Here is a 102749-nt window from a genome sequence, read left to right on the forward strand (position 1 = left end):
TGATCCTTGCCATGCTCCAGCACCATCCGCACCGCGCGTTCGCGGACCTCAGGTGAATATCTGTTCGATGTCTTCCGCTTTTCCATTGCTCCATCCTACTCAAGAGTTGGAGCCTCCAGGATTCCCGGCGCGGTTCACCTCCCTGCTGATCACCACGAATCTCGCCTTTGCCGATTGGCCGCAAGTTTTTGGCGACGCCAAGATGACCACCGCCATGCTCGACCGCCTGACCCACCATTGCGATATCATCGAAACCAGCAACGAAAGCTGGCGCTTCAAACACCGAAGCTGACCAAAAACCCTCCCCCAGACCCCCACCCGGCTTATCCACGTGGGTGCACAGGAACCCCCCACGCCCTCCGCCGCTTGCGCTCGATGGCGCGCGTCGAAGGCCGCGGGTCCCCCCTATGCACTACGTGGATAAGCCCCCTCCACTAACGCCATACCTAACGACGAAGGGGGTCGGAATTGGACGCGATTTTCGCCCCTCAAGGGGTCATTATTGCGCGCGATTTTACAATTTACGCGGCGCGCAACAAGGCAACCCCGCTCGCCTCATGGATCAACCGGCTGCTTGCCACGAAGCCGGCTCGGGTCGTGGCGATTGCAGTCGCCAACAAGCTGGCGCGTATCGCCTGGACCTTGATCCACAGCGGCCAGAAATTCCTGGCTGCCAAGGCATGTGTACCAGTCACAGGCGCTGCGGCATAATTGCCCAGTAGGGCCGGCGGTCAAAAAAAGGGTACGCGTTTGGTGAGGGCTGCAATGTCGTGATGACAAATCGGTCGAGCCGAGGATCGGGAAAGTCCAGGAAAGCCAGGTGCCTCCAAGCACGTTCCGCTGGTTGGATCCGGTCCGCGAATCTCATCAGGGCCGCGGCCATGAGAGCCGCTTCATTCAAGGCCGAACACATGGCTGCACCCAACCAAATGTCATCCCGAAAGAAAGCTCTTGCCAAAACGGCGCCGTCCACACATGGTATAATGCTGCGTTCAGGCCGTGACGCCCCGCAGGGCGCGCACGGCCACGATCATCGCCGCGAGGTCGGGCAGCAGTGCGACTTCGTGCGCCAGCGCCACGGCAGTCTCGGCCGGCCGGCCGATCGTGATGCGCAGATCTGCGGGGACACAGCCTCTGGTCAGGGTCGCCTCGACCAGATGGCTTTGCAATTCGTTGAGCTCATCCGCAAGCGACGCGGTGGCGCGTGCCGCCCAGCCGCCGGTGTTGGGCACGGCGGCCAGCGAGCTGCGCAACGCATCGATCGCAAAACTCTCGCCGGTCCCGATCCAGGCCGTGCGGACCGTCTTGATCTTGCATTGATGCCGGTTCGCCAGCCGAACCACGATCGGCGCGACCAGCAGATCAGGCAACGCTTGGGTGAAACAGGCGAGTTCTGGAGGGATGCCCTGCTCGGTCATGATGCGTACCTCATCCGTCCGGCGTAGCCGGTCGTAGGCGGCTTCGGTAAGGGCGGCGAGACCGGGACGGAGGGCGGCCACCTCAGCACCGATCGCGCCGAGCGACGGGCCGGCGAGCAGGATTCGTGCGGTGGCTTCCTGCAACCGCCGCACCGCCTGCAACATGCCAAGCCGTAGGGCGGCCGGCACCGCCATGCCGAGGTCTTCGATCGTGCGGCAGCGTTCCGGCAGGTCGAACGCGGCGCGGGCGATCAGGGCCGCGAGCGCGATCGCCGGGGCATCCTGCCCGGATTCGGCACCGATCCGCCCGAACGCGGCCGCCCCCATCCGGTTGATCAATTCATTGGTGATCGCGGTGCCGATCAGTTCGCGTTTCAGCCGGTGGCGCTCGATATCGGCGCGGAACCGCGATTGCAGGGTCGCCGGAAAATATTCGACCAATGCGGCGTCGAGCGCCGGATCATCGACCAAAGGCGAGACATCGATCGCCGCACCGAGATAGAGCTTGGCATGGGCCATCAGCGTGCAGTGTTCGGGCCGCGTCAGCGCCTGGCCTGCGGCGGCACGCGCCGCCATGGTGGATGCATCCGGCAACCCGGCTACGGCACGATCAAGAATGCGCGCCGCTTCCAACCGAGTCATCAGCGCGTTCTGCGCCGGCAGATCGGCCGCTCCGCCCAGCGCGTCGAGCGAAATCGCCTGGGATTGCTGGTGATTGTCGCACAGCACCAGTGCGGCCACCTCATCGGTCATCGAGCCGAGCAGATCGACCCGCTGATGCGCGGTCAGGCCGCCCGATTCGATGGCGCCAGCCAGCAAAATCTTGATATTGACCTCGTGGTCCGAGGTCGAGACACCCGCCGAATTGTCCAGCGCGTCAGTATTGATCAGCACGCCGGCCTGCGCCGCCTCAATCCGCCCGGCCTGGGTCACCGCGAGATTGGCCCCTTCGCCGATCACCCGCGCGCCGATCTGCCGTCCATCGACCCTGATGGCGTCGTTGGCCCGGTCGCCCGCGTCGGCCTGGGTCTCGGTGGCCGCTTTCACATAGGTGCCGATGCCGCCGAAATAGAGCAGATCGACTCGCATTGTCAGGATCGCCCGTAACACCCGGTCGGGTTCTTGGGGCTCCGGCTCAAGTCCCAGCATGGAAGCTGCCTGCGGCGTGAGGGGAATGGTCTTGGCCTGCCGCGGATAGACACCGCCGCCCGCGCTAATCCGGGCCGGATCGTAATCCGCCCAGGAAGAGCGTTTCAGCCCGAATAGCCGGCGGCGTTCCTCAAAGCTCGCCGCCGGATCGGGGTCGGGGTCGATGAACACGTGCCGATGGTCGAACGCGGCGAGCAGCTTGGTATGGCGGCTCACCAGCAGGCCGTTGCCGAACACGTCGCCCGACATGTCGCCCACGCCTGCACAGGTGAAGTCCTGGCTCTGGATGTCGTGGCCCAGCTCGTCGAAATGCCGCGCGATGTTCACCCAGGCGCCGCGCGCGGTGATGCCCATCGCCTTGTGATCGTACCCGACCGAGCCGCCCGAGGCGAAGGCATCGCCAAGCCAGAACCCGCGCGCCACCGCGATTTCATTCGCGATATCGCTGAAGGTCGCAGTGCCCTTGTCGGCGGCAACCACCAGATACGGATCGTCACCATCGCGCCGCATGATCCGCGCGGGCGGCTCCACCTCACCGCCTTTCAGATTGTCGGTGATGTCGAGCATGGCATTGATCAGCAGCCGATAGCAGGCGATGCCTTCGGCCATGAACGCCTCGCGATCGGCATTCGCATCGCCGGTGGGCGGGGGCGGGCATTTCAGAACGAAGCCGCCCTTCGCCCCGACCGGCACGATGACGACGTTCTTGACCATCTGGGCTTTCATCAGACCGAGAATTTCGGTGCGGAAATCGTCGCGCCGGTCCGACCAGCGTATCCCGCCGCGCGCGATCATGCCGCCGCGCAGATGGCAGCCCTCCATCCGCGCGCCGTGTACCCATATCTCGACCATCGGGCGCGGCAGCGGCATGTCCCCGGCCTTGGCGCTGTCGATCTTGAGCGCGATGAGAGGGCTGGTCCGGTCGTAGAAATTGGTTCGCAGCACAGAGTCCAGCAGCAGGTAGAGCCGGCGCAGGATACGGTCTTCATCTGGGTTGGTGACATCGTCGAGCAGCCGGACCCAGCGGGCGGCCAGTTCGGCCTCGGCCGCCGAATCGCGCGGGCGGTCGGGATCGAAGCGGGTATGAAACAGCGTGATCAGCAGCCGCGCTGCCGCTGGGTGCGCGGCCAGCGCGCTTTCCACCGCGCCCTGGCTGAACGGGGCGCGGACCTGACGGCACCACTTGAACAAGGCGCGCAGCAGCCAGGTTTCGCGCCAGTCCAGCCCGGAGCGCAGGATCAGGCGGTTGAACCCGTCGATCTCGCAGCGCTGGTCCGATTCCGCCTCGATCGCGTCGAGAACCGCGCCACCGCGCCCGGCCAGATTGAACGGCGCGCCATCGGCGGTTTCCAGGGTCAGGCGTTGCAGCATCACCACGCCGCCGCGCGCGACCAAGCGGTAAGGCACCTCCTCGATCACGCGCAGCCCGAGGGTTTCGATCAGTGGTACGATATCCGAAAGCGGCACTGGTTCGTCGGCCCGGAACAGCTTTAGAACCACCCGATGCTCCGGCACCCCGAACGGCCGCGACAGCGCAAGCCGGAACCGGCCAGCCGCACGGGCCGCCGCGGCGGTTTCGATATCCTGCACCGCGATGGTTGCCGGCGTGACGGCGGCATAATCGTCGGGAAACGCGCTGCCCCAATCGGCAAGGGTTGCGGCAGCGTTCACGCCGCCCTGTTCCATGGTGAGCGCTTCGCGGAGCCGTTCCCGAAAGCTCCGCGCCGCCTCGGTCATGGCCGCTTCGAGGGCGGCGACATCGAGCGCCCGCGCCCGCGCCGGTTCGGCCGCGATGATGAAATGCACTCGTGCGAGCGGTCCGTCGCCCATTGAAATCGCGTATCCGGCGAGTTCGCCCGCGGTGGCGCGATTGATCATGGCAGCAAGGTTGAGCCGGAGCGTGGTATCGAACCGGTCGCGCGGGACGAACACGATCGCGGAAAGATGCCGCCCGAACGGATCGCGCCGCACGAACAGGGCCAGTTCCGGGCGCACCTGCAGGCCCATCACCCGCATGGCGGCGGTGAGGATTTCTCCGGGAATGCCCTGGAACAAATCATCCCGCGGCCAGGTATCGAGAATATGGCGCAGGGCGCGGCCATCATGCCCGGCCGGATCGACGCCGGACGCATGGAGAATGCGATCGACCTTGTCGCGCAGCATGGGGATGCTTCGTGGGTTGCGGTTATAGGAATCCGCAACGAACAGACCGGCAAACAACGTTAGCCCGATCGGCGCGCCCTCTGCACTGTGGCGTTTGACCACGACGACATCGTAGAGTTGCGCTCGATGGACGCGGCTGCGGCTGTCGGCCTTCGCCACCGCAATATGATCGAACCGGCCCAGCGCCTCGTGCGCGATCACGCGCCAGGTTTCAGCGTCGCGCAGGACATCGAACACGATGTTGGCATGGTCGCGCAGCACACCCAGCGACGGGGCCACCCCGGCCCGGCTGGCGGCTTCCGGCGAAAGGATGCTCAGGTCCGGCCCCATGCGGACATCGCGAATGCCGAGAAGGATGAAATTGTCCTGGCCGATCCAGTTCAGAAAATCGCGTTCAGAACCCTCGGGCATCGTTTCGATCGTCGCGTGCAGGGCCGTGCGCATGGGCTCGGTATCGGCCACAGCGGCCGACAAATCGGCCATCGCCAGCCTGAGGCTTCCAGCGATCGCGTCGATCCGCGCGGCATCGGCCTCCGGGCCGAAGGCGATCTGGATCATCGATTCAGGTTTGCCGGTGCCAATCGCCTGCAAAAGCCCGGCCCCGTCGCGGGTGACGGGCAACACGGGATGAATCAGGGCATGAACCGGCTGCTCGAAGGACTGGAGCACTGCGAGTGCGGACTCGACGAGAAAGGGCTTGTCGTCGTTGATCAGTTCTAGCACGGCATTCGCGTTGCCCCAGCCGGCCCCACTGCCACGCGGGTTGAACACCCGCAGACTATTGGTGCCGGGCTTGCGTTCCTGCGCAAAGGACCATAGCGAAAGCGACGCAGCGGCGATGTCCTCCGCCGAGCGAGTCGCGAGATCGGTGGTTGCCATACCTGCCGTATATTGCAACAGAAAACGGCACGCCGCATCGCCCGCCGATCCCTGAAGGCTGCGCCGGATCGCGCCCGCGATCTGGCCGATCAGCGCATCGCGCCCCGGGCGTTGGCCGCCGATCTCGCTGTCACCTTGTATGCGGTCCGCTTGGGTCTTGATGGTCATGGTGGCGTGCCTCGTCCTATGTCGGCAAATATCCGGGATACCGGTACTTCGCTGTGGCGTCTGCGTATCTATCAGGTCTGGGTGACAGCGCAGAGCCATCACAGGATCGTTATGTGATCGATCAGTAATCCGGTAACGACACGGCGACGATGGTGCTCGGTTGTTGTTCCATGATCGGTGAACTGAACCATGCTGACCTTCCCTGCCGGCAGAACGCCCGCCTGATGTATTTAGAGCCATATGGCGTTTGACGGAATCGCGGAGCGATCCGGCAAAGCCATGAAATTGCTCGCCAAACAAAGAGATTGAGTGTGATGAGCCTAAACTCATCATACCCTAATCTTCCTCCATCCCGTCCTGGCGCAACCTGCTCGGCAGCAGTTCGCCCTTGCCCTCAAGCACGGGGTATGCCGCCGCCGCGACAAGGTGGGCGTTCACCCGCTTGAGGTCGCGCAGCGTGTCGAGATACAGCGAGCTGGTCTCGGCCATATCGACCCGCCCGGCCCGCAACCATTCGAAATGCACGGACGTGGCGTGAGCCTCGATATCCCGGAACGCCTCCTTCTCGGCGGCGAGCAGGCGGGCCGCGCGCGCATCCTCGGTCACGAACAAAGCCGCCGCCGTCCGCACGTTCGCGATCAATCGATCGATGACGCCGAGCAATTCGGCCTGACCCTCCCGTGGGAGAACCAGGCCGCGCTTGATCTTCTTGGCCGCGAGCCCGAGCAGGTTCCGGTCCACCACATCCCCGGCGTGTTCCATGTTCAGGGCGAAGGTCAGGATTTCCGCCACCCGGCGATGATCGGCCTCGGCCATCGCCTCCGGGTCGAGCCCGGTAAGATAGGTCTTGATCGCGGTGTTGAGCGTGTCGAGCACGTTGTCGAGGTGCCTGGTCTCGGCGAGCTGCCGGCGATCGCCGCGCTCGAAAACGTCCCTGAGCCCGACCAGCATGGATTCCAGCACGTCCGCGAGCCGCAGCGCCTCGCGCGCCGCCCCGCCGAGTGCCACGACCGGCGTCTCGCGCGCCAGAGGATCGAGATACATCACCCGCGACGGATCGGCCGGATCGACCCGCGCCGGCAGCAGGCGCCGCAGCAGGACAGCATAGGGCGTCAGCAGCGGGAAGGACACCGCCGCCAGCACCAGATTGAACAGGGTGTGGAAATCGGCCACCGCGCGTGCGCCGTTCGGCTCGATCGCCGCCATCAGCCGCCCGATATACGGCAGCAGAGCCAGCGCGACCGCGACGCCGATCACCCGGTTGAGCAGATTGCCGATCGGCAGCCGCCTGGCCGCCCTGTCGTCGCCGGCGCCGCTCTCCAGCACCGGGTTGAACGCGGTGCCCAGATTGGCACCCAGAACCAGCGCGAAAGCGGCGTCCGGTGGCACGGTGCCGTTCGCCGCGAAGGACATGATCAGCAGAACGACGGCAACCGAAGAATGCGCGGCCCAGGTGAAAATCGCGGCAAGAACGACGTCCAGAACCGGCTGGGCCGCGACCGCGCCGAGCAGAAGACGCAGGAAGGGCACGTTCTCATAGGGGGCGAGCACGCCCACGAACTGGTGCAGGGCCATCAGCACGAGACCGAGGCCGATCAGCACCCGGCCGAAGTCGCGCGGGCCCGCCGTCGCGCGGCGGAACAGCAGAACCCCGGCCAGGATCAGCGCCGGGGCGATCGCCGCCACGTCGAACGAAAGAACCTGCACGATCAGCGTGGTGCCGACATTGGCCCCCAGCATGACCGCGAGCGCCGGCACCAGGTCCACCAGCCCCTCCGCGACAAAGCCGGTCACCATCAGGCCGGTCGCAGTGCTGCTCTGCATGATGGCGGTGATGCCCATGCCGGCCAGAAAGGCGGTGAGCCGATTGCGCAGCGCGCCGCCGAGAAAGCCACGCAACCGGGCGCCGAACGCCCGCTGCACGCCGGTCTGCACCATGCGCACGCCCCAGAGCAGCAGCGCGACCGCCCCCGCGAGATCGAGAAATGTCAGCGTTACCGTCACTCGCATCCCCCCCCCCGCCGGGCAGTTCCGCAGCATTCAGTTCGATATGAGCCAATTTCGCAGCGGTCCAATGCGCCGGCAGCAGGCCAGCCCGCTTCACCCCAGGCCTGGATATGGCATCCATTTATGACAATTATGACAACACAAAAACGGGCTTCTGCCATGAAAAGAGGAGACGGATGGCGAAAATCTCTGACATGATGGAATTGCGAACCCCTCTTTTGGCAGAGTCCGGCATCGGCTCCTGCCGGTGACGCCGTCTCTCACCGCGGGCCCCGTCGTCTTCGCCGCACTGCTCGCAGCAGCGGCGATGCATGCCGGCTGGAACGCTTTCCTCAAGGTGCGCCTCGAACCCATCCTGGCGATGACCCTGATCACCGCGGGCGCCGGCCTGATCGGCCTGCCGTTCATGCTGATCCTCGGCCCCCCGAAGGCGGCGGCCTGGCCATGGCTGCTCGGTTCGATTGCACTTCATCTCGGCTACAATCTGGCGCTGACCGAAGCTTACCGGCGCGGGGAGATGAGCCAGATTTACCCGATCGCGCGGGGCGGCGCGCCCCTGCTGACCGCCTTGGCCTCGTTTGCCCTGGTCGCCGAGCCGATCGGTGCACAGGCGACAATTGGCGTGGTGGTGCTCGGCCTGGGCGTGATCCTGCTGTCGCTGAGCGGACGATGGAATGTCGCGACCAATCGTGGCGCTATCGGCTTCGCGCTGCTCACCGCGCTGATCATTTCCTTCTATACCTTGACGGATGGAATCGGCGCGCGCGCCGCCGGAAATCCCAGCGCCTACGCCGCCACTTTGTTCGTCCTCGACGGATTGCCGCTGCCGATCATCGTCCTCTGGCGCCGCGGCGCGTCCTCGTTCATGAAACTGCTGCGCCACACGCGCCAGGGGCTGGCGGGTGGTGCGATGTCGCTCGCCTCCTACTGGATCGCGATCTGGGCGATGACGGTGGCGCCGATCGCGGTCGTCGCCGCCTTGCGCGGCACCAGCGTGCTGTTTTCGGTCGCGATCGCCACTTTCGTCCTGAAAGAGCGGTTCCGGCCGGTCCGCTGCGTCGCCGCACTGCTCGTCATGGGCGGCATCCTGCTCATCCGCTAACCCGTTCAGGGAAGAACCCGATGTCCAACTGGAAAACCGCTTTCCGTTCGCTCTACTACCAGAACGCCCCGGAGCCGCCGGACCCGGCGCTCGGGCGCGACAAGGTCGCGCTGCTCGTCATCGACGTGCAGAACACCTATCTCGAACGCCCGGACATCGCGACGCTGCACGGCAGGGATCTCGACGCCTATCACGCGTGGGACGGATTTCACACGCGCATGCACGGCCTGGTCCTACCGACCATCGCGCGCCTCCTCGCGCGGTTCCGCGCCGGCGGGCTGGAGGTGCTCTTCGCCCGGATCGCCTGCCAGACCCTTGACGGGCGCGATCGCTCGCTCAGCCAGAAAATGCCGGGATGGAACAATCTCCTGCTGCCCCGCGACAGCGACGCCGCGCGGATCGTTCCGGCGATCGCGCCTGTGGGCGACGAGATCGTGGTCACCAAAACCACCGATTCCGCGCTGACCGGCACGAATCTGCGCCTCATCCTGCATAATCTCGGAGTCAGCCAGGTCATCTGCACCGGTATTTTCACCGACCAATGCGTTTCCTCGACGGTCCGCAGCCTCGCCGATGAGAGCTTCGAGGTCATCGTCATCGAGGACGCCTGTGCCGCCGCGAGCGACGACCTTCACCGGAAGGAACTCGAGATCATCAACATGATCTACTGCCACGTCATGAGCGCCGACGAGCTTCTGGGCTATCTGCCCGCGTAGCTCCGGTTGGTTCCGGTGCCGTTCTTCACGGCAGGTTTTCCGGGACCGCCGAAGGCGCGTAACCCACCCCGCGGCGGCCGAGATAGAGGCCGTAATAGATAAGCCCGGCCACGAAAATCGCCACGACGGTCAGGATATCCTGATAGGTCTGCTCATAGAGCGTCACCGCCGAACCGATCAGGGCGATGAGCGGCGGGACCGGCCAGAACGGCATTCTGAACGGCGTCGCCTCGCCACGGGAGCGGACGCGATGGACGATCGCCGAAATCGCGACCAGCGCATACAGCACGACGAGCAGAACCGACGTGAAGGTAACGACGCTGACCAGGGTGAACTGATAGGCGAGGATGGTGGCGCAGATGCCGACCAAAAGCGTTGCAACCCACGGTGAATGAAAACGCCGGCTCACTTTGCCCAACGCCCGGTTGACCGGCATCGGCCACGCCTGATCGCGGGCGCTGGCCCAGACGATTCGGGAAAACTGCAGCGTGATCGCGAGCGTCGCGTTGACGATCGCGGCGATCGCGCCGACGAGCACGAGGCTCGCGATCAGGGTCCCGAAAACCTGCTCGATCACCCAGGTCAGCGGCGTCTGCGACGCAAGATAGGCCTTGAGATCGGGCGCGCCGAAAACGCTGGCCACGAACGGGATGATTTCGAAAACCACCCCGACCGAGCAGGCGATGATGACGGCACGGCCGATATTGGCTGCCGGCCCTTTGGTCTCCTCGGAAAAATTGATGGCGCTGTCATAGCCGTTGACCGAAAACAAGGCAGCCGCCAGGGCGGCCAGGATCGCGTCGACCGTCACCGGATGCAGTGCGCCGGAAGCCGTCGCGGTCTGGCCGACCAGCAGGACCGGGTGCAGCAGAATGCCGATCGGCTGGGTGACATGGATCAGGCCGCCGACGGTCATGAAGGTCAGCACGCCGATTTCGATGACGAGGAAGACGCTGACGAAAATCGCATTGGCGGTGATGCGGGCGATCGCGAGCAGGGTGATCAGCGCCATGGCGATTGCTGAGGATATGTTTTCGGGAATCGCGGCGTCGAGCGCATGAAGATAGGTGCCGATCCCGATCGCGATGCTGGCCGGCAAAAAGATCGCCTGACCGATATAGTCGAGCAGGGCGAGGAAGCCGATCGGCCGGCCCAGAACTTTGGTGACGATCGAATACAACCCCCCGGCAACCGGGAAGACCGAGCCGAGTTCGCCCATGCACAGCGCGATATTGATCGCGACGAATCCCGCGAGCAGATAGGCGATAACGGCGCCCGAGCCGGCCGTGCTCAACACCACCGGCGCGATGACGAGCAGCGACGCCATCGGCGTGATGTCCGACAGCACCAGGGCTATGTTCTCGATGAGATTCAGGCCTCGGGCCAGTTCCTGAGGATACCCTGATTTTCCAGGATTGCTCCGGTTCGTTTCGAACATGTCCGGCTCCAAATCAACCTCCTCGGCCTTTGCAGAGCTGCGCGATAATCGGAATCAGTTCTTGAGCGTAGCATTTTCTGCGGCATCGTTCACCAGAAATAATCGGCGGCGCATCGCGGCAGAGACGGCCGCGCTATCGCGGAAAATCAGCCGCCAAGCCCATAGAACCGCACGGCATTGCCGCCGAATACCAAAGCCTCGGCCTCGGGCAGTTCCTGCCGGACCAGCGCTTGCGCCGCCGCACGCCATGCCCCGTAATCGCCCGCGAGGGTGAGCACCGGCCAGTCGCTGCCCCAGATCAGCCGGTCCGGGCCGAAGGCGCGGATCGCGTGACGCGCATAGGGCGCGATAGCGTCCAGCCTGGCATCGCCCGCCGCCTCGGTGACCAGCCCGGAGAGTTTGCACGCTATCCTTGTCTCGCCGGCCACGGCACCGATCACGTCGGCCCAGGAAGCAAAGGCACCGTCCGCGATGTCGGGTTTCGCGCAATGGTCGATCGCCATGGCAAGACCGGGATGGCGCCGCGCCAGCGCCACGCAATGCGGCAGATGCGCCGGCCGGATCAGCAGGTCGAGCGCGAGCCCAGCCTTCACCATCGCATCCAGCCCGCGCGCCACGTCGCCGCGCAAAATCCAGCCGGGATCGGCGATGTCCTGGAGCATCGGTCGCAATCCCCTGAGCAGGGGATCGCGGGCCAGTGCGGCGATCCGCTTGGGCGCATCCCCTGCCGCGAGGTCGGTCCAACCGACGACGCCGCGCACGAATCCATCCGAGTTTCTTGCAATCTCCAGGAGAAAATGCGTTTCCGCCTCGGTGGGTGCCGCCTGCACCAGCACCACGCCTTCGATTCCCGTGGCTACCTCACGCGCATCGGCGAGATCGTAATCGCGATGGATCGGCAAATCCGGCGTCAGCCAGCCATAATCGCCGCGCGCCACAAGCCAGAGATGCATATGCGCGTCGATGCGCATCACGTCATGCCCGGATCACGCCTTTCGTGACGATGACATTGGCATAAAGCCGCCGGTCACCGGTCTGCACGATCGCGAACGCCTCGCGCGTCAGGCGGTAGAACTCATGGCGCTCGACGCTGCCCATTCCCGCCTCGCCCGCGATCATGCGAAATTCGGCCACCGCCGGGGGCACCGCGTCCGGGTCGCCCACCACCTGCATCGTGGTCAGCGGGTGGGCGATGAAATCGTCCACCGGCAGCACGCTCAGAATCGCGCGCAGCATGGCGCTGGCGTCGCAGCCCGGCAGCACCACCAGCCGGCGGGTGTTCGCGGTCGCCGGAAAATTCGCATCGACAATCGCAATGGCGTCACCATGCCCCATGGCGCGCAGCGCATGAAGCAGATCGGCGGTGAGCAGCGGATCGATCCCTAACAGCATTCAGTCATTCCCCTCATTTAGCGGTGATCGTCTGGGTCGATCACCTCTACTCTCATTTTGGCGAGCAAGTTGGCAGATTTTGATTGAACGCAATGGTTCAATCAAAATCTGCCTTGCTCTAATGCCCGGTCGAGATGGACATAGCCGCCATCGACGACATGCCATTGCCCGGTACTATGCGATGCGGCGTCCGACAACAGAAACACCGCGCTCGCCGCGATCTCCTCGGGCCGGGTCATCCGCGCGCCGAGCGGAATCCGCCTGACGATCGCGTCGCGCCGTGCGGCGGGATCGGGAAAACCGGCCAGCCACGCCCGGTACATCGGCGTATCGACCTCGGCCGGCACGACCGCGTTCACCCTGATGCCATCGCCGGCGAGTTCCGCCGCCCATTCCCGCGTCAGCGCCAGTTGGCCGCCTTTCGCCGCCGCATAGCCGCTGGTGCGCCCCTGCCCGGTCAGCGCCACTTTCGAGGCGATATTCACCACGGCACCGCGCGAAGCGCGCAGATGCGGCAGACAGAAATGCATCATCGTGTAGTAATGCACCAGATTGCGTTCCAGCGATGCGCGGAACGCACCCACCCCGGCATCCAGCCCGGCGCCGTCATTCACGCCGGCGTTATTCACCAGCCCGTCAATCCTGCCGTGCCGCGCCACCACGCGCCGCACCGCCTCGCCGCAGGCATCAACATCGGTTAGATCGACGGCGCAAAAATCAATGCTGCCCGGCGCATCTTCCGGCGGCGCGCGGTCAAAAACCACCGGCACCGCACCTTCGCCAATCAGCACGCGCGTGATCGCCTCGCCGATCCCGGCGGAACCGCCGGTCACGATCACCACCCGGCCCGACAACCCGAGTTCCATCACACTCCCCCGTCGAACCGATAATCGCGCAGGGATTGGGGCTTCATCGCGATCGAATAGCCCGGCGCCTCGGGCGGCATGTAAGCGGCGTCGCTGATCACGCAGGGATCGATGAAATGCTCGTGCAGATGATCGACATATTCGATCACCCGATCCGCCATCGTCCCCGAGATCGCCAGATAGTCGATCATCGAGATATGCTGCACATATTCGCACAACCCGACGCCGCCGGCATGGGGCCATACCGGCAATTCGTGCTTCGCCGCCATCAGCAGCACCGCCAGCACCTCGTTCAGCCCGCCCAGCCGGCAGGCATCGACCTGCACCACGTCGATCGCGCCGCGCATGATGAACTGCTTGAACATCACCCGGTTCTGGCACATCTCGCCGGTCGCGACCTTGACCGGCGCCACCGCCGCGCGGATCGCCCGATGCCCCTCCACGTCGTCCGGGCAGGTCGGCTCCTCGATGAACCACGGATCGGCGAAAGTCAGGCGCTTCACCCAGTCGATCGCCTGGCCGACCTCCCAGACCTGATTGGCGTCGATCATGAACCGGCAATCCGCCCCGGCGATCTCGCGCGCGATCGTCAGCCGGCGGATATCGTCGTCGATATTCTGCCCAACCTTGAACTTGAGATAGCGGAACCCCGACGCCATCGCCTCGCCGATCAGCCGGCGCAGCTTTTCATCGTCGTAACCGAGCCATCCCACCGAGGTGGTATAGCAGGGATAACCGCCCGCCAGCAGCGTGCGCAGCCGTTCAGCCTTGCCGCGCGCGGCATCGCGCAGAAAATCGAGCGCCTCTTCCGGCGTGACGCAGTCGGTGATGTAACGAAAATCGATCGCCCGGACGATCTCCTCCGGGCTCATCTCGCCAACCAGCCGCCACACCGGCTTGCCCTCAGCCTTCGCCCATAAATCCCACACCGCGTTGACGATGGCGGCGGTGGCGAGATGGAGCGCGCCCTTGTCCGGCCCGATCCAGCGCAATTGCGAATCGCCGGTCAGATGCCGCCAGAACCGCGCCGGATTTTCCCTGATCCAGTCAAGCTCCAGCCCCACCGCGCGCGGCGCCAGCGCGCGGATCGCGGCGACGCAAATCTCGGTTCCGCGCCCGATCGTGAAGGTCAGCCCGTGGCCGGCGAGCCCGTCCTGATCGGTGCGCAGGATCACATAGGCGGCGGAATAATCCGGGTCCGGGTTCATCGCGTCCGACCCGTCGCGCTGGCGCGAGGTCGGGAACCGCAAATCATAGGCATCGAATCCCGTGATACGGGTCATCGGAAGCGTCCCCTCATCTGGTCACTGGATCAATGGCCGGACCAATGCTAAGCAACCAGTATCAAGCCATTTTGCGTCACGCAAGCCAGCCAGGAGGGCGAAACCAGGAATGGCACTGGAACCGATCCGCAATCGCCGGATCTACAGCCAGATCGCGGATCAGATTCGCGACCTGATCGCGAGCGGCGTCTATAGGCCGGGCAGCTACCTGCCGCCGGAGCGCGATCTAGCCACCTCCCTGGGTGTCAGCCGGTCCTCGGTGCGCGAGGCGCTGATCGCGCTCGAAGTGCTCGGCCTCGTCGATGTCAGGGTGGGTGACGGGGTTCTGGTCCGCGCGATCCCGCCCGCCGAGGCGCAAGGCGATTCGCTGATGCGCCGGGTGATGCGCCTCACCCGTCCCGGCCCCGATCCCGAATTGCCGGTCGCGCTCGATCTCGATGTCGAAATCCCGCCTTTCGCGCTGCTCCAGGCGCGCCGCCTGGTCGAACCCGAGGCCGCCGCCCTTGCCGCACGGCGCGCCACCTCGGCCGATATTGCGGCGATCGAAGCCGCCTTCGCCCAGAATGTCGCCGATAATCGCGCGCGCTCCACCACCCATCCCGGCGATCGGATGTTCCATATCCGCATTGCCCAGGCCAGCGGCAACGCTGCGTTCGAGCAGTTCATGATCCTGCTGCTCGGTCACGCCTATGGCGGCATGTTCCGCCGGCTGCAATCGCTTTACACAACCGCCGAGATGATCACGAATTCAGAATCCCAGCATGCTGCCATCCTCGACTCGATCCGCGCCGGATCGGAGGCCGGCGCGCGCGACGCGATGATCGTCCATCTCGACATGGTGATCGATGTTTTTCTCCGCGAATAATGCTATCGGTTTAGCTTGTCATGCCTGTCGTTTATTGGTAATTGAACCCAGCGAATGGTCCGGCCTTTAGGCCAATTAGTCCGGTGCCGGAGGAAACAAAGATGAGGCGGCTTGTCCGAACGACCGCGCAGATTACTTTGCTCCTTGGCCGCCTTCAAACGCCGGACTCGCGCGCATGACCATCCCTGCCCTCGAAGTCGCCGGCATCGACAAGCATTTCGGTGCGGTCGAGGTGCTGCGCGGCGTATCGATGCAGGTCGCTCCCGGCGAGGTGCTCGGCGTAGTCGGCGACAACGGCGCCGGCAAATCGACGCTGATGAAAGTGATTTCCGGCGTCCATCGGGCCGATGCCGGCACGATCCGGCTGGCCGGTGCCGAAGTCGCCTTCCGCACGCCGCGCGATGCGCGCAACGCCGGCATCGAGACGATCTATCAGGATCTCGCCTTGGCCGATCATCTCGATGTCGGCGCGAACATCTTTCTCGGCCGCGAGCCGGTGCGCCGCCTCGCCGGCCTGATTCCGATGCTTGACGAGGCGAAAATCCACGGCGAGGTCGCATCCCTCCTCGCCCGCATCGAAAGCCACATCCCCGATCCGTCGGCGCGGGTGCTCGACCTGTCCGGCGGGCAGCGCCAGGCGGTGGCGATCGCACGCGCCATCTACTGGAAGGCGAAAATCGTCATCATGGACGAACCCACCGCGGCGCTCGCGGTGATGGAGACCGAAAACGTCCTGAAAATGGCGCGGCAACTGGCGAGCGAGGGAATCGGCGTCTTGTTCATCGGTCATAACCTGGTCGAGATCCTGAAAGTCTGCGACCGGGTGATGGTCATGTATCGCGGTCGCGCGGTGTTCGACGCGCGATCGAACCAGACCTCGCAGACCGAACTGATCCGCTACATGACCGGCTATGCCGATGCGGAAACCAACAACTGAAAAGGGAGAGACTCATGCTAACGACACGTTTGATGCTTGCCGGTCTCGGCGCCGCGGCGCTGACCGCCGGCGCGACACTCACCGCGCCCCAGGCCGATGCCGCGACACCGAGCGCCACTGTCGCCGCGCTGGCGACGCCGGCCAAACCCGCGAAGCATTATCATTTCGAGTTGATCACCAAATCCAACGCATCGCCCTACTGGCTCGCGGTGCGCGACGGCGCCGACGCGGCGGCGAAGAAATTCGGCGTCACGGTGAATTTCGAAGCGCCCGCCAGCGGCCTTGACCTCGCCGGCCAGATCGCGATGGTCAATAACGCGGTGACCGCCGGCACCGACGGCATCATCCTCGCCGCGCAGAACCCGCAGGCGCTGCTCAAGCCGGTCAAATCCGCCCTCGCCCATCGCATCCCGGTGGTGACGGTGGATTCCGGCCTGTCGCCCAACATCGCCGATTGCTTCCTCGCCACCTCGAATGTCGGCGCCGCCTCGGCACTCGCGAAATATACCGCCGAACACCTGATGAACCGCAAGGGCCAATATGCGATCGTCGATTTCAACCACACCGCCTCCACCGGCATCGCGCGGCCCAAGGGATTCATGCTCGGGATGAAATCCTATTCCGCCATCAAGCGGATGGGGCCGATCCAGTATTCGCAGAACAGCGTCAGCAAGGGGCTGCGCATCGCGACCACCATGCTGACCCAATATCCGCATCTCGACGTGATTTTCGGCGCCAACGACCGTGCCGCTCTCGGCCCGGCCGAGGCGGTGCAGCGCGCCCACGCGAAGGTGAAGGTCGTCGGGTTCGATGCCGATCTCGGCGAGATCGCCTATGTCAAATCGGGAATCATCCAGGCGTCGATCCTGCAATCGCCCTACGACATGGGCTATTACGCGGTCGTCGCGATGCTCGACAAGCTCGCCGGAAAAACCCTGCCGAAGCGCATCAATACGCCGTACTTTCTGCTGACTCCGAAAAATCTGAGCAGCGCGAAAGCGACGGCGGCGATCCGCCAATACGCGCCAAACTATAAGCCGGGCAGCTGACCGGAGCAAAGCGGACGATGGATCAGCAAACCCAGCCCCTCATCCAGGTCGAGACGATTCCGCGCGGCCGGGCGCTGCTTCGCTTCGTCCGCCAGCTCGCCTTCGCGCTGATCAGCATCGCGGTCCTGGTCGTCGTCTTCGGCTTCCTCAATCCGCGCTTCCTCAGCCCGGTCAACTGGTTCCATATCGCCCAGCAGGTCGCGGTAATCGCCATCCTCGCGATCGCCCAGACCTTTATCATCGCGACGGCGGGGATCGACATCTCGCAAGGCTCCGTCGTCGCTTTATCCTCGATGATCTGCGCCATCGTGATCGTCGATACCCATCTCGGCATCGTTCTAGGCATTCTACTCACCCTGCTGCTCGGCGCGCTGGTGGGCGCGATCATCGGCGGTTCGGTCGTCGTGCTCGGCGTGCCGCCCTTCATCGCGACGCTGGGGATGCTGGCGATCGCGCTCGGCGCCGCCCTGCTCACCACCAACGGCACGCCGGTCTTCGGCCTGCCGGAAAGCTTCCAGAACATCGCGCAGGGCACCATCGCGGGATTTCCCAATATGGGCTGGATCGCGATCGTGCTCGCGCTGATCTCGGCGTTCGTTCTCAATAAAACCCGGTTCGGCCGCTACACCCTGGCGATCGGCAGCAACCCCGAAGCGGCGCGCCGGGTCGGCATCAACGTGCCGCGCCATCTGATGCTGATCTACATCCTCGGCGGCGTCATCTCGTCGCTCGCGGGCATCGTCTATCTCGCCTACACCGCCGCCGCGCAGCCGACATCGGGGGCCAATTACGAACTCTACGCCATCGCCGCGGTGGTGATCGGCGGCGGCTCGCTGTTCGGCGGCGTCGGCACCATCCTGGGCAGCGTGCTCGGTGCTTTGCTCATGACCATCCTGAAGAACGGCACCCAGCTCGCCGGCATTTCCTCCTATGTCGAACAGGTCATCCTTGGCATCGTCGTGATCGGCGCGGTCTATATCGACAATCTGCGTCGCCGCCTGCGTTAGCGAGCAACCGTGCCGGCATCCCCCGCCCCCCGTTGGCCCATCGGTAACGGGACGCCAACCATGGTATCCTGCCGCGCTTGCCGCTCGGATTCGCCGTTGATCTCGGCCCCGAACAGCACGACGAACGCCGACAGCCACATCCAGGTCAGCAGAATCCCCAGCGCACCCAATACGCCGTAGGTCGTGTTGTAACTGTCGAAGTGATAAACATAGACGGTGAACAGGACCGAACCGATAATCCACAAAATCGTGGCCGCGATCGTGCCGGGCGAAGTCCATTTCCATTCCGGTTCGTCCCCGTCCGGCCCGTAGCGGTAGATCAGCGCCAGCATTCCGATGACGAACACGATCAGAACCGGCCATTCGACGACCAGACCGATCCAGCGCGCCGGACCGAGCGCACCCGCTCCGTTCAGCATCACAGGCAGGCCTGCGACGAGCGCCAGGGCGATCAACCCGCCGACGATAACCACGACGGCCAGCAGCAGGGCGGTTGCGTTGAACCAGATGAATCCCCGTCGCTCCGGCTGATCGTAGGCGATGCCGAGCGCCGTCATCATGCCGCTCATCCCGCGCATGCTGCTCCAGAGCGCGATCACGATGCCAACAACCGCACCAAAGCCCAGGCTCCCGCGCGGCGCGGTGACGAATTGGTGCAGTTCGCTGGCGATCAGTGTCGAGGTCGAGGGCGGAAGCACGCCGGACAGCGACTGCACGATTTTCGTCACCTCCGCCGGGTTTCCGACCAGACCATAGACCGAAATAAGCGCGGCCAGAGCGGGGAACAGCGCCAGCAGCACGTAATAGGTCACCCCGCCCGCAACGAGCGACAGGTTCTTCTTGCCGGTTTCCTTCCAGGCCCGGCCCAGGATATCCATCCAACCGCGCACCGGGATCTGCCACGGCGCATCCGCTTCGTGCCCGCGGTCTCGCCGCATCCTGTTCAACTCCCTTGGATGAAGGCCACCATAGTGCAATGCGGCTTCGCGCCGGATGGACATACCCATAAATCTTGGTTCATCGGGTGGCCGTCGAGTGGTTTCAGGTCGAGGAACCGGCTGCAACCCCAATCACATTCGATTTTTTCCCCCAATCGGGGTCATTGCCAGGCTCTCGCCGCCAAAGGCCGCTGGGGCACGATCCTGTTGGATGTGCGTCTGCGATTATCCCGTCGCGCTGCGCAACGCCTCGATCGCATCGCGGCGGGGCAGCGAGGGCTGCGCGCCCGATATCGTCGCCGCCAGCGCGCCAGCGGCGTTGCCATCGGCGACCGCCTCACCCACCGAAACACCCCGTTCGATCGCCGCCGCAAAAGCACCGGCGAAAGCATCGCCGCAAGCGGTGGTATCCACCACATCAATCCGGTGTCCCGGCACACGCCCTTGCTCGCCGCCCGCGCACCAGACGGCGCCGGCAGCGCCCAGTGTGATCACCGCCCCCCGCCGCCCTTCGGCAAGTCGGCGCGCCGCATCGGAAGAATTGCCCTCGGAGACCGCAATGCCCAGCAACTCCGCCGCCTCGGTCTCGTTGACCAGCACGATGTCGGCGACAGCGAGCAGCCGCGCGCGCGTCCCGGCATCGAGCCCCGCGATCGGCGAGACGTTCAAAATCACCACCCCGCCGACGGCGCGCACCCGCATCGCGGCGGCAAGAACGGTCTCGACCGGGATTTCGAGCTGCATCAGAAGCACCGAACCGGACGGCACATCGCCGACCAGATCGGCCGGCGCAAAACCATGATTGGCACCCGGCACCACGATGATCCGGTTCTGCCCGCCCGCCTCAACGATGACGAACGCAACCCCGGTCGGCGCCGCGACCCGTCTTGTCGTGCCGAGATCGATTCTCTCGGCAACAAGCGCCGCGACAAGCTGGTCTCCATAGGCGTCGTCGCCAATGCAGCCGGCGAAACCGACCTCGGCTCCGGCCCGCCGCGCGGCCACCGCCTGGTTGGCACCCTTGCCGCCCGGATAGAGCGCATAATCGCGGCCGATAATCGTCTCGCCAGCATCCGGCGCGCGGGATGTGCGCACCACGATATCCATGTTGGCGCTGCCGGCGACGATCATGCCGCCCGCGCCGTATGTTGCCTCGTGGTCCCACGTTCGACGACTTCGACCGGCAGTAGATGATGCTGCGCTGGTCCGTCCCGCCCGGCGATGCGGTCCAGCAAAGCTGCCACCGCACGGTCACCGAGTTCGGCCACCGGCTGGCGGATCGTGGTCAGCGGCGGCTCGGTCAGCGCCGCCCAGGGAATGTCGTCGAACCCGATCAGCGACACCGCGCCCGGCACCGCGCAGCCAAGGCCGCGCAGCACCCGAAGCGCCCCGATCGCGACGACGTCGTTGGCCGCCACGACGACATCGATCCGCGGATCGGCAAGCACGGCGGCGGCAGACTCCGGCAGGTCCAATGTGAACATCACCTCCTGCCGCCAGACGATTTCGAGTCCTTCGGCATGATCGAGAAATCCAGCGCACCGGCTCTGCGCGCTGGGCGAGGTTGCCGGGCCGGCCAGCAGCCCGATCCGCCGATGGCCGAGCCTTTGCACCAACGCCGCCACCGCCGCGCCTCCGGCATAGTGATCGGCGCTGATACTGTCATAGGCGATCAGCGCCGGGCTCGGCCGGTCGAGCACCACGGCCGGGCGCGTGGGCAGGCGCGTCGGTGCGATGCCGCCGGGAATCCAGATGATCCCGTCGGCGCGTTCCTCCAACGCAGCCAGCGCCTCGGCTTCCTCGGCCGGATCGGCGCGGCTGCTCGCGAACACGATCGCATGGCCGCGCGCCCAGGCGCTTTCGGTCACCGCCTGCGCCAGCAACGGGAAAAACGGATTGGCGAGATCGGGCAGCAGCAGCCCGATCGCATGGTGCCGCCCGGTGCGCAGCGCGCGCGCCGAAGGGCTCATGCGATAATCGAGCGCCGCCAGCGCGCGTTCCACCTTCGCCCTGGTTGCGGCGGCGACCGGCTTGGTGTCGTTCAGCACGAAGGAGACGGTCGCGGTCGAAACGCCGGCGCGTTCGGCAACGTCCCGCAAGGTCGGCCCACGCGATTTCGTCATTCCCTAACCCTCGGCGCCGGCGATCGCCGCGACAATCCGGGTCCGATCGACCTCCCTGGTGCGCCACCGGGCGATGGTGCGGCCCCTTCGCATCACCCACACACTGTCGGAAATCCGCATCACCTGCTCCAGATCGTGGCTGATCACGAGCTGCGCCACACCCTCGCCGCGCAGCCGGCCGATCAGCGCCTCCACCGCTCCGCGCTCGCGCACGCCCAGCGCCGCCGTCGGCTCGTCCATGATGACCAGTGCGGAACCCCAGCTCGCCGCACGGCCGATCGCGATCGACTGCCGCTGCCCACCGGACAGCCGCCGCACCTTGGCGCGCACCGGCGGCATGTTGACCAGCAGCCGTTCCAGCTTCGCCTCGGTCTCCGCGATCATCCGCCGCCGGTCGAGCCAGCGGAACGGCCCGATTCCGTGCTCGACCTCGCGGTTGAGATACATGTTCTGCCAGACCGTCAAATCCTCGACCAGCGCAAGGTCCTGGTACACCGTCTCGATACCCAGTGCCCGCGCCTCGGTCGGCGATGCGAAGCCGATCGGCGCGCCCTTGAACGCGATCGCGCCGCCATCCGGCGGATAAACCCCGGTAATGCAGCGAATCAGCGTCGACTTGCCCGCTCCGTTATCGCCCACCAGAGCCGTCACCTCGCCGGCTGGGCAGATCAGTTCGGCGCCGACCAGCGCATCCACCGCGCCGAAGGATTTGCGCAGGCCGCGAACCTCCAGAACCGGCATCGCCTCGCTCATCGCTGCAACCTGCTGAGCACCGCCGCCGCGATCACCACGATCCCCACCGCCATCGGCTGATAGAATTCGGAAACCTGCAGCAGGGTAAATCCGTTCAACAGCGTGGTCAGCACCAGCGCGCCGGCCACCGTGCCCAGCACCGCCGCGCGCCCGCCGAACAGGCTGCTGCCGCCCAGCACCACCGAGGCGATCGAGCTGAGCAACTGCGAAGTCTGCAGCGACGGATCGGAACCACCGGTGCGCGCGACCAGCAAGATCGCCGCAAGCCCCACCAACGCGCCGTTGATCACATACACCGCGATCCGCATCCGATCGACCGGAATCCCCATGTTGCGCGCGGCATCCCGGTTGCCGCCGGTCGCCAGAACATGGGTGCCGAACGCGGTGCGGGTGAACAGAAAATGCGCGGCGAGCGCGATGACGATCGCAATCAGGTAGAAATACCGGATCGGCCCGATCGAACCCAACGCGAGCGCCTGCAGGAACGGGCTGCTGACGCTGAACGACTGGCCGTCGCTAACGATCAGCGCCACACCGTTCATCACGCCCAGCATCCCCAGCGTCGCGATGAAATCGTTCACCCGCAGCTTGGCGATGATCAACCCATTGACCACGCCGACGATCATCCCCGCGGCGATCGCCGCAACGATTGCCGCCGGAATCCCGAACCCACCGGTATAGACCAGGCCGAACACCACCGCCGCCCAGGGCAGATTGGCGGCGATCGACAGATCGATCCCGGCGGTCACGATCGCGAATTGCTGCGCCGTCGCCAGCACCACCAGAATCGAGGCCGAAACCAGCAGATCGCTGATATTGCCCCATGTCAGGAAGAACGGCGTCAGCAGAGAAAACGCGACGCCGATCACCAGCAGCCCGATCACCGCCGCGTTATCGCCCCAGAATCCCGGATCGCGCAGCACGGCTTCTATTCCTGTCGGCACCCGCGAGGCCGCGGCCCCGGCGGGCATCATGTCTTTCGGCACGGTATTACGGCGCGCCGAACGGATCGTTGAACGCGAAGAACGGGCGCGGGAACGCCTTGAGCGCGCGCGCCGCATTCTGCGGCGTGATCAGCTTGATCGGCGAGGTGATATGCGCCGGAATCGGCTGCTTCCGCGCCAGTCTTTCGCAAGCCTGCACCGCCATCTCGCCTTCCGCGTAGGGGTATTGCGAGACGGTTCCAGCCAGTTTGCCCGACTTCACTGCACCCAGCGCTTCCTTCACACCGTCGATGCTGACGACGCGGATCGTCCTGGTCTTGCCCGCGTTGGCGATCGCCTGCGCCGCACCCAGCCCCATCTCGTCATTGGCGGCGAAAATACCGTTCAGATCATGATGCACGCGCAGCATTGCCTCGGCATCGGTCAGCGCCCGGCTGCGCTCGTAATCGGCGGCCTCCGCCTGCACCACGGTCAGCTTGCCCGCCGTCGTCTTACGGAACGCGGTCTCGCGATTGATCCCGTTCTGTTCGCCCGGAATCCCTTCCAGAATCGCAACCTTGCCCTTGTCATGCAACAGTTTCAACATGTAGTTCGCGGCGATCTGGCCGGCATGGTAATTGTCCGAACCGATGAAGCTGGTGATCTTGAGCCCCGCCGCGGCCACCGCCTTCGGATCGAGCCCGGTATCGAGGTTGATGATCGGGATGTTCTTGCGCGACACCGGAATCAGCGGCGTGATGATATTCGTCGCGTTCACCGGCACCACGCCGAAACAGGTGAAATTCTCGTTCGCCATGGTGGAAATCTTGGCGTTCTCGCCGATCGAATCGGTCTCGCTCGATCCCGCCTGCACGCTCACCGGCACGTGGAGCTTCTTGCCTTCGGCGACCGCGCCGTCGCGCAGCGCCCGCCAATACGGATTGCCGAAATCGCGCACCACGATGGCGACGCGCGCCTTGCCAGCGGCGGCATGAGCCGCCGGAACCGGCACGGCCGCGAACAGGCCGACAACCCCCGCCGAAGCCAGGCCGGCCAGTACCCGGCGCAATGAACGATTCATCGTCTCCTCCTTGATATTTGCAAATTTCCCTGACGCAACCCGATCGGGTTAATCGATTTATATCGTCGCGCGATTCACCTGTAAAGCAATTTTCCCGCCTTGTCGGGAGTCGATAGTCAGCGCATCATCGCCAGCGCGCGCGTGAAAAAATCGCGTCCACCGAAATTGCCCGATTTCAACGCGAACAGCATCACCTCGCCGCCCACGCCGCGCAGCAGCGGCACGCCGGGCGCGATCTCGGCGCCGATCCGCAGCGCCGCGACGCCAAGCCGGTCGATCACCGCACCCGATGTCTCGCCGCCGGCGACGATCAACCGCCTGACGCCGCGCGCCACCAAACCAGCGGCAATTTCGGCCAAACCCCCTTCGATCCGCGCACCCACCGCCTCGCCATGCGCCGATTTCAGAGCCGCCACCCCGTCCGGCGCTTCACTGCTCGCGAGCAGCACCGGCCCATCCCCAAGCTTCGCCACGGCCCAGGCGACGGTCTCGGCAACACAAGCATCGCTTCCGATCAGCCTGCTAACATCGAGGCGCCGCACCGGAATCCTCCCATCCACCGCCGCGATCTGGTCCAGCGTCGCCGCCGAGCAGCTTCCGGCGATGATCGCCGCCGAACCCCCGACATCAGGCCAGGCTTCATCCGCAGCGCCATGCACCACAAGCCCAGCCGCGATCGCGGCGCGCGCCAGGCCGAGCCCGAGCCCCGAGGCTCCGGCCGAAACCTTCATCCCGAACGCCACTTCGCCGAGTGCCGTCAGATGCCGCTCGGCAACCGCATCGACAATCGCCGCGCGATATCCTTCGCCGACAAGCGCTAACAGGGATTCAGCGATCGCCGCCGCACCGTCTTCGACCACATCGAGCGGCACCAGCCCGACCCGACCCACGCTTTGCCGCGCCAGCACCCGCACCAGATCGGAATCGCGCATCGGGTTGAGCGGATGGTCCTTCAGCGGGCTCTCATGCAGCGGCCGACTGCCGACAAACAGATGCCCCTGGAACACCGTCCGCCCGGTCTCGGGAAACGCCGGTGTCACCGGCACGATAGCAGCGCCGCACGCACCCGCCAGCGCCTCGGTCACCGGCCCGATATTGCCGGCATCGGTCGAATCGAAGGTCGAGCAGATCTTGAACATCACATGCGCTGCACCGCGCCCGCGCAGCCAGTCCGCTGCCGCCAAAACCCGCGCCACCGCCTCACCCGGCGGCACCGAACGCGTTTTCAGCGCAACCACGACCGCATCGACCTCGGGCAACACAAATCCCTCGCGCGGCAAGCCGATCGTCTGCACGACGCGCAGCCCCTGCCGTGCCAGTGTATTCGCGAGATCCGACGCACCCGTGTAATCGTCGGCGATGCAGCCGAGAACGAGTTTCATCCGGCTCATCTCCCCGGCAAGGAAATATCGGCGATGCGCGCGAACAGTTTCGCCACGGCGGCATCATCCTCGCGCGCCATCCCGGCGGACGCCGTCATCAGGAACAATTGCAGTGCCGAGCCCGCCATCGGTACCGGCAGCGGCGTTGCGCGCGCCATATCGAGCACGATGCCGAGATCCTTGGTGAAAATATTCACCGCACTGCGCGGCGCATAATCGGCATCCAGAATATGCGGCACCCGGTTCTCGAACATCCAGCTATTGCCGGCCGATCCGGTGATCACCTCATAAACCCGGCGCAGATCCAGCCCCATCGACGCGGCGAACGCGACCGCCTCGCACGCCGCCGCGATATGCACCCCCGCCAGCAACTGGTTGACCATCTTGAAGCCGGCGCCAATTCCCGCCTCGTCGCCCAATTCGTGCAGCGTGCCCGCCATCGCCTTCAGCGCCGGCCGTGCCGCGTCGAACGCCGTCTTGCTGCCCGATGCAAGAATCGTCAGCCTGCCCTCCGCGGCGCGCGCCGCCCCGCCGCTGATCGGCGCATCCAGATAATGCCGCCCGCTGCCTTCAAGTTTCGCCGCAAGACCGCGCACCGCATCCGGCGCCATCGTGGCGCAGGAAATGAACACCGCCCCCGGCGGCATCACGCCGGCGCATCCATCAGCCCCGAACAGGATCGCTTCCGTCTGCGCCGCATTCACCACCACACTGACAACGGCTCCCGCACCCCGCGCCGCCTCGGCGGCCGACGCGGCGACCTCTCCGCCGATCCCGGCAAGCGGCGCCGCATTCTCCGCGATCACGTCGAAACCGGCCACATCAAAGCCCGCACGCATTAGCGCCGACGCCATGCCGAACCCCATCGAGCCCAGTCCGATCACCGCGATGCGCGGCCGCGCGGTCTTGGTCTTCCGCTTTATCGTCATGTGCTCTCCCGCACTTCCAGCCTGAAGCCGACATCGAACCGCCGCCGCGCCGGACGCTCGCCCGCGATGCGCGCAAGCAAAAGCTCGGCGGCACGCCGCCCGATCAGCTTGCGCGGCGAAATAATCGTCGTCAGCGCGGGCGTGACCAGCGCGCTCATCGGCAGTCCATTGAATCCCGCGATCGCGATGCGGCCCGGCACCGCGATTCCATCGCGCTGCGCGCGCAATATCGCCCCCACCGCCATTTCGTCATTGGCGAAAAACAGCGCATCGATCACGGGCCGCATCGCCAGCACATCGCCGAGCGCCCGCCAGCCGATGTCCTGGCCGACACCGCCGGAATAATCGAACAGAACGTCCTCCGCTCCGCCCACCTCAAGAATCCGGCGATGCATCCCCTCATAGCGCTGGCACGCGCGATAATCGTCGCGCACCCGCACCCCGACAAACCCGATCCGCCGATAACCGCGCGTCAGCAAATGCTCCGCCATCGCCGCCCCCGCACGGTAATGCGACAGCCCGACATTCATGTCGATGCAGCGCGCGCCATGCTCCATGAACTCGACCACCGGCACGCCGGCATTCCGCAGCAGAGTCGCGGTACGTGGCAAATGGCGCAATCCGGCGATCAGCATTCCGGGCGGTGCCCAGCCGAGCAATGTCGCCGCCAGCGCCGCCTCGCGATCGAGATCGTAATCGGTGCTGCCCAGCAGCATCTGATACCCGCGCGTCTCGATCGTTTCCTGAATTCCCTCGATCACCTCGACGAACACCACGTTGGACAGCGACGGCACGATCACCGGGATAACGCCGGTTTTCGCCGAAGCGAGCGCGCCGGCCATCCGGTTCGGCACATAGCCGAGTGTGTCGATCGCGGCGCGGATGCGCGCGCGCAGCGCGTCAGAAACGCTCTCGGGGCGGTTGATCGCGCGCGACACGGTAATCGGCGCAACCTCCGCCGCCGCCGCGACATCGCTCAGCGTGACCGCGCCGCGCCCCGCGCGCTTCGCGGCCCGCGCGCGCGCCGTTGGGGAGGGTTTATCCATGGGTGACGGCTCACTCCTGGCTCGGCCGCTCATATCCCGATTCGGACGTTCGTCAGTGTTGGCAAAGGCATCCTACGAACGTCCGAAATCGATCAGGACACTAGCAAGCATTTGATTCTAGTGTGGTTTATGGTTCTGAAATTCTAAAACCGCTCCCTCAGGCACGTCGGAATTTCAAAACCACCACACTAGCCGGTTTTTTCAATGTCGCGCTTCGGAAGTATCGCGAATTTTCCTCCACCGCGCAAGATGGTAGCGCTGTCAAATCCTGGTTGCGCGACCACAGACCTGCCTCTATACCGGCCGCACCAATCGCCCGGAGGACACCATCATGACCACGGAAAAAATCGGCTTCATCGGCGTGGGCCTGATGGGTCATGGCATGGCGAAAAACATCGTCGCGGCGGGATATCCCACCACCATCCTCGGTCACCGCAACCGCAAACCCGTCGAAGACCTGCTCGGACGCGGCGCCACCGAGGCTAGGTCGGCAAAAGTCCTGGCGGAAGCTTCGGATATCGTGTTCCTCTGCGTCACCGGCAGCGAACAGGTGGTCTCCGTCATCGAAGGCGAAAACGGCCTCGCCGCCGCCGGCAAACCGCTTCTCATCGTCGATTGCTCGACCTCCGATCCATCCGTCACCACCCGCCTCGCGGCCGATCTCGCCGCAAAAAAAATCACCCTGATCGACGCCCCGCTCAGCCGCACCCCGAAAGACGCTTGGGACGGCACGCTCGATGTCATGATCGGCGGCGATCCAGCCGATGTCGCGCGCGTCCGCCCGATCATCGAACGTTTCGCGCAGCGCATCGTTCCTACCGGCCCCACCGGCACCGGCCACACCATGAAGCTGCTCAACAATTTCCTGGCACTCGGCTATGGCGCGCTCTATGCCGAGGCGCTGATGCTCGGCGCCAAATCCGGCCTCAAGGCCGAGGTGTTCGATCAGGTCATTCGTGGCGGCAGGATGGATTGCGGATTTTACCAGACATTTTTCAAATACGTGCTCGACCGCGACCGCGACGCCCATAAATTTTCGCTCCGCAACGCGCTGAAGGACACCAGCTACCTGGCGGCCTTCGCGCAGGCATCTTGTGCCGCGAACCCTATCGCCGCCGCCGTGCGCAATTCCTATGCGCTGGCGGTCGGCACCGGCCATGGCGACGATTACGTGCCGATGCTGTCCGATGTCGTCGCGAAACTCAACGGTATCGAGACCGCATCATGACCGACACCGCCCGCTTCGATGCCAAAATCGCCGTCGTCACTGGCGGCGCCGCCGGAATCGGGCTCGCGGTCACCGCCCGGATCGTCGCCGAAGCCGGCCGTGTCGCGATCTGGGACCGCGATCAGTCACAAATCGATGCGGCAAAAGCGAGATTCGGGGCAAAAATCCTCGGCATCGCCGTCGATGTCGCCGACTGGGACGCGGTCGAGCAGGCGGCGTCGCGCACCGCCGCCAGCTTCGGCGGCATCGACATCCTGGTCGCGAGCGCCGGCATCACCGGCCCGAACGCCACGACCTGGACCTATCCGGTCGCGGACTGGCACCGGGTGATCGCGGTCAATCTCAACGGCGTGTTCCACTGCAACCGGGCGGTGGTGCCGTTCATGATGCAGCGCAAGGATGGCCGCATCGTCAACATCGCCTCGATCGCCGGCAAGGAAGGCAATCCGAACGCGCCGGCCTATAGCGCATCGAAAGCGGCGGTGATCGGCCTGACCAAATCGCTCGGCAAGGAATTGGCCAGAACCGGAATCACGGTCAACTGCGTCACCCCCGCCGCCGTGCGCACCGCGATTTTCGAGCAGATGACCCAGGAGCATATCGACTTCATGCTGTCGAAAATCCCGATGGGCAGGTTCGGCACCATCGACGAAATCGCCGCCCTGATCTGCTGGCTGGCCTCCGAGGAATGCTCGTTCACCACCGGCGGCGTCTTCGATATTTCGGGCGGCCGGGCGACCTACTGACCACCCACTATCACGCCTCGGCGGCGGTGCGTGCGGCGGCGCGCTCGCGCGCGGCGGCGACCAGCGGCCCGTTCTCGTCATAGGCATGGCACGAATTGAGCAGCGCCGTCGGAATATCCCATCTGTCCTCGGTCTCGCCGCCCTCGCGCGCCGCCTTGTGGGCGCGCACGCTGAACATGGTCTGGATCGCCACGGTCGCCACCTGCTGCAGCAATTCGCGCAGATGGGTGCAGCCCTGGGTGCCGCCGACGCGCTCCATCGCCCCCTTGAGGAAGCCGCGCCCGATGGTCAGCCCTTCGAGCCGGGCGAAATTCGGCGCGACACCAGGGCAGATCGCATGCGGCGTCGCGTCCATCGCAGCCTCCGCCCCGCGCACCGTCAGTCCCTGATCGACGGTGACGCGCAGCGACATTCCATGGAGCGGCTCGCCGGCGCCGATCCGCCCGCGATCGCGGTTGGCGAAACCATAGGTTTTCGTGTCGGTCAGCCGCGCCTCGATATCGAGCATCCCGTCCTTGCGCAGATAGCCGCGCAGCGCGATGTCTCGCAGATGCAGGAGTTCGCGGGAGTCGGCGGGGCTGAGCGGCATGTCGCAGTCTTTCGTGATGAAGAATATTTACGCATACGTTAAGTCACCAAGCCACCCGGTGCAAATCCGCCCCCCATGCATGTCAGCCTTGCTGCGCCATATTTATAGCTGTCAAGCGGTTGCCCGATCACACGCGCGGGACGATCATCGGGCGATTGGAACCGGACTTCATGGAATATACCCATCAGCAGCGGCTTCAGGTCATCAGCGGAATCATCCTGTGCATGCTGCTCGCCGCGATCGACCAGACCGTGGTGATCCCGGCGGTACCGGCGATCGCCGCCGATCTGCACGGCTTCTCGCATGTTTCCTGGGTGGTCACCGCCTATCTCCTCACCTCGACCGCGACCACCCCGCTCTACGGCCGCCTGTCCGATCAGTTCGGCCGCCGAAAAACCCTGATCCCCTCGATCGTTTTGTTCGTCATTGCCTCCTGCGTCTGCGCCCTCGCCCAAACCCTGCCGCAATTGATCGCGGGGCGCGCGCTTCAGGGTGTCGGCGGCGGTGGTTTGCTCGCGATTTCCCAGGCCGCGATCGCCGACGTGGTTTCGCCGCGCGAACGCGGCAAATACCAGGGCTACATGGCCGGCACCTGGGGTGTCGCCTCCACCGCCGGGCCGGTCGTGGGCGGCTGGGTCACCGATCATCTTTCCTGGCACTGGATCTTCTGGTTCAACCTGCCGCTCGGCATCGCCGCCCTGGTACTCAGCCAGATCGGCCTGCGCCAGTTGCGCGTGGTGAAACGCGACGGGCGGATCGACTATCCCGGCGCCGCGCTGCTCACCGGCGCGGTCACCGCCTTCCTGCTCGGCCTGTCCTGGGGCGGCCACACCTATCCCTGGATTTCTGCTCCGGTCCTCGGCGTATTTCTCGGAGGCGCTGCCCTGATCGGCCTCCTCTGGCAATGGGAACGTCGCGTGCCGATGCCGCTTCTGCCGATGCGGCTGTTCGCGTCCGGTTCGTTCAACCGGCTGGTCGCGATCGGGTTTTTCATCGCGCTGGTGATGTTCTCGGCGATTTTTCTGCTTCCCTTGCTGTTCCAACTGGTGTTCCGAGCCAACGCCGCGCAATCGGGCTGGGACATCATGCCCTTCCTGATCGCGACCACGATCGGCTCCTACACCGCCGGCCAATGGGCGCGGCGGATCGGGCGTACGCGCGGGCTGCTGCTCGGCGGCCTCGCCGCCACCACCGCCGGTTTTCTGCTCCTCGGCCTGCTGCCGGCGACCACGCCGCTGCCTCTGGTGGTGCTGACCTGCTTTGCCGTGGGTGTGGGCATCGGGTTCGTTCTGCCGTCCAGCCTGGTCGCCATCCAGAACGCTGCGTCGCGCGCCGATGTCGGCGCCGCGACCGCGACTTTGCTTCTGCTGCGCGCGATGGGCGGCGCGTTTGGTGCCACTCTCGCCGGCGCCGTCCTGGCGCTCCGGCTAGGCAGCGGAATCAACGCTCTCGGCCGCGCGCGCGGCGCCGCCGCCAATCCGGCCCTCCCCGCCGCGTTTCACCTCGCCTTCCTCATCGCCGCCGGTTTCGCCGGACTCGCCCTGGTCATCGGCCTCAAGGTGGAGGATGTCCTGCTGCGCGAAACCCTGGAACCGGAACCCGAACTCATCGGCCATTGACGCTGCATATTTTTGCGCGTTTCACTCCCGGCCAGGAGCAAGACAATGGCGTTGCCGATCGGAGCCCGCACCAATATCGACGAGGAATTGACGCGCCTGAAGCGCGGCGTCGCCCGCAAGCTCGTCTATGCCGGCCTCGCCGACGTGCTGCTGCTATGGGGTGCGATTTTTCTGTTCAACGACGCGGTGATCAGCTTCCTCAGCCCGTTCGATTTTCTCACCTGGGCGTCCGGGCTCTGCGGGCTCTTCGGCACCTGGGCGATCACTCAGGTCCGCGCGCGCGCGCCTGCCCATGCCGAGAACGCACGCCGCCTGTTCTGGAGCTTCGTCGTGTTCTGCGCCGAACTGATGATCTGGCAGGCGCTCGGCATTCCGACCCCGATCGCCGGTCTTTCGCTCGCTCAGCAGAATGCCGGGGTAGTGTTCCAACTGACCTTCAACATGATGGGATTGGTCATTCTCGGCATCTGGGTGGGATGGGAAATGATCGCGCTCGGTTGCGGCGTATCGGCGATCATCACCGCCGATTACCTGCTCGGCCCGGCCGATCTGTTCATCGGAACCTCGATCCTGCTCACTGCCCTTGCCCTGCTCGCTGCCGGGTTCTGGATGCGCGTCTCCGCGCGCGATATCAGCGCCGATCCGTTCGCGATCAGTAGATAATCAATCCAATCTTGGTTCGATTCGTCGCGGCGGTGGCGGCGATGAAGACCGGGACGGCGGCGCCGAAGGCCGCGACCGGCCCAGAGGCTCGCGCGCAGCCTCCGGCGCGGGCGGAATCGCCAGCGGCGGCTGGGTATCCGGCTCGCGCGCATAGCGCGGTGCCGACGCGCGCGGCAGCGGGTCGTAGGGCGATTCGTCGATCGCAACGCCGCGCAGCGGTTCGGGCAGGCGCATCGTGAGAATGCGCAACTCCTCCTGCACCGCGTCCAACTGCGTCTCGATCGCCTCGAGCCGCGATTTCACTCCGAATACCGAGAACGGCATCGCCAGCAGCGCCAGCGCATAGAGCAGCGCGACCAGAAGCAGCACGAGGCCGAGCCACGCGGGCATCCAATCCGGCAGGGAGAACGGCAAGGTCATGGACCTATCTACCGGCCCCGGCACCCGGCAGGCAAGCCTTGCGTTTCGACTGCCGCAGTGGACATAACATGCCGGCCAAACGGGGGGAGTGTTCATGGCTTCCGATCTCGACATCGCGCGCGCCGCGAAACTGCGTCCCATCGCGGAGATCGCCGCCACCGCCGGTATCCCCCCTGGCTCGCTGATCCCCTATGGCCACCACAAGGGTAAGATCGATTTCCGCTTCATCGAGAGCCTGCGCGACCGGCCGGACGGTGCGCTTGTCCTGGTCGCCGGCATCAGCCCCACCCCGGCCGGCGAAGGCAAGACCACCACCACGATCGGCCTGGCCGACGCGCTGCGCGAAGCGGGCGCGCGCACGATGATCGCGCTGCGCGAACCGAGCCTCGGCCCCTGTTTCGGCCAGAAGGGCGGCGCCACCGGCGGCGGCCATGCGCAGGTCGCGCCGATGGACGAGATCAACCTGCATTTCACCGGGGACTTCCACGCGATCACCAGTGCGAACAACCTGCTCGGCGCGATGCTCGACAATCATCTCTACTGGGGCAATGCACTGGGGATCGACCCGCGCCGCATCCAGCATCGCCGGTCGATCGACATCAACGACCGCAGCCTGCGCGACGCGGTGATCGGCCTCGGCGGCGTCGCGCACGGCATCCCGCGCGAGGACGGGTTCGACATCACCGTCGCCTCGGAAGTCATGGCGATTTTCTGCCTCGCGCGCGACCTGGATGATCTTCAGGCGCGGCTCGCCCGCATGATCGTCGCCGAACGGCGGGATGGTTCCGCGATCACCCCTGCCGACCTCAATGCGGTGGGCGCGATGGCGGCCCTGCTGCGCGACGCGCTGCAGCCCAATCTGGTGCAGACCCTGGCCGGAACCCCCGCTCTGGTGCATGGCGGACCGTTCGCCAATATCGCTCATGGCTGCAACTCGGTGATGGCGACCAGGACGGCGCTGAAACTCGCCGATATCGTCATCACCGAAGCCGGATTCGGCGCCGATCTCGGCGGCGAGAAATTCCTCGACATCAAGTGCCGCCAGGCCGGTCTGGCGCCGTCCTGCGTGGTGGTGGTCGCGACCATCCGGGCGCTGAAAATGCATGGCGGCGTCGCCAAGGCGGATCTCGGGGCGGAAAACCCGCGCGCCGTCACCGCGGGGGCGGACAATCTGCGCCGCCATGTCGCGGCGATGCGCGCCTTCGGCCTGCCGGCGATCGTCGCGGTCAACGGTTTTCTCTCCGACACCGAAGCCGAGCGCGAAGCCCTGAATGAAGCCCTGGAACCGGATGAAATCGCGCCGATTTTCTGCACCCATTGGGCCGATGGCGCGGACGGTGCCGACGGGCTGGCCGAAACCGTGCTCGCCACGATTGCGGCAAAATCCGCGCGATTCGCGCCGCTCTATCCCCACACCATGCCGATTGCCGAAAAACTTCGCACCGTGGTCCGGCGCGCCTATGGCGGCGATGACATCGTGTTATCGCCCAAAGCGGCGAAACAGATCGCGCGCATCGAGCAGCGTGGTTTTTCTCATTTGCCGGTTTGCATAGCAAAAACCCAGTACAGCTTCACCGCCGACCCCAATTTGCGCGGCGCGCCCAGCGGTTTCACCATCCCGATCCGCGATATCCGGCTTTCCGCCGGTGCCGGCTTCGTGGTGGCGCTGGCCGGCGACATTCTGACCATGCCCGGCCTGCCGCGCGTGCCCGCCGCCGAAGCCATCGGCCTCGACGCCGCGGGCGAGATCAGCGGGCTTTTCTAACATTAGGTTAGTAATACTGCCATATGTTTCACGTGAAACAAAGGACCGGTTTGATACCTTTTTTGACCGGATAGACCCGCTTGGCGGCGAGGGTGATTCGCACCGATTTGGAGCCGCGCAGCAGGCTGGCGGGAATGCGACCCTAGGTTTCACGGAATGTCTGCGCGAAATCGGGGTGGAGCAGCAGTGCCGCTCCGCCATTCTCGAAGGCGTCGCGATTGCCGGTTTCCAGATAGGATTCGGCCGGCGTGCCCTCGGCATAAAGGATCGCGTGGTGGGGGAGTTCGATGTGGTAATAGGTGACCGCATGGCGCTCGACCTGACGAATCGTTTTGACATCCGCTTACGAGATCTATGATTCCTTGCCTTGGAATACCCCTCTTGCGCCCCGGCTCACGATCCAGATTCCCATCATATGATTTTTGACGCGCTCCGGGAGAATTCCGCCACCCATACTCGCATCGGGTCTATTCACGGCAGTTCGTGCCTCATTATCCGATTCGCGGCGCGTCCGGGCCAATCGTGACGCCGTCATCCTCAATCCGAAGGAGCCGATTGCCCGTTCACGCATGGGAAATATCGGTAAAAATTCGAGAAAATCGGGAATCCGATTTGCCCCAAGGAAAGTGATGCGGTGATGGCGTGAGGCCCTGGCGGCCGGCTCGCCTGGCGGATTGGTTCTCACCCGAGATGAGTTGGTATATTATCGTCCCTTCACAAAGACCAATCATCCCGTGAGGCTCGTCGATTACGCCAATCCCGCGAGACGAGAAACGGGTAACATGGGGGTATCATGACCGACATCGCGGTTTGCGTCGTACGGGTTCCCAAGGCCAGCTATCATGCCCAAGGCGGCTACAGCGCCGGGGATCTGGGCCAGCTTGTCGATCAAGCCAATAGCTTCATGGGCCGGCTGGTGAACCAGGCTCAGGGGCTGCACATGGTCGTCGCGCCCGAATATTTTTTCAGTCCGGTCGGGCCGATCGGCAGGCTGCGAAACCTGGGATCGCAGCCGATGACCAGAACCGAGAAGCATGACCTCTATGGCGATCTCGAGAAAGTCTCGCGCCGGGCCGGGAGCACCATCATCGTCGCCGGCTCGATTTTCTATCGCAAGGGCAATGGCGCCGGTGCGCGGGGGCTGAATGTCTGCCCCGTGCTGCGGCGCGGCAAGATCATCTACAAATACTACAAGAAATTCGACGATGGCGTTCTCGGCAAGAACGATCCCGCCGCGACCTATGACCACAAGGATACCAAGCCCTATTTCAAAACCGGAGGAGTCCGGTTCGGCATCGAAGTGTGCGGCGATCACACGAATAACGGGAACAACCTGGCATCCTGGCTTGCCACGAACCCGCGCACGATCGACGTCCAGTTGCTGATTTCCGACGGCAACGCGCCGTTCGCGCCGAACATGGCCGCGCGGGTCGGCGGCTATTTCATTCATTGCGATCTCAATGGAGAAGCGGACGCGGCGGTACGCGTCTATACCACCGCCGGCACCTGGCAACAGGCGAGCCGCACCACCGTCGATCCGCGCATCATCGTCGATTCAGGGCTTCCGGGCGTGGAACTGCGTTTCTTTTTGCTGAGGAATGTCTGAAGGAGGCAAACGAAAATCGCCGGCATTCATGCCGGCGATTTTGTGGGTGGTGCGGAGAAAAATTATCTGCCGAGCGACTGGGCGATTTCCTCGGTCATTTTCTTCGCATCGCCGAACAGCATCATCGTGTTGTCGCGGAAGAACAGCTCGTTATCGACGCCGGCGTAGCCCGACGCCATTGAGCGCTTGACGAACAGCACGGTTTTCGCCTTGTCCACCTCCAGGATCGGCATGCCGTAGATCGGCGAGGCGGAGTTGGTCTTCGCCGCCGGGTTGGTCACGTCGTTCGCGCCGATGACATAGACGACATCGGCGGTGGAGAACTCGTTGTTGATGACTTCGAGTTCGAACACCTCGTCATACGGCACGTTGGCCTCGGCCAGCAGCACGTTCATGTGGCCGGGCATCCGCCCGGCGACCGGGTGAATGGCGTATTTGACCTCGACGCCTTCTTCCTTCAGCAGATCGGCCATTTCGCGCAGCGCGTGCTGCGCCTGCGCCACCGCCATGCCGTAGCCGGGCACGATGATGACTTTCGACGCGTTGCTCATGATGAAGGCGGCATCCTCGGCGGAGCCGGATTTGACCGAGCGATCGCCAGTGACGCCGGCCGGTCCGGCGGTGCTGCTGTCGGTGCCGAAGCCGCCGAGCAGCACGTTGACGATCGAGCGGTTCATGCCCTTGCACATGATGTAGGACAGGATGGCGCCCGAGGAGCCGACCAGTGCGCCGGTGACGATCAGCGCGATGTTACTGATGGTGAAGCCGATGCCCGCCGCGGCCCAGCCGGAATAGGAGTTCAGCATCGAGATCACCACCGGCATGTCCGCCCCGCCAATCGGGATGATGAGCAGAATGCCGAGTGCCAGCGCCAGGGCCGCGATGATCCAGAACAGCACCTGCGCGCCGCCGGAAGCGACGAAGGCGACGATCAGGATGAAAATGAGAATCCCGAGCCCGAGATTGAGCTTGTGCTGGCCGGGAAAGCTGATGGGCGCGCCGCTCATCAGCGCCTGGAGCTTGGCGAAGGCGATGACCGCGCCGGTGAAGGTGATCGCGCCGATCGACAGGCCGATCGACATTTCGATCAGGCTTTCGACGTGCAGATGGCCGGGCGTGCCGATGCCGAAACTCTGCGGCGCGTTCAGCGCGGACGCCGCGACGAACACCGCCCCGAGCCCGACCAGCGAGTGGAACGCGGCGACCAGTTGCGGCAGCGCCGTCATGTTGACGCGCTGGGCGACCACCGCGCCGACCGCGCCGCCGATGATGAGGCCAAGAACGATCAGCCCGACGCCGGACAGAAGCATGCCGGGATGGCTGAAGGTGGCGAGGATGGCGATGGCCATGCCGGCCATGCCCATCAGATTGCCGCGCCGCGAGGTGGTCGGGTGGGACAGGCCGCGCAATGCCAGGATGAACAGGACGGCGGAGACCAGGTAGGCGAGCGTGATGCCCGGTTCGGTTGCGTAATTCATGTGTGTGAGCCGCCCTTACTTCGTCTTTTTCTTGAACATCGACAGCATGCGCTGGGTGACCAGGAACCCGCCGAAAATATTCACGCTGACCAGCGTGACCGCGATGAACCCGAAGGCGTGGGCAGCGAAGTCGCCGTGCAGCCCGGTCGCCAGCATGGCGCCGACGATGATGACCGAGGAAATCGCGTTGGTGACGGCGAGCAGCGGCGAATGCAGCGCGGGGGTGACGCTCCAGATCACGTAATAGCCGACGAATACCGCCATCACGAAAATCGCGAACAGGTCGATCAGCGGAGCGCCGTGCGGCGCGTGAGCGGCCGCCTGGGCGGCGAAGCCGGCGGCGTTCTGCGCGAGCACCGCGGCTTTATGGGCAAGGCTCGCCGCCTGGCCCGCGAGGTCTGCTGGGGTCATGCTGAGGGTCCTCTCACGCCGCCGCTTGCGGCTGGAAATTCGGGTGGATGACGGCGCCCGCCCTGGTCAGCAGCACGCCCTTGACGATGTCGTCCTCGGCCGGGAGTTTTGGCGCCCGCGCATCCATGTCCCAGAAACTGCTCAGAAAGGTCAGCAGGTTGCGGGCATAGAGGCTGCTTGCCGCCACGCCGATGCGCGCCGGCCAGTTGCGGTAGCCGAGCACGGCGACGCCGTTTTCGGTGACGATGCGTTCGCCCGGCACGGTGGCCGCGCAATTGCCGCCGGCATCGGCCGCGATATCGACGATCACGCTGCCCATGCGCATCGCGGCGACCGCCTCGGCGGTGACGATGGTGGGCGCGCGGCGGCCCTGCACCAGAGCGGTGCAGATGACGATGTCGTTCTTGGCGACGGTTTCGGCGATCAGCGCGGCCTGCTTGGCGCGGAACTCGGCGCTCATTTCGCGGGCGTAGGCGCCGGTCTGGCTCGCACTTTCCTCATCCTCGACGCCGATGAAGGAGGCACCGAGGGATTTGATTTCCTCCTTGGCGGCGGGGCGCACATCGGTCGCCGAGACGATGGCGCCGAGCCGGCGCGCCGTGGCGATCGCCTGCAAGCCGGCCACGCCGGCGCCGACGACGAAGACGCGCGCGGGCGGCACCGTGCCGGCGGCTGTCATCATCATCGCGAAGCCGCGCGGGAAGGCTTCCGCCGCCTCGATCACCGCGCGATAGCCGGCGAGATTCGCCTGGCTGGACAGAACGTCCATCGACTGGGCGCGGGTGATCCGCGGCAACAGCTCCATCGAACACGCATCGATCCCGGCCTTGGCGAGATCGGCCACCAGATCGGGGTTGGCGAGCGGCGCCAGCGTGCCGACCAGCAGGGCGCCGCGCGGGATGGCGGCGATGGTCGCCGGATCCGGCGGCTGGACGGTGAACACCACGCCCGCGCCGGCGAGTGCGGTGGCGGCATCGGGCGCGATTTCGGCGCCGGCTTCGCGGAACGCCGCATCGGCGATCGCGGCCGCCTCGCCCGCGCCGGACTCGACAGCCACGGTGAGGCCGAGCGCTGTGAGTTTTTTCACCGAATCGGGCACCGCGGCAACCCTGGTTTCGCCCGGCAGACGCTCCTTCAACACGGCTAGACGCATCCTATCGTATCCCTTCCCTTCGAACCTTGCGGCGGACGGATGTATCGCCATCCGCTCGATGTGTCGAATATTGTGGCGTCCCCCTTCCGCACGACATAAAATGCCATGCTCCGGTGGTATACAAAGTTATCTCGCACCATGAGCGGGGCGCGGTGTCAAGACGGTATCGCGCGCAGGGCTGGTGTGGCGGAGTTGCGCAAGGTTCCGGCGATCCGAAGGATCGCGGGAAACGCAACGGAGGTGGCAGCGCGCAAACCGGAAGGATACCAGCGGCCCGACAAAGATTGAACGAATCAGTTATTCAGGCCGCTGGTATAAAAGCTCGTCTCGACAGCGCGCGACGCATCCACCACAATGGGCGGAACATTTCATGGAGCGACGCATGATACGCGATGACCGGAACTGGACCGAAGCGCGCGACGATGAGGAAGAACCGGAGACGGAAACGCCGGAGACCGCGAAGCAGGAGCCGAAGGCGCCGGCCAGCGAGCTGGAGAACCGACTGTTCAAGCAGCGCAAGGTGCTGATTTTCGGCGAAATCAACGACCGGGTGGCGCGCGCGGTGACCGGCCAGCTGCTCGCCTTATCGGGTGCCGACGATGCGCCGATCGACGTATTCGTCAATTCGCCGGGCGGGCATGTCGAGAGCGGTGATACGATCCACGACGTGATCCGCTTCGTCGATGCGACCTCGCCGGTGCGGATGATCGGCACCGGCTGGGTGGCGAGCGCGGGGGCGCTGATTTTCCTGGCGGGCCACAAGGATCGGCGGTTCTGCCTGCCGAATACGCGGTTTCTGCTGCACCAGCCGATGGGCGGGGTGCGCGGGCCTGCCACCGATATCGATATCGAGGCTCGGGAAATCATCAAGATGCGCGAGCGGATCAACCGGATCATCGCGCGCGAGACCGGCCAGAGCTATGAGCGGGTCGAGCGCGATACCGACCGCAACTACTGGATGAGTGCCGACGAGGCGATCACCTACGGCATGGTGGCGAAAGTGGTCACCAGCGCGACGGCGCTCGACGCGGGCTGAGCGCGGGATTCACGGCGAAAACATAACAGGACATCAGCCGCGACCGGCCGGTTTTCGGCGTGCCGGTCGCCGGGCGGAATAATCCGGGCAATGCGGCGTCAAAGTCAGGGACGGTGATGCGTCAACCTGACCTGCTGCGCACGCATCATGAATTGGCCGGGGGATATCATGCCACGCTACACGCTTGTGGCGATCATCCTGCACTGGATCATCGCATTCGACATCATACTGCTCGTTGTCCTGGGCGTCGTCATGGTTCAGCTCCCGATGTCGCTCGAGACCAGATTCGCTCTGTTCCAGCTTCACAAATCGATCGGGATCACCGTTCTGTTTCTGGTATTGCTGCGGATTGCCTGGCGCATCTTTCATCCGGCACCGCCTTTGCCGGCGCGAATCCCGCGCGCGCAACGGCTCGCGGCGCATGGTATGCATTACCTGCTTTACGCGCTGATGTTCTGGATTCCCCTGACCGGCTGGCTGGTGCTTTCGGTCTCCAGCCTGAAATTGCCGTTCCGGCTCTACGGCATCGTCGATTGGCCGGACCTGCCCGTGTTCGGCCTGCTGAAGCGCGGGCATGCGGCGGAAAGCGCAGTGGCGGTTCTCCACGTCTATGGCGCATGGATCATCGTCGCCGCCGTGGGACTTCACGTGCTTGCGGCGCTTCGCCATCAATTCGTCGAGCGCGACGAGGTCTTGCAGCGGATGCTGCCGGCATGGCCCGTGCTGAAACGGACGACGGATCGCCCGGCCGTGCCGGAGCCCGATGCGGCGGCATCGATTGATCCCCGGTGCCATAGAGAGTTCGGCAAGCCACCTTCCGACGGAAGCGCCCATGCAAAACGGCAATGATCCAGACGATTCCGCAGCCTGCCGCGACGGGCTTCGCGATCTGGAAGCCTGCATTCCCGCGTTGCGGCGCTATGCGCGCCTGCTGCTCAAAAGCCAGCAGGATGCCGACGACCTGGTGCATGACAGCCTGGTTCTGGCACTCGGCCGGCTTCACACGCTGCAGGAGGAATCGCGGATGCGCCCCTGGCTGTTCGCCATTATCCATAACCTGTTCGTCAGCCGAATGAGGCGGCGGCAGCGACAGGGCGAGACGGTTCCCCTCGAGCTGATCGATGAGGAGAAAATGAGCATCACGGCGGTTCAGGAAGAGGGGTTGCGGCAACGCGACGTCTTGCGGGAGCTGGAGAAGCTGCCCGAAGATCAGCGGCTGGTGATCGTTCTGGTCAGCGTGGAGGAACTTTCCTACGCCGAGGTCGGACAGGTGCTCGGCATTCCGATCGGTACGGTGATGTCGCGACTGTCGCGGGGACGGGAGCGGCTCAGACAGGCGATGAACGGCGAGGAGCGCCCCACGCTTCGGAGAGTGAAATGAACGAGATCGAACGCGCGATCACTGAAGATGAGCTCCATGCCTTCGTGGACGGCCAACTGGACTCGGCGCGGCGCCCTGCGCTCGAGCGCCATCTCGAGCAGGACCAATCGGCCGCGAAGCGGGTTGCCGCATACAAGATGCAGCGCGCCGCCTTGCGCGCGGCCCTGGCCGATCATTTGGCCGAACCGATACCGCCGCTGCTCGATCCGCGCAGATTGATGAAGCTGCGCGAGGCCCGGCGCCGTATCGCTTGGCAGATGGCCGCCGCGATCCTTTTCGCGTTTCTGGCCGGAAGCGGCGCGGGCTGGCTGGTGCGCGGGCGATTGCCAGATGGTTCGCCGGCGGGCATCCCCGCTTTGGCGCAGGAGGCGCTGATCATTCACGCGGTCTACGCCACGGATCGCGGTCCGCCAGCCGAATCCGGCGCGGCACGGCAAAACGCGATCTACCAATGGCTGTCGAGCGAGCTGAAGCATCCGCTCATCATGGTGAATTTGACCGCCATCGGCTATCGTTTCGTCGGCGGCAGGCTGGCCGCGACCGACCATGGACCGGCCGCGATGCTGCTCTACGAGGACGCCGGCGGCACCAGGCTCACCGTCTTCGTTCGGCCGATGCCCGACCGGAAACGGGATACCAGGACCGTCCATGTCGGGGCAGGCGATGTCGACGGATATGCGTGGATCTGCGACGGGCTGGGATATGCCGTGCTCGCCACGGCACCAACGAAGGATCTTCACGATATCGCGGTCATGGTGCGCCACCAGGTGGACCCGACCTGAGAGTCAGCCAAGCCACGCATGCCCGAGCACGACACCGACCGCAACTACTGGATGGGCGCGGACGAGGCGATCGCGCCTACGGCATGGTCGCGAAAGTGGTCACCAGCGCGAAGGCGCTCGACGCGGGCTGAGCGCCCGCCCGCCGGGCCGGCCGGTCAGGCGGCGCGAACCCGGCCGCCGCTGCCGTCCAGCTTGAAGACGCGCACCGGGATGGATTTCGCGGCGGGAACCTTGCTGCCTTCCGCGTGATGCCACAGGGGGATCAGCGCGTTTGCCTCGGGGTAGTAGGCGCCGACGCAGCCATCGGGAATGTCGTAAGCGGTGACGCGAAAGCCGGTCATTTCGCGGGTCCGGTCGTCGGCGACGGTGGCGAGGCCGACGGTTTCGCCGTCCACCAGGTCGAGCCGCGCGATGTCGTTGCCGTTCATCAGCACCACCATGCGGGTGCCCTTGATGCCGCGAAACCGGTCGTTATAGCCGTAGATCGTGGTGTTAAACTGATCGTTGCTGCGCATCGTCATCATCATCAGCACGTCGGTGCCTTTTTCGGGCATGTCCGGGTCTTCGGCGAGACTTTGCGGGTCGATGAAATGGGCGCGCTTGGTGTCGGTGTTCCAGATGCGCTGGCGTGCCGGGATGGCGCGGTAAAATCCGCCGGGCTCCCACATCCGGGTTTCCATGTTCTCGAAATCGGGATAGATCGCGCCGATTTCGGTGCGGATCAGCGCGTAGTCGCCGACCCAGGCGTCCCAGTCGATGCGCGGGTTGGGATCGAGCGCCGCCTTGGCGATTTCGGCGACGATTTTCGGCTCCGACAACAGATGCGCGCTGGCCGGCGGGCGCACGCCGCGCGAGCCGTGGACGCAGGCGGTGCTGTCTTCGACCGAGACCGCCTGATCGCCGGTGGCCTGGCGGTCTTTTTCGATCCGGCCGAGACAGGGCAGGAGATAGGAAATCTCGCCATGAACCAGATGGCTGCGGTTCAGCTTGGTGGCGACGTTCACCGTGAGGCGCATCCCGCTCCAGGCCGCTTCCATCGCCTCGCGCTCGGGCACCGCGCGCACGAAATTACCGCCGAGCATCAGGAAAGCCTTGATTTTACCGGCGATGATCGCTTCACAGGCTTCGACTGTGTTCAGGCCGGCGTTGCGCGGCGGCTCGAAGCCGTAGCGTTCGGCGTATTTGTCGAGCGGGACCAGTTCGGGTTTTTCGCTGATGCCCATGGTGCGCTGGCCCTGCACGTTGGAATGGCCGCGCACCGGGCAGATGCCCGCGCCGACCTTGCCGATATTGCCGCGCAGGAGCAGAAGATTGACGAGCATCTGGACGCCTTCGACGCCTTCGCGATGCTGGGTGATCCCCATGCCGTAGACCACCATGGTTTTCTGCGCGCGGCCATAGACGGCGGCGGTCGCTTCCATCGCGTTGCGCGACAGGCCGGACCTCGCCTCCAGGGTTTGCCAGGAGATTTTGCGTGCCGCTTCGGCGAAAGCGTCGAACCCATCGGTCTGTTCGGCGATGAACCCGTGATCGAGGAGCCCGACGCGGCCGGAATTGCGCGCCGCGTCGTCGGCGGCGATCAGTGCCTTTGAAATTCCCATGATCGCCGCGATATCCCCGCCGAGCCTGACCTGATGGTATTGCGTGCTGATCGGGGTGGGCGAGGTCACTAACATCTCGGTCGGCGATTGCGGGTTGGTGAAGCTCAGCAGCCCCGGCTCGCGGATCGGGTTGAAGGTGATGATCGGCACGCCGCGGCGATGCGCATCCTGCAGCGGATGCAGGGCGCGCGGCGAGTTCGAGCCGGGATTCTGCCCGAAGAAGATGATGCAGTCGGTTTTTTCCATGTCCTCGAGCGTGGTGGTGCCGACCGGAACGCCGATGCTCTGCGTCAGCCCGACCGACGTGCTTTCGTGGCACATGTTGGAACTGTCGGGCAGGTTGTTGGTGCCGTAAAGCCTTGCCGCGAGCGCGTAGATGAAGGAGGTTTCGAGCGAGGCCCGGCCGGAAGAATACCAGACCGTTTCGTCCGGCTGCATCGCGCGCAATTCGCGGCCGATTTCCTCGAAGGCCGATTGCCAGGACACCGGAAGATATTTGTCGGTCGCCGCATCCCATCGCATCGGCTGGGTCAGTCGGCCCTGCTGCTCCAGATCGTAATCGGACCAGCGGCGCAATGCGTCCACCGTATGCTTGGCAAAAAATTCGGGCGTGGTGCGCCGGCTGGTGATTTCCCACGCGGTCGCCTTGGCGCCGTTTTCACAATATTCGAAGGCATGGGGCTTGGCCGGTTTCGGCCAGGCGCAACTGACGCACGCGAAGCCATCCGGCTTGTTCTGCGCCATCAGGATTTTCGCGCCGTCGAGCGGGATGCGCTCGCGCAGCAGGATCTCGGCGAGCGATTTCATCGAGCCCCAACCGCCGGCGGGCGAGGTGTAGCGTATGATTCTCGGCTTGCGTTTCATCCCAGATGTCTCCTGCGCAATGGTATAGATGCTATCTTGGGTGAACGGTGCGGGATAGTCACGATCATAACCATAGTTTCATCTGCGGGAGCATCGAAATTCGGCTGCCGGCGACTGAGATAGGGTGAGTTGGCGGCAACCCCCAACGAACCAACGAAGGAAACGCAGATGAGCAGCTTCGATCCCACCACGCCGCCGCGAACTGGCACGACGGCCGGCGACATATCGCTGAGCGAAACGCCGAGCATGATCGCCGCCAGCAAGGTGAACGGCACCAATGTCTATAACCAACTGGGCGACTCGATCGGCTCGATCTATGACCTGATGATCGACAAGCGCAGCGGCCGGGTGCATTACGCAATCATGTCGTTCGGCGGTTTTCTCGGCCTGGGCGAGCATTATCACCCGTTGCCGTGGCAATTGCTGAAATACGACGAACGGCAAGGCGGCTACATCGTCAATCTCGACCGCGACCGGCTGGAGCGGGGCCCGGCCTATGCCACCAGCGCGACACCCGACTGGTCGAACGGAATCTATGGCCACGAAGTCGACCAATACTATGGGATTACGCCAGGAACCGCGGATCGGTAGGCGGCATTACTTCGGGAGCGCGGATTTCAGAAGCCGGATTTATTGTCCTTCCTGGTCCGCGCCGCCTGTTTCGCGCTTGCCTGACTCTCCGTCCTGGGGCGTGACGCAGCGGCTTTGCCGCCGGTTTTTCCGCCCTTGCGCGATGCGGCATGGCTTTCCGGCTTGCCGACGCCGGAGCCGCTTTTATTGCCGCCCCCGCTTTCCTTGTTGACCGTGGCCCAGGCCCGGCGTTCCGCTTCCGGCGCGGCGACGCCACGACTTTCGTAGCTCTCCTCGATATGGTCGGCCTTGCGTTTCTGTTTGTCGGTATAGGCGGATTTGTCGCCGCGCGGCATGGCATCCTCCTTGGATTGACTATCGCTTGATGATGGTCCGGGGCGGCGCGGATTGCCTTTCATTCGTTTGTCCCGCCGATGAACAATGGGCAATTTGCCTGGAACGGCCTTGAGAATGCCCGCCGCCGCCCAGAGATTCCCAAACCCGTGACCCCACGCCCTGACAAGGAGAATGACCATGGCCATCGAGCGGCTCTGGAAAGCCAAACCGGACATCTTCAACGTCCAGCCCAACCATCACATGCTGGGACTAAACACCTAGCCGATGCGAAACCCAGGAGTTCGACGCGCTGATGCTGCCGGGCGGTGTCGCCAATCCCGATCAGTTGCGCACGCTGTCGAAGGCGGTCGCGTTCGTCGAGCATTTCGCGAAGCAGAGAAAGCCGATCGCGGTGGTTTGCCATGGTCCGTGGACATTAATCGAGGCCGACGCGGTGCGTGGCCGCACCATGACCTCCTGGCCGTCGCTGCAGACCGATCTGCGCAATGCCGGCGCCCATTGGGTCGATCAGGCTACGGTATGCACACATCTCTTTGCGGCAAAGAATCAACCCGAAAAAATTTCGCCGAAGCCAGATTAAAGTACATGATCTGAAGTGCTCATAATAGAGAACACATAACGGGATCAAATCGGAATATCGGTTACAATCCGTTGATTTACATACATTTTATGAAATGTGTGAATCCCGTAGGTCGATCAGGAGGTGGTGACCGACGGCAACATGGTGTCGTCGCGCAAGCCGGACGATCTGCCGGCTTTCAACAAAGCCTTCATCGCCCTTCTGGAACAGTCGGGCGCGCGGCATGCGACTTGAGCGCGGTTGGAACAAAGGCCTGAAATCCATGAGATTTTCCGTTTTTATTGTCGAAGCCAAATGTTTCCGAAGCCTCGACTTGAAACGACTCTCCACGATGTCACCCGCCGCATAGGTATTTCCGCTTGGTCAAAGGAGTGACGTGTGCCGCGATCGACGGCATCGCCGCCGAAGCGAAGGAGGTGATGAGCGATATCGCCGATCCGAGCGTGCTCGATGTCGGGATGGCCTCGTCCGCGCAGGCGGTCGAGCATTACGAGATCAGCCGGTACGGCACGCTGATCGCGCTGGCCAGGCGTTGGGCCACACCGACTGCGTGAGCCTGTTCCAGCAGACCCTGGAAGAGGAAAAAGCGGCCGGATTCTGGGGCACGAAAACTTCGGCCGGGTGATCGAAATTGGCAGCGCGGTCGATCGGGTGAAGGTAGGCGACTGGGTATGCCTGCCGTTCAATATCGGTTGCGGGTTCTGCGAGAATTGCGAGCGCGGGCTGACCGGCTTCTGCCTCACCTGCAATCCGGGAACCGCCGGCGCGGCCTATGGGTTTGCCGGCATGGGTCCGTACAGCGGCGGTCAGGCGGAGTTGCTGCGGGTGCCGTATGGCGATTTCAACTGTTTGGTGCTGCCGAAGGACACCGAGGAGAAACAGCTCGACTATGTGATGCTCAGCGATATCTGGCCGACCGGCTGGCACGCGACCGAGCTTTCCGGGCTGAAGCCGGGCGAGTCGATCGTGATCTATGGCGCCGGACCGGTCGGATTGATAGCAGCGTATTCGGCGATGGTCAAAGGCGCGTCGCAGGTGATGGTGGTCGACCGGCACCCCGATCGGCTGAAGCTTGTCGAGCAGATCGGCGCCATCCCGATCGATGATTCCGACGAGCAGGCCGTCGAGAAGGTTCTGCAGCAGACCAATGGCGCGGGGGCCGACCGGGGCTGCGAATGCGTCGGCTATCAGTGTCACGATCATCACGGGCGTGAATGCAATCACCTGACGATGAACGCACTGGTGGAGTCGGTGCGCGCCAGCGGCGGGATCGGGGTGGTCGGCGTGTTCGTGCCGAGCGATCCGAAAGCGCCGACCAAGCTGGAACAGAGCGGCAAGATGGCGTTCGATTTCGGCAAGTTCTGGTTCAAGGGCCAGAAGCTCGGCACCGGACAGGCCAACGTGAAAGCCTATAATCGCTATCTGGCCCGATCGATCGAGCGGAATCGGGCCAAGCCGTCATTCCTGATCTCGCACGAATTGCCGTTGAGCGAGGCGCCGACCGCCTACAAGCATTTCGACAACCGCGATGACGGCTGGACCAAGGTGGTTCTCAGAGCGGCGTGATCTACGATCCATCCCCTCCTGCCGCCGGTGAGTTCGTACCTCGCCGGCGGTACCTCATCTTTGTCCGAAGGAGCGGGGATGTCATAAGACAAGCGTGATCGACTGAAAGTCAATCACGCTCTATGACTCACGCCAGCGCTGCTCGCGCAGCACGGGCACCGGCCCCAGGGCGATCCGTTCCGTCGCGCCGAGCGCCAGCCATTGCCGCGCATGCCCGAGCACGGCACGCGTTACGAAGGCAAGATCGAGTTCGAGCGCCTCCTCGATCCCGTAATAGCGGAGTTCTTTGAGTTCGCCCGAGCCGGCGATCGTGCCGGTGACACGAATTGCCGGAACGGTGAAGAAAAACGCATCGAACCGCACCGGCGAGGCGGGCGGCGTGATCGCGCGATAGATATAGTCGAGCGCGTCCAGACGGGGCGGCACGCCCAGGGAAAGCCCCGTCTCCTCATGCAGTTCACGCGTACCCGCGATTGCGAGCGCCCTGGCGAGTCCCGCGCCAACATGCAACCGAAGGCGGTCGAATACATGTGGAGAAAGCTCGCTCTCCGCCGGAGCGGACGTGTCGCCGGGATCGACAGCGCCTCCGGGAAACACGAGCCGGTTCGGCATGAAGCGATGGTTTGCGCTCCGCCTTCCCATCAGAACCTCCGCGCCGGCCGCACCGCCGCGCAACACGAGCAGGCTCGCGGCGGAACGAGGCGTGACGGGCGCGATTCCGGTGGTATGGTGGGCAATGGTCACGACTGAATCCGGTTCGTTCCGGTTGCCGCTTCACATGGACCGCAGGCTGACCGGTGCCGCCTGACGCGCGGGCAATTCAACTTCGCCGAACAGCGAGCGAACCCGCCGCGCTTCAGTGTCCGCATGGGGAAACAAATAGGCACAGGCGAGATAGATGGCGAGATTTGCCAGCAGCGCAACGAACCCCGATGTCACGCCCCAGAGCGGTCCGATGAATTCGGGATATTGCAGCGTGAGAGCGACCGCGAGAACGAACCCGACGATCGTACCCGCATAGGCACCCTGCCTATTCCCCCTCATCCAGAAAATGCCGAGGAATTGCGGAACGGCGAGCTGGATGATCCCCTGGTAGCCGATCACCGCGACATTGAAGAGCTGGGGCAGTTTCAGCGTCGCGATCCACGCTCCGAGCAGCGTGATCGCGATCATGCTGATCTTCGCGATCACCACTTTCGATGTCTCGCTAAGCTCGACGTAGTTGCCGAAAATGTCATTGGCGACCTGCGCGCCGGTGGATTGGATGTTGCCGTCGATATTGCCCATGGTCGATGCAAGGATGACGATTCCAGCAACCGAGAGCAGAACCAGACCGCCGGCTTGCTGATTCACGATGAACCAGATCGCATCGGGCGATTTGGTGACGGCGGGAAGATTTGCCGCAAGCATCGAGAGAACGATCAGCGCGCCGGCGAAGAAGAAGGAGATCGGCGCGGCGATGGCTGCCGCTTTCTTCATCGCATCGACGCTGTTGGCGGTGAACAGCCGAACGAAAATGCCGGGCCAGCACCAGCCCCCGAGCGCGCCGGTGAAGATCAGCGCAAAGAGATAGAGCGGCCCCTGTTTCGAGTGCTCGCCGGGAATTTCGAAAAGTCCCGCGTGAAGAGCGGCGAAGGAGGTGCCTTGCGAGAGCAGCAGCCAGCCGATCAATCCAAGGATCAGCAGCGTTCCGCCGATATAGGATACGACACCCTGCACCATGTCCGAGATAACGACGCCGCGCATGCCCATCTGCACGGTCCAGAATTGGCGGACGACGATCAGCACCACACCGAGAATGACGGCCACGGTGAAATCGATCCTCTTCAGCGCCATATAGTAGAACAGCATGCCCAGTGCCTTCATTCCAAGAATGATCCAGGGAAACTGGGAAACGATGCCGATGACGCCGATCAACAGGCGAATGTTCTTCGTCCCGTATCGGAGTGCGAAGAGGTCGGGTTGCGTGTATAGATTGAAACGCTTGCCCCAGAGCCAGACCCGGTTCGAGATCGCATACATCGCAACGATCGTGAGCAGGCTGTAGAGCAGAAGATAGAAGCTCAGCACGCCGGCCTGGACCGCAAGACCGCCGAAAGCGATGAAGATCGCGCCTGGATACCACGTGTTGAGAAACGACATCGACTGAAAGAACGCGCCGAAGGAACGGCCGCCGACCGCATACTCCGCGAAATTTTTGTCCTTCCTGTAGGAGAGCTGAAGGTAGATCACCACGACGGCGAAAAATGCCGCAAGGCCACCAAAGGTCACCAGCATCGGGACATTTCCTTTTTCAATTCCTTCTGCGTCCGATGGATTTTCACGCGCTCATCCGATACGCGGCGAGGATGCTCAATGTCACGAACAACCCGGCGAATAGAAAATATCCGACCGAAAGCGGCAGATTGGGCAGAGGACCGCGACCGCTGAAGGCAAGGTAGATCGGCGGAAAGCAGCAGACGATGAAATCGAATGCAAACCAGATCTTGATCGCGGTGGGCAGCGACCGTCTCAGCTCGGCTTCTTCCTCGATCATCCTGATCCTCATGTCGTTGACGTTCTGGGAAAAGTGGGGCGGAATAACTAACGCGATTCGGCGGATTCGAGACCGCACCATTCGGCGATGAAGAGAGCCATCGTCTTGGTGATCCGTTCGACGGAAGGCAGGCTGACGCTTTCGTCGGCCGCATGGATGCTGCGTGCGATCGGCCCGTAGCAGAGTGCCGGAACCTGATCGTAAAGCGCATAGACGCGCGTATCGAGGTAGCCGGCCGTCATGAAACTCTCGAGCGGTTTGCCGATGACCGTTTCATGCGCGCGGTCCAGAACCGCCTCGGCCTCCGATCCGGGCTGGAGAACATAGCCTTCGGAATAGAACCCGCCGAATGTCACCCGCGGCGGATTATTGGCCAGGAACCGATCAGAGCGCGCGAAATCGGCAACGCATTCGGCGATCTCGCGGGCGGCTTCCGCTGCGGTGATGCCGGGATAGATCGAGATGCGGCAACTGATCCGGCACCAGCTCGGCACCGACGAAGCCCAATCCCCGCCTTGGATTTTTCCGAGATTCAGGTTGATCGGATGGGGCTCATTCTCGAAATGAGGCCGTCCGGTTTTTTGGGCGTTCCAATCCGCTTCGATCGCCCGAAGCGCCGCCACGACGCGATAGGCTGCGTCGATCGCGTTGGTACCGTCGGACATTTCCCGCACATGCGCGGGCACGCCGCGGACTTCGACATCGAACCACAGAACACCGACATTCGCGCGGACGAGTTTTTCGTCCTCCGGTTCGGGAATCAGAACCGCATCGGCCTTGTATCCGCGAAGATGGGTCATCAAGGCGCCGTTGCCGGTCGATTCCTCTTCGACGACGGATTGCACGTAAACCGTTGCCGCGGGCTGAAGCCCTGCCCGGCGCAGAGCATCGAGCGCAAAGATATTCGCTGCGTGTCCGGCTTTCATGTCGCCGCTCCCGCGGCCAAACAACCAATCGCCCTCGATAACCGGGTCAAACGGTGGAGTGCGCCACATGTCCGATGGGCCGGTGGGGACGACATCGACATGGGCTTGGAGGATCAGGGACCGTCCGGTCTCCCGGCGGGGACGATGAATGCCGACGACGATCGGCGCGGTGGAATGCTGGTCCGAGAACGGCGCACCGCCGACATGCCGCCCAATCGCATCGGGCTCCATCGCGAACCGATCCATCGCATAGCCTCGGTCCCGCAGCGCGCCAAAGACGAAATCCTGGATCGTGTGCTCATTGCCGCGCGTCGAGGGGAAACGGATGAGCGATTTGGTGAATTCAATCTGCTCCGCAAACCCGGCATCGACCGAAGCGACGATGTGTCTCGCGAGTTCCCGATCCAATGCCATTCCAAACGATCCCTCATTCTCGGCGTTCACGGCTAGAACGCTTCGCCCGACCTGCTTTTGGCTCGGCTGTTGATCGGAACCATAAGGAGTGCCGCAAAGATATGTCAACTAATAATATGTTGTGTCAATAGATGACACGATATATAATCGAAGCATGAAAAACTCCGACCAGACGAAGCCGAACGTGCCACTCGTCCGAGCGGTGGAGCGGGCGATTCGCCTGTTGCGCGCCTTCAGTCCGGCGAAGCCGCGCCTGACGCTGAGCGAACTCGCCCGGTTGACTGACCTGGATAAGGGAACCGCCCGGCGTCTTCTGCAGACTTTGACTTTGAACGGTCTCGTTGAGCACGACGGGGAAACGCTGCGCTATGCATTGTCGGCGGCGGTGCTCGAACTCGGCGCCGCGGTCGAGACCGGGCGGGAACTCCGCAACGTCGCGGCACCGCAACTCGCCAGGGTCGCGATGAACACCGGCTGCACCACGTTTCTCTGGGTTTATCGCGAAGGAATGGCGCTTTGCATCGAGCGCGTGCGATCCGGCGATTTCAGCATCGATGTCGCCTGGACCAATGTCGGCAGCAGGACGACGCTGAATTGCGGTGCCGGCCCGCGCGCGCTTCTGGCCTTCATCTCGCCGGAGGAGCGGCGAGATGCGCTATCGGGCGATCTCACGAAGCGGACGCCGCTCAGTCAGGTCGATCCGGAGATTCTCACGGCCGAATCCGAGCGTATTCGCGGTCAGGGCTGGGAGCTCGCCATCGACGATTTCGTGCTCGGGCTCGCGGGACTCGGGGTACCGGTTTTCGACCGCGATGGTCAATTGCTAGGCACGATCAGCATTACCACCCTGACGCCCCGTCTCGCCGGTGCGGAAGAATCGAGATGCCTTGAGCTTCTCGTTGCCGCCGCGAAGGAAATCGGCGCCGTCATGCGGTGAACCGGCGATTGCTGGTCGGGTCGGGATTTCGGGCGTGATACGGAGACCCGCCCGGATGTAATCGGGGCAAAACCTGGGGAAGCGGCGATATTTGGCTTGCGCCGACGCGGCTGCGTACGATTCAGTGATTTCATGTCACCGCCCGCCGATCTGTCCGACCTATCCCGTGCCGAACTGGAAGCATTGCTGGTGGAACTGCTGGGCGATGTGTCTGAGCTGAAGTGGGGTTGTGGCGGCGCAGCGTGACCAGATCACACGGTTGAAGGGCCTGAAAGGCCGTCCGTGGATCAAGCCGGGCGGCACGGCTCGTTCGATCCTTTTTCAAAGCACCAATTGTCGCCTATATTACCGACTGATGAGTAAAATAATCGAGTGGGAATGAAACACATGACAAAACGAAAGCCGGGACGCCTGTTCTTCGCCAATCCGGGACCGACCAACATCCCCGATTCCGTGCTGCGCGCGATGAATCAAGCGACCGTCGATTTCATGGCCGATGATTTTCTGGACGTCTATGATGCCGCCATCGCCGGCCTGAAGCGCCTGCTGTTCACCGCGGGCGAGGTGTTCATCTACACCGCGAGCGGCCACGGCGCCTGGGAAGCGACGCTGCAAAACCTCTTCTGCTCGGGCGACCGTATTTTGATGCCCGATTGCGGCTATTTCTCCCGGACCTGGGGGGCGATGGCCAAGAATCTCGACCTTGCCGTCGAAATGCCGGAAACCGACTGGCGACGTGGTCCCGACATCGCGGCGATCGCCGATCGCCTCGCCGCCGACAAATCCCATGCAATCAAGGCCGTTTGCATCGTCCATAACGAAACCTCGACCGGCGTTAGTCTGCCGCTTCCCGAAATCCGCGCCGCGATCGATGCGGCGAATCATCCTGCCTTGTTCCTCGTCGATTCCATCTCCTCGTTCGGCTCGCTGGAATTCCGCATGGCGGATTGGGGAATCGACGCCGTGGTCGGTGGCAGCCAGAAAGGCCTGATGCTGCCGGCGGGTCTGGCATTCACCGCGGTCGGCGAAAAAGCCCTGCAAGCGCATGGCCGCGCGACCCTCCCGCGCTTTTATTTCGACTGGACGAAAATGCGCGCCCGCCGGCATCGCAGCTTCACCGGCACCGTGCCGATCGCTCCGTTCTATGGCATGCGCGAGGCGGTGCGGCTGATCGAAGCGGAAGGGATCGAACAGGTCTGGCGCCGCCATCATCGTCTTGCGGAAGCCACACGCCGGGCCGTGTCGGTCTGGAGCGGCAATGAAGGCGTCGCTTTCTTCTGCGCCGATCCGAAGCGCCGGTCGGATTCAGTGACCGCGGTGAAAATGCCCGATGGCCACGATGCCGAAGCGGTGCGCGCGATCGCCTATGATCGTTTCAACGTCTCGCTCGGCAGCGGTCTCGATCCGCTCGGCGGCAAGGTTTTTCGCATCGGTCATATGGGCGATCTCAACGAGCCGATGCTGCTCGGCACGCTCGGCGTGGTGGAAATGTCGCTTCGCCTCGCCGATATTCCCCATGCAAGCGGCGGGGTGGATTCGGCGATCGACTACCTCGCCACCGCCTGAATCCGCATCCGCCGGTTCGCCAGAATATACAGGACCGACGGCACGATCAGCCCGAGAATCCAACTGATATCGGCACCGCCGAGAGCCTTGGCGATCGGCCCTTCGTAGAGATCGGCATTCATGAACGGGATCTCGACCAGAATGCCGATCCCGTAGATCGCCATGGTGCGCCAGTTGATCGTGCCGTAAACCCCCGCAGGATCGTAGATCGCGTCGATGTCGTAGCTGCCGCGCCGCACCAGATAGAAATCGGTCAGATTGATCGCCGTCCATGGCACGAACACATAGAGCAGCAAGAGCAAGAAATTCGTCATCGCGCCGACGAAATTGCCGCTTGCGGAAATCGCCAGCGCACTGCCGATGATCGCGGCGAGTGCTCCGACCCCGATCCGCAGCGCCATGCCGTTCGCCAGAACCTTGCGGGTCAACCCGTTTTCTCCGGCCGAGGTCAGAATGGTCGCAGCCGACATCGCCGATCCATACAGGTTGAGCACATTCGCCGCCGTGATGCCGAGCAGAATCACCAGCAGCATCAGCCAGCGCCAGGACGAACCGAGCAGCCCGGCGAAATATAGCGTCGTATCGGCATTTGCCGCCTTGCTCGCGATCAGCCCGGCCACCAGCCCCAGCGCCATCATCCAGATCGAGGCGAGCACCGAGCCGAGATAGGTATAGGCCGAACTCGACAGAAACGAGGTTTTTGCCGGCAGATAGCGCGAATAGTCGGCGACATAAGGTGCGTAGGTGATCTGCCATGTCGCGAAAATCGAAATACCGAGCACGATCATCGCGACCGGCGCCGGCTTGCCGGCCGCCAGGACCGAGCGGTGATAGTCGCCGATCAGAACGACCGTAACGATCGCGAATACCAGCAGAAACAACAGCGCCACGATGCGTTCGTAGCGATGGATCAGATCGTAGCCGAAAATCAGCAGAACGAAGGCGGCGATATCGGCAATGACGATGCCCAGCGCGGGAGGGACGCCGAGCAATGCGCTCGCCGCCTCGCCGCCGAGAATGGCGCTCAGGGTGAAGAAGCCCAGATACAGGATGATCACCAGAAACACCGGCAGGTTCGCGCCGAGCACGCCGAACTGCGCGCGGGACTGGATCATTTGCGGAATGCCGAGTTTGGGTCCCTGCGCCGCGTGATAGGCCATGAAGACGCCGCCGAGCACATTGCCGAGCACGATGGCGACCATCCCCGAGGCAAGCCCCAGCCCCAGCGATCCGGCGACCAGCCCGGTCGCCACCGTCGTCATCTGCATATTGGCGGAAAACCACAGCGTGAACAGCGAAGCCGGACGGCCGTGGCGTTCGGTTTCGGGAATTCGATCGATGGCGCGTCGTTCAAACATCGGGTTGAGTCCTTTACGATTCGGCAACGCTATCAAGCACGATGACGCGCTGCACCGTCAATATCTATTTGCATGTCTATGCAATCCGGTCACAGCGCGGCGGCGAGCCGGCGCAACACGGGCCGGAACCGCGCCACCGCCGCCTCGCGGGCGACGTGCCGCCCCTGCTCCACGACAACGCGCCCGGCGGCATAGACCCGATCGATGAGCTTCGAGCCGCCGACGAATACAAACTGATCGAGCCAGAATCCCGGCGGCAGAGCGGCAAGATCGGTACCGTCGCGATCGAGCACGACGATATCCGCCCGCGCTCCCGGCGCGATCGCGCCGACAGGCAGATTCAGCGCCTGCGCACCGCCGCGCAGCGCGCCCGCATATAGTGCCGTGCCCGCCGAACCGTTCGGGCTCAGCACCACCCGGCGCCGGTCGCGCAGGCGTTGCGACCCGTCGAGCTGACGAAGCTCCGCCGCCGCATCGATGCGGATCAATGAATCGCTGCCGATTCCGAACCGTCCGCCGGATTCGAGAAACCGCGCGCCGTCGAAAATACCGTCGCCCAGATCGGCTTCGGTGAGCGGACAAAGCCCGGCGACCGCGCCCGACCGCGCCATCGCTTCGGTTTCGGACGCCCCCATATGCGTCGCATGGATCAGGCACCACCGCGCATCGACCCCGGCATGGTCCAGCAGCCACTCGACCGGCCGCGCGCCGAGAGCGGCGACGCAGTCATCCACCTCCGCCACCTGTTCCGCCGCATGACAATGGATCGGCCCGGCGGGAAACAGCGCCGCGATCCGCGCGACATCCTCGGGGCGCGCGGCGCGCAGCGAATGTGGCGCCACACCAAGCGCCGCACCGGGCATTTCGGACCTGAGCATCGACGCCGTTTCCTCATGCAACCGGCAGAACCCGTCGATACCGTTGATGAATCGCCGCTGCCCCGGCTCGGCGACACGCCCGATTCCGCCCGCGCTGTAGAGGCACGGCAGCAGGGTGAGCCCAATTCCGCTCGCCCGCGCTGCCGCGACGATCCGCCCGGCAAGTTCCACCCGGTTGGCATAGGGTGTGCCATCCTTGTCGTGGTGCAGATAATGGAACTCGGCAACCGCGGTGAATCCCGCTTCGAGCATCTCGACATAGGCCATGGCGGTAACCGCTTCGATCTCGTCGGGATCGAATTCGTTGGCGGTCCGGTACATCACATGCCGCCAGGACCAGAAATCCTCACCGGGGCGCTGGCCTCGCTCGGCCAGACCGGCCATCGCCCGCTGAAATCCGTGACTGTGCAGATTGGGCAATCCCGGCAGGGCAATTCCCGGCACGGCTTCGCTTCCTGCCGGAGAAACCCCGGTCTCGACCTCGGCAATCCGTCCCGCATCGTCGATCGCGACGGCGACATTCTCGCGCCAGTCTCCATCAAGCCACGCCCAGGCAAACCAGAGCCTCCGCACCATGTCCGCTTTCCTTCCCGCACCCGGTTGATCATTCGTCGGGTTCAGTTGTATATACAACTCACGCGACGCTGTCAGGAGGAAAAATTTGGAGTGCGATCGTTTGTGGACCAACGCCCGAATCGCCACCTGCGCGCCGGGCCGGGCCGGGCTCGGCATGATCGGCGACGGCGCAATCGCCACGGCGAACGGGCGCATCGTCTGGTGCGGCAGCCGCGCCGAGCAGCCGGCCGGACTTGTCGCCGGCGATACGATCGACTGCGCCGGACGCCTGATCACGCCGGGATTGATCGACTGCCACACCCATCTGATCTTCGCCGGCGATCGTTCCGGCGAATTCGCGCGCCGTCTGGCTGGCGAGACCTATGCGGAGATCGCGCGCGGCGGCGGCGGCATCGTGGCGAGCATGCGCGCCACCCGTGCTGCGACCGAAGCCGAACTGAAAAACTCCGCCGCGAAACGCCTGTCCGCCTGGAAGGCCGAAGGCGTCACCACCATTGAAATCAAATCCGGCTACGGGCTCGACGAGGCGACCGAACTCCGCATGCTCGCGGCCGCGCGCGCGCTGGAAGCCGAAGCGGCCATGCGCGTCCGCGCGACCTATCTCGGCGCCCACGCGATCCCGCCCGACCTCACCCGCGAAGCCTATCTCGGGTTGATCTGCGACCGCATGATCCCGCGTATCGCCGAGCAAAGCCTCGCCGATGCGGTCGACGGGTTTTGCGAATCCATTGCCTTCGCACCCGATGAGATCGCGCGCGTGTTCACTGCCGCCCAGGCCCATGGCCTGAAGGTGAAGCTGCACGCGGACCAGTTGAGCGATCTCGGCGGCGCCGCCCTCGCCGCGCGATTCGCCGCCCTGTCCGCCGATCATCTCGAATACGCCAGCGCCTCCGGCATCGCGACGATGGCAAGCGCCAACACCATCGCGGTCCTGCTGCCCGGCGCCTATTACGTTCTCCGCGAGACCAGAATGCCGCCAGTCGATGCGATGCGCAGCACAGGCTGCGCGATCGCCATCGGCAGCGATTGCAATCCCGGCACCTCGCCGATCCTCTCGCTGCGTCTGTCCGCCCATATGGCCTGCGTGTTTTTCGGTCTTACGCTCGAGGAAGCCTGGCTTGGCATCACGCGCAACGCCGCCATGGCCCTTGGCGTCTCCGCCGAAACCGGCACGATCGAAGCAGGCAAATCCTGCGACCTCGCAATCTGGGACGAAGACGATCCAGCCTCGGTCCTAGGGTGGATCGGCCCCGCTCCCCTGCATCGGCGCATCTTGAAAGGTTTCGACGCATGATCGTTCTAACGCCAGGCCAAATGCGCTATGCGGATTGGCGCGCCATCCTTGAAGGCGAAGCCGTCTCGCTCGATCCGTCCTGCCGCGCTTCCGTCGAAGCCGGCGCGGCGGCGGTGGCACGCATCGTCGCGCGCGACGATGCGGTCTACGGCATCAATACCGGCTTCGGACGGCTCGCCTCCACCCGGATCGACCGCGCCGATCTTGCCCAATTGCAGCGCAATCTCGTGCTGTCGCACGCATGCGGCGTCGGCAATCCCCTCCCTGCGCCGGTCGTTCGCCTGATCATCGCGCTGAAGGCGACGAGTCTTGCACATGGCGCCTCCGGCGTGCGCTCCGAAACGCTCGATGCGCTGATGGCGCTGCTCGATCACGACATAATGCCGGTCATCCCCGCGCAAGGCTCGGTCGGCGCGTCCGGTGATCTCGCACCGCTCGCCCATCTGACATGCGGTCTGTTAGGGATCGGCGATGTGGTCGCGCGCGGCGTACGCAAACCCGCCGCTCAGGCGCTGAACGAAGCCGGCCTCGCGCCCATCGTTCTCGGTCCGAAGGAAGGATTGGCCCTCCTCAACGGCACCCAGGTTTCGACTGGCATCGCACTCGCCGGGTTGTTTCGCGCAAAGCATCTCTGCGACAGCGCATTGATCACCGGCGCGCTCAGCACCGATGCCGCGCGCGGCTCGGATGCGCCGTTCGATGCACGCATCCACACCCTGCGCGGCCATGCCGGACAGATCGCGGTGGCTCGCCTTCTGCGCGACTACATGACCGGAAGTAACATTCGCGACTCTCATCGCATCGGCGATCCGCGCGTGCAGGACCCGTATTGCCTGCGCTGCCAGCCGCAGGTGATGGGCGCGGTATTCGACCTGCTCGCCAATGTCGCGCGCACGCTGACGATCGAGGCGAATGGCGTATCCGACAACCCACTGATTTTCGCAGACCAGAACGAGGTGATTTCCGGCGGCAATTTTCACGCCGAACCGATCGCCTTCGCCGCCGATATCCTGGCTCTCGCCATCGCCGAAGCCGGCTCGATCGCCGAGCGCCGCATCGCACTCCTGGTCGATCCCGCCCATTCCGGCCTGCCGGCGTTTCTGACGCCAAATCCGGGGCTGAATTCCGGCTACATGATCGCCCATGTCACCGCCGCCGCGCTCACCGCGGAAAATCGCATGTTGGCACATCCCGCCAGCGTCGATTCCATTCCGACCTCCGCCAACCAGGAAGATCACGTCTCGATGGCGACGCACGGCGCGCTGCGCACGCTGCGCATGGCGGACAATCTCGCCGCGATTCTCGGCATCGAATATCTGCTTGCCAGCCAGGGTCTCGATTGCCTGGCACCGTTGCAAACCAGCCAAACCCTCGCGCGCGCTCACGCCTTGCTGCGCGCCGATGTGCCGAAACTGGAGGACGACCGGCTCGCAGCCCCCGATATCGCTGCCGCCCAGGCACTGATCGAGAGAGGTGCGCTGGTCCGGGCGGTCGCCGGCGATTCCGTTATCGATCTGGAGCGCGATTTCCGATGACCGGCACCGATTTCATCACGGTCCGCCCAGGAAACTCCCGGCTGATCCTGAGTCTGCCGCATACCGGCACCGATATCCCGGACGATCTCGCGCCGCGTTTCGTCTCGCGCTGGCAAACGCTCGCCGACGCCGATTGGTGGCTCGAAAAACTCTACGATTTTGCTGAAGACCGCGACGTCACCATCATCCGCACCACGATGTCGCGCAGCGTGATCGACGTCAATCGCGTTCCCAGCGGCGTCTCGCTCTATCCCGGTATGGCGACCACCTCGCTCTGCCCGCTCACCGATTTCGATGGAGCGCCGCTCTACAATGAGGGCCAGGAACCGGACGACGCGGAAATCGCCCGCCGCCGCGTGCGCTATTTCGAACCGTATCACGCGATACTGGCGCGCGAGATCGCCCGCCTTCGCGATTCCCACGACCAGATCGTGCTGTTCGACGCCCATTCGATCCGCTCGCGGATTCCGCGCCTGTTCGACGGCTTGCTCCCGGTCTGCAATATCGGCACGAATGGCGGCGTCACTGCTTCGCCCGCGCTGGTCGCCGAAATCGTCGCTCTCTGCGCCGCCAGTCCGTTCGATCACATCGTGAACGGGCGTTTCAAGGGCGGCTACATCACCAGGCACTATGCCGCGCCGGAAGCCGGCGTTCACACCGTGCAGCTCGAACTCGCCTGCCGCGCCTATATCGACGAACCCGAAGACGCCATCACCGAATCCAACTGGCCGCCGCCCTATTCTTCAGACCGCGCCAGGACAATTCGCGACCTGCTCATCCCCATCATCGGCGCCTGTCTCGATTTCCCGATCGTCCGCCGACCCGGAGACACATCATGCTGACCCGAATCGACAATGCCCGCACCATCCGCGCGCCGCACGGCAACATTCTGAGCGCCAAATCCTGGCTCACCGAAGCGCCGCTGCGCATGTTGATGAATAATCTCGACCCCGATGTCGCCGAACGTCCCGAGGAACTCATCGTCTATGGCGGAATCGGCCGTGCGGCACGCGACTGGGAGAGCTACGACCGTATCACCGCCGCGCTCAAATCGCTCGAAGCCGACCAGACGCTGCTCGTCCAGTCAGGCAAACCGGTCGGCATCTTCCGCACTCATGCGGATGCGCCGCGCGTGCTGATCGCCAATTCGAATCTGGTGCCGCACTGGGCGACTTGGGACCATTTCAACGAACTCGATCGCAAAGGCCTGATGATGTACGGCCAGATGACGGCCGGGTCCTGGATCTATATCGGCTCGCAGGGCATCGTTCAGGGCACCTACGAAACCTTCGTCGAAGCCGGCCGCCAGCATTATGACGGCGATCTTTCGGGCCGCTGGATACTAACCGGCGGCCTGGGCGGCATGGGCGGCGCTCAGCCGCTCGCCGCGACCATGGCCGGCGCCTCGATGCTCGCCGTCGAATGCTCGCCCTCGCGCATCGAAATGCGCCTGCGCACCCGCTATCTCGACGTTCAGGCCAGCACGCTCGATGAAGCGCTATCGATCATAAGCCACGCCACGAAGAGCAAAAAGCCGGTCTCGGTCGGCCTGCTCGGCAATGCCGCCGAAATTTTTCCTGACCTTCTCGCGCGCGGCGTGCGGCCCGACATGGTCACCGATCAGACCTCGGCGCATGATCCGGTCAATGGCTATCTTCCCGCCGGCTGGACCGTCGCCGAATGGGAAGACCGCCGCGTCCGCGATCCACGCGGCACCGCCGAAGCCGCCAAACAATCCATGGCCGCGCAGGTCCGCGCCATGCTCGGCTTCTGGCGGAACAAAATCCCGGTGCTCGACTACGGCAACAATATCCGCGCCATGGCGCAGGATGTCGGCGTCGCCGACGCGTTCGATTTTCCGGGTTTCGTGCCCGCCTATATCCGCCCGCTCTTCTGCCGGGGCATCGGGCCATTCCGCTGGGCGGCCCTGTCCGGCAATCCCGAGGATATCTACCGCACCGACGCCAAGGTGAAGGAACTCATCCCGGACAATCCCCATCTGCACCACTGGCTCGATCTCGCACGCGAACGCATCGCCTTCCAGGGGCTGCCCGCGCGAATCTGCTGGGTCGGCCTGGGCGATCGCCATCGCCTCGGGCTCGCCTTCAACGAAATGGTGGCGAGCGGCGAATTGTCGGCGCCAATCGTAATCGGCCGCGATCATCTCGATTCCGGTTCGGTTGCGAGTCCCAATCGCGAAACCGAGGCGATGCGTGACGGATCGGATGCAGTCTCGGACTGGCCGTTGCTCAACGCGCTGCTCAACTGCGCCTCGGGCGCGACCTGGGTGTCGCTTCATCATGGCGGCGGTGTCGGCATGGGATATTCGCAGCACGCCGGCATGGTCATCGTCGCCGACGGCACCGAAGCGGCGGCGCAGCGCCTCGCCCGCGTGCTCTGGAACGATCCCGCCACCGGGGTCATGCGCCACGCCGATGCCGGTTACGATACCGCGATCGACTGCGCCCGCACCCACGCACTCGACCTGCCCTTCCTCACGCGGTGATCACCGTCGAAGCCCGGCTGCCCAGGCTGTAGCGCGAGCCTGGGTAGATGAACTCGCTTTGCGTCGCGGAAATGCCGTTGCTCCAGGTGCGGCGCAGCAGCACCAGGCAAGCGGCATCGTCCGCCGGCCCGAACTCGAGCAGTGCGCGCACCGCCGGCGCCGGCGTCGCCGCATAGGCGGTGTGCTCGATCTCGGTCGCCGGGCCGAGGCGCAGCAGATAACGCGCCGTGGTTTCCCGCGAAAAATCGGCATTGAGATAATCGGGCGCGAATTTCGGCGAAACGAAACGGTCCTCGAGCTGCACCGGCACATCGTCCTCGAAATGCAGCACTGTGGAATGAAAGATTTTCGCACCCGGCCGCAGCTCGAACCCGATCGCCTGGGTCGGCGTCGCCCGCACCGCTTCCAGCGCGATCAGTCGCATCCGATGAGTGTGCCCGCGCGCCGTGATATCCTCGGCGATGTCGTGGATTCGCAAAAATTCCTGGCGCGGCCTGCGCTCGGCGGCGAAGGTCCCGACCCCCTGAATCCGCGAAACCACGCCTTCCGTCGACAATTCCCGCAAAGCGCGATGCACCGTCATGCGCGAAACGCCGAAATGCGCGGTCAGTTCGTGCTCCGATGGCAGGCGCGCGCCCGCGCCCCAATCGCCGGCTGCGACGCGCGCGGCGATATTGCGTTTGACCTGCTCGTAGAGCGGACGGGGCTTTCCGAATGCCGGATCGGTTACATTATCGGTCATCTGACCGGCGATCATATCGGCGACAATCGCCGCCGTCCAATATTCCGATCAGAAAACCTCGGAAAATCGATCCGGTATCCGCCATAATCTCGGCCCCTGAATCGACAGATCGATGCGATAGGTTTCGCTCTCGCGGCCGATGCGGCTCGCGATAACCGCATCCAGGCAGGCGCGCATCTCTTGTGTCGCTTCGTCCGCGGGGATGTCGCTCAGCCGCCCGGCGGCGCCGAAGCCCTCGAACATGCGCAGCCAGTCTTCATCGCTCAATCGCTGATGGCCTGCCTGATCCGGGTGCGACCAGGGCTGGCTGCGCGAACGGTGCAGCCGGCGTATCCCGGCATCGCGATCGAAATAGCGCAGATGAAACATGTAAAGACCGTCGAACACGGTATCGGATGGCATGCAATGAAATCCCGGAGACCAGTCCAGCGGTCCCCGCGTCAGTGCCGGCTTGCACATCGGGCTGTGAAACCAGGCATAGCGGCGCTGGTTCAGCACTTTCCGCTCCGCCGAGAAAACCGGCTCGCGATCGTAAACATGCTGCAATTCGAGGCCGATCAACGAGACGACATCGCGTTCGCAACGATCCGCATAATCGGTCAGGCTCGCATAACGCGCCGGATCGGCGACCGCGAACTCGTCCATATCGACATGCAGAACGTAGCGATAACGCTTCAGAAGTTCACCCGCAAAAAGCCGGATGAGTGCCAGATGGCGATAGTCGTCCTGCGCCGAGCGCAGCAGCCGGACGACCTGCGCGCCGCCAACCGCCGCCCCCGAACCATCATCGGTGCCGTGATCGAGCAGATAGCAATTCTCGAGACCAGCCTGGCGTCGATAATGCCCGAGCCAGAGCGGCAGATGCACCGGCTCGTTGTAGAACTTGCAGATAACCGCGAGCGGTTTCACGGCGCCGGCGCACGGGTCCGCATCACCTCGCCCACCAATGCCTTGGCGTCGAGAATCGTGTCGAGATCGGCGCCGGGCATCACCTCGGCGGCCAGCTCGCGCACCGTCCGCCCGGTCGCAAGCGCCATCTTCGCCACCGCCGAGGCGCGTTCGTAGCCGAGATACGGCACCAGGGCAGTCACCGTCGCCGTGCTCGCCTCCAAATGCTTTATGCAATTTTCGGGATTGGCCTGAATCCCGTCGACGCACAGCGTCGCGAACACCTCGACCGAGTTGCGGATCAGCTTCATGCTGTTCAGCGTATTATGCGCGATCAGCGGCTCGAACGCGTTGAGCTGCAACTGGCCGGCCTCGGCCGCCATGGTGATCGCGAGATCATGGCCGATCACCTGAAAGCAGACGATGCTGATCATCTCGGGAATCACCGGATTGACCTTGCCCGGCATGATCGAGGAGCCGGGCTGCATGGCCGGCAACGTGATCTCGCCGAATCCGCCGCGCGGACCCGACGACAGCAGCCGCAGATCATGGGCGATTTTCGATATCTTGGTCGCGATCCGCTTGAGCACCGCCGAGAACATGATGAAGGCGCCCATGTCCCAGCTCGCTTCGAGCAGGTTCGACGATTGCACGAACTCGATCCCGCTGAGTCGCGACAGCGATTCGATCGCGAACGGACCATAGGCCGGATCGGCGTTGATCCGCGTGCCGATCGCGGTGCCGCCGAGATTGATCTCGGTGAGCAGCTTGGCGGCTTCGTCGAGCCGCTGGATATCCTCGCGCACCGTGGTCGCGAAAGCGCCGAATTCCTGGCCCAGCGTCATCGGCACGGCATCCTGCATCTCGGTGCGGCCGAGCTTCACCACATCGGCGAATTCGCCGGCCTTCCGCTCGAAGGACGTGGCGAGCTGGTCGAGCCTGTCGCTGAGCGCATCCTTGCCGAGCAGAACCGCGAGCCGCACCGCCGTGGGATAGGTATCGTTCGTCGATTGCGACATATTCACATGATCGTTCGGATGCACCCGATAATCGCCGCGTACGCCGCCGAGCAGTTCCGAGGCGCGATTGGCCAGCACCTCGTTCATATTCATGTTGGTCGAGGTTCCCGCCCCGCCCTGGATGACATCGACCGGAAACTGATCGTGCCATTTCCCGTCGATGATTTCGCGCGCCGCCTTGTCGATCGCTTCGGCGATCACCGGGTCGAGCTTGCCGAGCCGCGCGTTCGCGCGCGCCGCCGCGGTCTTGACCATGGCGAAAGCGACCAGAAGATGCCGGTGCTGGCCGATGGTGAGATCCGAGATCGGAAAATTGCGCAACGCGCGTGCGGTGGACGCACCCCAATAGACATCGCCTGGAACCTCGATTTTGCCAAGGCTGTCGTGATCGATCCGAGACATGCTTTCCCCCGTTTGGAATTTAATTTCTCTACCCTGTTTCAATGCCGGAGTCGCGGGCCCGAAGGCCGTGCCCATGCGCCAATTCGGTGACGATGCCATGCAATGTGCGCAACTCCTGCTCGGTCACTTCGCCGCGCTGGAAGAAATGACGGATGTTGCGCACCATCCCAGGCCGTTTCGGCGCGTTGCGCAGGAAGCCGGACGCATCGCATTCGGCGATCAGATGGGCGAGAAAATTCTCGAGTTCGCTCTTGGTGGCCACGCGGGTCTTGTGGGTCTGCAATACGCGCGAGGGCACCGCCTCGCCGGCCATCCACCACTCATAGGCCATCACCATCACCGCCTGCGCGAGGTTGAGCGACATGAAGCCCGGATTGAGCGGATAGCGGATCAGGCTGTCGGCATGAGCAATGTCGTCATTGTCGAGCCCCGCGCGTTCCGGGCCGAACAGCAGCCCCATGCGCAACCCGCGTGCTCCGATCGCGCGCAATTCCGCCGCCGCACCTCGCGCGGTAAGCAGAGGCTTGACGATATGGCGCGGCCGCGGACAGGTCGCGAACACGCGATGCAGGTCGGCCACCGCATCGGCGACTGTTTCGTGCAGGCTTGCCGCTTCGAGAATCCGAACCGCCCCCGAAGCGGTGCGAAACGCCCGATCCTGCGGCCAGCCATCGCGCGGACTAACAAGCCGCAGGTGAAACAAGCCGCCATTGCCCATGGCGCGCGCGACCGAGCCGATATTCTCCGCAAGCTGCGGCCGCACCAGGATAACCACCGGCGACGGATCGATCGGGTAAAGATCGGCGCCTTCGTCGCGTCCGGTCATGCGCGCCGCCAGCTTGTGCCCGCCGGGCTATCCTCCAGAATGATGCCGCTATCGGCAAGTTCCGCGCGGATCGCATCGGCGCGGGTGAAATCCCTGGCGCGGCGCGCGGCAATCCTTTCGGCGATCGCCGCTTCGATGCGCGCGGTATCCGCATCGTCGCCCCGAAACCAGTCTGCGGGCCGATGATTGAAAACACCCAGAATCGCGCCCGCCGCCTTCAGCGACGATGCCGCATTCCGGTCGCCCGCCAGCGCCGCATCGGCCAGTGTGTGCAGCGCCGCAATCGCCCCCGGCGTGTTCAGATCGTCGGCGAGCGGCAACAACACGGAGTCGGGAACCGTATTCGCCACCGCCCAATCGCAATGTGCCGCCAGCGCCCGATAGAACCGATCCAGTTCCCGTTTGGCTTCCAACAGTGCCGCATCGGTAAAATCCAGCGTGCTGCGATAATGCGTCTTCAACAGCAGAAACCGGATCACCTCGCCCGGCGCCCGTTCTAGGGCCTGTCCGACGGTGATGAAATTGCCGAGCGATTTCGACATTTTCTCGCCGTTCACCAGAAGCATTCGGTTGTGCAGCCAGTAGCGCGCGAAGCCCGAACCGGGAAACGCGCAGGTCGATTGCGCGATCTCGTTCTCGTGATGCGGAAAGATCAGATCGTCTCCGCCGCCATGGATGTCGAAGCTCTCGCCGAGATGCTTCCAGCTCATCGCGGAGCATTCGATGTGCCAACCCGGCCTGCCGCGTCCCCATGGGCTGTCCCATCCCGGCAGCTCCCCGGTCGATGGCTTCCACAGCACGAAATCGCCCGGATCGCGTTTGTAGGGCGCCACATCCACCCGCGCTCCGGCGAGCAATTCGTCCGGGCTGCGGCCGGAAAACGCGCCGTATTCCGCGTCGGATTTCACCGCGAACAGCACATGGCCCTCCGCTTCATAAGCGTGGCCCCGCTCGATCAGCCGTTCGATGATCGCGACGATCTCGACGATATGGCCGGTCGCGCGCGGCTCGATATCCGGCGGCAGCGCGAACAGTGCCGCCATGTCCCGATGATACCATTCGGTCGTGCGTGCGGTGATCGAAGCGATCGCCTCGCCGGTCTCGCGCGACTTCGCGTTGATCTTGTCGTCGATGTCGGTGATGTTGCGCACGTAAGTTACGCGCGGAAACACCTGCCGCAGCAGTCGCACCAGCACGTCGAACACCACAACTGGCCGCGCATTGCCGATATGCACATGGTCATAGACGGTCGGGCCGCACACATAGAGCTTCACATGGCCGGGATCGATCGGCACGAACGCCTCGCGCCGCCTTGATTTGGTGTTGTGCAGCCTGATCTCGATCATGGCGGCGATTTCCTCCGCGGATCATCGGAAGTCAACCGGCCTCCGTTGACAGGACTAAACCGGTCCTGTATCCATTTCGACAGAAATTGCGAATAGTTCTCATTATCATCTCTGATGGAGTACGCCTTGTCGCAGACCGTGACCCGCCCGAAGCAGAGCCGCTCGCGTCTGCCTTTTCTCGCCGTGCTGGGGCCCGGCATCGTCGTCATGCTGGCCGATACCGAGGTCGGCAGCATCATCACCGCCTCGCAATCCGGCGTCGCCTGGGGCTACCGTCTGCTGCTGCTGCAATTCCTGCTCATGCCGATCCTCTATGTCGTGCAGGAACTCACGGTCCGCCTGGGTATTTTCACCGGCAAGGGCCATGGCGAGCTGATCCGCGACACGTTCGGCAAAGGCTGGGCGTGGCTCTCGGCAAGCGGCCTCGCGGTCGCGACCGTCGGCGCGCTTCTGTCGGAATTTTCGGGCGTCGCCGGCGTGGGCGAACTCTATGGCGTGCCCCGCGCCGTCACCCTCACCCTTGCGGTCGTCTTCCTCCTGGTCGTCGCCTTCACCGGCTCCTACCGCAGGGTGGAGCGGGTGGCGATCGCGCTCGGCCTGTTCGAATTCGTGTTCTTCGGCATCGCCTTCGTCTCGCATCCCGACCTGCACGCGATCGCGACGCAAACCTTCCAACCCGCTTTGGGCAATCCGGGCTATCTCTACCTTGTGGCGGCGAATATCGGTGCCGTCATCATGCCCTGGATGATCTTCTACCAGCAATCGGCGGTGGCCGATAAAAAACTCGGCCCGGCGGATTTCAAATATGCCCGCTGGGACACCGCGATCGGCGCGGTCATCACCCAGCTCGTCATGGCCGCCGTCCTGGTCGCCACGGCGGCGACCATCGGCGCGCACAACCCCAATGCCAGCCTCAATTCCGTGGGTGACATTGCCGCCGCCCTCACGCCCTATCTCGGCGTCACAATTGGAAAACTGGTCTTCGGCATCGGCGTGCTCGGCGCCGGGCTGGTCGCGGCGATCGTCGCCTCGTTGGCGCTGGCCTGGGGCCTCGGCGAGGTCGCCGGCTATCGCCGCTCGCTGGAAGACCACCCGCTGCAAGCCAAATGGTTCTACGGCGTCTATGCCGCCTGCCTGATCCTTGGTGCCGTGCTCGTCGCCGTCGTGCCAAACCTCGTCATCCTCAATATCGCGGTCGAGGTGATGAACGCCCTGCTGCTGCCTTTGGTGCTCGGCTTCCTGATCATGCTCGGCCTGCACGCCTTGCCCGCGCATCTCAAGCTGCGCGGCTGGTATATGGGCCTGACGATTTTCCTCTCCGTCGTTACCGCCGGCCTCGGCGTCTATGGCGGGCTGACCGGCGCCGGTTTGTTCTGAGCTTCAGCCGATCAGCGTCACCAGCTCGGAATACGGCACAAGCACGGCGTCGGCGGTCAACAGCCGTGCCGGTTCGGCCATCGCCTGGGCGAGAAGAAGGTGATCGAACGGATCGCGATGCCGCACTGTGATCCCTGCCACCAGCGCGGCGACCGCGGCGGTCACCGGGTATTCGGCAAACCCGCTTTCAACCGCCGCCGCCGCGATTTCCTCCGGCCGAACCGGAAAATCGACCCGCCCGAGCCGCGCCTTGATCGCGATTTCCCAGATGCTGACCGCGCTGAACAGAACCGTATTGGCCGGGTTTTCGATATCCGTCCGCCATCTTTTGCCCAGCCGGTCAGGCTCCACCAACGTCCAGATCAGCACATGGGTATCGAGCAGAACCCGCATCAGCGTGGTTCGAAACCGTCCAGCACATCATCCGGCAGGGGCGCATCGAAATCATCCGGCACCCGGAATTTTCCCGCCAGAATTCCCAGCCGCCGCTTCGTTCCGACCGCGTTCAACGGCACCAGCCTGGCCACCGGTCTGCCGGCCCGCGCAATGATCGTCTCATGCCCGGCCTCGGCCTCATCGATCAGCCGGGACAATTGCGTTTTGGCGGCGTGAATGTTGATCGCGTTCATCGCTTAATCTCGATTTCGACCGGACTAGACTTAGTCCATTTCATCTGCCGCCGCAAGCCCGATCACAACCGCAACCGCGCCATCGCCAAGCTGTCGATGAACACGCCATCGCGCAGCACCTCGTCGCGCAAACCCCCCTCCACTTCGAAGCCGAATTTCCGGTAGAGCGCGATGCCCCGCGCATTGTCGGCGTTTACCGTCAGCGAGATACGTCGGAGTCCAAGCCAATTATCGGCAAGATCGAGCAGCGCCGCCATCAGCGCGCTGCCGACCCCGCTGCCGACATGATCGTCGTGCACGAAAATCAGCATCGAGGCGGAATGTGCGGTCCGCCCTTCGCCACGCATCAATGACGTGGTGCCCACGATTTGCCCGCCCCGTTCGGCTACCAGCGCGGCGGCGACCGGATAGCCCATCCATGTCCGTGCGAATTCCACCGAAACGAACGGCGTGCGCAGCGTGCCGAACCGCACGCCCGGCAGGTTCATCAGCGTCGCGATAGCCTCGGCGTCGCCCGGTTCACGGGCGCGAATCAACATATCCCCCGATTCACGGGCGCGGATCGACACATCCGCCATCGTCACTCTTTCCTCATCGTCGTTCGGCGTCTATCTCTTGGTGAGCATAACGGAGAGACAGAACGATGAGCAATCCATCGATCGACGCGATTCTCGCCCATATCGACGCGCATCTCGACGACTCCCGCGCCCGATGGTTCGACCTGCTCCGCATCCCCTCGATCAGCGCCCAGCCGGCCCACAAGCAGGATTGCATCCGTGCGGCGGCCCATGCGCGCGACCTGCTCGCCGGGATGGGGTTCGAGGCTCGCCTGGCGGAAACCGCCGGCCTGCCGGGCGTGATCGCGACCCATCTCAAAGCCGGCGCCCACGCGCCGCGCGTGCTGTTCTACGGCCATTACGACGTGCAGCCCGCCGACCCGCTTGAACTCTGGCATGCGGACCCGTTCAACCCGCAACTGGTGGACGGGCCGCACGGCAAGCGCGTGATCGCGCGCGGCGCGGTGGACGACAAGGGCCAGGTGATGATGGTGCTGGAGGCAATCCGCGCATCATTGGCGGTCACCGGCAGGCTTCCGGTCAACCTCACTGTCTTGCTCGAAGGCGAGGAGGAATGCGGCAGCCCCTCCCTCGAAGCCATGCTGAACGCCGAGCGCCACGCCCTCGCCGCCGATTTCGTCCTGGTTGCCGACACCAACATGTGGAACATCGATACGCCGGCGATCACCACGTCCCTGCGCGGCCTCGCCGCGATGGAACTGAAAATCACCGGCCCCAACCGCGATCTGCATTCCGGCCTGTTCGGTGGTCCGGCGCTGAACCCGATCCGCGCGCTCACCCGCATCCTCGGGGATCTGTTCGACGAGAACGGCACCATCCGCATTCCCGGCTTCTATGACGGCATCACCCAGATTCCCGAAGACGTTCTGAAATCCTGGCGCGCCACCGGCTTCGACGATGCGGCCTGGCTCGGCGCGATCGGCCTCGCTCATGCCAGCGGCGAGCACGGCCGCTCGGTTCTGGAACAGAACTGGGCACGCCCCACCGCCGAGATCAACGGCATTTTCGGCGGCTACCAGGGTGACGGCAGCAAGACCGTCATCCCCGCCGAAGCCGGCGCCAAGCTCACCTTCCGCCTGGTCCCCGGCCAAGACCCGGAACGCGTGATCCAGGGTTTCAAACATTTTGTCACCGAACGTCTGCTGCCCGACGCACGCGCCGAATTCACCGTGTTCGGCGCCTCGGCCGGGCTGACCGTGCCGATCGACGCACCCTATGTCGTCGCCGCCCGCCACGCGCTGGAGGCCGAGTTCGGCAAACCGCCGGTGCTCGCCGGCTGCGGCGCGTCGATCCCGGTGGTCGAAGCCTTCGAGCGCCAACTCGGCCTGAAAACCCTTCTGGTCGGTTTCGGCCTCGACGATGACTGCATCCACAGCCCCAACGAGAAATTCGAGCTGCGCTGCTTTCATCGCGGGATGCGCGCCGAGGCGCGGATGCTCGCCGCCTTCGCCGCATGATCCGAATCACCGCTAAACTCTCAACCCGCTACCATCCCGGTCTGGGCGAGTTCGAGGCGCGCAGCCTGCCCCGCTCGCGCCTCGATCCGGTTTTCCGCTCCTACGCCCGCCGCCTCCGGCCCGCGCGCCCGCGTGCCGTCTCGGGTAAACCTCTTGTCTTCACTACGCTGTTCGGCGATTCCGCCTATGAGGATTGCCTCGACCTCACCCTCACCACCCTCTACCGTTACGGCGGCTATCGCGGCGATATTCTGCTCCTCACCGACCGGCCCGAAACCATGATTCGGCGGCGTTTCGCCCGCCATTGCTGCGGCAAGCTCCTCATCCAGCCGATCGACTACGCCGATGCCGAAACCGCGATGCTTCAGCGGTTTCGGCTCACCGAATTCGGGCTCGACGGCTACGGCCCGTTCCTGCATCTCGACAGCGACATCCTGGTCCTCGGGCCGATCGCCCCCATTCTTGAAGCGACCTACGGCTCGTCAAAATTTCTGATCGCCACTGAAGACCGCTTCTGCCCGCAATACCGCGACATCCCGGCGCAGGCTCTGCCGGAGGACGGCATCACCGACTGGTATGGCGTCTGGCTGATGAAACAGCGCAACAGCCAAATCGCGCATCTGCGCTTCGCCAATGCCGGCGCGTTCGCCTTCGCCGGTCTTGCGCTGGTCCACGATCTGTTTGCTGACGTGTTCGCCCTCGGCACGGCACAGCGCGGCACCCGTTTCGCCCATTTCGGCGATCAGCCGATCCTGAACATCCTGCTCCACGAGCGCCACCTGGGCGATTTCGACGTGCTGGACGCGGCGCTGGACTATCTGCGGCCAATCGCGACACCATCCCGCACCCGCCCATTCCTGCACTTCAATGCAATCCACGGCGGTCCGGCCAAACGCGCCGCCATGCAGGGTTTTCTCGACGCCTGCGCGATCGCCGATGCCTGAACGCCTCAGCGCGCGGGGCCTGACCGGCGCTGCCGGCGGTCCGTTCGGCATCGCTCTCGGCCGGGGCGACGCGATGGCCATCACCGGCCCGTCCGGTGCCGGCAAATCGGTTCTGCTCCGCATGATCGCCGATCTCGACCCGCACGAAGGCGCCATCCTGCTCGACGGAGTGGACCGCGCGACCATCGCCGCACCACTGTGGCGCAGGCGCGTCGCCTATCTCGCCGCCGAACCGGGCTGGTGGCACGACGATACCGCCCCGCATTTCCCCGATCGCCCGCGCACCGAAGCGCTGATGCCGTCGCTGGCCCTCGATCCCGGCCTGCTGAACCAGCCGGTCCATCGCCTCTCCACCGGCGAGCGCATGCGCCTCGCCTTTATCCGCACTCTGCTCAACGAGCCCGAGATTCTGCTCCTCGACGAACCCACCGGCGCGCTCGACCCGCACGCGACGGCTCTTGTCGAAACCCTCCTGATCGAACGCCTGCGGGCCGGCGCCGCCCTCATCCTGGTCACCCACGACATGGCGCAGGCCTCCAGGCTCGGCGCCAGGCGGTTTCACCTCGAAGCCGGCACGCTCACGCCGCGATGAAGCCGATCCTGCTCACCCCGTTCGATCTCATCATCGCGTCGTCCCTTGTCGTGCTCGACGCGGTGGTTTCGGTTCTGCTCGGCCTGCGCCTGCACAAGCAAATTCTGGTCGCCGCCGCGCGCTGCACGATCCAGCTCCTGCTGATCGGCTTTCTGCTCCGCTTCGTGTTCGCGATCGACACGCCAGCACTAACGCTCGGCGTCATCCTGGTCATGGTCGCCATCGCCGGGCGTGAGGTCGCGGCACGACCGGAAAAAAAACTTGCCCGCTACGGCAACCAGATCGCCGGATTGTCCGCGGTGGCCCTCGCCACCTTCGTCACCGCGATTTTTGCGCTTGCCACGGCACTGCGCCCGCATCCGTGGTATGATGCGCGCTACGCCATCCCACTCGCCGGCATCATGCTCGGCAACGCCCTGAACGCCGCCTCGCTCTCGCTCGACGCGCTGCTGTCGGGGGTGATGCGCGAGCGTTCGGCGATCGAGGCGCAACTCGCCCTCGGCACGCGGTTCCGCGACGCGATGCGCCCGTTGATCCGCGCCTCGGTCCGGCGCGGCATATTGCCGATCATCAACACCATGTCGGCGGCTGGAATCGTCACCCTGCCCGGCATCATGACGGGCCAGATCCTCGCCGGACTCGACCCGGTCGAGGCGGTGAAATACCAGATCCTGCTGATGTTCCTGCTTGCCGGCGCCAACGGCATCGCCGCCGTCGGCGCCGCCTATTTCGCGGCTGCGCGCCTCACCGATTCCCGCGAGCGCCTGCGCGTCGATCGGCTGAAATAGGCGGCGAAATTGCGCCTCCGGCGCGCCGCTGCCATGATCGCCTCGGTTAAGGAGACAAGCCCATGCCCGATCCGTTTCGCGGCCGCCACGCGCTGGTCACCGGCGCATCGAGCGGCATTGGCGCCGAACTCGCCCGGCAGCTCGCCCAGCGCGGTGCTAATCTCGTCCTCGTCGCGCGGCGTGAAGACCGGCTCGCCGAGCTCGCGAAGGAATGCGCGCTGTTCGGCGTCGCCGCCGAGGCCGCTCCCGGCGACCTCGCCGATCCCGCGATCCGTGCCGATCTCGCCGCGCGCTTCCCGGATACCGACATTCTGGTGAACAATGCCGGGCTCGGCGCCTTCGGCCCGTTCGCCGAAACCGAATGGGACCGGCTCGAGCGGGTCATGACGGTCAACATGACCGCACTGACCCATCTCACCCATCTGTTCGCCCCCGGCATGGCGCAGCGCGGCTTCGGGCGGATCATGCTGGTCGCCTCCACCGCCGCGTTCCAGCCGGTGCCGCTCTATGCCGTCTATGCCGCAACCAAATCCTTCGTGCTGTCGCTCGGCACCTCGCTCAATGTCGAACTCGCGGGCCAAGGCGTGAAAACCACGGTGCTCTGCCCCGGCGTCACCGAGACCGAATTCTTCGCGGTCGCCGCGCAGAAGAAATCCGCCTTCGTCGAGCGCAGCTCGATGAGCAGCGCCACGGTCGCCCGCATCGGACTCGACGCTTTGGCGAAAGGCCGTGCCACCGCGGTTGCCGGCGCGTTGAACGCCGCCATGGCGTTCGGCACCCGCCTCGCTCCGCGCGGCCTCACCGCCCGGATCGCCTATCGGTCGCTGAAACCTTGAGCGGCGAGCCGATCCACGCCGAACTGATCGCCGTCCCGGTCGCGGTCACCGGGGCGCGGCCGCGCGTGCTCACCCTGTTCGACGGCAGCGCCCTGCCCGCCGGCCCGCTCGAATCCGGTCATCGCTCGCTCCAGGCCGGGCTGCGCAACTGGGCCGAACGGCTGACCGGCCATCCGCTCGGTTATGTCGAGCAGCTCTACACCTTCGCCGACCCCGCGCGCAGCCGCACCGGGCGCAGCATCTCGATCTCCTACCTCGCCCTCACCGCCGAGACCCGCACGCCGCTCGGCGGCCGCGTCTCCTGGCAGGATTGGTATCGCTATTTCCCGTGGGAAGACCGGCGCGAAAAAATCGCGACGATCGAAACCGCGATCAAACCCGGTCTCGACCATTGGTCCGCCGGTTCGGATGAACACCGCGCCCGCGCATCCCTCTGTTTCGGGCTGGACGGTGCCGCCTGGAACGAAGACCTCGTGCTGGCGCGCTACGAATTGCTCTACGAGGCCGGGCTGGTCCGCGAAGCCGCGCGCGACGGCCGCCCGGCCCATGGCGCATTCGCCCCTGGCGCGATCATGACCGCCGATCACCGCCGCATTCTCGCCACCGCGATCAGCCGGCTGCGCGCCAAGATCAAATACCGGCCGATCGTCTTCGAACTGATGCCGGAAAATTTTACCCTCCTCGATCTGCAACGCTGCATTGAAGCCATCGCCGGACACACCCTGCACAAGCAGAATTTCCGCCGCCTGATCGAGAGCCAGAAGCTCCTGGAAGAAACCGGAAGTTTGGCGTCCGGCTCCGGCCGGCCGGCCAAATTGTTCCGCTACCGGCCCGAGATTCTGGCCGAACGCGCCCATGCGGGAACCCGGCTGACCCTCGCGCGCTCTTGACGGTATTATACTCGCTTCTAATGTAAAAAACGCAAAAACACGAATAAATTTCGTGCAGCTTGCCGAAAATATGCTCGTTTCGAGCATAAGGAGCGAACCATGACCGGCGCCAGCCTCGCCTTCGCCGACCCCGCCTACGCCAAGCTCGCCTCGCATATCCCGCCGGCCGAATGGGTGCTCATGCACGAGGATATCACCGCGATCCGCGTCCTCAAACGCGACCGCGACGCCATCATCCTCGCCCATAACTATCAGACGCCGGAGATTTATCATGGGGTGGCCGATATCGTGGGCGACAGCCTGGCCCTCGCCCGCGAAGCGATGCGCGCGAAAGCCGCGGTGATTGTTCTCGCCGGGGTGCATTTCATGGCCGAGACCGCGAAGCTGCTGAACCCTGACAAAACCGTGCTGATCCCGGATTCCCGCGCCGGCTGCTCGCTCGCCGAGAGCATCACCGCCGCCGACGTGCGCGCATTGCGCGCCCGGCATCCCGGCCTGCCGGTCATCGCCTATGTGAACACCTCGGCCGCCGTGAAAGCCGAGGTCGATTACTGCTGCACTTCGGCGAATGCGCGGAAAGTCGTTGAATTCGCGGCAAACCAGGCCGGGACCGACGCCGTGATCATGCTGCCTGACCGGTTCCTCGCCGCCAATACCGCCCGCGAAACACAAATCCGCATCATCGCGTGGGACGGCGCGTGCGAGGTGCATGAACGCTTCACCCAGGCCGATATCGCCCAGGTCCGCGCCCAATATGCTGATGTCGTGGTTCTCGCCCACCCCGAATGCCCCGAGGAGGTGGTCGCCGCGTCCGACTTCGCCGGATCGACCGCCGCAATGGCCGATTATGTCGCCCGCCACCAGCCGAAGCGGGTCGCCCTGATCACCGAATGCTCGATGAGCGACAATATCGCCTCGGCCAATCCCGGCACCGAATTCGTCAAGCCGTGCAATCTCTGCCCGCACATGAAACGGATTTCGCTCCACAAGATACGAACCGCTCTTGGGACGATGAGCGAAGCCGTGACGATCGATCCCGATCTTGCCGTCCGCGCTCGCCGATCGGTCGAAAGAATGCTCGCAATTCCATGACAACAAAATACATTATCGGTGCCGGCGTCGCCGGGCTCGCGGCGGCGTTGGCCATGACGCCCGAACCCGTCATGCTCATCACCGCGGGCACGCTCGATGAAGGTGCCGCGAGCCTGTGGTCACAAGGCGGCATCGCCGCCGCGACCGGCGACGACGACAGCGTCGCCCTTCACGCAGCCGACACCATCGCGGCCGGCGACGGACTCTGCGATCCCGAAGCCGTTTCTCGCATCGTCGGCGCCGGCCCCCGCGTGATCGAGCGGCTGCGCGGGCTCGGCGTGGCGTTCAACGCCGGGCTCGGCCTGGAAGCCGCGCATTCGCGGCGTCGCATCGTCCATGTCCAGGACCGCACCGGGCTTGCGATCACCACCGCCCTCGCCCGTGCGGTGCAGTCGGCGCCGCATATCACGATCCTGGAACGGACCCGAGCGATCCGGCTTCACACCGTCGAACGCCGCATCGCCGGGCTCTGGATCGAGCGCAACGGAAACCTCCGCTTTCTGCCGAGCGATTCGGTGCTGATCGCGACCGGCGGCGTCGGCGCACTGTATCACCACACCAGCAACCCGGACGGTGCCACCGGCTCCGGCCTCGCCCTCGCCGCGCGTGCCGGCGCCATCCTCCGCGACCTCGAATTCGTCCAGTTCCACCCGACCGGGCTCGATACCGGGCTCACCCCGATGCCTCTCATTTCGGAAGCGGTTCGCGGCGAAGGCGCCATGCTGATCGACGAGACCGGCGCCCGCTTCACCAAGGAACTCGCCCCGCGCGACACCGTTTCGCGCGCGGTGTTCCGCCATCTGGCGGAGGGTCATCGGGTGTTTCTCGACGCCACCCATCTCGGCGCCCGGTTCGCCGTGCGTTTCCCGGCGATCGACGCGGCCTGCCGCGCCTCCGGCATCGACCCGGCGGCCCAGCCGATCCCGATCCGCCCGGTCGCGCATTACCATATGGGCGGAATCGCCGTTGATGCGGCGGCCCAGACCAGCGTCGATGGTCTGTTCGCCGCCGGCGAAGCCGCCTGCACCGGCCTGCACGGCGCGAACCGGCTTGCCAGCAACTCCCTCCTCGAAGCTTTCGTGACGGGCGAGTCGGCTGGGCTCGCAATGGCGAGGCTCGATCATCGCACCCCGTGCAAACCGCCCGAACCGCCAATGCGCGACGTCATCACCGCCATCCGCGGTCTCGTCAGCCGGCATCTCGGCGTGCTGCGCGACGGCACCGGACTCGCGACACTGATTTCCGCCACGGCGCCCCGCGCCGAAACCTCCGACGCCGCCCTGATCGCGCTGATGATGGCGGTCGCCGCGTTCGATCGGCGGGAAAGCCGCGGCGGCCACGCCCGCACCGACTTTCCGTGCCGCGCCGCGACCGCGCGTCCCTCCACCCTCACCATGGCACAGGCGCTGGCACGCGCCGCCGCGATCACGTCCATCAGGCACGCGGCATGACGCCGCTGCCGCGCATCATGATCGAACCTCTGGTGCGCGCGGCACTCCTGGAAGACCTCGGCCGCGCGGGCGACATCACCGCCGATGCGGTCATCCCCGAGGACACAACCGCGCGAGTCGCTTTCGTCGCGCGCGAAGCCGGCGTGATCGCCGGGCTCGACTGTACCGCGATCGCGTTTTTGCTCCTCGATTCCACTCTCACACTCGACGTCCGAATCCCCGACGGCAAAACCGTCGCTCCCGGCGATGTGATCGCGACCATCGAAGGTCGTGCCCGGCCGATCCTCTCCGCCGAGCGGGTCGCGCTCAATTTCCTCGGTCAGTTATCCGGCGTGGCGACCGCCACGTCCGGCATCGTCACCGCCATCGCCCACACACGCGCGAAACTCGCCTGCACGCGCAAAACCATCCCCGGCCTGCGCGCCCTGCAGAAATACGCGGTGCGCTGCGGCGGCGGCGCGAATCACCGCTTCGGCCTGGATGACGCGGTGCTCATCAAGGACAATCATATCGCCATCGCCGGCGGTGTCGGCATCGCGGTGCGCCGGGCGCGCCAATCCGTCGGGCATCTGGTCAAAATCGAATGTGAGGTCGAAACCCTCGATCAGCTCACCGAGGCGCTGGACGCAGGGGCAGATGCCGTGCTGCTCGACAACATGGACCTCGCAGCGCTGCAAAACGCCGTCACCATCATCGGCGGCAAAGCGATCGCCGAAGCTTCCGGCCGGATCACGCCGGAAACCGCACCCGCGATCGCGGAAACCGGCGTCGATCTCATCTCGGCCGGCTGGCTGACCCATAGTGCACGGGTGCTGGATATCGGTCTCGATTTCATGACATAAACGGGCATGACCCGTTCTCCCTTCATGACCGCTTCCCTCCTCGGTGCCGCCGGGTTGATCCCGTTCCTCGTGGCCCTCGTGGTGATCGTCACCCGGCCGCTCAACGCGCCGGCCGCGACCGTCGCGATGATCGACTACGGCGCCTGCATCCTTGCCTTTCTCGGTGCGGTGCATTGGGGTTTTGCCCTCGAACCCGGCGGCGTGGTCACTGACTCGAAGCTCAACCACCAGCGTCTCACCTTCGGCGTCGTGCCCGCCCTGATCGGCTGGGTAGCACTTCTGGCCCTCACCCTGACTTCCGCACCCCGCCTCGCGATCGCCATCCTGATCGCCGGCTTCTTCGCGACCGTCGTGGGCGAAACCGTAGGGCGCGGGCGCAACCTCGTCGCCTCGAACTATCTCGCGATGCGCTGGACGGTCTCGATCGTAGTGCTCGCGGTTCTGCTGATCACGCTGTTCATCCAGTTGATCGGCATGCGCCACGCATGAAAGGGGTGCCGACACGTAATACCATGTCTCGCTGATCGCGACCCATGGTATTCGCTCTTTATGTTCGCGCGCGCCGCCCGCCAACCCGCGCGCATACCAAATCTCATGAGTCGAGATTCATGAGATTTGGTATAACATGCCTTTGTCACCGGCCATGCCTTCGCGCCGAAAGCGCAGCGCATTCCAGGCGCCGACCGAGCGTCCCAAACGCTATCCCCGAGCCCTTCGCTCCGCTCGCCTAGCTCACTTGGCAGCCTTCTTGACCGCCGCTTCGAAGCTCTTCGGCTCGAAGGCGGGGAGGCTTTCGATGCGACCGAAGCCCTGACCGGCATACCATACCGAGAAGCTCAGCATCGCTTCCGCATCCGGCACGTCCACGACGTCCACGAAATCGTACTTGCCTTGGGTGTAGTGGATGCTCTCGAGCTTGATGCCCAGTTCCTTGAGCTTCGCTTCCGCTTTCTTCAGCCGATCCGCCTGCTTGCCGGCCCACGCCGCGTCCAACCTGCCGAGCAGCACATATTTCATGGCCGTTCTCCCTTTGTTTTTCCTTGCACACTGCGAGGTGAAATCGAGGATAGTCCTTGCTGGCAATGAACTTCAAGAAAAAGACCCGTGCGAAAGGAGCGTTTACGTACGTATGTCCGAAAATCAAGAAATGATCGGACAAGTTCAAAATATCCGGGAGCCAAATCAACCGATGAGATCGCGGCCAAACCAGTTTTCGGACGGGAAAACGGACAAATGCTCCGACCTCGTTCGCGTCTGGCGTCCGTAAATTCACTTCCGTGTCCGGACCTCTGAAAAAATTCACGAAAGCGTGATATACCCCTCCGAAATCATGCCATAATCGCGATCTATCCAATCGACCGTCAGATTGGAGGTCGTGACCATGCGTCGATCAACTTTGGTTCTTGGCGGTATAATGGCAGCCGGGCTCGCTCTTGGCGCGATCGGCACCGCCCATGCCGACTGGGACGATGGCCCGAGCTTTTCCATCGGCTTCGCTGGCCCGCCGATGTATTACGCACCGCCGCCCCCGCCAGTCTACTACGCACCACCGCCGCCGGCGTACTACGCGCCCCCGCCGCCGGTCTATTATGCCCCGCCCCCGCCGGCGTACTACACGCCCGCCTTCCCGGCCGGCCTGTCCTTCGGCATCACCCTGCCGCTGAACCGCTGAGTCAGATCGCCGGTTCGCCGCGGACCGGCGTGATCCCCTGGGACACGATCAGAAGCTCCGCCTCGGCGATCGCCGCATCCAGCGCCGCCGCGTCGGTGCCCTTGGCGACGATCGCGACACCGCCGCCGCTCTCGCGGTAGAACGGATAGCTGCCGAGATCGAGCATCGGAAAGCGCTGCTGGATCGCGCCGAGCCCAGCGGCGATGCTGCCTTCCTTAATCCGCAGGCCATGCACCGCGCGCATCGAAATCGGCGTCCCGCGCCCGAGTTTCTGTTCGAGGGTTCCGAACATCGACTGCATGATTTTGGGCACGCCGGCCATGACATGCACATTGCCGATCGAGAACCCCGGCGCGATCGAGATCGTGTTGGGAATCGGCACGGCGCCGCGCGGCATCATTGCCATGCGCTGCCGGGCCGCATTGAAATTTTCGGCGCCCAGATGGCGCTCCAGCGCGTCCCAGGTCGCCTGATGCTTTTGCCACGGCACGCCGAACGCCTCGGCGACGCATTCGCTGGTGATGTCGTCATGGGTCGGACCGATTCCGCCGGTGGTGAACAGATTGTCGTAGGCGGCGCGCAATTCGTTCACCGCCCGGATGATCCGCGCCGGCACATCCGGCACCACCCGCACCTCTTCGAGCTTGTGGCCGAGGGCGGCGAGGCGCTCGGCGATGAATTTCACGTTCACGTCCTGGGTGCGGCCGGAAAGAATCTCGTTGCCGATGATCAGAATCGCGGCGGTCGGGTTATCGGCCATAAGTCCTCACAGAAAATCGCGCAGCAATGGGATCAGCGGCCGGTCGGCCGGCGGCATCGGGTATTCGTCGAGCCGCGCGGGGGAAACCCAGGCGAGTGTCTGGCCCTCCCGCGCCTCGGGCGCGCCGCGCCAGCGCCGGCAGAGATAGAGCGGCATGAGCAGATGGAAAGCCTCATAGGCATGGGACGCGAAGGCGAACGGCGCCAGATCGGCCTCGCGCACCGCAACGCCGATTTCTTCAGCAAGCTCGCGCACCAATGCCGCCTCCGGCGTTTCGCCTGCCACCAGCTTGCCGCCGGGAAACTCCCACAGCCCCGCAAGCTTCTTGCCCTCCGGCCGGCGCGCCAGCAGAATATCGCCCCGCTTGTCGACCAGCGCGCAGGCGGCGACCGTGAGCAGCGGTTTCATGGCATCGATCATGCGTCCTGACCCTGATACTTCCTGGGATGTTTCGGGATCGCGAAACGCCAGCGCCTCACGGGTGATCGCGAAATGGCGCACCGGCAGGCGCTCGCCCGGCCGGCCGATGAAGCGTGCCCGGCCGGTTCCGGTTTCGGCGAAGCCGATCCGCCGCAGCACCGCGAGCGAGGCCGCATTGTCCTCCGCCACCGTGGCGGCGATCGTCGCGACCGGCAGTTCTGCGAAACCCCAGCGGATCAACTGGCCGGCCGCCTCGCGCGCATGGCCCTTGCCCCAGTGGCGCCGGCCGAGCCAGTAGCCGAGCGAGGCGCTATCGCCCGATTTCGCCAGCCGCAGCCCGGCGCTGCCGATCATCGCGCCGCTCGCGGCATCGAGAATCGCGAACTCATAGGCACGCCCCGCCGCGCGGTCGGCGATCGCGGTGTCGATCCACGCGCGGGCGAGCGATTCGGGATAGGGAAACGGCGCCTCCGGCAGCAGGCGGCAGATTTCCCAGTCATTGATCAGAAGATGGAATCGCGCGGCATCCCCGGCTTCGAGCCGGCGCAGCGCCGTGGATGCGGCAGATGCCGTCGTCCCGGCGCGGTCGGCGATGGCGAACAGATCGGACACGTAACCCCTTGCTGATCGATGGACGGACCCGGACCGGGATAGCCGGTCCGAAGCCGCGCCGGAAGGGCAATCCTGCCACGTTGCACCCGAATCTCGGGCGGTTGATTTGCGCGCGCGGCAGGCGCAACCATTGGCGATGGACATGAAGCTGGACCCCAACGAGATCGTCCTGCGCGAAGCCGCCGAAGCGGCGCGCGCGGCGAGCAGCGCCCTGGCCCAGACCCCGGCCGCGCTGCGCGATGCCGCGCTGCGCGAAGCCGCCGCGGCGCTGCGCCGTCATGCGCCGGACATCCTCGCCGCCAATGCCCAGGACATCGCGACCTCTACCGGAACCGAAGCGTTCCGCGACCGCCTGCTCCTGACCGAGGCGCGAATCGCGGCGATGACGGAAGGGATCGAAACCGTCGCCGCTCTGCCCGACCCGCTGGACCGCACCCTCGCGAAGTGGACCAGGCCGAATGGCCTGGTGATCCGCCGCGTCGCGCAGCCGATCGGCGTGATCGGCATGATCTATGAAAGCCGGCCGAATGTCGGCGCCGATACCGCCGCGATCTGCCTGAAATCCGGCAACGCCGTCCTGCTCCGCGGCGGCAGCGAGAGTTTCTTCTCTGCCTGCGCGATCCACGCCGCCTTCGCCGAAGGGCTGCGCGAAACCGGCCTTCCCGAAACCTGCGTGCAGATCGCGCCGACCGCCGATCGCGGCTTCGTCGCCGCCATGCTGGCCGGCGCCGGGCTGATCGATCTCATCATCCCGCGCGGCGGCCGCTCCCTGGTCGAGCTTGTGCAGCGCGAGGCACGGGTGCCGGTGCTCGCCCATGCGGAAGGGCTGAACCACACCTATGTTCACCAAGCCGCCGACCCCGAAATGGCCCGCCGGGTCGTGGCGAACGCCAAAATGCGCCGCCCCGGCGTATGCGGCGCCACTGAAACGCTGCTGATCGACGCCGCGATCGCGCCCGGCCTGCTGCCCTCCCTGGTCGCCGATCTCGCCGCACTCGGCTGCGCTTTCCGGGCGTGCGGCCGGGCACGCGCCATCGTCCCCGCACTTCCCGCCGCGACCGAAGGCGATTTCGATACCGAATGGCTGGACGCGATCCTGTCGGTCAAGGTGGTGGACGACATCGACGACGCCCTGGCCCATATCGCACGCCACGGCTCGTCGCACACCGAAGCCATCATCACGGAAGACCGCGCCACCGCCGGGCGGTTCCTCGCCGGCATCGACAGCGCGGTCGGAATGTGGAACGCCTCCACCCAGTTCTGCGACGGCGGGGAATTCGGCTTCGGCGCCGAAATCGGCATCGCCACCGGGCGCATCCACGCGCGCGGCCCGGTCGGGCCGGAGCAGCTCACCACGTTCCGCTATCAGGTCATCGGGAATGGACAGGTGCGGCCCTGAAGGATCACGCCTTGCCGCGCTTCGGCGACCGGCGCCCTCTGCGAATCGGATTGCTCGGCGGCAGCTTCAATCCCGCCCATGCCGGCCACGCGCATATCGCCAGCGCCGCGCTGCGGCGCCTCCGCCTCGATCAGATCTGGCTCCTGGTCTCGCCCGGCAATCCCCTGAAGAACGGCAACGGCATGGCGCCGCTCGCGGCACGCCTTGCCTCGGCGCGGGCGATCGCCGACGGGCGGCGCATCGTCGCCACCGCGATCGAAACCGCGCTCGGCACGCGCTACACCGCCGATACGCTGGCGCAACTGCGCAGGCGGTTTCCGCGCGCGCGTTTCGTGTGGCTGATGGGAGCGGACAACCTCGCTCAATTGCCGCGCTGGAATCGCTGGCGTGCGATCACCCGCCTGATCCCGATCGCTGTGCTGCCGCGCCCCGGTGAAACCCGCCGCGCCCTTGCCGGGGCGGCGGCACAGGCGCTGCGCCGGTCGAGGATGCCGCCGCGCCGCGCCGCAACGCTTGCCGCCCTGCCCGCTCCGGCATGGGCATGGTTGCCGATTCGCGAAAATCCGCTATCAGCCACGGCATTGCGCGCTCATGCCAAAAGCCGTTCTCGAGGAGAATTTCCATAGCCCGCCCACCGAGCCGCTCGAATCCGCCATCGCCCGCCGCGCGTAAGCCGGCGGCGAAGCGCAAGCCGCCGAAACTCGCCGAAGCCGCCCCCAAGGCGCCGGGCACGCCGCGCAAGAAAGCCGTGATCGCCGGGCCGAAACCGGCGCGCGCGCATAAAGCGGCGCGGGATAAATCGTCCGACCGGCTGGAGGCGATGCAGAGCGTCATCACCAGCAGCCTCGCCGACGACAAGGCCGAGAATATCGTCGCACTCGACCTTGCCGGCCGCGCCAGCTTCGCGGATCGCATGGTGATCGCCACCGGCCTCGCCGACCGGCAGATTTCCGCGATGGCGACCCATCTGATCGAGAAACTGGCCGAACTCGGCGTCAAGCGCGTGCAGACCGAGGGCGCGGCCGGATCGGACTGGGTACTGGTCGATGCCGGAGACATCGTGGTTCATCTGTTCAAGCCGGACTCGCGCACGCTCTACGCGCTCGAAAAAATGTGGGGTGCGGATCTGGATGATCCCGCCTGACCGGAGGCGGATTTGACAGTCGCGGCCGGCAGACTGCGCATCGTCGCGATCGGGCGCGACACCACCGGCCCCGAAACCGAACTTTTGCGCCGCTACGTGGCACGGCTCAGGCCGCCGCCCGAGCTGATCGCTTTGCCCGACGGGCACGGCAGCCCGGTCGAAATCAAGCGCCGCGAGGCCGAGGCGATCCTCAAGCGCCTCGGCGCCGGCGATTTCGTGATCGCCCTCGATCAGGCGGGTTCGGCCCCCGACAGTCTCGGCCTTGCCGCGCAGCTCGCCCGCTGGCGCGAAACCGGCCGTGCGCTTGCCTTCGTGATCGGTGGCGCCGAGGGTCTGGACGGCGCGGTGATCGGAAGGGCGGAGGCGACGCTGTCGCTCGGCCGCCTCACCTTCCCGCATCTGCTCGCCCGCGCGATCCTTGCCGAGCAGCTCTACCGCGCGCAGAGCATACTCGACGGTCACCCCTATCACCGTGCCGGCCGGCCAACGCGCTGAGGCCGCTATCGCGAGGCGCACTGCGACGGCGCGACCCCATGCCGCAACAGCCCGGCTGGATTGTGTTGATTCGGATTGTAAAATAGTTAGATTGCCTACCTTATTGACATAAACGGCCTGGAGCCGCACCAACCCATGACTCCGATCTGGCTTGAATCTCGCCCCGTCACGATTGTCTTCTGGCTGGCTTTCGCCGCTTGTTTCCTGCCGGAAATGATCGGTGCGCGCTGGCAAGCCTCCGGCAAAGCCGATCGGCGCCACGACCGCTGGTCGCATCCGATCCTGATCGTCGGGCTGGTAGGCGGCGCTACCCTCGCCTTCAACGTCTCGGCTTCGTGGCCGGCGGCCCGCATCGGCGCGGGCCAGGCGGCGATGCTGCTTGCCGGAACCCTGGTCATGGTCGGCGGCGCCGCGTTCCGTTGGTATTCGATCCGCGTTCTCGGCCGGTTCTTCACGCGCGACGTCGCGATTCGCGAAGGTCATCGGATCGTCCGCGACGGCCCCTATCGTTACCTTCGCCATCCATCCTATAGCGGCGGGATTCTTTCGATGTTCGGCGTCGGCCTGGCGCTCGGCAATTGGGTCAGCCTCGCCGTCATCACCGGCGCGGCTCTCGCCGTCTACGCCTATCGCATGAAGGTGGAAGAACAAGCGCTGTCCGAAGCCTTCGGCGACTCCTATCGCGCCTACCGGCGCGAAACCAAGCGGCTTCTTCCCTTCGTCTATTGAACGGACGACCGAAAGCCCATGACCGACAGCACCGGCATCAGGCGATCCGCACTGCGAAACGGTACCGGCGTCGCCGGCGAAATCCTGGTCAATTTCGTGCTTCCCTATGCGATCTATGCCGGTTCGGAAGCGTATATTGGCAAGGTCCACGCCCTGCTCGCGGCATCGGCACCGCCGATCGTCTGGAGCGTCACCGAATTTATCCGCAAACGCCGCATCGACGCGGTCTCCATGCTGGTGATCGCCGGCATCGTCCTCTCGATTCTCGCCTTTTTCGGCGGCGGCTCGGTGCGTTTCCTGCAATTGCGCGAAAACCTGGTCACCGGCCTGATCGGTCTGGTGTTCCTCGGCTCGGCGGCGATCGGCAAGCCGCTGATCTACCAGCTCGCCCGCGCGAGCATGATGCGGAAATCCCCGACCGAGGCGGAACGGTTCGAACGGCTGCGCGACAACCGGCATTTCCGCCGCACCATGACGATCATGACCCTGGTCTGGGGGGGCGGCCTGATCGCCTCGGCCGCACTCGCCTGCGTGTTGGTTTTCACCATGTCGATCCGGCATTACCTCATCGCGAGCCCGATCATCGGCTACGGGATTATCGGCCTTCTGATCCTCTGGAGCACCTGGTATGGCAAGCGGCAGAGGCGGCGTGGCGAAGCCGCCCGCGCCGTTGGCCTGACCTCGATCTGACGGCCCGGTTTCATTTGCGCGCCGGGTTCGATAGGAAAGATGCCATGACCGGCTGGATCACCCGCAAGCGCGTCCTGTTCGCGTTCGAAATCCTGTTCAACTTCCTGCTCCCCTGGGCGTGCTACCGGCTGGCCAAACCGCATGTCGGCCAGATCCACGCCATCATGGCCTCCGCCGCCCCGCCGATGGCCTGGAGCCTGATCGAATTCGCCCGCAAGCGGCGCATCGACGCGATTTCGGTCATGGTGCTCGGCGGCATCGGGCTTTCGCTGGTCGGTTTCGCGCTCGGCGGCTCGCCCAAATTGCTGCTGATGCGCGAATCCCTCATCACCGGCCTGATCGGCATCGTTTTCATCGCCTCGGCGATCATCGGCAAACCGCTGATCTATGTCCTCGCGAGCGCCAGCCTCAAGCGCCAATCGCCCGAAGACAGCGCGGAATTCGCGGCCTTTCGGGACCGCCCCGGCTTTCGCCGCATGATGACGATGATGACCATCGTTTGGGGCGCGGGATTCATCGCCGAAACGACCATCCGCAGCGTGCTGGTGTTTTCGCTGCCGGTGGGCCGGTTCCTGATCGTCGGCCCGATCGTCGGCTACGCCACCATCGGGCTCCTCATGGTCTGGACGTTTCTCTACGGCCGCGCGGCGGAGAAGCGCGGCGTCATGGCGGCGAACGACCCCTGACGATCGCCGGCATGGTCCCGAACCATGCAATCGACACGCCCCTTGCAAACCGATCCTTGCGAAATCGGCATGAGTCGAACGGCGCCCGTGGTATTAATATATTCGGCAGTGGCAATGGCCACGCTGGTCATGCCGCATATCGACAACATCGAAGCCGATGGTGAGTCCGATGCGCCACCCAGTTCGCTCGCTGATCGTCACAACCCTCGCGGCAGTGGCCACGCTGGCCCTATCCGGCGGCACCGCCCGCGCGGCGCCGACAACCTATGGCCACTCGCTGTTCTGCCAGGCCACCGCGTTCCGCGACCATGAGGCGATCGGATTCCCCGCCTATTGCCGGAGCATCGCGGCCGCGCTGCGCAGCAACGGCCAGTTCAGCGCGGCCCTCGCCAATGCCCACCGGGTCGATGCGACCATTCTGTTCACCGCTCTGCCCGATGGCCGGATCGTCGCCGCTCTGTTCGTCGACGGCACCGGCCATATGGTGATCGACCGGGGCCTGATGAACGCGCTGCAGCCGGTGCGGTATGAGCTTGAGTCGCATCACGCTCAGACCTTCCTGCTGCCGATCGGGCTTCAGGTGGTCGACAATACCCCGGTCGCGGTCTATCGGCTGAGAAATCGGTAATTAAATTTCAAACTTGCCGAAAACCCGACCCAGACGCTGATTCTCCCTTGAGTTGCCATCACGGGATCACTAAAACTTAACATGGTGGACATCAGGGGCAACTCCCTGCGGACATGGCAGATCGAGCTTCTTTTGACCATCGAGAAGGCTGAATCCGCATGTCATCCGTGCCGGAGGTGTTCGCGATTTGCCGTCCTACCTTGCACCTGAGCTTGTGCCCGCCCCTCCCGAACCGGCACAAGGACTCCGCTCCATCATCGCCGCGTTCGACTGGGCGAGGACTTCGCTTGGGCCGATCGCGACCTGGCCGGACATTCGCCGCACCACGCTCGACCTGATTCTTCCCTCGAAGTCGGCGATCGCGACGCTCTGGGGCGCGGACGGAATCATGATCTACAACGAGGCCTATGGCCGCTTCGCCGGCCGGCGGCATCCGGCGATTTTAGGTATGCCGATCGAACGGGCCTGGCCGGAGATGGCCGAGTTCAGCCGCTCCGTGCTCGATCAGGTTCATAGCGGCCTGGCGATGCGCTACCGGGATCACGAACTGATCCTGAACCGGAACGGCAGACCCGAGCAAGTCTGGCTCAACTTCAGTTGCAGCCCGATTGCCGATGCGGCGGGACGAATCGACGGCGTGCTGGTCATCATCGCCGAGACGACCGGCCGGATCCGCGAGTACGAACGGGTGGAGGGCGCGCTGCGCCAGGCCCAGAAAATGGAGGCAATCGGCCAGCTTACCGGTGGAATTTCACATGATTTCAACAACTTGCTCACCGGTATTCTCGGCAATCTCGACATGCTCGCCGCAAGGCTGGATCAAGGTGACCGCGAATCCGCGAATTCCTATCTCGACGGCGCCCGCAGCGCCGCGAGTCGCGCCGCCGGCCTGACCCAGCGGCTTCTCGCATTTTCCCGGTGCCAGACCCTCACCCCGGCCCCGATCGATGTCGAAATCCTGCTTGCCGATATGCAGGAGCTGATCGGCTGCACCGTCGGGCCGGCCATTACGGTCGCCAGCCGATGCGAAGCGGGGGTATGGACGCCCTATTGCGATCGTAACCAGCTCGAAAATGCCCTGCTCAACCTTGCGATCAACGCGCGCGACGCGATGCCGGACGGGGGCACCCTCACCATCGAAGCGGCCAATGCGACCCTTCGCTCATCCGGGATGAAGGATGGCTGCGAACCCGGTGATTACGTGATGCTCTCGGTTACCGATACCGGGACCGGAATGAGCGCCGACACGCTCACCCGAGCCTTCGAGCCGTTCTTCACGACCAAACCGAGCGGTCAGGGCACCGGGCTCGGGCTGTCGATGGTCTACGGCTTCATCAAGCAATCGGGCGGGCACATCGAGCTTCGCAACATGCCGTGCGGCGGCGTCGTCGTGCGGCTGTTCCTGCCGCGCCGTCGCGGCGCCGCGCAACCCGACCCGCTCCCCGATCGCTTCCCATGCCCTGCGCCTTCCCGGCTCGCGCGCCCTGGCGAAACCATCCTCATCATCGATGACGAAGCCTGTCTGCGCTCGGTTCTGGGCGATATGCTCGGCGAACTGGGTTTCGCGGTGCTCGAAGCGCAGGACGCCGAAACCGGGCTCGGCATCGTGCGGTCCGCCGCCCGAATCGACCTGCTGATCGCCGATATCGGCCTGCCGGGCCGGATGAACGGTCAACACCTCGCGACGCGAGCGCGGGACGAACGTGCGGATTTGCCGGTCTTGTTCATGACCGGCTTCACCGAAGGGGGCGAACCGGCGAATGCCTCGGCCGCGCCGGATACCGATCTGCTGGCGAAGCCGTTTTCGTTCGATCAGCTTGCAACCCGGATCGCCCGGCTGCTCGGGCGGTAAAATATCTCGGGCGCGGTTCAGCCGCGCAGGATATCCCGCAAGGCGCGGGCCTGATCCGGCCAGCCGGGAAGGCTGCGGGCATGGGTCCAGGCGTGACCGCCCATGTCGGCGCGCAGGGAGGGGCTGAAAATCAGCCTGCGCATCGCCTTGGCGAGCTGCGTCGCGTCATCGACCGGAGCAACCACGCCCGCCGCCGGCGGCACCAGGCTGCCGGCCGCGCCGCCGTCGGTGATCGCCACCGGCAGGCCGCGCGCCATCGCCTCGGCGATCGCCATGCCGAATCCCTCGAACCGGGTTGCCAAGGCGAATAATTCGGCATCCGCCCATGCCCGCTCCAGCGCCTCGCCTTCGAGCGCACCCCGCCGATCCACCCGAGCGGCAATGCCAAGTGTCGTGACCAGCGTGTCGAGCTCGGCGGCATAGGCCGGATCGCGCGGCTCTCCGGCCAGGATGAGCCGCCAGTCCAGATCGGCGAGCGTCGCGAGCGCTCTGAGCAGGATATCGTGGCCTTTGCGATAGCTCAGCGTGCCGAGGCTCAGGATCGTGCATTGCGTGCCGTCCGGCCGGTTCGGGTCGATCGCGCGGCGCGGCTGCTGATCGGTCCCCGGCACAAGCACATGCAGCCGCTCGCGGATCACGCCGAATTCACTCGAAAGCCGGTCGGCGATCGGTTCGCTCGCGGCGACGACCCGACCGAATCCCGGCAGCACGGCGAGTTCGAGCGATTTCAGCCGGCGCCGGCGCGGCTCGGGCGTTCCCGGTTCGAGCGCGGTCGGATGATGAACCAGGGCAACCGCACCGCGTGCCTGCAAGGCGGGAATCACCGCCTCCGCCGATTCGAAGGCCGCTCCTTCGACAATGATCATCTCGCCGTGACCGAACCGGGACGCGAGATCGGGCGCGGCCGGCCCGTCGAGTGCGACGATATCGGCCTCCCCGCCCATATCCCGCCAGGCGGTGAGCAGCCGGCGATGATAGAAAGACGCGCCGGTCACGGTTTCGAACGGCGCCGCGGTGATCAATGCAAGACGCATGCGGGACTGAATGCCATAGGCTGTCGGGACTGGCCACCCGGCTCCGCGCATCCCACCGTAACGGGACAACCATCACCTGCCATACCCGCAACAGGCAATCGCGAGGCGCGCAGCGCTGACGCCTGCGACATTGCCGTCATCACTAGGAGCGCAATGACGCGCGCCGAATGAATTTCATCCGGTGAGGTCAGCATTCCCCCTCAGGCCCGAACCGCAAGAGCGACCGGTGCCGCCGCTCGCTGCATCGGATGAGCTCCGCATGCGGACGGGTAGTGCGTGTCGGCCTCGCCCGGCCCCAGAGCCTGAACGATCGTCGCGATGACGCGCTGCTGGGTATCGATCGCCTGCAGCAGCAATGCCCGGTTCCTGCCGATCGCCGCATCGAGCCGCTGTCGGAGCGCCGCGCTTCCCGGCCGATCCTGCCCGAATGCCGGTACGGGGCGCGAATCGATCATCGATTCCAGGCGCATGATCGCCATGCGTTTGGTCTCGGCAAACCGGCAGCTTTCACTGAAATCGACTCTGGCCAGTGCATCGTTCTCCGCTTCGATCACGCGGGCCAGTTCGGCCGTCGCCGCGATCCATTCCGCCGTCTCGGGTGGTGCGGTCATCGCTGGAAGGCTCCCTTCATGGTGGTTTCACCGGTTGGTGCTTTGGCGGACAGTGCCCGTTCGATCATCGGCGCAAGACCCAGGCCGCCGCGCGCCTCCATCGATTTCGCGATCGCCTCGATCAGGAAAGGGCGAAACGCCCTGACCGCTCCGCCACTGCCGAAAGGCGGGTCGGCCTTGCCCAGAGTGGCGAATATCGGCTTGAGCAACTGGGCGATCGCCATCGCCTCGAATTTATGCGCGGCGGCCGCATCGCCGCCCGGCATGGAGGCCCGATTCTCCGGTCGCGGCAGATAGCGGGCTGCAATGGCGGGAACCGTGCCGGTCATTGCACGATCAACTGGGCCTGCAGCGCGCCCGCCGCCTTGATCGCCTGGAGAATGCTGATCATGTCGTGCGGCGCGACGCCCAGGGCGTTCAGCCCCGAAACGAGCTGGCGAAGGCTGATACTGCCCCGAAGTATGTCCAATTTCTTGCCTTTCCCTTTGTTGACCGAGATATGCGTCACCGCGGTCGCCACGGTATGCCCCGTCGCGAACGGGTTCGGCTGGCTGACCACCGGCAGATTGGTCACCCGGACCGTCAGATCGCCCTGGGCGATCGCCACCGTGCTGATCCGCACATCCGCGCCCATGACGATCGTGCCGGTGGCTTCATCGACCACCACGGTCGCCGGCACCGACGGCCTCACCCTCAAATCCTCGATATTCGCGAGATCCTGGACCACGTTGCGCCCTTTAAGATCCAGCGCGACAGTGCGCGGGTCGTCCATCGTCGCGACACCGGGCCCCAACCGCGCGTCGATCGCGCGGACGATGCGTTCGGCGGTGGTGAAATCGGGGTTGCGCAGCTCGAGCTTCGGCGCGGTCTGGGTTGCCAGGCTGAAATTGACCGAACGCTCGACGATCGCGCCATTGGTGATGCGCCCCACCGTCGGCACGCCCTGGGTGAAGGACGCGTTTGCCCCGTGCGCCGAAATCGCGCCGGTCACCAGAGACCCCTGTGCGACGGCATAAACCTGCCCATCGGCGCCGAGCAGCGGTGTGACCAGAAGCGTGCCGCCGGTCAGATCCTTGGCGTCGCCCATGGCCGACACCGTCACGTCGATCTGCTCGCCGCTGTGCGAAAATGCCGGCAGATTTGCGGTGACCATGACGGCGGCGATATCCTTGGTCCGCAATTGCGCCGCCTGATCCTGGGTATTGACCCCGAGCCGCTCCAGCATGCCGATCAGCGACTGGCGGGTGAAGATCGCGTTGTTGAGCGTATCGCCGGTACCGTTGAGGCCGACAACCAGCCCGTAGCCGATCAACTGATTGTCGCGGATGCCCTGGATATCGGTGATGTCCTTGATCCGCACCTGCGCCCAGGCCGGCGCCGCGCCCATAGGAAGCAGAACGAGCAGCAGCCCAAGCCGGACCAGCGATGTCAGGCGTCGTGCGACTCGGCGTTGGGGTCGGTCCGGCATGCTCACGAAGCCGGTTATCGCAGGGAAAAGTTAATAATTTGCAGCTATTTTCCGCCTCCAGGCTCGTTACCGGCCAAAATTCGCTGCCGGCCGATCCACCTTAATTCAATGGAGCACCGCGTGACCCGCATCGCATCGCTCGGCCGGTTCAGCCCTCTGGCGATGGCCGCGCCGAGCCCCCGCCCGGACAACCCGGACTTCACCGTCACCTCCCCGCCGCCGCGCCAGGCGGCGGTGGTGACGCCGGCCGGCCTGACCGGCCTGATCGCGTTGCAGGACGACGAATCGCCCTCACGGCGCGACCGCGCGGCGCAACGCGGCGCCAGACAGGCGCTCGATGCGCTTGGCGAGCTTCAGGCTGCCTTGCTGGGCGGCAGCCAGAGCACCGCCATGGCCGCGCTGAATGATGCGGTGGAGCGTATGGCGGAACCGGCCGATCCCGCGCTTGGCGCCATCATCGGGGCAATCCGGCTGCGGGCACGAATCGAACTCGCCCGGCGCCGGCGGATATGACGGCTCGATGAAATGCCGCCCCGCCGCTCTTGGCGGCGCCATGGTGCGCCGCTATAAGCCGCCCAGCATACGGCCCGCGGCGATCTCCGTACGGCCAGTCCGTTGGAGGAACTCGTATTCATGTTAATCACTCTTGCCCCGGATTATCTGCCGAGCGAGGATGAGGAGTTCATGAATCCGATGCAGGTCGAATATTTCCGGCAACGCCTGCAGCGCTGGCGCCACGACCTGCTGATGGAGGCGAACGGCACCCTGGCCAGCCTGTCCGAGGGCGGCATTCTCGAACCCGACATCACCGACCGCGCCAGCGTCGAGACGGATCGGGCGCTTGAGTTGCGCACCCGCGACCGGGCGCGCAAGCTGATCGGCAAAATCGATCAGGCGCTGGCCCGAATCGAAACCGGCACTTATGGGTTCTGTGAGGAAACTGGCGAGCCGATCGGCCTGAAGCGGCTGATGGCGCGCCCGATCGCCACATTATCCATCGAGGCCCAGGAGCGGCACGAGCGCCAGGAGCGCATCCAGCGCGACGACTGAGTTCTACAACCCCGCCATCTCGCGGAATTCCGCCTCGCCGAGCACAGTGACGCCCAGTGTCGTCGCCTTCGCCGCCTTCGACCCGGCATCGGCGCCGACCACGACGAGATCGGTCTTCTTCGACACGCTCTCGGTCACTTTCGCCCCCAAAGCCTCAGCCCGCGCCTTTGCCTCCGGGCGCGTCATCGTCTCCAGAGTGCCGGTGAACACGATGGTCTTGCCGGCCAGCGCACCACCCGACGCGATCTGCACCTCATCCTCGATCGCCAGCGGCGCGACCAGCCGGTCGAGCAGGGCACGATTATGCGGCTCGGTGAAAAACCCGGCGAGTTCCTCGGCGATCGACGGGCCGATTCCCGAAATCGAACCCAATTCGAGCCGCGCATCCGACCCGATCGTGCCGGCCGCCTCCATCTGCCGGCGCCATTCGCCGTAGCTGCCGTAATGGCGCGCGAGCAGCCGCGCATTCGCCTCGCCGATCCGCCTTATGCCGAGCGCAAAAATGAACCGCGCGAGCGGAATTTTCCGCCGCGCCTCGATCGCGGCCACCAGCTTGCGGGCCGAGGTTTCGCCCCACCCCTCCAGCGCCGCGATCTCGCCGGCCCGCGCGGGCAGCGCAAAAACATCGGGCGCGCTTTCCAGCCAGCCCCGCGCATGGAAATCCCGCACCGTCTTCTCGCCCATCCCGTCGATATCGAAGGCCGCGCGGGAGCAAAAATGGATCAGCCGTTCCACCACCTGGGCCGCACACGAGAGCCCGCCGGTGCAACGCCGCACGGCCTCGCCCGCCGGGCGAATCGCCAACGAGCCACACACCGGACAATGATCGGGAAACCGGAACGGCACGCTCGCCGCCGGCCGGTGTTCCGGCAAAACCCGCAGAATCTGCGGAATCACATCGCCAGCCCGCTGCAATTCGACGGTATCGCCCACGCGGACATCCTTGCGCGCGATCTCGTCTTCATTGTGCAGCGTCGCGTGCTGCACCAGCACCCCGCCCACATTCACCGGATCGAGCGCCGCGCGCGGCGTCAGCGCCCCGGTCCGGCCCACCTGGATATCGATCGCGCGCAATGTGGTGATCGCACGCTCGGCGGGAAATTTCCACGCCACCGCCCAGCGCGGCGCGCGGCCGGCAAATCCAAGCCGCTCCTGCATCGCGAGATCATCGATCTTGTACACCACACCATCGATATCGTAGTCGAGCGCCGCCCGCCGCTCGCCGATGCTCCGCTGAAATTCCTCGGCCTCCGGCTCGGCGATCCGTTCGGCCAGCGGATTGACCGAAAATCCCCAGCGTTCGAGCCTGCGCAAATAATCCCAATGCGTATCGGCAACCTTCGCGCTCGCCGCGCCCCGCGCATAGGCGAACAACGACAACCGGCGCGATGCCGTAACCGCCGGATCGATCTGTCGCAAACTGCCCGCGGCAGCGTTGCGCGGATTGGCGAATTGCCGCGCCTGGCCGGCATTCAGCGCCAGAAAGTCGCGCTTGGTCATATAGACCTCGCCTCTGATCTCGATGAAATCCGGCGCATCCTCCGGTAGTGTATCGGGCAGGCCGGCGAGCGTGCGCAAATTCGCCGTCACATCCTCGCCTTCGGCTCCATCGCCACGCGTCGCCCCGCGCACGAAACGCCGATTCTCGTAGGTCAGCGAAATCGACAGCCCGTCGATCTTCGGCTCGGCCACAAACGCCAGCGGCACCGGCCCAAGGTTCAGAAAACGTCGTATCCGCGCGCAGAATTCGGCAAATTCCTCAGGCGCGAAAACATTGTCGAGCGACAGCATCGGCTGGCGATGCCTGATCTTCGCAAAAGCGCCGGACGGCGCCGCGCCAACCCGGTCGAGCGCCGCGCCAAGCGCTGGATCGGCGGCTCGCAACGCCTCGGCCTCGCGTTTCAACGCGTCATACGCCGCATCGTCCATGATCGGCCGGTCGTCGCGATGATAGGCGAGATCGGCCTCGGCGATCCGCGCCAGCAATTCGTCGATCCGAAGCTTCGGGTCGTTCCTGTTCATGATTCCGCCATCAGGCTGAGTGCTGCGTCACGGGCGGCATCGGTGATCGTCTCGCCGGCCAGCATCCGGGCGATTTCTTCCCGCCTTGCCGCCGCGTCGAGCCGGCCCACCAATGTCTGCGCGCGCGAACGCCCGGCCAGTTTCGCGACCTGGAAATGCGTGCCGGCCCGTGCCGCGACCTGCGGCGAATGCGTCACCACCAGCACCTGGGTGCCGGCGGCGATCCGCGCGAGCCGTTCGCCCACGGCCGCGGCGGTCGCACCTCCGATGCCGCTGTCCACCTCGTCGAAAATCAGCGTACCGACCGGCGATTCGCCGGCAAGCACGACATTGAGCGCCAGCAGCAGGCGCGACAGCTCGCCGCCGGACGCCACCTTGTCGATCGCCCCCGGCTGATCGCCCGGATTGGTCGCGATCAGGAACCGCACCTGATCGGCACCCCGCGCGCCCCATTGCGCCTCCGGCAGATCGGCGCGTTCCACCACGAATCGCGCCCGGTCAAGCTTGAGCGGCGGCAATTCGCGCGCCACCGCCTTCGCCAACCGCTCGGCGGCCCGGTTCCGCGCCACCATCAGCGCGCCAGCGGCGGCGATATAGGCCGCGCGGGCCATCTTTGCCGTGGCGGCGCAACGGGCGAGATCGGCGGTACCGGCGTCGAGCGTCGCGAGCCGCGCCGCGAACTGGTCGAGCAACTCGGGAAGTTCGGATACGGCGACCGCATGTTTGCGCGCCATGGCGCGGAGCGAAAACAGCCGCTCCTCAATCGCTTCCAGCCCGCGCGGGTCGGCCTCGGCTTCGGCGCTCGCGCGCGACAACAGGGTCTCCGCCTCGGCCAGCGCCTCCTCGGCGCGTTCGAGCGCCTCGAGCGCGAGCGCGACCGTCCCGTCCGCCTCCGTCTCGGCGATCCGTGCCAGCACGCGCGCGGCCCCGCGCAGGGTCGCGGCCGGCCCGGCCGAGCGGCGTTCGCGCGGCGCGAGTTCGGCCAGTGCGGAGTCGATCGCCTCGGCGCGCCGTTCCGCGCCCTGCAACCGTTGCCGGCTCGCGGCCAGCGCATCCTCCTCGTCAGCGCGCGGGGCGAGGCCTGAGAGTTCGTCCACCGCATGACGAAGAAAATCCTCGTCACGCCGTGCCTCGGCAAGCGCGGTCTCGGCCACCCCGAGTGCCGCTTCGGCGACGCGCCACGCCGTATGGGCCGAAACCACGGACTCCCGAAGCCCCGGCTCGACCCCGTATTCGTCGAGCATGGCGAGTTGGACCCCCGGATCGGCGAGACCGATCTGCGCGTGCTGGCCCTGGATTTCGATCAGCAGATCGGCAACCCGGCGCAGCAATCCGGCACCCACCGGCTGATCGTTGATCAGGGCGCGGGATTTACCGTCGCGCGCCACGATGCGGCGGAGCAGGATCTCCTCGCCCGGCTCGATTCCCTGCTCGGTCAGCAGCGTCTGGGCAGGGTGCGCCGCCGGCACGGCGAAGGACGCGGCCACCACCGATTGCTTCGCCTCGGCGCGGATCAGCCCGGCATCGGCGCGCGCGCCGAGTGCGAGGCCCAGCGCGTCGAGAAGGATGGATTTCCCCGCCCCGGTCTCGCCGGTGAAAACGGTCAGTCCCTGGTCGAAAGCCAGATCGAGCCGGTCGATCAGCACCACGTCGCGGATCGAGAGCGCGGTGAGCATGGCGCCGGCACGCCCCCGGTCAGAACAGCCCGAACAGGAAGCCGCCCGACCGCTTGGGCTTCGCCACCCCGTTCAGCAGCCCATGGGCGCGCAGCTTGGCGTAGGCGTCCCGATACCAGCGCGAGCCGGGATAATTGTAGCCGAGCACGGCGGCGGTGCGGTGCGCCTCCTTGGTCAGGCCGAGATCGAGATAGCATTCGACCAGCCGTTCCAGTGCCTCGGGAACGAAGGTCGTGGTCTGGAAGTCCTGCACCACCGCCTGGTATTTGATGATCGCCGCTGCGTAGAGATTCTGCCGCTCGTAGAACCGCCCGATCGCCATTTCATGTCCGGCGAGCCGGTTTTCCGCCAGGCGAAGCTTGACCCGCGCATCCCGCGCATAGGCGCTGTCGGGGAATCGGGTGACGACATCCTGCAGCGCCTGCACCGCTTCGAGGGTGAAAGTCTGGTCGTGCCGCACGCCCTCGATCTGTTCGTAATAGCAGAGCGCGCGCAAATAATAGGCGTAGGCCGCTTCCGGGCTCGCCGGATGGAGCTGGATGAAGCGGTTGAGCGCGCCGACCGCCGTGGTGAAATCCTGCCGCCGGTATTCGGCATAGCCGTGCAGAAGCTCCGCATGGGTCGCCCAGGTCGAATACGGATAATTGACTTCGACCTCGTTGAACGCCGCCGAGGCTTTCTTGTTCTCGCCTTTCCGCAGATAGGCGAGGCCATTGGCGTAGAGCGTCCCCGCGGGCGGCAGAATTTTTTCCTTGCCCGACGCCGCGTCCTTTCCGGTGTGCGGATGGCCGCCGCCGAACAGGCCGCAGCCGCCGAGGGCAAGCGGCGCGAGAACGATCAGATGCCTGAGCCGCGTCATACTGGACCTCGGCGGCACAGGATTGGCGGCAGGGCGGGGATACGGGCCGGTCTGGGGGTGCGCGTGCGTCATCGGGGCGGGCTTATAGCATGTGATTCGGGCGCGCGAAGCCTCGGCAGTTATGGAGAGAGTCGCTATCGCCGCGCGCGGGTTGCAAAACCCGCGCAAACTGCGTATTTCCAGGCCAGCCGCGCGCATGATGTGCGCGGCCCGTTTCCGCATGGGAATGATGTTCAACCAGCCCGGCCCCTCAGCACCGGGCAGTCGCGACGAAACGCCCCGGATGGTGGGCGCGGCGCGCAAGCCAACCCGGCCGGCCCACCGGCCTCGTTTCAAGGATCAAGACCGCTTCATGGGTTCAACCGCAACTGCCATGCGCTCGCAAGGCGCTCACGATTTCACCAACGCTACAGGTTCGGGCACCGAGGATTTCGCCGCCCTGCTCGACAGCACCTTGGGCAGCAACACCGGGTTCGAAGGCTCGGTCGTCTCGGGCCGGGTCTCGCGCATCGACGATGATTTCGTCGTCGTCGATGTCGGCCTGAAAAGCGAAGGCCGCGTTCCGGTCAAGGAATTCGGCACCCAGGAAGTCAAGCCGGGCGACGTGTTCGATCTCTATATCGAGCGCTACGAGGACAAGGACGGTTCGATCGTCCTGTCGCGCGAGAAGGCGCGGCGCGAGGAAGCCTGGACCATGCTGGAACGGGCCCACGAAGCACAAACCAGAGTCAACGGCGTCATTCATGGCCGGGTCAAAGGCGGCTTCACCGTCGATCTCGGCGGCGCCACCGCGTTCCTGCCGGGCAGCCAGGTCGATATCCGCCCGGTGCGCGATGTTACGCCTCTGATGGGCACGCCGCAGCCGTTCCAGATCCTGAAAATGGATCGCGCGCGCGGCAACATCGTCGTCTCCCGCCGTGCCGTCCTGGAAGAAACCCGCGCCGAGCAGCGCAGCGAGCTGATCCAGGGCCTCAAGGAAGGCCAGATCCTCGACGGTGTGGTGAAAAACATCACCGATTACGGCGCCTTCGTCGATCTCGGCGGCGTCGATGGCCTGCTCCACGTCACCGACATCGCGTGGCGCCGCATCAATCACCCGGCCGAGGCACTCACCATCGGCCAGCCGGTGCGCGTGCAGGTGATCCGCTTCAATTCCGACACCCAGCGCATCAGCCTCGGCATGAAGCAGCTCGAAACCGATCCGTGGGACGGTGTCGACGTCAAATATCCGCCTGGAATCAAGGTCACCGGCCGGGTCACCAACATCACCGATTACGGCGCCTTCGTGGAGTTGGAGCCCGGCGTCGAGGGGCTGGTTCACGTCTCCGAAATGTCCTGGACCAAAAAGAACGCCCATCCCGGCAAGATCGTCGCCACCAGCCAGGAAGTCGAGGTCATGGTGCTCGACGTCGATGCCGGCAAGCGCCGCATCTCGCTCGGGCTCAAGCAGGTCAGCCGCAACCCTTGGGAGCAGTTCATGGACGAACATCCCGTGGGCTCCGTGGTCGAGGGCGAGATTCGCAACACCACCGAGTTCGGCCTGTTCATCGGCCTCGCCCCGGAAATCGACGGCATGGTCCACATGTCCGACCTGTCGTGGGACGAGCCGGGCGAGCTTGCCATGGCGAAGTTCAACAAAGGCGATATCGTCAAGGCGAAGGTACTCGATGTCGATGTCGAAAAGGAGCGGATTAGCCTCGGCGTGAAGCAGCTTGAGGAAGACCCCGCCGCCGGCGTGCTCGACCGTGTCCACAAAGGCATGGTCGTGACCTGCGTGATCACCGCGGTTCAGGCCAACGGGCTCGAAGTGAAGGTGGACGACGTTCTCACCGGCTTCATCCGCCGCGCCGAACTCGCGCGCGACAAGGCGGACCAGCGCCCGGACAAGTTCGCCGTCGGCGAAAAGATCGACGCGAAGATCACCGCGGTCGATCGTGCGGCGCGCAAACTCCAGCTCACCGTCAAGGGCCGCGAGATCGACGAGGAGAAGCAGGCGATGGCCGATTTCGGCTCGTCGGATTCGGGTGCCTCGCTCGGCGACATCCTCGGTGCGGCGATCCGCCGCCGCAACCAGCAGGCCCAGACCGAAAACTGATCTTTTGCTCCCTCCAGCGCCTTCGGAAACGCCGCCCCACGGGCGGCGTTTTCTATTTTTGTCGCTCCTGAATCGTCATCCATGTCTGTCTACGCCGGATAGAGAAGTCACGATTTCTCACCGTTAGAGATGTCACAGCACCGACGTTCGGGGTCGGGCGTCGAGCGGCCGCGGAGCCGTCAGTTCGCGCAGTGCCCGATCGCCGGCCGATGCACGGGCCGTTCGGCTTCGGACTCTTCTCCGATTGCGCCGTTAGGCGCGGGAGGCACGTAGAGCTTCCGCGCCGCAAGCAGACATTCCGAACGTCGGAGAAGGGTGGTTAGCGCACCTTGATGGGCTTTAAGGAAGCGGTCTCAGTCCCCTCACGTCCGCTCGATGCTCAGCGTCCCTGGCGGCAATGGAGTCAGCAGGCCGGTTACATCCGCCGACAGGTCCAGCCATCGGGCGAAGTCGGCCTTCTCTAAAGATTACGGGCTGGCGGTTGGGGGGCGCCCGGCTGTCCTCGCCTGCCTCGGTCGTGATGATGGCAAAGCTCTCCAGCGGACCTTCCGCTGTCTCGGCCTTGTCCCAGAGCCCCGCGAACGACCACCAGTCCTCTATCGCAAGAGCCGAAACCTCCCGCGCCACGTGGAACTTGACGGCTACTATTGAGTGACGCTATATACCAGTAGTCAGTATCGATGAGTAGCCAGAGAGGGTGTTCGTGGGCAAGCAGATGACGGAGATGCTCAAGGGCACGCTGGAGGGCATCGTCCTCGCGATCCTGTCCGTGCAGCCCGAGTATGGCTACGAGATCACGGCACGGTTGCGGGAGCAGGGCTTCTCCGACATCGCCGAAGGCACCGTCTACGCCCTGCTCGTCAGGAACGAGCAAAAGGGCCTCGTCGACGTGGAGAAGATCCCGTCCGAGAAGGGGCCGCCGCGCAAGGTGTATTCGCTCAACGCTCAGGGACGGGAATATCTCGAAGAGTTCTGGAGGACCTGGAACTTCCTCGCGGAACGGCTCGAACAGCTCCACACAGGAAGGAAATAGACATGGCCACAGGGTGGATCGAGCAGATCACAGGGTCGATCGAGCAGAAGAGGCGCTACTGGCAGTACAAAGCGCGCACGGAACAGCTTCCCGCGAATTATCGCGCGGCAATCGATGCGCTGAATCGGTACCTGATGTACTTCGGGTCGATAACGAAAGGGGACACCCTGGTGTCGATGCTGGAGGATCTCGCAGATCTCTTCGAGCAGAGCGCGGCGAACGGAACCCCGATCCGCGCGATCGTTGGGGAGGACCCTGTGGAGTTCGCCGAGGCGTTTCTCCAAAACTACTCGGAAGGTCAGTGGATCAATAAGGAGCGGAAACGGCTGACCGACGCCATCGATCGCGTCGCGGGCAACGAACCGTAACGAAAGAGAGAGCGGATATCCATCAGGATGGAGGCACTAGGCAATGAATGACGTTGAACCGCGCCGGGAATCCTGGAGGCTCCAACTCTTGAGTAGGATGGAGCAATGGAAAAGCGGAAGACATCGAACAGATATTCACCTGAGGTCCGCGAACGCGCGGTGCGGATGGTGCTGGAGCATGGCAAGGATCAT

The 102749-nt window shown here is 64.8% G+C and carries 102 protein-coding genes and 2 pseudogenes; 55 read left to right on the plus strand and 49 right to left on the minus strand.

The features are described from left to right. Window positions 1–136: 136 nt before the first annotated feature. A pseudogene (locus AiwAL_RS20360) lies at window positions 137–292 on the plus strand (ATP-binding protein); the annotation flags it as partial. Between the two features lie 176 nt (window positions 293–468). Then, the gene (locus AiwAL_RS20365; RefSeq protein WP_408851368.1) at window positions 469–711 is read left to right on the plus strand and encodes a hypothetical protein; all 243 of its coding nucleotides are present in this window, start codon (window positions 469–471) and stop codon (window positions 709–711) included. Window positions 712–992: 281 nt separating this feature from the next. Here the strand turns inward: AiwAL_RS20365 and AiwAL_RS07405 are convergent, their stop codons facing one another. Both AiwAL_RS07405 and AiwAL_RS07410 read right to left on the minus strand, forming a co-directional pair. Continuing rightward, on the minus strand, window positions 993–5777 hold the full coding sequence (locus tag AiwAL_RS07405) for an NAD-glutamate dehydrogenase (RefSeq protein WP_262312437.1): 4785 nt from the start codon (window positions 5775–5777) through the stop codon (window positions 993–995). Window positions 5778–6113: 336 nt separating this feature from the next. Next, a complete protein-coding gene (locus AiwAL_RS07410; RefSeq protein WP_235703837.1) occupies window positions 6114–7787 on the minus strand; it encodes a Na/Pi cotransporter family protein in 1674 nt (557 codons plus the stop codon). A gap of 244 nt (window positions 7788–8031) precedes the next feature. Between AiwAL_RS07410 and AiwAL_RS07415 the strand changes: the two genes are divergently transcribed. Together AiwAL_RS07415 and AiwAL_RS07420 are read left to right on the plus strand one after the other, a co-directional pair. Continuing rightward, complete coding sequence (locus AiwAL_RS07415; protein ID WP_262312438.1) at window positions 8032–8886, plus strand: EamA family transporter; 855 nt, start codon at window positions 8032–8034, stop codon at window positions 8884–8886. Between the two features lie 20 nt (window positions 8887–8906). Further along, complete coding sequence (locus AiwAL_RS07420) at window positions 8907–9602, plus strand: cysteine hydrolase family protein (RefSeq protein WP_235703839.1); 696 nt, start codon at window positions 8907–8909, stop codon at window positions 9600–9602. Between the two features lie 25 nt (window positions 9603–9627). On the opposite strand, the gene AiwAL_RS07425 is transcribed toward AiwAL_RS07420, so the two are convergent. The 5 genes from AiwAL_RS07425 to AiwAL_RS07445 form a co-directional block, all read right to left on the minus strand. Beyond that, complete coding sequence (locus tag AiwAL_RS07425) at window positions 9628–11040, minus strand: APC family permease (RefSeq protein ID WP_235703840.1); 1413 nt, start codon at window positions 11038–11040, stop codon at window positions 9628–9630. A gap of 146 nt (window positions 11041–11186) precedes the next feature. Further along, window positions 11187–12011, minus strand: coding sequence for an amidohydrolase (locus AiwAL_RS07430; RefSeq protein ID WP_262312467.1), 825 nt, complete (start codon window positions 12009–12011; stop codon window positions 11187–11189). A gap of 4 nt (window positions 12012–12015) precedes the next feature. Next, complete coding sequence (locus AiwAL_RS07435) at window positions 12016–12432, minus strand: RbsD/FucU family protein (RefSeq protein ID WP_235703842.1); 417 nt, start codon at window positions 12430–12432, stop codon at window positions 12016–12018. 101 nt (window positions 12433–12533) lie between these two features. Further along, window positions 12534–13298 (minus strand): SDR family oxidoreductase, encoded by a 765-nt coding sequence (locus AiwAL_RS07440; RefSeq protein ID WP_235703843.1) that lies wholly within the window; start codon window positions 13296–13298, stop codon window positions 12534–12536. Next, window positions 13298–14581 (minus strand): L-fuconate dehydratase, encoded by a 1284-nt coding sequence (locus AiwAL_RS07445; RefSeq protein ID WP_262312439.1) that lies wholly within the window; start codon window positions 14579–14581, stop codon window positions 13298–13300. Before AiwAL_RS07445 ends, AiwAL_RS07440 begins: the two co-directional genes overlap by 1 nt. 109 nt (window positions 14582–14690) lie before the next feature. Between AiwAL_RS07445 and AiwAL_RS07450 the strand changes: the two genes are divergently transcribed. The 4 genes from AiwAL_RS07450 (at window position 14691) to AiwAL_RS07465 (ending at window position 18439) form a co-directional block, all read left to right on the plus strand. Further along, entirely contained in the window at window positions 14691–15446 is a 756-nt protein-coding gene (locus tag AiwAL_RS07450; RefSeq protein ID WP_262312440.1) for a FadR/GntR family transcriptional regulator, read from the plus strand. 175 nt (window positions 15447–15621) lie between these two features. After that, a complete protein-coding gene (locus tag AiwAL_RS07455) occupies window positions 15622–16383 on the plus strand; it encodes an ATP-binding cassette domain-containing protein (RefSeq protein ID WP_235703846.1) in 762 nt (253 codons plus the stop codon). Between the two features lie 14 nt (window positions 16384–16397). Beyond that, entirely contained in the window at window positions 16398–17432 is a 1035-nt protein-coding gene (locus AiwAL_RS07460) for a substrate-binding domain-containing protein (protein ID WP_262312441.1), read from the plus strand. A gap of 17 nt (window positions 17433–17449) precedes the next feature. After that, the gene (locus AiwAL_RS07465; RefSeq protein ID WP_235703848.1) at window positions 17450–18439 is read left to right on the plus strand and encodes an ABC transporter permease; all 990 of its coding nucleotides are present in this window, start codon (window positions 17450–17452) and stop codon (window positions 18437–18439) included. On the opposite strand, the gene AiwAL_RS07470 is transcribed toward AiwAL_RS07465, so the two are convergent. The 9 genes from AiwAL_RS07470 to AiwAL_RS07510 form a co-directional block, all read right to left on the minus strand. Then, window positions 18436–19377: a YihY/virulence factor BrkB family protein gene (locus tag AiwAL_RS07470; protein WP_262312442.1), complete on the minus strand. Its 942-nt coding sequence runs from the start codon at window positions 19375–19377 to the stop codon at window positions 18436–18438. The two genes, AiwAL_RS07465 and AiwAL_RS07470, sit on opposite strands and share 4 nt — an antisense overlap. 225 nt (window positions 19378–19602) lie before the next feature. Beyond that, complete coding sequence (locus tag AiwAL_RS07475) at window positions 19603–20508, minus strand: ribokinase (protein WP_235703851.1); 906 nt, start codon at window positions 20506–20508, stop codon at window positions 19603–19605. Continuing rightward, window positions 20505–21500 (minus strand): LacI family DNA-binding transcriptional regulator, encoded by a 996-nt coding sequence (locus AiwAL_RS07480; RefSeq protein ID WP_235703852.1) that lies wholly within the window; start codon window positions 21498–21500, stop codon window positions 20505–20507. Before AiwAL_RS07480 ends, AiwAL_RS07475 begins: the two co-directional genes overlap by 4 nt. Before the next feature lie 3 nt (window positions 21501–21503). Next, window positions 21504–22253, minus strand: a complete 750-nt coding sequence (locus AiwAL_RS07485) for an ATP-binding cassette domain-containing protein (protein ID WP_235703853.1) — start codon at window positions 22251–22253, stop codon at window positions 21504–21506. Continuing rightward, window positions 22250–23227 carry an ABC transporter permease gene (locus AiwAL_RS07490; protein ID WP_262312443.1) on the minus strand — a complete coding sequence of 326 codons (978 nt, stop codon included), beginning with the start codon at window positions 23225–23227 and terminating at the stop codon, window positions 22250–22252. Before AiwAL_RS07490 ends, AiwAL_RS07485 begins: the two co-directional genes overlap by 4 nt. A gap of 16 nt (window positions 23228–23243) precedes the next feature. After that, window positions 23244–24257 carry a substrate-binding domain-containing protein gene (locus AiwAL_RS07495; protein WP_262312444.1) on the minus strand — a complete coding sequence of 338 codons (1014 nt, stop codon included), beginning with the start codon at window positions 24255–24257 and terminating at the stop codon, window positions 23244–23246. Between the two features lie 116 nt (window positions 24258–24373). Further along, window positions 24374–25639 carry a 3-oxo-tetronate kinase gene (gene otnK / locus AiwAL_RS07500; RefSeq protein ID WP_262312445.1) on the minus strand — a complete coding sequence of 422 codons (1266 nt, stop codon included), beginning with the start codon at window positions 25637–25639 and terminating at the stop codon, window positions 24374–24376. Between the two features lie 5 nt (window positions 25640–25644). Beyond that, window positions 25645–26568, minus strand: a complete 924-nt coding sequence (gene ltnD / locus AiwAL_RS07505) for an L-threonate dehydrogenase (RefSeq protein ID WP_262312446.1) — start codon at window positions 26566–26568, stop codon at window positions 25645–25647. Then, complete coding sequence (locus AiwAL_RS07510) at window positions 26565–27614, minus strand: LacI family DNA-binding transcriptional regulator (protein WP_262312447.1); 1050 nt, start codon at window positions 27612–27614, stop codon at window positions 26565–26567. Before AiwAL_RS07510 ends, ltnD begins: the two co-directional genes overlap by 4 nt. 331 nt (window positions 27615–27945) lie before the next feature. Between AiwAL_RS07510 and AiwAL_RS07515 the strand changes: the two genes are divergently transcribed. Continuing rightward, on the plus strand, window positions 27946–28842 hold the full coding sequence (locus AiwAL_RS07515) for an NAD(P)-dependent oxidoreductase (RefSeq protein WP_235703859.1): 897 nt from the start codon (window positions 27946–27948) through the stop codon (window positions 28840–28842). Then, window positions 28839–29588 carry an SDR family NAD(P)-dependent oxidoreductase gene (locus AiwAL_RS07520; protein ID WP_235703860.1) on the plus strand — a complete coding sequence of 250 codons (750 nt, stop codon included), beginning with the start codon at window positions 28839–28841 and terminating at the stop codon, window positions 29586–29588. The genes AiwAL_RS07515 and AiwAL_RS07520 overlap by 4 nt, the downstream gene beginning before the upstream one ends. A 10-nt stretch (window positions 29589–29598) precedes the next feature. Here the strand turns inward: AiwAL_RS07520 and AiwAL_RS07525 are convergent, their stop codons facing one another. Further along, complete coding sequence (locus AiwAL_RS07525; protein ID WP_235703861.1) at window positions 29599–30177, minus strand: DUF2889 domain-containing protein; 579 nt, start codon at window positions 30175–30177, stop codon at window positions 29599–29601. A 170-nt stretch (window positions 30178–30347) separates the two neighbouring features. Between AiwAL_RS07525 and AiwAL_RS07530 the strand changes: the two genes are divergently transcribed. After that, window positions 30348–31796: an MDR family MFS transporter gene (locus AiwAL_RS07530; RefSeq protein ID WP_262312448.1), complete on the plus strand. Its 1449-nt coding sequence runs from the start codon at window positions 30348–30350 to the stop codon at window positions 31794–31796. A gap of 45 nt (window positions 31797–31841) precedes the next feature. Then, complete coding sequence (locus AiwAL_RS07535) at window positions 31842–32459, plus strand: hypothetical protein (RefSeq protein ID WP_235703863.1); 618 nt, start codon at window positions 31842–31844, stop codon at window positions 32457–32459. Here the strand turns inward: AiwAL_RS07535 and AiwAL_RS07540 are convergent, their stop codons facing one another. After that, complete coding sequence (locus AiwAL_RS07540; protein WP_235703864.1) at window positions 32460–32879, minus strand: hypothetical protein; 420 nt, start codon at window positions 32877–32879, stop codon at window positions 32460–32462. Between the two features lie 94 nt (window positions 32880–32973). Here AiwAL_RS07540 and AiwAL_RS07545 point away from each other — a divergent pair, with 94 nt between their 5' ends. Continuing rightward, complete coding sequence (locus tag AiwAL_RS07545; protein WP_235703865.1) at window positions 32974–34644, plus strand: formate--tetrahydrofolate ligase; 1671 nt, start codon at window positions 32974–32976, stop codon at window positions 34642–34644. A gap of 142 nt (window positions 34645–34786) precedes the next feature. Here the strand turns inward: AiwAL_RS07545 and AiwAL_RS20315 are convergent, their stop codons facing one another. Continuing rightward, a complete protein-coding gene (locus AiwAL_RS20315; protein WP_316044772.1) occupies window positions 34787–34972 on the minus strand; it encodes a Hint domain-containing protein in 186 nt (61 codons plus the stop codon). A gap of 465 nt (window positions 34973–35437) precedes the next feature. Here AiwAL_RS20315 and AiwAL_RS07555 point away from each other — a divergent pair, with 465 nt between their 5' ends. Next, complete coding sequence (locus AiwAL_RS07555) at window positions 35438–36250, plus strand: hypothetical protein (protein WP_235703867.1); 813 nt, start codon at window positions 35438–35440, stop codon at window positions 36248–36250. Between the two features lie 62 nt (window positions 36251–36312). Here AiwAL_RS07555 and AiwAL_RS07560 read toward each other — a convergent pair whose 3' ends face one another. From AiwAL_RS07560 to AiwAL_RS07570, 3 genes are read right to left on the minus strand one after another with little or no spacing between them, the layout of a single operon-like run. Next, window positions 36313–37728 (minus strand): NAD(P)(+) transhydrogenase (Re/Si-specific) subunit beta, encoded by a 1416-nt coding sequence (locus tag AiwAL_RS07560; RefSeq protein ID WP_235703868.1) that lies wholly within the window; start codon window positions 37726–37728, stop codon window positions 36313–36315. A 15-nt stretch (window positions 37729–37743) separates the two neighbouring features. Next, entirely contained in the window at window positions 37744–38139 is a 396-nt protein-coding gene (locus AiwAL_RS07565; protein ID WP_235703869.1) for an NAD(P) transhydrogenase subunit alpha, read from the minus strand. A gap of 13 nt (window positions 38140–38152) precedes the next feature. After that, window positions 38153–39292: a Re/Si-specific NAD(P)(+) transhydrogenase subunit alpha gene (locus tag AiwAL_RS07570; protein ID WP_235703870.1), complete on the minus strand. Its 1140-nt coding sequence runs from the start codon at window positions 39290–39292 to the stop codon at window positions 38153–38155. Window positions 39293–39674: 382 nt separating this feature from the next. On the opposite strand from AiwAL_RS07570, the gene AiwAL_RS07575 reads away from it, so the two are divergent. From AiwAL_RS07575 to AiwAL_RS07590, 4 genes are all read left to right on the plus strand, one after another. Next, window positions 39675–40328 (plus strand): ATP-dependent Clp protease proteolytic subunit, encoded by a 654-nt coding sequence (locus AiwAL_RS07575; RefSeq protein ID WP_235703871.1) that lies wholly within the window; start codon window positions 39675–39677, stop codon window positions 40326–40328. A gap of 168 nt (window positions 40329–40496) precedes the next feature. Beyond that, window positions 40497–41177, plus strand: a complete 681-nt coding sequence (locus AiwAL_RS07580; protein ID WP_235703872.1) for a cytochrome b — start codon at window positions 40497–40499, stop codon at window positions 41175–41177. Beyond that, window positions 41161–41709 (plus strand): RNA polymerase sigma factor, encoded by a 549-nt coding sequence (locus AiwAL_RS07585; RefSeq protein WP_235703873.1) that lies wholly within the window; start codon window positions 41161–41163, stop codon window positions 41707–41709. The genes AiwAL_RS07580 and AiwAL_RS07585 overlap by 17 nt, the downstream gene beginning before the upstream one ends. Beyond that, entirely contained in the window at window positions 41706–42491 is a 786-nt protein-coding gene (locus AiwAL_RS07590; protein ID WP_235703874.1) for an anti-sigma factor, read from the plus strand. Before AiwAL_RS07585 ends, AiwAL_RS07590 begins: the two co-directional genes overlap by 4 nt. A gap of 155 nt (window positions 42492–42646) precedes the next feature. Here the strand turns inward: AiwAL_RS07590 and AiwAL_RS07595 are convergent, their stop codons facing one another. Next, a complete protein-coding gene (locus AiwAL_RS07595; RefSeq protein ID WP_262312449.1) occupies window positions 42647–44956 on the minus strand; it encodes an FdhF/YdeP family oxidoreductase in 2310 nt (769 codons plus the stop codon). Between the two features lie 168 nt (window positions 44957–45124). Here AiwAL_RS07595 and AiwAL_RS07600 point away from each other — a divergent pair, with 168 nt between their 5' ends. Next, on the plus strand, window positions 45125–45547 hold the full coding sequence (locus tag AiwAL_RS07600; protein WP_262312450.1) for a PRC-barrel domain-containing protein: 423 nt from the start codon (window positions 45125–45127) through the stop codon (window positions 45545–45547). Between the two features lie 26 nt (window positions 45548–45573). Here AiwAL_RS07600 and AiwAL_RS07605 read toward each other — a convergent pair whose 3' ends face one another. After that, complete coding sequence (locus AiwAL_RS07605) at window positions 45574–45882, minus strand: plasmid stabilization protein (protein ID WP_262312451.1); 309 nt, start codon at window positions 45880–45882, stop codon at window positions 45574–45576. 278 nt (window positions 45883–46160) lie between these two features. Here AiwAL_RS07605 and AiwAL_RS07610 point away from each other — a divergent pair. The 4 genes and pseudogenes from AiwAL_RS07610 to AiwAL_RS07625 form a co-directional block, all read left to right on the plus strand. After that, window positions 46161–46463, plus strand: a pseudogene (locus AiwAL_RS07610) (DJ-1/PfpI family protein); the annotation flags it as partial. A gap of 123 nt (window positions 46464–46586) precedes the next feature. Next, window positions 46587–46697 carry a hypothetical protein gene (locus AiwAL_RS20370; RefSeq protein WP_329603564.1) on the plus strand — a complete coding sequence of 37 codons (111 nt, stop codon included), beginning with the start codon at window positions 46587–46589 and terminating at the stop codon, window positions 46695–46697. A gap of 137 nt (window positions 46698–46834) precedes the next feature. Further along, complete coding sequence (locus AiwAL_RS07620) at window positions 46835–47017, plus strand: ferritin-like domain-containing protein (protein ID WP_235703878.1); 183 nt, start codon at window positions 46835–46837, stop codon at window positions 47015–47017. A 67-nt stretch (window positions 47018–47084) separates the two neighbouring features. Beyond that, window positions 47085–48029: a glutathione-independent formaldehyde dehydrogenase gene (locus AiwAL_RS07625; protein WP_235703879.1), complete on the plus strand. Its 945-nt coding sequence runs from the start codon at window positions 47085–47087 to the stop codon at window positions 48027–48029. Window positions 48030–48149: 120 nt separating this feature from the next. On the opposite strand, the gene AiwAL_RS07630 is transcribed toward AiwAL_RS07625, so the two are convergent. The 4 genes from AiwAL_RS07630 to AiwAL_RS07645 are packed head-to-tail and all read right to left on the minus strand — an operon-like array spanning window position 48150 to window position 51905. After that, window positions 48150–48773 (minus strand): NUDIX hydrolase, encoded by a 624-nt coding sequence (locus AiwAL_RS07630; RefSeq protein WP_262312452.1) that lies wholly within the window; start codon window positions 48771–48773, stop codon window positions 48150–48152. Between the two features lie 30 nt (window positions 48774–48803). Then, on the minus strand, window positions 48804–50306 hold the full coding sequence (locus tag AiwAL_RS07635) for a sodium:solute symporter (RefSeq protein ID WP_235703881.1): 1503 nt from the start codon (window positions 50304–50306) through the stop codon (window positions 48804–48806). Between the two features lie 43 nt (window positions 50307–50349). Then, window positions 50350–50565 carry a hypothetical protein gene (locus AiwAL_RS07640; protein ID WP_235703882.1) on the minus strand — a complete coding sequence of 72 codons (216 nt, stop codon included), beginning with the start codon at window positions 50563–50565 and terminating at the stop codon, window positions 50350–50352. 47 nt (window positions 50566–50612) lie between these two features. Beyond that, a complete protein-coding gene (locus AiwAL_RS07645; RefSeq protein ID WP_235703883.1) occupies window positions 50613–51905 on the minus strand; it encodes an ArgE/DapE family deacylase in 1293 nt (430 codons plus the stop codon). Window positions 51906–52059: 154 nt separating this feature from the next. Here AiwAL_RS07645 and AiwAL_RS07650 point away from each other — a divergent pair, with 154 nt between their 5' ends. Continuing rightward, window positions 52060–52842, plus strand: a complete 783-nt coding sequence (locus AiwAL_RS07650) for an IclR family transcriptional regulator (protein WP_262312453.1) — start codon at window positions 52060–52062, stop codon at window positions 52840–52842. Window positions 52843–53229: 387 nt separating this feature from the next. Further along, complete coding sequence (locus AiwAL_RS07655) at window positions 53230–54408, plus strand: pyridoxal-phosphate-dependent aminotransferase family protein (RefSeq protein WP_407932531.1); 1179 nt, start codon at window positions 53230–53232, stop codon at window positions 54406–54408. On the opposite strand, the gene AiwAL_RS07660 is transcribed toward AiwAL_RS07655, so the two are convergent. Together AiwAL_RS07660 and AiwAL_RS07665 are read right to left on the minus strand one after the other, a co-directional pair. After that, on the minus strand, window positions 54390–55766 hold the full coding sequence (locus AiwAL_RS07660; RefSeq protein ID WP_235703886.1) for a cytosine permease: 1377 nt from the start codon (window positions 55764–55766) through the stop codon (window positions 54390–54392). The genes AiwAL_RS07655 and AiwAL_RS07660 overlap by 19 nt on opposite strands. 89 nt (window positions 55767–55855) lie before the next feature. Then, window positions 55856–57220 carry a formimidoylglutamate deiminase gene (locus tag AiwAL_RS07665; protein WP_316044771.1) on the minus strand — a complete coding sequence of 455 codons (1365 nt, stop codon included), beginning with the start codon at window positions 57218–57220 and terminating at the stop codon, window positions 55856–55858. A 154-nt stretch (window positions 57221–57374) separates the two neighbouring features. Between AiwAL_RS07665 and hutI the strand changes: the two genes are divergently transcribed. The 4 genes from hutI to hutU are packed head-to-tail and all read left to right on the plus strand — an operon-like array spanning window position 57375 to window position 62555. Continuing rightward, window positions 57375–58514 (plus strand): imidazolonepropionase, encoded by a 1140-nt coding sequence (gene hutI / locus AiwAL_RS07670; protein ID WP_407932533.1) that lies wholly within the window; start codon window positions 57375–57377, stop codon window positions 58512–58514. Continuing rightward, window positions 58511–60049: a histidine ammonia-lyase gene (gene hutH / locus AiwAL_RS07675; protein ID WP_268920185.1), complete on the plus strand. Its 1539-nt coding sequence runs from the start codon at window positions 58511–58513 to the stop codon at window positions 60047–60049. Before hutI ends, hutH begins: the two co-directional genes overlap by 4 nt. Continuing rightward, window positions 60046–60891 carry an N-formylglutamate deformylase gene (gene hutG, locus AiwAL_RS07680; RefSeq protein ID WP_262312456.1) on the plus strand — a complete coding sequence of 282 codons (846 nt, stop codon included), beginning with the start codon at window positions 60046–60048 and terminating at the stop codon, window positions 60889–60891. Before hutH ends, hutG begins: the two co-directional genes overlap by 4 nt. Continuing rightward, window positions 60885–62555: a urocanate hydratase gene (hutU, locus tag AiwAL_RS07685; protein WP_235703889.1), complete on the plus strand. Its 1671-nt coding sequence runs from the start codon at window positions 60885–60887 to the stop codon at window positions 62553–62555. Before hutG ends, hutU begins: the two co-directional genes overlap by 7 nt. Here hutU and hutC read toward each other — a convergent pair. From hutC to cysS, 5 genes are read right to left on the minus strand one after another with little or no spacing between them, the layout of a single operon-like run. Beyond that, the gene (gene hutC, locus AiwAL_RS07690; RefSeq protein WP_235703890.1) at window positions 62545–63297 is read right to left on the minus strand and encodes a histidine utilization repressor; all 753 of its coding nucleotides are present in this window, start codon (window positions 63295–63297) and stop codon (window positions 62545–62547) included. The genes hutU and hutC overlap by 11 nt on opposite strands. 48 nt (window positions 63298–63345) lie before the next feature. Then, the gene (locus AiwAL_RS07695) at window positions 63346–64206 is read right to left on the minus strand and encodes a glycosyltransferase family 2 protein (RefSeq protein WP_235703891.1); all 861 of its coding nucleotides are present in this window, start codon (window positions 64204–64206) and stop codon (window positions 63346–63348) included. Next, window positions 64203–65606: an aspartate ammonia-lyase gene (locus AiwAL_RS07700; RefSeq protein WP_262312457.1), complete on the minus strand. Its 1404-nt coding sequence runs from the start codon at window positions 65604–65606 to the stop codon at window positions 64203–64205. The genes AiwAL_RS07695 and AiwAL_RS07700 overlap by 4 nt, the downstream gene beginning before the upstream one ends. A gap of 28 nt (window positions 65607–65634) precedes the next feature. After that, on the minus strand, window positions 65635–66432 hold the full coding sequence (locus AiwAL_RS07705; RefSeq protein WP_235703893.1) for an RNA methyltransferase: 798 nt from the start codon (window positions 66430–66432) through the stop codon (window positions 65635–65637). Beyond that, window positions 66429–67778 carry a cysteine--tRNA ligase gene (gene cysS, locus AiwAL_RS07710; RefSeq protein ID WP_235703894.1) on the minus strand — a complete coding sequence of 450 codons (1350 nt, stop codon included), beginning with the start codon at window positions 67776–67778 and terminating at the stop codon, window positions 66429–66431. The genes AiwAL_RS07705 and cysS overlap by 4 nt, the downstream gene beginning before the upstream one ends. 126 nt (window positions 67779–67904) lie before the next feature. Between cysS and AiwAL_RS07715 the strand changes: the two genes are divergently transcribed. Continuing rightward, the gene (locus AiwAL_RS07715; protein WP_262312458.1) at window positions 67905–69155 is read left to right on the plus strand and encodes an NRAMP family divalent metal transporter; all 1251 of its coding nucleotides are present in this window, start codon (window positions 67905–67907) and stop codon (window positions 69153–69155) included. Between the two features lie 3 nt (window positions 69156–69158). Here AiwAL_RS07715 and AiwAL_RS07720 read toward each other — a convergent pair whose 3' ends face one another. The 3 genes from AiwAL_RS07720 to AiwAL_RS07730 form a co-directional block, all read right to left on the minus strand. Next, a complete protein-coding gene (locus tag AiwAL_RS07720) occupies window positions 69159–69548 on the minus strand; it encodes a type II toxin-antitoxin system VapC family toxin (protein ID WP_262312459.1) in 390 nt (129 codons plus the stop codon). Further along, entirely contained in the window at window positions 69548–69784 is a 237-nt protein-coding gene (locus tag AiwAL_RS07725; protein ID WP_235703897.1) for a type II toxin-antitoxin system Phd/YefM family antitoxin, read from the minus strand. The genes AiwAL_RS07720 and AiwAL_RS07725 overlap by 1 nt, the downstream gene beginning before the upstream one ends. Before the next feature lie 62 nt (window positions 69785–69846). Further along, the gene (locus AiwAL_RS07730) at window positions 69847–70362 is read right to left on the minus strand and encodes a GNAT family N-acetyltransferase (protein ID WP_262312460.1); all 516 of its coding nucleotides are present in this window, start codon (window positions 70360–70362) and stop codon (window positions 69847–69849) included. 65 nt (window positions 70363–70427) lie between these two features. Here AiwAL_RS07730 and AiwAL_RS07735 point away from each other — a divergent pair, with 65 nt between their 5' ends. The 10 genes from AiwAL_RS07735 (at window position 70428) to AiwAL_RS07780 (ending at window position 79743) form a co-directional block, all read left to right on the plus strand. Continuing rightward, window positions 70428–71819 carry a dipeptidase gene (locus AiwAL_RS07735; protein WP_235703899.1) on the plus strand — a complete coding sequence of 464 codons (1392 nt, stop codon included), beginning with the start codon at window positions 70428–70430 and terminating at the stop codon, window positions 71817–71819. After that, window positions 71816–72763 carry a glycosyltransferase gene (locus tag AiwAL_RS07740; RefSeq protein WP_235703900.1) on the plus strand — a complete coding sequence of 316 codons (948 nt, stop codon included), beginning with the start codon at window positions 71816–71818 and terminating at the stop codon, window positions 72761–72763. The genes AiwAL_RS07735 and AiwAL_RS07740 overlap by 4 nt, the downstream gene beginning before the upstream one ends. After that, window positions 72756–73355, plus strand: a complete 600-nt coding sequence (locus tag AiwAL_RS07745; RefSeq protein WP_235703901.1) for an ATP-binding cassette domain-containing protein — start codon at window positions 72756–72758, stop codon at window positions 73353–73355. Before AiwAL_RS07740 ends, AiwAL_RS07745 begins: the two co-directional genes overlap by 8 nt. After that, complete coding sequence (locus tag AiwAL_RS07750) at window positions 73352–74143, plus strand: ABC transporter permease (protein WP_235703902.1); 792 nt, start codon at window positions 73352–73354, stop codon at window positions 74141–74143. Before AiwAL_RS07745 ends, AiwAL_RS07750 begins: the two co-directional genes overlap by 4 nt. 62 nt (window positions 74144–74205) lie before the next feature. Then, a complete protein-coding gene (locus tag AiwAL_RS07755) occupies window positions 74206–74979 on the plus strand; it encodes an SDR family oxidoreductase (RefSeq protein WP_235703903.1) in 774 nt (257 codons plus the stop codon). Further along, on the plus strand, window positions 74976–75869 hold the full coding sequence (locus tag AiwAL_RS07760) for an NrtR DNA-binding winged helix domain-containing protein (RefSeq protein WP_235703904.1): 894 nt from the start codon (window positions 74976–74978) through the stop codon (window positions 75867–75869). Before AiwAL_RS07755 ends, AiwAL_RS07760 begins: the two co-directional genes overlap by 4 nt. Before the next feature lie 99 nt (window positions 75870–75968). Continuing rightward, the gene (nadA, locus tag AiwAL_RS07765; protein ID WP_235703905.1) at window positions 75969–76961 is read left to right on the plus strand and encodes a quinolinate synthase NadA; all 993 of its coding nucleotides are present in this window, start codon (window positions 75969–75971) and stop codon (window positions 76959–76961) included. After that, window positions 76958–78412, plus strand: coding sequence for an L-aspartate oxidase (locus tag AiwAL_RS07770; protein WP_235703906.1), 1455 nt, complete (start codon window positions 76958–76960; stop codon window positions 78410–78412). The genes nadA and AiwAL_RS07770 overlap by 4 nt, the downstream gene beginning before the upstream one ends. Then, complete coding sequence (gene nadC, locus AiwAL_RS07775; RefSeq protein ID WP_235703907.1) at window positions 78409–79254, plus strand: carboxylating nicotinate-nucleotide diphosphorylase; 846 nt, start codon at window positions 78409–78411, stop codon at window positions 79252–79254. The genes AiwAL_RS07770 and nadC overlap by 4 nt, the downstream gene beginning before the upstream one ends. A gap of 6 nt (window positions 79255–79260) precedes the next feature. Then, the gene (locus AiwAL_RS07780) at window positions 79261–79743 is read left to right on the plus strand and encodes a DUF3429 domain-containing protein (RefSeq protein WP_262312461.1); all 483 of its coding nucleotides are present in this window, start codon (window positions 79261–79263) and stop codon (window positions 79741–79743) included. 243 nt (window positions 79744–79986) lie between these two features. Here AiwAL_RS07780 and AiwAL_RS07785 read toward each other — a convergent pair whose 3' ends face one another. After that, window positions 79987–80271, minus strand: a complete 285-nt coding sequence (locus AiwAL_RS07785; RefSeq protein WP_235703909.1) for a GYD domain-containing protein — start codon at window positions 80269–80271, stop codon at window positions 79987–79989. A gap of 397 nt (window positions 80272–80668) precedes the next feature. Between AiwAL_RS07785 and AiwAL_RS07790 the strand changes: the two genes are divergently transcribed. Continuing rightward, entirely contained in the window at window positions 80669–80926 is a 258-nt protein-coding gene (locus AiwAL_RS07790; protein ID WP_235703910.1) for a hypothetical protein, read from the plus strand. A 1-nt stretch (window position 80927) separates the two neighbouring features. On the opposite strand, the gene AiwAL_RS07795 is transcribed toward AiwAL_RS07790, so the two are convergent. Both AiwAL_RS07795 and mutT read right to left on the minus strand, forming a co-directional pair. Next, window positions 80928–81686, minus strand: coding sequence for a competence/damage-inducible protein A (locus AiwAL_RS07795; RefSeq protein WP_262312462.1), 759 nt, complete (start codon window positions 81684–81686; stop codon window positions 80928–80930). Between the two features lie 6 nt (window positions 81687–81692). Beyond that, window positions 81693–82709 (minus strand): 8-oxo-dGTP diphosphatase MutT, encoded by a 1017-nt coding sequence (gene mutT / locus AiwAL_RS07800; RefSeq protein WP_268920189.1) that lies wholly within the window; start codon window positions 82707–82709, stop codon window positions 81693–81695. 151 nt (window positions 82710–82860) lie between these two features. Here mutT and AiwAL_RS07805 point away from each other — a divergent pair, with 151 nt between their 5' ends. From AiwAL_RS07805 to AiwAL_RS07845, 9 genes are all read left to right on the plus strand, one after another. Next, a complete protein-coding gene (locus tag AiwAL_RS07805) occupies window positions 82861–84117 on the plus strand; it encodes a glutamate-5-semialdehyde dehydrogenase (RefSeq protein WP_262312463.1) in 1257 nt (418 codons plus the stop codon). An 11-nt stretch (window positions 84118–84128) separates the two neighbouring features. Next, the gene (locus AiwAL_RS07810; protein WP_235703914.1) at window positions 84129–84743 is read left to right on the plus strand and encodes a nicotinate-nucleotide adenylyltransferase; all 615 of its coding nucleotides are present in this window, start codon (window positions 84129–84131) and stop codon (window positions 84741–84743) included. Window positions 84744–84865: 122 nt separating this feature from the next. Continuing rightward, the gene (rsfS, locus tag AiwAL_RS07815) at window positions 84866–85261 is read left to right on the plus strand and encodes a ribosome silencing factor (protein ID WP_235703915.1); all 396 of its coding nucleotides are present in this window, start codon (window positions 84866–84868) and stop codon (window positions 85259–85261) included. A gap of 33 nt (window positions 85262–85294) precedes the next feature. Then, window positions 85295–85756 carry a 23S rRNA (pseudouridine(1915)-N(3))-methyltransferase RlmH gene (locus AiwAL_RS07820; protein ID WP_262312469.1) on the plus strand — a complete coding sequence of 154 codons (462 nt, stop codon included), beginning with the start codon at window positions 85295–85297 and terminating at the stop codon, window positions 85754–85756. A 135-nt stretch (window positions 85757–85891) separates the two neighbouring features. After that, complete coding sequence (locus tag AiwAL_RS07825; RefSeq protein ID WP_262312464.1) at window positions 85892–86485, plus strand: isoprenylcysteine carboxylmethyltransferase family protein; 594 nt, start codon at window positions 85892–85894, stop codon at window positions 86483–86485. 18 nt (window positions 86486–86503) lie between these two features. Then, on the plus strand, window positions 86504–87175 hold the full coding sequence (locus AiwAL_RS07830) for a VC0807 family protein (protein ID WP_235703917.1): 672 nt from the start codon (window positions 86504–86506) through the stop codon (window positions 87173–87175). Window positions 87176–87219: 44 nt separating this feature from the next. Then, a complete protein-coding gene (locus tag AiwAL_RS07835; RefSeq protein WP_235703918.1) occupies window positions 87220–87861 on the plus strand; it encodes a VC0807 family protein in 642 nt (213 codons plus the stop codon). Between the two features lie 169 nt (window positions 87862–88030). Further along, window positions 88031–88489 carry a hypothetical protein gene (locus AiwAL_RS07840; protein ID WP_235703919.1) on the plus strand — a complete coding sequence of 153 codons (459 nt, stop codon included), beginning with the start codon at window positions 88031–88033 and terminating at the stop codon, window positions 88487–88489. Between the two features lie 187 nt (window positions 88490–88676). Then, the gene (locus AiwAL_RS07845) at window positions 88677–90341 is read left to right on the plus strand and encodes an ATP-binding protein (RefSeq protein ID WP_235703920.1); all 1665 of its coding nucleotides are present in this window, start codon (window positions 88677–88679) and stop codon (window positions 90339–90341) included. A 17-nt stretch (window positions 90342–90358) separates the two neighbouring features. Here AiwAL_RS07845 and AiwAL_RS07850 read toward each other — a convergent pair whose 3' ends face one another. The 4 genes from AiwAL_RS07850 to AiwAL_RS07865 all read right to left on the minus strand — a co-directional run bounded on the left by AiwAL_RS07850 (window position 90359) and on the right by AiwAL_RS07865 (window position 93373). Beyond that, complete coding sequence (locus AiwAL_RS07850) at window positions 90359–91375, minus strand: glycosyltransferase family 4 protein (protein ID WP_235703921.1); 1017 nt, start codon at window positions 91373–91375, stop codon at window positions 90359–90361. Between the two features lie 200 nt (window positions 91376–91575). Then, entirely contained in the window at window positions 91576–91986 is a 411-nt protein-coding gene (locus AiwAL_RS07855) for a hypothetical protein (protein WP_235703922.1), read from the minus strand. After that, window positions 91983–92315 (minus strand): rod-binding protein, encoded by a 333-nt coding sequence (locus AiwAL_RS07860; protein ID WP_235703923.1) that lies wholly within the window; start codon window positions 92313–92315, stop codon window positions 91983–91985. The genes AiwAL_RS07855 and AiwAL_RS07860 overlap by 4 nt, the downstream gene beginning before the upstream one ends. Next, window positions 92312–93373, minus strand: coding sequence for a flagellar basal body P-ring protein FlgI (locus tag AiwAL_RS07865; protein WP_235703934.1), 1062 nt, complete (start codon window positions 93371–93373; stop codon window positions 92312–92314). The genes AiwAL_RS07860 and AiwAL_RS07865 overlap by 4 nt, the downstream gene beginning before the upstream one ends. Before the next feature lie 201 nt (window positions 93374–93574). Between AiwAL_RS07865 and AiwAL_RS07870 the strand changes: the two genes are divergently transcribed. Next, complete coding sequence (locus tag AiwAL_RS07870) at window positions 93575–93967, plus strand: flagellar assembly protein FliX (RefSeq protein ID WP_235703924.1); 393 nt, start codon at window positions 93575–93577, stop codon at window positions 93965–93967. A gap of 120 nt (window positions 93968–94087) precedes the next feature. Further along, window positions 94088–94504 carry an RNA polymerase-binding protein DksA gene (gene dksA, locus AiwAL_RS07875; RefSeq protein WP_235703925.1) on the plus strand — a complete coding sequence of 139 codons (417 nt, stop codon included), beginning with the start codon at window positions 94088–94090 and terminating at the stop codon, window positions 94502–94504. A 3-nt stretch (window positions 94505–94507) separates the two neighbouring features. Here dksA and ligA read toward each other — a convergent pair whose 3' ends face one another. The 3 genes from ligA to AiwAL_RS07890 are packed head-to-tail and all read right to left on the minus strand — an operon-like array spanning window position 94508 to window position 99061. Further along, complete coding sequence (gene ligA, locus AiwAL_RS07880) at window positions 94508–96526, minus strand: NAD-dependent DNA ligase LigA (protein WP_262312465.1); 2019 nt, start codon at window positions 96524–96526, stop codon at window positions 94508–94510. Further along, a complete protein-coding gene (gene recN / locus AiwAL_RS07885) occupies window positions 96523–98202 on the minus strand; it encodes a DNA repair protein RecN (protein ID WP_262312466.1) in 1680 nt (559 codons plus the stop codon). Before recN ends, ligA begins: the two co-directional genes overlap by 4 nt. 19 nt (window positions 98203–98221) lie before the next feature. Beyond that, window positions 98222–99061 carry an outer membrane protein assembly factor BamD gene (locus tag AiwAL_RS07890; RefSeq protein ID WP_235703928.1) on the minus strand — a complete coding sequence of 280 codons (840 nt, stop codon included), beginning with the start codon at window positions 99059–99061 and terminating at the stop codon, window positions 98222–98224. Window positions 99062–99434: 373 nt separating this feature from the next. Here AiwAL_RS07890 and rpsA point away from each other — a divergent pair, with 373 nt between their 5' ends. Beyond that, window positions 99435–101156 carry a 30S ribosomal protein S1 gene (rpsA, locus tag AiwAL_RS07895; RefSeq protein WP_262312470.1) on the plus strand — a complete coding sequence of 574 codons (1722 nt, stop codon included), beginning with the start codon at window positions 99435–99437 and terminating at the stop codon, window positions 101154–101156. Between the two features lie 339 nt (window positions 101157–101495). On the opposite strand, the gene AiwAL_RS20375 is transcribed toward rpsA, so the two are convergent. Then, the gene (locus tag AiwAL_RS20375; RefSeq protein WP_407932532.1) at window positions 101496–101783 is read right to left on the minus strand and encodes an SOS response-associated peptidase family protein; all 288 of its coding nucleotides are present in this window, start codon (window positions 101781–101783) and stop codon (window positions 101496–101498) included. Between the two features lie 76 nt (window positions 101784–101859). On the opposite strand from AiwAL_RS20375, the gene AiwAL_RS07900 reads away from it, so the two are divergent. Continuing rightward, window positions 101860–102189 carry a PadR family transcriptional regulator gene (locus tag AiwAL_RS07900; RefSeq protein ID WP_235703929.1) on the plus strand — a complete coding sequence of 110 codons (330 nt, stop codon included), beginning with the start codon at window positions 101860–101862 and terminating at the stop codon, window positions 102187–102189. Window positions 102190–102191: 2 nt separating this feature from the next. Further along, complete coding sequence (locus tag AiwAL_RS07905) at window positions 102192–102557, plus strand: DUF1048 domain-containing protein (protein ID WP_235703930.1); 366 nt, start codon at window positions 102192–102194, stop codon at window positions 102555–102557. Window positions 102558–102749: the final 192 nt, after the last annotated feature.

The organism is Acidiphilium sp. AL, from assembly GCF_025499445.1.
GTDB classification, from domain to species: Bacteria; Pseudomonadota; Alphaproteobacteria; order Acetobacterales; family Acetobacteraceae; genus Acidiphilium; species Acidiphilium iwatense.

Coding starts and splice junctions, on each gene's coding strand:
- AiwAL_RS07865 (WP_235703934.1), bottom strand. CDS start 93,373: ATGGGCGCGGCGCCGGCCTGGGCGCAGGTGCGGATCAAGGACATCACC.
- AiwAL_RS07600 (WP_262312450.1), top strand. CDS start 45,125: ATGAGCAGCTTCGATCCCACCACGCCGCCGCGAACTGGCACGACGGCC.
- hutC (WP_235703890.1), bottom strand. CDS start 63,297: ATGACCGATAATGTAACCGATCCGGCATTCGGAAAGCCCCGTCCGCTC.
- AiwAL_RS07860 (WP_235703923.1), bottom strand. CDS start 92,315: ATGACCGGCACGGTTCCCGCCATTGCAGCCCGCTATCTGCCGCGACCG.
- rpsA (WP_262312470.1), top strand. CDS start 99,435: ATGCGCTCGCAAGGCGCTCACGATTTCACCAACGCTACAGGTTCGGGC.
- AiwAL_RS07455 (WP_235703846.1), top strand. CDS start 15,622: ATGACCATCCCTGCCCTCGAAGTCGCCGGCATCGACAAGCATTTCGGT.
- AiwAL_RS07780 (WP_262312461.1), top strand. CDS start 79,261: ATGACCCGTTCTCCCTTCATGACCGCTTCCCTCCTCGGTGCCGCCGGG.
- AiwAL_RS07735 (WP_235703899.1), top strand. CDS start 70,428: ATGAGCAATCCATCGATCGACGCGATTCTCGCCCATATCGACGCGCAT.
- AiwAL_RS07435 (WP_235703842.1), bottom strand. CDS start 12,432: ATGCTGTTAGGGATCGATCCGCTGCTCACCGCCGATCTGCTTCATGCG.
- hutH (WP_268920185.1), top strand. CDS start 58,511: ATGATCGTTCTAACGCCAGGCCAAATGCGCTATGCGGATTGGCGCGCC.
- AiwAL_RS07545 (WP_235703865.1), top strand. CDS start 32,974: ATGGCTTCCGATCTCGACATCGCGCGCGCCGCGAAACTGCGTCCCATC.
- AiwAL_RS07440 (WP_235703843.1), bottom strand. CDS start 13,298: ATGGAACTCGGGTTGTCGGGCCGGGTGGTGATCGTGACCGGCGGTTCC.
- AiwAL_RS07485 (WP_235703853.1), bottom strand. CDS start 22,253: ATGAGCGAGGCGATGCCGGTTCTGGAGGTTCGCGGCCTGCGCAAATCC.
- AiwAL_RS07835 (WP_235703918.1), top strand. CDS start 87,220: ATGACCGGCTGGATCACCCGCAAGCGCGTCCTGTTCGCGTTCGAAATC.
- ligA (WP_262312465.1), bottom strand. CDS start 96,526: ATGAACAGGAACGACCCGAAGCTTCGGATCGACGAATTGCTGGCGCGG.
- AiwAL_RS07770 (WP_235703906.1), top strand. CDS start 76,958: ATGACAACAAAATACATTATCGGTGCCGGCGTCGCCGGGCTCGCGGCG.
- AiwAL_RS07665 (WP_316044771.1), bottom strand. CDS start 57,220: ATGGTGCGGAGGCTCTGGTTTGCCTGGGCGTGGCTTGATGGAGACTGG.
- AiwAL_RS07635 (WP_235703881.1), bottom strand. CDS start 50,306: ATGCTGGTGACCTTTGGTGGCCTTGCGGCATTTTTCGCCGTCGTGGTG.
- recN (WP_262312466.1), bottom strand. CDS start 98,202: ATGCTCACCGCGCTCTCGATCCGCGACGTGGTGCTGATCGACCGGCTC.
- AiwAL_RS07575 (WP_235703871.1), top strand. CDS start 39,675: ATGATACGCGATGACCGGAACTGGACCGAAGCGCGCGACGATGAGGAA.
- AiwAL_RS07790 (WP_235703910.1), top strand. CDS start 80,669: ATGGCAGCCGGGCTCGCTCTTGGCGCGATCGGCACCGCCCATGCCGAC.
- AiwAL_RS07430 (WP_262312467.1), bottom strand. CDS start 12,011: ATGCGCATCGACGCGCATATGCATCTCTGGCTTGTGGCGCGCGGCGAT.
- AiwAL_RS07405 (WP_262312437.1), bottom strand. CDS start 5,777: ATGACCATCAAGACCCAAGCGGACCGCATACAAGGTGACAGCGAGATC.
- AiwAL_RS07705 (WP_235703893.1), bottom strand. CDS start 66,432: ATGACCGGACGCGACGAAGGCGCCGATCTTTACCCGATCGATCCGTCG.
- AiwAL_RS07825 (WP_262312464.1), top strand. CDS start 85,892: ATGACTCCGATCTGGCTTGAATCTCGCCCCGTCACGATTGTCTTCTGG.
- AiwAL_RS07555 (WP_235703867.1), top strand. CDS start 35,438: ATGACCGACATCGCGGTTTGCGTCGTACGGGTTCCCAAGGCCAGCTAT.
- AiwAL_RS07605 (WP_262312451.1), bottom strand. CDS start 45,882: ATGCCGCGCGGCGACAAATCCGCCTATACCGACAAACAGAAACGCAAG.
- AiwAL_RS07535 (WP_235703863.1), top strand. CDS start 31,842: ATGGCGTTGCCGATCGGAGCCCGCACCAATATCGACGAGGAATTGACG.
- AiwAL_RS07495 (WP_262312444.1), bottom strand. CDS start 24,257: ATGAATCGTTCATTGCGCCGGGTACTGGCCGGCCTGGCTTCGGCGGGG.
- AiwAL_RS07890 (WP_235703928.1), bottom strand. CDS start 99,061: ATGACGCGGCTCAGGCATCTGATCGTTCTCGCGCCGCTTGCCCTCGGC.
- AiwAL_RS07840 (WP_235703919.1), top strand. CDS start 88,031: ATGCGCCACCCAGTTCGCTCGCTGATCGTCACAACCCTCGCGGCAGTG.
- AiwAL_RS07560 (WP_235703868.1), bottom strand. CDS start 37,728: ATGAATTACGCAACCGAACCGGGCATCACGCTCGCCTACCTGGTCTCC.
- AiwAL_RS07410 (WP_235703837.1), bottom strand. CDS start 7,787: ATGCGAGTGACGGTAACGCTGACATTTCTCGATCTCGCGGGGGCGGTC.
- AiwAL_RS07905 (WP_235703930.1), top strand. CDS start 102,192: ATGGCCACAGGGTGGATCGAGCAGATCACAGGGTCGATCGAGCAGAAG.
- AiwAL_RS07530 (WP_262312448.1), top strand. CDS start 30,348: ATGGAATATACCCATCAGCAGCGGCTTCAGGTCATCAGCGGAATCATC.
- hutI (WP_407932533.1), top strand. CDS start 57,375: ATGATCGGCGACGGCGCAATCGCCACGGCGAACGGGCGCATCGTCTGG.
- AiwAL_RS07755 (WP_235703903.1), top strand. CDS start 74,206: ATGCCCGATCCGTTTCGCGGCCGCCACGCGCTGGTCACCGGCGCATCG.
- AiwAL_RS07570 (WP_235703870.1), bottom strand. CDS start 39,292: ATGCGTCTAGCCGTGTTGAAGGAGCGTCTGCCGGGCGAAACCAGGGTT.
- AiwAL_RS07730 (WP_262312460.1), bottom strand. CDS start 70,362: ATGGCGGATGTGTCGATCCGCGCCCGTGAATCGGGGGATATGTTGATT.
- AiwAL_RS07475 (WP_235703851.1), bottom strand. CDS start 20,508: ATGATCGTCGCCGGCAGCGCCAACATGGATATCGTGGTGCGCACATCC.
- AiwAL_RS07805 (WP_262312463.1), top strand. CDS start 82,861: ATGAAGCTGGACCCCAACGAGATCGTCCTGCGCGAAGCCGCCGAAGCG.
- AiwAL_RS07445 (WP_262312439.1), bottom strand. CDS start 14,581: ATGACCCGTATCACGGGATTCGATGCCTATGATTTGCGGTTCCCGACC.
- AiwAL_RS07585 (WP_235703873.1), top strand. CDS start 41,161: ATGCAAAACGGCAATGATCCAGACGATTCCGCAGCCTGCCGCGACGGG.
- AiwAL_RS07650 (WP_262312453.1), top strand. CDS start 52,060: ATGAAAAACTCCGACCAGACGAAGCCGAACGTGCCACTCGTCCGAGCG.
- AiwAL_RS07465 (WP_235703848.1), top strand. CDS start 17,450: ATGGATCAGCAAACCCAGCCCCTCATCCAGGTCGAGACGATTCCGCGC.
- AiwAL_RS07645 (WP_235703883.1), bottom strand. CDS start 51,905: ATGGCATTGGATCGGGAACTCGCGAGACACATCGTCGCTTCGGTCGAT.
- dksA (WP_235703925.1), top strand. CDS start 94,088: ATGTTAATCACTCTTGCCCCGGATTATCTGCCGAGCGAGGATGAGGAG.
- AiwAL_RS07740 (WP_235703900.1), top strand. CDS start 71,816: ATGATCCGAATCACCGCTAAACTCTCAACCCGCTACCATCCCGGTCTG.
- AiwAL_RS07795 (WP_262312462.1), bottom strand. CDS start 81,686: ATGGCCGATAACCCGACCGCCGCGATTCTGATCATCGGCAACGAGATT.
- AiwAL_RS07520 (WP_235703860.1), top strand. CDS start 28,839: ATGACCGACACCGCCCGCTTCGATGCCAAAATCGCCGTCGTCACTGGC.
- AiwAL_RS07750 (WP_235703902.1), top strand. CDS start 73,352: ATGAAGCCGATCCTGCTCACCCCGTTCGATCTCATCATCGCGTCGTCC.
- AiwAL_RS07425 (WP_235703840.1), bottom strand. CDS start 11,040: ATGTTCGAAACGAACCGGAGCAATCCTGGAAAATCAGGGTATCCTCAG.
- nadA (WP_235703905.1), top strand. CDS start 75,969: ATGACCGGCGCCAGCCTCGCCTTCGCCGACCCCGCCTACGCCAAGCTC.
- AiwAL_RS07660 (WP_235703886.1), bottom strand. CDS start 55,766: ATGTTTGAACGACGCGCCATCGATCGAATTCCCGAAACCGAACGCCAC.
- AiwAL_RS07785 (WP_235703909.1), bottom strand. CDS start 80,271: ATGAAATATGTGCTGCTCGGCAGGTTGGACGCGGCGTGGGCCGGCAAG.
- AiwAL_RS07470 (WP_262312442.1), bottom strand. CDS start 19,377: ATGCGGCGAGACCGCGGGCACGAAGCGGATGCGCCGTGGCAGATCCCG.
- AiwAL_RS07460 (WP_262312441.1), top strand. CDS start 16,398: ATGCTAACGACACGTTTGATGCTTGCCGGTCTCGGCGCCGCGGCGCTG.
- AiwAL_RS07525 (WP_235703861.1), bottom strand. CDS start 30,177: ATGCCGCTCAGCCCCGCCGACTCCCGCGAACTCCTGCATCTGCGAGAC.
- otnK (WP_262312445.1), bottom strand. CDS start 25,639: ATGAAACTCGTTCTCGGCTGCATCGCCGACGATTACACGGGTGCGTCG.
- AiwAL_RS07490 (WP_262312443.1), bottom strand. CDS start 23,227: ATGATGCCCGCCGGGGCCGCGGCCTCGCGGGTGCCGACAGGAATAGAA.
- AiwAL_RS07850 (WP_235703921.1), bottom strand. CDS start 91,375: ATGCGTCTTGCATTGATCACCGCGGCGCCGTTCGAAACCGTGACCGGC.
- AiwAL_RS07720 (WP_262312459.1), bottom strand. CDS start 69,548: ATGCGGGTTCTGCTCGATACCCATGTGCTGATCTGGACGTTGGTGGAG.
- AiwAL_RS07480 (WP_235703852.1), bottom strand. CDS start 21,500: ATGACGAAATCGCGTGGGCCGACCTTGCGGGACGTTGCCGAACGCGCC.
- AiwAL_RS07565 (WP_235703869.1), bottom strand. CDS start 38,139: ATGACCCCAGCAGACCTCGCGGGCCAGGCGGCGAGCCTTGCCCATAAA.
- AiwAL_RS07450 (WP_262312440.1), top strand. CDS start 14,691: ATGGCACTGGAACCGATCCGCAATCGCCGGATCTACAGCCAGATCGCG.
- AiwAL_RS07655 (WP_407932531.1), top strand. CDS start 53,230: ATGACAAAACGAAAGCCGGGACGCCTGTTCTTCGCCAATCCGGGACCG.
- hutG (WP_262312456.1), top strand. CDS start 60,046: ATGACCGGCACCGATTTCATCACGGTCCGCCCAGGAAACTCCCGGCTG.
- nadC (WP_235703907.1), top strand. CDS start 78,409: ATGACGCCGCTGCCGCGCATCATGATCGAACCTCTGGTGCGCGCGGCA.
- AiwAL_RS07640 (WP_235703882.1), bottom strand. CDS start 50,565: ATGATCGAGGAAGAAGCCGAGCTGAGACGGTCGCTGCCCACCGCGATC.
- cysS (WP_235703894.1), bottom strand. CDS start 67,778: ATGATCGAGATCAGGCTGCACAACACCAAATCAAGGCGGCGCGAGGCG.
- AiwAL_RS07515 (WP_235703859.1), top strand. CDS start 27,946: ATGACCACGGAAAAAATCGGCTTCATCGGCGTGGGCCTGATGGGTCAT.
- AiwAL_RS07830 (WP_235703917.1), top strand. CDS start 86,504: ATGACCGACAGCACCGGCATCAGGCGATCCGCACTGCGAAACGGTACC.
- AiwAL_RS07725 (WP_235703897.1), bottom strand. CDS start 69,784: ATGAACGCGATCAACATTCACGCCGCCAAAACGCAATTGTCCCGGCTG.
- AiwAL_RS07700 (WP_262312457.1), bottom strand. CDS start 65,606: ATGTCTCGGATCGATCACGACAGCCTTGGCAAAATCGAGGTTCCAGGC.
- AiwAL_RS07540 (WP_235703864.1), bottom strand. CDS start 32,879: ATGACCTTGCCGTTCTCCCTGCCGGATTGGATGCCCGCGTGGCTCGGC.
- AiwAL_RS07595 (WP_262312449.1), bottom strand. CDS start 44,956: ATGAAACGCAAGCCGAGAATCATACGCTACACCTCGCCCGCCGGCGGT.
- AiwAL_RS07590 (WP_235703874.1), top strand. CDS start 41,706: ATGAACGAGATCGAACGCGCGATCACTGAAGATGAGCTCCATGCCTTC.
- AiwAL_RS07510 (WP_262312447.1), bottom strand. CDS start 27,614: ATGGATAAACCCTCCCCAACGGCGCGCGCGCGGGCCGCGAAGCGCGCG.
- AiwAL_RS07420 (WP_235703839.1), top strand. CDS start 8,907: ATGTCCAACTGGAAAACCGCTTTCCGTTCGCTCTACTACCAGAACGCC.
- hutU (WP_235703889.1), top strand. CDS start 60,885: ATGCTGACCCGAATCGACAATGCCCGCACCATCCGCGCGCCGCACGGC.
- ltnD (WP_262312446.1), bottom strand. CDS start 26,568: ATGACGATAAAGCGGAAGACCAAGACCGCGCGGCCGCGCATCGCGGTG.
- AiwAL_RS07580 (WP_235703872.1), top strand. CDS start 40,497: ATGCCACGCTACACGCTTGTGGCGATCATCCTGCACTGGATCATCGCA.
- AiwAL_RS07745 (WP_235703901.1), top strand. CDS start 72,756: ATGCCTGAACGCCTCAGCGCGCGGGGCCTGACCGGCGCTGCCGGCGGT.
- AiwAL_RS07855 (WP_235703922.1), bottom strand. CDS start 91,986: ATGACCGCACCACCCGAGACGGCGGAATGGATCGCGGCGACGGCCGAA.